Source organism: Delftia tsuruhatensis NBRC 16741, assembly GCF_001571325.1.
In the GTDB taxonomy this organism is placed as follows: domain Bacteria; phylum Pseudomonadota; class Gammaproteobacteria; order Burkholderiales; family Burkholderiaceae_C; genus Comamonas; species Comamonas tsuruhatensis.
Genome location: NZ_BCTO01000014.1, coordinates 1 through 104750, shown reverse-complemented (window position 1 = coordinate 104750; position 104750 = coordinate 1). Strand labels below are relative to the sequence as shown.

At 67.8% G+C, this 104750-nt stretch carries 98 protein-coding genes, 1 pseudogene and 1 riboswitch; of the genes and pseudogenes, 49 read left to right on the top strand and 50 right to left on the bottom strand.

All coding sequences use genetic code 11. The features are described from left to right. Positions 1-34: 34 nt before the first annotated feature. On the bottom strand, positions 35-952 hold the full coding sequence (locus tag DTS01S_RS07140; RefSeq protein WP_016452187.1) for an SDR family NAD(P)-dependent oxidoreductase: 918 nt from the start codon (positions 950-952) through the stop codon (positions 35-37). Positions 953-1159: 207 nt separating this feature from the next. On the opposite strand from DTS01S_RS07140, the gene DTS01S_RS07135 reads away from it, so the two are divergent. From DTS01S_RS07135 to DTS01S_RS07100, 8 genes are all read left to right on the top strand, one after another. Further along, positions 1160-2065 (top strand): FAS1-like dehydratase domain-containing protein, encoded by a 906-nt coding sequence (locus DTS01S_RS07135; protein ID WP_061287491.1) that lies wholly within the window; start codon positions 1160-1162, stop codon positions 2063-2065. A gap of 30 nt (positions 2066-2095) precedes the next feature. After that, positions 2096-3262: an acyl-CoA dehydrogenase family protein gene (locus DTS01S_RS07130; protein WP_016450242.1), complete on the top strand. Its 1167-nt coding sequence runs from the start codon at positions 2096-2098 to the stop codon at positions 3260-3262. 150 nt (positions 3263-3412) lie between these two features. Next, entirely contained in the window at positions 3413-4615 is a 1203-nt protein-coding gene (locus DTS01S_RS07125; RefSeq protein ID WP_061287490.1) for a CaiB/BaiF CoA transferase family protein, read from the top strand. A 39-nt stretch (positions 4616-4654) separates the two neighbouring features. Continuing rightward, the gene (locus DTS01S_RS07120; protein ID WP_017406884.1) at positions 4655-6019 is read left to right on the top strand and encodes an MmgE/PrpD family protein; all 1365 of its coding nucleotides are present in this window, start codon (positions 4655-4657) and stop codon (positions 6017-6019) included. Between the two features lie 103 nt (positions 6020-6122). Then, on the top strand, positions 6123-7130 hold the full coding sequence (locus DTS01S_RS07115; RefSeq protein ID WP_017406883.1) for a tripartite tricarboxylate transporter substrate binding protein BugD: 1008 nt from the start codon (positions 6123-6125) through the stop codon (positions 7128-7130). 23 nt (positions 7131-7153) lie between these two features. Beyond that, positions 7154-8026, top strand: coding sequence for an HpcH/HpaI aldolase/citrate lyase family protein (locus tag DTS01S_RS07110; protein ID WP_012202141.1), 873 nt, complete (start codon positions 7154-7156; stop codon positions 8024-8026). A gap of 187 nt (positions 8027-8213) precedes the next feature. Continuing rightward, positions 8214-9293 (top strand): Bug family tripartite tricarboxylate transporter substrate binding protein, encoded by a 1080-nt coding sequence (locus DTS01S_RS07105; protein WP_026062768.1) that lies wholly within the window; start codon positions 8214-8216, stop codon positions 9291-9293. 138 nt (positions 9294-9431) lie between these two features. Beyond that, a complete protein-coding gene (locus DTS01S_RS07100; protein ID WP_012202143.1) occupies positions 9432-9977 on the top strand; it encodes a hypothetical protein in 546 nt (181 codons plus the stop codon). A gap of 68 nt (positions 9978-10045) precedes the next feature. On the opposite strand, the gene DTS01S_RS07095 is transcribed toward DTS01S_RS07100, so the two are convergent. The 5 genes from DTS01S_RS07095 to DTS01S_RS07075 all read right to left on the bottom strand — a co-directional run bounded on the left by DTS01S_RS07095 (position 10046) and on the right by DTS01S_RS07075 (position 15914). Next, positions 10046-10498, bottom strand: a complete 453-nt coding sequence (locus tag DTS01S_RS07095) for a PaaI family thioesterase (RefSeq protein ID WP_017406880.1) — start codon at positions 10496-10498, stop codon at positions 10046-10048. Positions 10499-10692: 194 nt separating this feature from the next. Then, positions 10693-11691, bottom strand: a complete 999-nt coding sequence (locus DTS01S_RS07090; protein WP_017407883.1) for a tripartite tricarboxylate transporter substrate binding protein — start codon at positions 11689-11691, stop codon at positions 10693-10695. Positions 11692-11705: 14 nt separating this feature from the next. Continuing rightward, on the bottom strand, positions 11706-13286 hold the full coding sequence (locus DTS01S_RS07085; RefSeq protein WP_017407884.1) for a class I adenylate-forming enzyme family protein: 1581 nt from the start codon (positions 13284-13286) through the stop codon (positions 11706-11708). 30 nt (positions 13287-13316) lie between these two features. Further along, positions 13317-14285 (bottom strand): Bug family tripartite tricarboxylate transporter substrate binding protein, encoded by a 969-nt coding sequence (locus DTS01S_RS07080; protein WP_012202149.1) that lies wholly within the window; start codon positions 14283-14285, stop codon positions 13317-13319. 324 nt (positions 14286-14609) lie between these two features. Continuing rightward, positions 14610-15914, bottom strand: a complete 1305-nt coding sequence (locus DTS01S_RS07075; RefSeq protein WP_016450234.1) for a Glu/Leu/Phe/Val family dehydrogenase — start codon at positions 15912-15914, stop codon at positions 14610-14612. Between the two features lie 176 nt (positions 15915-16090). Here DTS01S_RS07075 and DTS01S_RS07070 point away from each other — a divergent pair, with 176 nt between their 5' ends. Then, positions 16091-16909, top strand: coding sequence for a fumarylacetoacetate hydrolase family protein (locus DTS01S_RS07070; protein WP_061287489.1), 819 nt, complete (start codon positions 16091-16093; stop codon positions 16907-16909). Between the two features lie 24 nt (positions 16910-16933). On the opposite strand, the gene DTS01S_RS07065 is transcribed toward DTS01S_RS07070, so the two are convergent. From DTS01S_RS07065 to DTS01S_RS07050, 4 genes are all read right to left on the bottom strand, one after another. Next, positions 16934-17806 carry a PPK2 family polyphosphate kinase gene (locus DTS01S_RS07065; protein ID WP_061287488.1) on the bottom strand — a complete coding sequence of 291 codons (873 nt, stop codon included), beginning with the start codon at positions 17804-17806 and terminating at the stop codon, positions 16934-16936. Positions 17807-17833: 27 nt separating this feature from the next. After that, positions 17834-18238 carry a hypothetical protein gene (locus DTS01S_RS07060; RefSeq protein ID WP_061287487.1) on the bottom strand — a complete coding sequence of 135 codons (405 nt, stop codon included), beginning with the start codon at positions 18236-18238 and terminating at the stop codon, positions 17834-17836. Between the two features lie 5 nt (positions 18239-18243). Beyond that, positions 18244-19893 (bottom strand): M30 family zinc metallopeptidase, encoded by a 1650-nt coding sequence (locus tag DTS01S_RS07055; protein WP_017404946.1) that lies wholly within the window; start codon positions 19891-19893, stop codon positions 18244-18246. 150 nt (positions 19894-20043) lie between these two features. Then, entirely contained in the window at positions 20044-20955 is a 912-nt protein-coding gene (locus DTS01S_RS07050) for a LysR family transcriptional regulator (RefSeq protein ID WP_017404947.1), read from the bottom strand. A gap of 74 nt (positions 20956-21029) precedes the next feature. Between DTS01S_RS07050 and DTS01S_RS07045 the strand changes: the two genes are divergently transcribed. Beyond that, on the top strand, positions 21030-21524 hold the full coding sequence (locus tag DTS01S_RS07045) for a PACE efflux transporter (RefSeq protein WP_016452173.1): 495 nt from the start codon (positions 21030-21032) through the stop codon (positions 21522-21524). On the opposite strand, the gene DTS01S_RS07040 is transcribed toward DTS01S_RS07045, so the two are convergent. Both DTS01S_RS07040 and DTS01S_RS07035 read right to left on the bottom strand, forming a co-directional pair. Continuing rightward, positions 21497-22444, bottom strand: a complete 948-nt coding sequence (locus DTS01S_RS07040; RefSeq protein WP_017404948.1) for a response regulator transcription factor — start codon at positions 22442-22444, stop codon at positions 21497-21499. The genes DTS01S_RS07045 and DTS01S_RS07040 overlap by 28 nt on opposite strands. 19 nt (positions 22445-22463) lie before the next feature. Next, complete coding sequence (locus tag DTS01S_RS07035) at positions 22464-25967, bottom strand: hybrid sensor histidine kinase/response regulator (RefSeq protein ID WP_061287486.1); 3504 nt, start codon at positions 25965-25967, stop codon at positions 22464-22466. Positions 25968-26181: 214 nt separating this feature from the next. Here DTS01S_RS07035 and urtA point away from each other — a divergent pair, with 214 nt between their 5' ends. The 7 genes from urtA to DTS01S_RS07000 all read left to right on the top strand — a co-directional run bounded on the left by urtA (position 26182) and on the right by DTS01S_RS07000 (position 32886). After that, positions 26182-27447, top strand: coding sequence for an urea ABC transporter substrate-binding protein (urtA, locus tag DTS01S_RS07030; RefSeq protein WP_016450225.1), 1266 nt, complete (start codon positions 26182-26184; stop codon positions 27445-27447). Between the two features lie 110 nt (positions 27448-27557). Beyond that, a complete protein-coding gene (urtB, locus tag DTS01S_RS07025; RefSeq protein WP_016450224.1) occupies positions 27558-28472 on the top strand; it encodes an urea ABC transporter permease subunit UrtB in 915 nt (304 codons plus the stop codon). Positions 28473-28544: 72 nt separating this feature from the next. After that, complete coding sequence (gene urtC / locus DTS01S_RS07020) at positions 28545-29741, top strand: urea ABC transporter permease subunit UrtC (RefSeq protein WP_017407726.1); 1197 nt, start codon at positions 28545-28547, stop codon at positions 29739-29741. A gap of 19 nt (positions 29742-29760) precedes the next feature. Then, entirely contained in the window at positions 29761-30504 is a 744-nt protein-coding gene (urtD, locus tag DTS01S_RS07015; RefSeq protein WP_016450222.1) for an urea ABC transporter ATP-binding protein UrtD, read from the top strand. Between the two features lie 20 nt (positions 30505-30524). Continuing rightward, entirely contained in the window at positions 30525-31214 is a 690-nt protein-coding gene (gene urtE, locus DTS01S_RS07010; protein WP_016450221.1) for an urea ABC transporter ATP-binding subunit UrtE, read from the top strand. A 36-nt stretch (positions 31215-31250) separates the two neighbouring features. After that, a complete protein-coding gene (fmdA, locus tag DTS01S_RS07005; protein WP_012202164.1) occupies positions 31251-32480 on the top strand; it encodes a formamidase in 1230 nt (409 codons plus the stop codon). Between the two features lie 46 nt (positions 32481-32526). Next, complete coding sequence (locus DTS01S_RS07000) at positions 32527-32886, top strand: FmdB family zinc ribbon protein (RefSeq protein WP_016452169.1); 360 nt, start codon at positions 32527-32529, stop codon at positions 32884-32886. A gap of 72 nt (positions 32887-32958) precedes the next feature. On the opposite strand, the gene DTS01S_RS06995 is transcribed toward DTS01S_RS07000, so the two are convergent. From DTS01S_RS06995 to DTS01S_RS06975, 5 genes are read right to left on the bottom strand one after another with little or no spacing between them, the layout of a single operon-like run. Continuing rightward, entirely contained in the window at positions 32959-33705 is a 747-nt protein-coding gene (locus tag DTS01S_RS06995; RefSeq protein WP_016448706.1) for an amino acid ABC transporter ATP-binding protein, read from the bottom strand. Continuing rightward, positions 33692-34345 (bottom strand): amino acid ABC transporter permease, encoded by a 654-nt coding sequence (locus DTS01S_RS06990; protein WP_061287485.1) that lies wholly within the window; start codon positions 34343-34345, stop codon positions 33692-33694. Before DTS01S_RS06990 ends, DTS01S_RS06995 begins: the two co-directional genes overlap by 14 nt. After that, positions 34342-35070 (bottom strand): amino acid ABC transporter permease, encoded by a 729-nt coding sequence (locus DTS01S_RS06985; RefSeq protein WP_016448704.1) that lies wholly within the window; start codon positions 35068-35070, stop codon positions 34342-34344. Before DTS01S_RS06985 ends, DTS01S_RS06990 begins: the two co-directional genes overlap by 4 nt. Positions 35071-35101: 31 nt before the next feature. Then, on the bottom strand, positions 35102-35908 hold the full coding sequence (locus DTS01S_RS06980; protein WP_016452167.1) for a transporter substrate-binding domain-containing protein: 807 nt from the start codon (positions 35906-35908) through the stop codon (positions 35102-35104). Next, the gene (locus DTS01S_RS06975) at positions 35905-36711 is read right to left on the bottom strand and encodes a FadR/GntR family transcriptional regulator (RefSeq protein ID WP_026062625.1); all 807 of its coding nucleotides are present in this window, start codon (positions 36709-36711) and stop codon (positions 35905-35907) included. Before DTS01S_RS06975 ends, DTS01S_RS06980 begins: the two co-directional genes overlap by 4 nt. Before the next feature lie 277 nt (positions 36712-36988). Next, positions 36989-37115, top strand: a riboswitch (S-adenosyl-L-homocysteine riboswitch). 27 nt (positions 37116-37142) lie between these two features. On the opposite strand from DTS01S_RS06975, the gene metH reads away from it, so the two are divergent. Genes metH through DTS01S_RS06960 form a run of 3 tightly spaced genes read left to right on the top strand, consistent with a single transcriptional unit; the run spans position 37143 to position 41594 of the window. Next, positions 37143-39899: a methionine synthase gene (gene metH / locus DTS01S_RS06970; RefSeq protein ID WP_217649264.1), complete on the top strand. Its 2757-nt coding sequence runs from the start codon at positions 37143-37145 to the stop codon at positions 39897-39899. Beyond that, positions 39892-40335, top strand: coding sequence for a helix-turn-helix domain-containing protein (locus tag DTS01S_RS06965; protein ID WP_227740875.1), 444 nt, complete (start codon positions 39892-39894; stop codon positions 40333-40335). Before metH ends, DTS01S_RS06965 begins: the two co-directional genes overlap by 8 nt. Beyond that, entirely contained in the window at positions 40332-41594 is a 1263-nt protein-coding gene (locus tag DTS01S_RS06960; protein ID WP_061287483.1) for a type II toxin-antitoxin system HipA family toxin, read from the top strand. Before DTS01S_RS06965 ends, DTS01S_RS06960 begins: the two co-directional genes overlap by 4 nt. A 12-nt stretch (positions 41595-41606) precedes the next feature. Here DTS01S_RS06960 and DTS01S_RS06955 read toward each other — a convergent pair whose 3' ends face one another. The 3 genes from DTS01S_RS06955 to DTS01S_RS06945 are packed head-to-tail and all read right to left on the bottom strand — an operon-like array spanning position 41607 to position 44979. Further along, positions 41607-42578 (bottom strand): tripartite tricarboxylate transporter substrate binding protein, encoded by a 972-nt coding sequence (locus DTS01S_RS06955; protein ID WP_061287482.1) that lies wholly within the window; start codon positions 42576-42578, stop codon positions 41607-41609. A 41-nt stretch (positions 42579-42619) separates the two neighbouring features. Continuing rightward, a complete protein-coding gene (locus tag DTS01S_RS06950; RefSeq protein WP_061287481.1) occupies positions 42620-43513 on the bottom strand; it encodes an NAD(P)-dependent oxidoreductase in 894 nt (297 codons plus the stop codon). A 32-nt stretch (positions 43514-43545) separates the two neighbouring features. Beyond that, positions 43546-44979 (bottom strand): aldehyde dehydrogenase, encoded by a 1434-nt coding sequence (locus tag DTS01S_RS06945; protein WP_061287480.1) that lies wholly within the window; start codon positions 44977-44979, stop codon positions 43546-43548. Between the two features lie 172 nt (positions 44980-45151). On the opposite strand from DTS01S_RS06945, the gene DTS01S_RS06940 reads away from it, so the two are divergent. Further along, positions 45152-45847 carry a GntR family transcriptional regulator gene (locus DTS01S_RS06940; protein WP_061287479.1) on the top strand — a complete coding sequence of 232 codons (696 nt, stop codon included), beginning with the start codon at positions 45152-45154 and terminating at the stop codon, positions 45845-45847. 30 nt (positions 45848-45877) lie between these two features. On the opposite strand, the gene DTS01S_RS06935 is transcribed toward DTS01S_RS06940, so the two are convergent. The 5 genes from DTS01S_RS06935 to DTS01S_RS06915 all read right to left on the bottom strand — a co-directional run bounded on the left by DTS01S_RS06935 (position 45878) and on the right by DTS01S_RS06915 (position 51503). Next, complete coding sequence (locus tag DTS01S_RS06935; protein WP_061287494.1) at positions 45878-46249, bottom strand: DUF2195 family protein; 372 nt, start codon at positions 46247-46249, stop codon at positions 45878-45880. Positions 46250-46347: 98 nt separating this feature from the next. Then, entirely contained in the window at positions 46348-47691 is a 1344-nt protein-coding gene (locus tag DTS01S_RS06930; RefSeq protein WP_046984423.1) for a glycerophosphodiester phosphodiesterase family protein, read from the bottom strand. 171 nt (positions 47692-47862) lie between these two features. Beyond that, entirely contained in the window at positions 47863-48549 is a 687-nt protein-coding gene (locus tag DTS01S_RS06925) for a GntR family transcriptional regulator (RefSeq protein WP_016448699.1), read from the bottom strand. Further along, the gene (locus DTS01S_RS06920; RefSeq protein ID WP_016448698.1) at positions 48546-49889 is read right to left on the bottom strand and encodes a C4-dicarboxylate transporter DctA; all 1344 of its coding nucleotides are present in this window, start codon (positions 49887-49889) and stop codon (positions 48546-48548) included. Before DTS01S_RS06920 ends, DTS01S_RS06925 begins: the two co-directional genes overlap by 4 nt. Before the next feature lie 300 nt (positions 49890-50189). Continuing rightward, entirely contained in the window at positions 50190-51503 is a 1314-nt protein-coding gene (locus tag DTS01S_RS06915) for an MFS transporter (protein ID WP_016448697.1), read from the bottom strand. Positions 51504-51667: 164 nt separating this feature from the next. On the opposite strand from DTS01S_RS06915, the gene argE reads away from it, so the two are divergent. Next, positions 51668-52831 (top strand): acetylornithine deacetylase, encoded by a 1164-nt coding sequence (gene argE / locus DTS01S_RS06910; RefSeq protein WP_046984422.1) that lies wholly within the window; start codon positions 51668-51670, stop codon positions 52829-52831. Between the two features lie 174 nt (positions 52832-53005). On the opposite strand, the gene DTS01S_RS06905 is transcribed toward argE, so the two are convergent. The 3 genes from DTS01S_RS06905 to DTS01S_RS06895 all read right to left on the bottom strand — a co-directional run bounded on the left by DTS01S_RS06905 (position 53006) and on the right by DTS01S_RS06895 (position 55840). Then, positions 53006-54037, bottom strand: a complete 1032-nt coding sequence (locus tag DTS01S_RS06905) for a cyclase family protein (protein ID WP_016448695.1) — start codon at positions 54035-54037, stop codon at positions 53006-53008. A gap of 92 nt (positions 54038-54129) precedes the next feature. Next, on the bottom strand, positions 54130-54852 hold the full coding sequence (locus DTS01S_RS06900) for a DsbA family oxidoreductase (RefSeq protein WP_061287478.1): 723 nt from the start codon (positions 54850-54852) through the stop codon (positions 54130-54132). A gap of 94 nt (positions 54853-54946) precedes the next feature. Further along, the gene (locus DTS01S_RS06895; RefSeq protein WP_046984421.1) at positions 54947-55840 is read right to left on the bottom strand and encodes a LysR family transcriptional regulator; all 894 of its coding nucleotides are present in this window, start codon (positions 55838-55840) and stop codon (positions 54947-54949) included. Positions 55841-55979: 139 nt separating this feature from the next. On the opposite strand from DTS01S_RS06895, the gene DTS01S_RS06890 reads away from it, so the two are divergent. Continuing rightward, a complete protein-coding gene (locus DTS01S_RS06890; protein WP_016448692.1) occupies positions 55980-56336 on the top strand; it encodes a zinc ribbon domain-containing protein YjdM in 357 nt (118 codons plus the stop codon). 2 nt (positions 56337-56338) lie between these two features. Next, positions 56339-57370 carry a hypothetical protein gene (locus tag DTS01S_RS06885; RefSeq protein ID WP_061287477.1) on the top strand — a complete coding sequence of 344 codons (1032 nt, stop codon included), beginning with the start codon at positions 56339-56341 and terminating at the stop codon, positions 57368-57370. On the opposite strand, the gene DTS01S_RS06880 is transcribed toward DTS01S_RS06885, so the two are convergent. Both DTS01S_RS06880 and DTS01S_RS06875 read right to left on the bottom strand, forming a co-directional pair. Next, positions 57367-58002: a pseudouridine synthase gene (locus DTS01S_RS06880; protein WP_012202181.1), complete on the bottom strand. Its 636-nt coding sequence runs from the start codon at positions 58000-58002 to the stop codon at positions 57367-57369. The genes DTS01S_RS06885 and DTS01S_RS06880 overlap by 4 nt on opposite strands. A gap of 4 nt (positions 58003-58006) precedes the next feature. Beyond that, positions 58007-58915, bottom strand: coding sequence for a LysR family transcriptional regulator (locus tag DTS01S_RS06875; protein WP_012202182.1), 909 nt, complete (start codon positions 58913-58915; stop codon positions 58007-58009). A 76-nt stretch (positions 58916-58991) separates the two neighbouring features. On the opposite strand from DTS01S_RS06875, the gene DTS01S_RS06870 reads away from it, so the two are divergent. From DTS01S_RS06870 to DTS01S_RS06860, 3 genes are all read left to right on the top strand, one after another. Next, positions 58992-59465 carry a CidA/LrgA family protein gene (locus tag DTS01S_RS06870; RefSeq protein WP_012202183.1) on the top strand — a complete coding sequence of 158 codons (474 nt, stop codon included), beginning with the start codon at positions 58992-58994 and terminating at the stop codon, positions 59463-59465. Positions 59466-59470: 5 nt separating this feature from the next. Continuing rightward, positions 59471-60163 carry an LrgB family protein gene (locus tag DTS01S_RS06865; RefSeq protein ID WP_061287476.1) on the top strand — a complete coding sequence of 231 codons (693 nt, stop codon included), beginning with the start codon at positions 59471-59473 and terminating at the stop codon, positions 60161-60163. Positions 60164-61048: 885 nt separating this feature from the next. Beyond that, positions 61049-61363: a hypothetical protein gene (locus DTS01S_RS06860; RefSeq protein WP_016448687.1), complete on the top strand. Its 315-nt coding sequence runs from the start codon at positions 61049-61051 to the stop codon at positions 61361-61363. A gap of 104 nt (positions 61364-61467) precedes the next feature. Here the strand turns inward: DTS01S_RS06860 and DTS01S_RS06855 are convergent, their stop codons facing one another. From DTS01S_RS06855 to DTS01S_RS06825, 7 genes are all read right to left on the bottom strand, one after another. After that, a complete protein-coding gene (locus DTS01S_RS06855; protein WP_061287475.1) occupies positions 61468-62916 on the bottom strand; it encodes an aldehyde dehydrogenase family protein in 1449 nt (482 codons plus the stop codon). Positions 62917-62952: 36 nt separating this feature from the next. Next, the gene (locus DTS01S_RS06850; RefSeq protein WP_061287474.1) at positions 62953-64290 is read right to left on the bottom strand and encodes an enolase C-terminal domain-like protein; all 1338 of its coding nucleotides are present in this window, start codon (positions 64288-64290) and stop codon (positions 62953-62955) included. A gap of 44 nt (positions 64291-64334) precedes the next feature. Continuing rightward, positions 64335-65324, bottom strand: coding sequence for a 2-hydroxyacid dehydrogenase (locus tag DTS01S_RS06845; protein ID WP_061287473.1), 990 nt, complete (start codon positions 65322-65324; stop codon positions 64335-64337). A gap of 120 nt (positions 65325-65444) precedes the next feature. After that, complete coding sequence (locus DTS01S_RS06840) at positions 65445-66404, bottom strand: Bug family tripartite tricarboxylate transporter substrate binding protein (RefSeq protein ID WP_047218561.1); 960 nt, start codon at positions 66402-66404, stop codon at positions 65445-65447. A gap of 58 nt (positions 66405-66462) precedes the next feature. After that, positions 66463-67374: a 5-dehydro-4-deoxyglucarate dehydratase gene (gene kdgD, locus DTS01S_RS06835; protein WP_016448682.1), complete on the bottom strand. Its 912-nt coding sequence runs from the start codon at positions 67372-67374 to the stop codon at positions 66463-66465. 46 nt (positions 67375-67420) lie between these two features. Next, a complete protein-coding gene (locus tag DTS01S_RS06830; protein WP_026062356.1) occupies positions 67421-68398 on the bottom strand; it encodes a Bug family tripartite tricarboxylate transporter substrate binding protein in 978 nt (325 codons plus the stop codon). A 182-nt stretch (positions 68399-68580) separates the two neighbouring features. Further along, the gene (locus tag DTS01S_RS06825; protein WP_034366548.1) at positions 68581-69369 is read right to left on the bottom strand and encodes a FadR/GntR family transcriptional regulator; all 789 of its coding nucleotides are present in this window, start codon (positions 69367-69369) and stop codon (positions 68581-68583) included. Positions 69370-69456: 87 nt separating this feature from the next. Between DTS01S_RS06825 and DTS01S_RS06820 the strand changes: the two genes are divergently transcribed. The 12 genes from DTS01S_RS06820 (at position 69457) to DTS01S_RS06765 (ending at position 81151) form a co-directional block, all read left to right on the top strand. Continuing rightward, positions 69457-70773 carry a glucarate dehydratase family protein gene (locus DTS01S_RS06820; protein ID WP_017405276.1) on the top strand — a complete coding sequence of 439 codons (1317 nt, stop codon included), beginning with the start codon at positions 69457-69459 and terminating at the stop codon, positions 70771-70773. A 47-nt stretch (positions 70774-70820) separates the two neighbouring features. Then, positions 70821-71819 (top strand): Bug family tripartite tricarboxylate transporter substrate binding protein, encoded by a 999-nt coding sequence (locus DTS01S_RS06815; RefSeq protein ID WP_017405277.1) that lies wholly within the window; start codon positions 70821-70823, stop codon positions 71817-71819. Positions 71820-71978: 159 nt separating this feature from the next. Beyond that, the gene (garD, locus tag DTS01S_RS06810; RefSeq protein ID WP_016448677.1) at positions 71979-73544 is read left to right on the top strand and encodes a galactarate dehydratase; all 1566 of its coding nucleotides are present in this window, start codon (positions 71979-71981) and stop codon (positions 73542-73544) included. Positions 73545-73614: 70 nt separating this feature from the next. Next, complete coding sequence (locus DTS01S_RS06805) at positions 73615-74601, top strand: YihY/virulence factor BrkB family protein (RefSeq protein WP_016448676.1); 987 nt, start codon at positions 73615-73617, stop codon at positions 74599-74601. Between the two features lie 123 nt (positions 74602-74724). Beyond that, complete coding sequence (locus DTS01S_RS06800) at positions 74725-75663, top strand: LysR family transcriptional regulator (RefSeq protein WP_016448675.1); 939 nt, start codon at positions 74725-74727, stop codon at positions 75661-75663. Positions 75664-75883: 220 nt separating this feature from the next. Beyond that, positions 75884-76747 carry a branched-chain amino acid ABC transporter permease gene (locus tag DTS01S_RS06795; RefSeq protein WP_016448674.1) on the top strand — a complete coding sequence of 288 codons (864 nt, stop codon included), beginning with the start codon at positions 75884-75886 and terminating at the stop codon, positions 76745-76747. After that, positions 76748-77722, top strand: a complete 975-nt coding sequence (locus DTS01S_RS06790) for a branched-chain amino acid ABC transporter permease (RefSeq protein ID WP_017405281.1) — start codon at positions 76748-76750, stop codon at positions 77720-77722. Then, positions 77709-78473, top strand: a complete 765-nt coding sequence (locus DTS01S_RS06785) for an ABC transporter ATP-binding protein (protein ID WP_016452146.1) — start codon at positions 77709-77711, stop codon at positions 78471-78473. Before DTS01S_RS06790 ends, DTS01S_RS06785 begins: the two co-directional genes overlap by 14 nt. Further along, positions 78460-79167 carry an ABC transporter ATP-binding protein gene (locus tag DTS01S_RS06780; RefSeq protein WP_016448672.1) on the top strand — a complete coding sequence of 236 codons (708 nt, stop codon included), beginning with the start codon at positions 78460-78462 and terminating at the stop codon, positions 79165-79167. Before DTS01S_RS06785 ends, DTS01S_RS06780 begins: the two co-directional genes overlap by 14 nt. A 55-nt stretch (positions 79168-79222) precedes the next feature. Continuing rightward, on the top strand, positions 79223-80398 hold the full coding sequence (locus DTS01S_RS06775; RefSeq protein WP_016448671.1) for an ABC transporter substrate-binding protein: 1176 nt from the start codon (positions 79223-79225) through the stop codon (positions 80396-80398). Positions 80399-80527: 129 nt separating this feature from the next. Next, complete coding sequence (locus DTS01S_RS06770) at positions 80528-80809, top strand: type II toxin-antitoxin system RelE/ParE family toxin (protein WP_016448670.1); 282 nt, start codon at positions 80528-80530, stop codon at positions 80807-80809. Between the two features lie 42 nt (positions 80810-80851). Further along, the gene (locus tag DTS01S_RS06765) at positions 80852-81151 is read left to right on the top strand and encodes a HigA family addiction module antitoxin (protein ID WP_026062357.1); all 300 of its coding nucleotides are present in this window, start codon (positions 80852-80854) and stop codon (positions 81149-81151) included. A gap of 92 nt (positions 81152-81243) precedes the next feature. Here DTS01S_RS06765 and DTS01S_RS06760 read toward each other — a convergent pair whose 3' ends face one another. From DTS01S_RS06760 to DTS01S_RS06745, 4 genes are all read right to left on the bottom strand, one after another. Further along, a complete protein-coding gene (locus tag DTS01S_RS06760) occupies positions 81244-82017 on the bottom strand; it encodes an SDR family oxidoreductase (protein ID WP_016448669.1) in 774 nt (257 codons plus the stop codon). A gap of 145 nt (positions 82018-82162) precedes the next feature. Continuing rightward, positions 82163-82969 carry an IclR family transcriptional regulator gene (locus DTS01S_RS06755; RefSeq protein ID WP_017405286.1) on the bottom strand — a complete coding sequence of 269 codons (807 nt, stop codon included), beginning with the start codon at positions 82967-82969 and terminating at the stop codon, positions 82163-82165. A 44-nt stretch (positions 82970-83013) separates the two neighbouring features. Further along, on the bottom strand, positions 83014-83787 hold the full coding sequence (locus DTS01S_RS06750) for a ferredoxin--NADP reductase (protein ID WP_016448667.1): 774 nt from the start codon (positions 83785-83787) through the stop codon (positions 83014-83016). A gap of 261 nt (positions 83788-84048) precedes the next feature. Continuing rightward, positions 84049-84984 carry a LysR family transcriptional regulator gene (locus DTS01S_RS06745; RefSeq protein ID WP_017405287.1) on the bottom strand — a complete coding sequence of 312 codons (936 nt, stop codon included), beginning with the start codon at positions 84982-84984 and terminating at the stop codon, positions 84049-84051. 93 nt (positions 84985-85077) lie between these two features. Here DTS01S_RS06745 and DTS01S_RS06740 point away from each other — a divergent pair, with 93 nt between their 5' ends. Continuing rightward, positions 85078-85869 (top strand): SDR family NAD(P)-dependent oxidoreductase, encoded by a 792-nt coding sequence (locus tag DTS01S_RS06740; protein ID WP_017405288.1) that lies wholly within the window; start codon positions 85078-85080, stop codon positions 85867-85869. Between the two features lie 17 nt (positions 85870-85886). Here the strand turns inward: DTS01S_RS06740 and DTS01S_RS06735 are convergent, their stop codons facing one another. The 4 genes from DTS01S_RS06735 to DTS01S_RS06720 form a co-directional block, all read right to left on the bottom strand. After that, complete coding sequence (locus DTS01S_RS06735) at positions 85887-86168, bottom strand: DUF3325 domain-containing protein (RefSeq protein ID WP_017405289.1); 282 nt, start codon at positions 86166-86168, stop codon at positions 85887-85889. Further along, positions 86165-87901, bottom strand: coding sequence for a PepSY-associated TM helix domain-containing protein (locus tag DTS01S_RS06730; protein ID WP_017405290.1), 1737 nt, complete (start codon positions 87899-87901; stop codon positions 86165-86167). The genes DTS01S_RS06735 and DTS01S_RS06730 overlap by 4 nt, the downstream gene beginning before the upstream one ends. After that, positions 87898-88212 (bottom strand): DUF3649 domain-containing protein, encoded by a 315-nt coding sequence (locus DTS01S_RS06725; protein ID WP_017405291.1) that lies wholly within the window; start codon positions 88210-88212, stop codon positions 87898-87900. The genes DTS01S_RS06730 and DTS01S_RS06725 overlap by 4 nt, the downstream gene beginning before the upstream one ends. 141 nt (positions 88213-88353) lie before the next feature. Further along, entirely contained in the window at positions 88354-89214 is an 861-nt protein-coding gene (locus DTS01S_RS06720; protein ID WP_016448662.1) for a LysR substrate-binding domain-containing protein, read from the bottom strand. Positions 89215-89373: 159 nt separating this feature from the next. Here DTS01S_RS06720 and DTS01S_RS06715 point away from each other — a divergent pair, with 159 nt between their 5' ends. From DTS01S_RS06715 to metC, 4 genes are all read left to right on the top strand, one after another. Then, a complete protein-coding gene (locus DTS01S_RS06715; protein ID WP_061287493.1) occupies positions 89374-89910 on the top strand; it encodes a cysteine dioxygenase family protein in 537 nt (178 codons plus the stop codon). Positions 89911-90041: 131 nt separating this feature from the next. Continuing rightward, positions 90042-91622 carry a rhodanese-like domain-containing protein gene (locus tag DTS01S_RS06710; protein ID WP_017405293.1) on the top strand — a complete coding sequence of 527 codons (1581 nt, stop codon included), beginning with the start codon at positions 90042-90044 and terminating at the stop codon, positions 91620-91622. A gap of 55 nt (positions 91623-91677) precedes the next feature. Continuing rightward, a complete protein-coding gene (locus tag DTS01S_RS06705) occupies positions 91678-92676 on the top strand; it encodes a Bug family tripartite tricarboxylate transporter substrate binding protein (protein WP_017405294.1) in 999 nt (332 codons plus the stop codon). Next, positions 92676-93893, top strand: a complete 1218-nt coding sequence (gene metC, locus DTS01S_RS06700; RefSeq protein ID WP_017405295.1) for a cystathionine beta-lyase — start codon at positions 92676-92678, stop codon at positions 93891-93893. The genes DTS01S_RS06705 and metC overlap by 1 nt, the downstream gene beginning before the upstream one ends. A 13-nt stretch (positions 93894-93906) precedes the next feature. Here the strand turns inward: metC and DTS01S_RS06695 are convergent, their stop codons facing one another. Then, entirely contained in the window at positions 93907-94980 is a 1074-nt protein-coding gene (locus DTS01S_RS06695; protein ID WP_017405296.1) for an NAD(P)H-dependent flavin oxidoreductase, read from the bottom strand. Positions 94981-95014: 34 nt separating this feature from the next. Continuing rightward, entirely contained in the window at positions 95015-96217 is a 1203-nt protein-coding gene (locus DTS01S_RS06690; protein ID WP_016448656.1) for a YbfB/YjiJ family MFS transporter, read from the bottom strand. A gap of 102 nt (positions 96218-96319) precedes the next feature. Here DTS01S_RS06690 and DTS01S_RS06685 point away from each other — a divergent pair, with 102 nt between their 5' ends. Further along, positions 96320-97243, top strand: coding sequence for a LysR family transcriptional regulator (locus DTS01S_RS06685; protein WP_017405297.1), 924 nt, complete (start codon positions 96320-96322; stop codon positions 97241-97243). A 3-nt stretch (positions 97244-97246) separates the two neighbouring features. Here the strand turns inward: DTS01S_RS06685 and DTS01S_RS06680 are convergent, their stop codons facing one another. The 3 genes and pseudogenes from DTS01S_RS06680 to DTS01S_RS06670 form a co-directional block, all read right to left on the bottom strand. Continuing rightward, positions 97247-98602, bottom strand: a complete 1356-nt coding sequence (locus DTS01S_RS06680; RefSeq protein WP_017405298.1) for a HipA domain-containing protein — start codon at positions 98600-98602, stop codon at positions 97247-97249. Positions 98603-98609: 7 nt separating this feature from the next. Then, on the bottom strand, positions 98610-98909 hold the full coding sequence (locus tag DTS01S_RS06675) for a helix-turn-helix domain-containing protein (RefSeq protein WP_016448653.1): 300 nt from the start codon (positions 98907-98909) through the stop codon (positions 98610-98612). A gap of 170 nt (positions 98910-99079) precedes the next feature. Next, a pseudogene (locus DTS01S_RS06670) lies at positions 99080-99772 on the bottom strand (ATP-binding protein); the annotation flags it as partial. Between the two features lie 85 nt (positions 99773-99857). Between DTS01S_RS06670 and DTS01S_RS06665 the strand changes: the two are divergent. From DTS01S_RS06665 to DTS01S_RS31475, 4 genes are read left to right on the top strand one after another with little or no spacing between them, the layout of a single operon-like run. Then, positions 99858-100550 (top strand): TnsA endonuclease N-terminal domain-containing protein, encoded by a 693-nt coding sequence (locus tag DTS01S_RS06665; RefSeq protein WP_217649263.1) that lies wholly within the window; start codon positions 99858-99860, stop codon positions 100548-100550. After that, positions 100543-102513, top strand: a complete 1971-nt coding sequence (locus DTS01S_RS06660; protein WP_217649262.1) for a Mu transposase C-terminal domain-containing protein — start codon at positions 100543-100545, stop codon at positions 102511-102513. The genes DTS01S_RS06665 and DTS01S_RS06660 overlap by 8 nt, the downstream gene beginning before the upstream one ends. Then, entirely contained in the window at positions 102510-103427 is a 918-nt protein-coding gene (locus tag DTS01S_RS06655) for a TniB family NTP-binding protein (protein ID WP_061287471.1), read from the top strand. The genes DTS01S_RS06660 and DTS01S_RS06655 overlap by 4 nt, the downstream gene beginning before the upstream one ends. After that, a complete protein-coding gene (locus DTS01S_RS31475) occupies positions 103424-104377 on the top strand; it encodes a TniQ family protein (protein ID WP_074931764.1) in 954 nt (317 codons plus the stop codon). The genes DTS01S_RS06655 and DTS01S_RS31475 overlap by 4 nt, the downstream gene beginning before the upstream one ends. The last annotated feature ends 373 nt before the right edge of the window (positions 104378-104750 follow it).

Below are 104750 nucleotides of genomic sequence, written 5' to 3'. Positions count from 1 at the left end.
GGGGGAAGGCGCGTAGCGCCTCAGGGGGTGTCGTTCAAACAGGATCCCAGCTGAACACGTCGGCAGACCGGTCCAGCGGCACGAACGACGCCTTGAGCGCAGGCATGCCGTGCTCGGCAATGAACTGGGGCGACCAGCCTTCGCTGCGGTGCACCGAGCGCAGCGGGCGCGGCTGGCTCATGACGAAGATCTCGTTGTTGCGCACGGCGAAGACCTGGGCGTTCACGTCGCGGGCCGCGTCGGACAACAGGTAGACGGCCAGCGGGGCGATCTTGTTGGGCGTCATCTGCTGGATCTTGGCCACGCGCGCCTGCTGCTCGGGCGTGTCGGTGGGGATGGAGCCGATCATGCGGCTCCAGGCGAACGGCGCGATGCAGTTGGAGCGCACGTTGAACTTCTGCATGTCCAGCGCAATGGACTTGGACAGGGCCGTCAGCCCCAGCTTGGCGGCGCTGTAGTTGGCCTGGCCCAGGTTGCCGATCAGGCCCGAGGTCGAGGTCATGTGCACGAAGGCGCCGCTTTCCTGCTCCTTGAAATGGTTGGCGGCCGCGCGGCTCATGTAGTAGCTGCCGTACAGGTGGACCTTGATGACGGCGTCCCACTCGTCCAGGCTCATCTTGTGGAAGAACCGGTCGCGCAGGATGCCGGCGTTGTTGACCACGCCGTCGATGCGGCCGAAGCTGTCCACGGCGCACTGCACGATGCGGCCCGCGCTGGCGGCCTCGGCCACGCTGTCGGTGTTGGCCACGGCCTGGCCGCCTGCGGCCTTGATCTCATCGACCACCTTCTGGGCCGGGCCGGCGTCCGTGCCCTCGCCCGTGGTGGAGGTGCCTATGTCGTTGACCACCACCTTGGCGCCCTCGGCCGCCATGGCCAGCGCCATGTCGCGCCCGATGCCGCCGCCGGCACCCGTCACCACCACTACCTTGTCCTGCATCATTTTCTGCGCCATGGCCTGTTGTCCCCGTTCAGTGTTCGTTGGAAAGAAGTCGGGACCAAGGATGCCGGCAAACGCCGCACCGCGCCATTCGCCAATCACAAGGGCGGACTTCGCGGGAATGAAAGCAGGGGCGGGCAGGCCGCGCCGGCCCAGCCTTCAGCGCGGCCAAAGGCTTGCTTAAGAAAACGCGGATTGCGGGCCGCCGCGCTTGCACCGACCATGGCGGCCATGACAGACAAGCAAGCTACCGACACCCTCGACGCCGCCGCGCTGGCGCATCTTCAGTCCTGGCAGGGCCGCAGCGAAACCCTGGCAGACAGCATCACGGCCGCGCCCGTGGCCGCGCTGTCGGCCACGCTGGACCGGGAAGACCCTGAGCCCGCCGACGGCACGGCGCTGCCGCCGCTGTGGCACTGGATGTACTTCCTGCCCCATGCACGCCAAAGCGAGCTGGGCCCCGACGGCCACCCGCGCCGTGGCGGATTTCTGCCGCCCGTGCCGCTGCCGCGCCGCATGTGGGCCGGCGGGCGACTGCGCTGGGAGGCAGGCAACGCGCTGAAGGTGGGCCAGAAGGTGCAGCGCCGCTCCACCATCGGCTCGGTCCGCCACAAGAGCGGCCGCTCGGGCGAGCTGCTGTTCGTGCTGGTCGAGCATGCCTACAGCAATGAACAGGGCCTGGCGCTGACCGAGGAGCACGACATCGTCTACCGCGCCGCTGCCCAGCCCGGCGATCCCGCACCCACGCCGCAGAAGCCGCCGCTGGACGGCCAGCAAACCTGGTCGCGCACCATCGTTCCCGACGACGTGCTGCTGTTCCGCTACTCGGCCCTGACCTTCAACGGCCACCGCATCCACTACGACCGCCGCTACGTCACGGGCGTGGAGGGCTATCCGGGCCTGATCGTGCACGGCCCGCTGATCGCCACCCTGCTGCTGGACCTGCTGCGCCGCGAGCTGCCCCAGGCGCGCGTGCTGTCCTTCGAGTTCAAGGCCGTGCGCCCCACCTTCGACCTGCATGCCTTCAGCGTGCACGGCAAGCCTTCTGCAGACGGCAAGACCATTGAACTCTGGGCCCAGGACCACGAAGGCTGGCTGACCATGACCGGAAAAGCCACCCTGGCCTGAGACCCCTGAACACCGAGCCTTGAGACCACCATGATCGAACAAACGCTTTCCAACAATTTCCCCGAAATCCGCGACGCCATCCGTGCGCTGTGCGCCGAGTTCCCTGACGAGTATTTCCGCAAGATCGACGAGCAGCGCGCCTATCCCGAGACCTTCGTGGACGCGCTGACCAAGGCCGGCTGGCTGGCCGCGCTGATCCCGCAGGAGTACGGCGGCTCGGGCCTGGGCCTGACCGAGGCCAGCGTGATCATGGAAGAGATCAACCGCTGCGGCGGCAACTCGGGCGCCTGCCATGGCCAGATGTACAACATGGGCACGCTGCTGCGCCACGGCTCGCAGGCGCAAAAGGAGAAATACCTGCCGCGCATCGCCTCGGGCGAATGGCGCCTGCAGTCCATGGGCGTGACCGAGCCCACCACGGGCACGGACACCACCAAGATCAAGACCAGCGCCGTCAAGAAGGATGGCCGCTACGTGGTCAACGGCCAGAAGGTCTGGATCAGCCGCGTGCAGCACAGCGACTGGATGATCCTGCTGGCGCGTACCACGCCGCTGGCCGAGGTGAAGAAAAAGAGCGAGGGCATGTCCATCTTCATGGTGGACCTGGCCGAGGCGCAAAAGAGCGGCCTGACCGTGCGCCCCATCCCCAACATGGTCAACCACGAGACCAACGAACTGTTCTTCGAGAACCTGGAAATCCCCGAGGAGAACCTGATCGGCGAGGAAGGCAAGGGCTTCAAGTACATCCTGGACGGCCTCAACGCCGAGCGCACGCTGATTGCGGCCGAATGCATTGGCGACGGCTACTGGTTCCTGGACCGCGTGACCAACTATGTGCGCGACCGCAACGTGTTCGGCCGCCCCATCGGGCAGAACCAGGGCGTGCAGTTCCCGATTGCCGATGCCTTCATCGAGGTCGAGGCCGCCAACCTCATGCGCTGGAAGGCCTGCGAGATGTTCGACGCCAACCAGGCCATGGGCGCCCAGGCCAACATGGCCAAGTACCTGGCGGCCAAGGCCAGCTGGGAGGCGGCCAATGCCTGCATCCAGTTCCACGGCGGCTTCGGCTTTGCCTGCGAATACGACGTGGAGCGCAAGTTCCGCGAGACGCGCCTGTACCAGGTGGCGCCGATCTCGACGAACCTGATCTATTCCTACGTGGCCGAGCACATCCTCGGTCTCCCGCGTTCTTTCTGAAATGGAAAACCCCCTGAGTCGCTTCGCGCCTTCCCCCTGGAAGGGGGACGACAGCCTCGCTGCGGGGGCGGCCCTTGCTTGCTGTCCCTGGCTTGGAGCGCGCCAGTTGGTCGGGTCGTGAGTTTCGCCAAAGTGCAATGGATTTCCAAGATGAAAAAGCAAAGTCTTCGGCCGCTTGACGGCACCACCGTCGTCTCGCTGGAACATGCGGTGGCCGCACCGTTTTGCACGCGCCAGCTGGCCGACCTGGGCGCGCGCGTGATCAAGGTCGAGCGGCCCGGCAGCGGCGACTTTGCGCGCGGCTATGACCAGCGCGTGCAGGGCCAGTCCTCGCACTTCACCTGGATCAACCGCAGCAAGCAGAGCCTGGCGCTGGACCTCAAGCAGGACGAGGCCATGCAGGCGCTGCTGCAGCTGCTGGAGGGTGCCGACGTGCTGGTGCAGAACCTGGCGCCCGGCGCGGCCGCGCGCATGGGCCTGTCCTATGCGGCGCTGCGCGAGCGCTTTCCGCGCCTCATCGTCTGCGACATCAGCGGCTACGGCGCTGACGGCCCCTACCGCGACAAGAAGGCCTACGACCTGCTGATCCAGAGTGAGGCGGGCTTTCTCTCGGTCACGGGCACGCCCGAGGTGCCGTCCAAGGCCGGCATCTCGGTGGCCGACATCGCGGCCGGCATGTATGCGTACACCAACATCCTGTCGGCCCTGCTGCTGCGCGGGCGCACGGGCGAGGGCAGCCACATCGACGTGTCCATGCTGGAGGCGCTGGGCGAGTGGATGGGTTACCCCATGTACTACGCCTTCGACGGCGCGCCGCCGCCGCCGCGCACCGGCGCCTCGCACGCCAGCATCTATCCCTACGGGCCGTTCGAGGCCGGTGACGGCGGGACGGTGATGCTGGGCCTGCAAAACGAACGCGAGTGGAAGCTCTTTTGTGAACAGGTGCTGCTGCAGCCCGCGCTGGCTGCAGACGCGCGCTTCGACAGCAACGCGCGCCGCAACGCCAACCGCGAGGAGCTGCGCGCGCTGATCCTGGGCGTGTTCAATGCGCTGGATGCTGCCCAGGTGGTGCAGCGGCTGGATGCGGCCGGCATTGCCAATGCGCGCGTCAACGACATGGCCGGCCTGTGGGCCCATCCCCAGCTGGCCGCGCGCCAGCGCTGGTGCAGCGTGGACACGCCGGCCGGACCCGTGCAGGCCCTGCTGCCGCCCGGCGCCAACAGCGCCTTCGACTACCGCATGGAGGCCGTGCCCGCCGTGGGCGAGCACAGCGCCGCCATCCTGGCCGAGCTGGGCTGGAGCGCAGAGCGCATCCAGGCTTTGTGCCCGCAGTCTGGAAAACCCACTCCCTGAAACCTGGGCGCATGCGCAGAATGCGCCGGAGACCCCCTCATGAAACATGATCCGCAAGTGAGCATCCATCCGCTGGCCCAGTTCGCCGCCACGCTGCGCTGGGACGACGTTCCCGCCGCCGTGCAGCAGCGCGCCGAAGACCTCTGGGTGGACTGGTTCGGCTCCGTGCTCGCAGGCCAGGGCGCGCGCCCCGTGCAGAGCATCACGCGCTTCGCGCTGTCCCAGGGACTGGCCGGCGGCCCCAGCGAGGTGCTGGGCCAGGACGCCGCCACTTCGCCCATGATGGCTGCCCTGGCCAATGCCGCAGCCTCGCATGTGGCCGAGCAGGACGATGTGCACAACGGCTCGGTCTTCCACCCCGCGGCCGTGGTCTTCCCGCCCGCGCTGGCGGTGGCGCAGAGCATCGGCGCCAGCGGCGCCGAACTCATGGCCGCCTGCGTGGCCGGCTACGAGGTCGGCATCCGCGTGGGCGAGTTCCTGGGCCGCAGCCACTACCGCATCTTCCACACCACGGCCACGGCCGGCACCCTGGCTGCAGCCGCTGCCGTGGGCCGGCTGCTGGGCCTCACGCCCGCGCAGATGCAGCATGCCTTCGGCTCGGCCGGCACGCAGTCGGCAGGGCTGTGGGAGTTCCTGCGCACGGGCGCCGACAGCAAGCAGCTGCACACGGCCCATGCGGCCGCGGCGGGCCTGATGTCGGCCTACCTGGCCAAGGACGGATTCACGGGCGCGCAGGACATCTTCACGGGACCGCAGGGCCTGGCGGCAGGCATGTCCACGGATGCAGATCCCACGCGCCTCACGGACGGCCTGGGCACGCGCTGGGCCACGGCCGAGACCTCGTTCAAATGGCATGCCTCCTGCCGCCACACGCACCCGGCCGCCGACGCGCTGCTGCAGGTCATGCAGGACCACGGCCTGGCCCCCGCCGACCTGGCGCAGGTCACCTGCCACGTGCACCAGGGCGCCATCGACGTGCTGGGCCCCGTGGTCGATCCCGGCACGGTGCACCAGAGCAAGTTCTCCATGGGCACGGTGCTGGCGCTGGCCGCGCGCCACGGCCATGCGGGCCTGGACGAGTTCGACAACGAATACCTGGCCGCCACCACGGTGGCCCTGCGCGAGAAGGTGGGCATGGTGCTGGACCCTGAGGTCGATGCCGCCTACCCGCAGCGCTGGATCGGCAAGGTCACCGTGCTCACCACCGATGGCCGCACGCTGCACGGCCGCGTGGAAGAGCCCAAGGGCGATCCGGGCAACACGCTGTCGCGCGAGGAGATCACGGCCAAGGCGCTGCGACTGATCGCCTATGGCGGTGCCCTGCAGGACGACCCCGCCCAGGCCGCCGTAGCGCGGCTGTGGCAGATCGCGCACTGGCCGCGCGTGCAGCGCCTGCTTGACTGAGTTCTTGACTGAGTTTTCGCGCCGGCCCCGGCCGGCGAATCCATGGGAAAGGCGCCACCACAGAGCGCCTCCCGCTTCCACCCAAGTGCACAGGAGACAAACCATGCAACGCACCACTTCTTTCCGCCGCCGCCTCGTTTACGCAGCGGCCGCCGCCTGCGCCCTTGCCGCCGGCGGGACGACCACCGGCGCCCTGGCCGCGGCCTGGCCCGACAAGCCCGTCGTCCTCGTCGTGCCCTACAGCGCTGGCGGCCCCACCGATGTGGTGGCGCGCCTGCTGGCCGTGCCCATGGGCCAGGTGCTGGGCCAGAGCGTGCTGGTCGAGAACACCGTGGGAGCGGGCGGCACCATTGCGCCCAACCGCGTGGCCAAGGCCAAGGCCGACGGCTACACCATCCTCATCCACCACATGGGCATGGCCACGGCGCCTGCGCTGTACAAGAAGCTGCCCTATGACCCGCTCAAGGACTTCGAGTACATCGGCCAGGTGCTGGACGTGCCCATGACCCTGCTGTCGCGCAAGGACTTCCCGGCCAACAACTTTGCCGAGCTGCTGGACTACGTGAAGAAGAACCAGGAGAAGGTCTCGCTGGCCAATGCCGGCATCGGCGCCGTCTCCCAGCTGTGCGGCATGCTGTTCATGCACCAGGCGGGCGTCAAGCTCACCACCGTGCCCTACAAGGGCGCAGGCCCGGCCATGAACGACCTCATGGGCGGCCAGGTGGACCTGCTGTGCGACCAGACCACGCAGACCGTGCCTGTGATCAAGGACGGCCAGCGCGCCAAGGTCTTCGGCGTGACCACGCCCAAGCGCCTGTCCTCGCTGCCCGACATCCCCACGCTGGACGAGCAGGGCCTCAAGGGCTTCGACGTCAAGGTCTGGCACGGCATGTACGCGCCCAAGGGCACGCCCAAGGAGGTGGTCATGGCCATCAACAAGGCACTGAACGTGGCCATCAAGGACGAGAACGTCAAAAAGCGCATCGCCGAACTCAGCTCCGACCTGGTCACGCCCGACAAGGCCACACCCGAAGGCCTGCGCACCCACCTGCAGGCCGAGGTGGCGCGCTGGGACAAGGTCATCAAGGCCGCAGGCGTCTCGGCCGAATAAACCGCTCTCCCAAGGACATCCGCATGCACGATCTGGCGCGACAGGCCACTTCCTTTCTCTTCGTCCCCGCCACGCGGCCCGAGCGCCTGGGCAAGGCCCTGGACAGCGGCGCCGACATGGTCATCGCCGACTGGGAGGACGCCGTGGCCCCGGCCGACAAGGACGGCGCCCGCCAGGCGCTGGCCCAGGCCGTGGGTGCGCTGGAAGGCCCGGCCCGTGCCCGCCTGCTGGTGCGCATCAACGCCGAAGGCACGCCCTGGCATGCGGATGACCTGCGCGCGCTGGCGCAGCTGGTGGAGCAGGGCGTGGCCGGCGCCATGGTCTCCAAGGCCGAGCGCGCCCAGACCCTGCATGCGGTGGCCCAGGCTGCGGGCGCACGGGCGGCCGTGCTGCCCCTCATCGAAAGCGTGGCCGGCCTGGACGCGGCCGACGCCCTGGCTGCCGCGCCCCAGGTGGTGCGCCTGGCCTTCGGCCACCTGGACTTCCAGGTCGATGCGGGCATGGCCTGCGAGCAGGGCGAGGAAGAGCTGCTGCCCATGCGCATGGCCCTGGTCCTGGCCTCGCGCCGCGCCGGCATCGGCGCGGCCGTGGACGGCGTGACGGTGGACACGCGCAACCCCGAGCGGCTGGCCCAGGACGCGGCACGCGCGCGGCGCATGGGCTTTGGCGGCAAGCTGTGCATCCACCCGGCCCAGGTCCAGCCCCTGCACGCCGTCTTCGACCCCGATGCAGCGGCCGTGGCCCACGCGCAGCGCCTGCGCCAGGCCCTGGCCGAGGCCGGAGGCGGCGTCTGCGTGCTGGACGGCCGCATGGTCGATGCGCCCGTGCTCAAGCAGGCCGAACAGGTGCTGCTGCGCCATGCCTGGGCGCAACAGAGATCTGCAGCACGATCTTGATGAAAATGAGACTGAAAGGCCGTTTTGCACTCAGAGTTTTCTGGTTCTGGTGCAAGCAGTCCAATGATTTCCCTGATGGTGAATCCATCTGCCTCGAATACGCTTGGCCAACTCGATTGATTTCGAGACGTCGGTTTCTTGATCCGGTATCTCCACCCATGGAGGCACCCAGGCAAAGGAGCGTGTGATGGCAGTGATCTCGGGGACGACATCGAACAGCGGATTCAACGGCCAATTGAATGACCGACTTGAAGACCGAATGGATGACCGACTGGATAACCGATTGAATCGGCGCCAGGCGCTGGCCCTGGCGGCCGGCGCCGTGGCGGCGGGGCCCGCCAGCGTGCTGGCGCAGGCCGGCTTTGCCACGCGGCCCGTGCGCATCGTCGTGCCCTTTGCGGCGGGCGGCGCCACCGACGTGATTGCGCGCATCCTGGGCGAGCGCATGGCCCAGCAGCTGGGCCAGACCGTGGTGGTGGACAACAAGCCCGGCGCGGCCGGACTGATCGGCGGCGAGATGGTGGTCCGCTCCGCGCCCGACGGGCTCACCCTGTTGCTGGGCACCACCTCCACCATGCTCACCAACAAATACCTCTACAAGAAGACCGCCTACGACCCGTTGACCGACCTCACGCCCCTGTCGCGCGTGTGCATGGCGCCCATCGCCCTGGTGGTCACGGCCGACGTGCCCGCCTCCAACCTGCGCGAATTCATGGCCTGGGCCCAGGCCAACGCGGGCAAGCTCTCGTATGGCTCCTACGGCATAGGCTCGCACGGCCACCTGGCCTGCGCCGTGCTCAGCGACATGGCCGGTGCCGGCATGGCGCATGCCGCCTACCGGGGCGAGGCGCTGATGGTGCAGGACATGCTGGGCGGACGCATCCCCATCGGCATGGGCAGCCTGCTCACGCTCAAGCCCCATATCGATGCAGGCAAGCTGCGCGCCCTGGCCGTCACCGGCACGCGCCGCGTGCCCCTGCTACCCGAGGTACCCACCTTTGCCGAGGCCGGCTACCGCCACGAGGCCATGGAACTGTCCGGCTGGCTGGCCATCGCCGGCCCCAGGGGCCTGCCGGCCGACCTCACGCGGCAATGGGGCGAGATCTCCAACCGCGCCGTGGCCAGCCGCGAAGGCACGGCCCGCATCATCGCGGCCGGTTTCGTCCCTGTCGATGACGACAGCCCTCAGCGCTTCGGCAAGGCCTGGGCGCAGGAGGCTCCGGTCTGGGGGCGGCTGCTGCAGTCGGCGGGGGTGCAACCCGGTTGATGGCGCACAGCGGCCCTGGTTGCCCAAGGCTGCACTCATGCCCTGTGCTGTAATCGCCCCTCCTCAGGCGGCCCCGGTGGTGCAATGCCATGGCGGGACAGCCCGTGGTTTCTCAAACATTCAAGAGAGGGTATTACCGTGAGTGCATTGGTCATCAAGGCCTGGAAAGCCAGCGAGCAACCCATAGACGACAAGGGCAACCACATTGCCATCACAGGCCGCGAAGGCGGCCTGGTCGCCTGGATCCTGTCCAAGGTCAACATCGATCCCACCACCACCATCCGCGTGGGCAGCGAGCGCCTGGAGTTCAGCAGCGCCTCGCTGTCGGGCACCCAGTCGCGCCTGATCCCGCTGCAGGGCATCTGCTCCACCTACTACGGCTATCACAAGCCCTGGAAGACGGCGCTGGGCATCGGTGCCCTGTCCCTGTTCATGGGCGGGTCCATGATGGCCCAGAGCTTCTTTGCAGGCCTGGTGGTCATGCTGATCGGCTGGGGCATCGCCGCCGTCATCTACTTCCTGAACCGCACCCTGACGCTGGGCTTCATCGAGAACAGCGGCGCAGTCAACGGCATCCAGTTCAAGCGCTCGGTGATCGAGAACATCGACATCACGCAGGAACAGGCACGGCAGGTCTGCGAACTGATGCAGAAGCTGATCGAGGCCAAGGAAAAGCGGCTCTGACGACGCGGCGGCACGCAAGTGCCGTCCGGCGCCGTCCGGCGCCATCCGGCGCCGCGCGTGCCCTGCGCTCAGGCCTGTGCCGGGCTGCGCGCCATCAGCTTGAACGTCCCCGTGGCCAGGGCCACCAGGGTGCCGTCCTCGGAACGCACTTCGCCGCGCGCGAAGCTGATGGAGCGGCCGCGCCGCTCGCAGTGGGCGGTGGCGATGAGATCGCCGCTGCCGGCGGAGACGTAGTGCAGCGTGAGATCGATGGTGGCCACGCCGAAGGCCGTGGGGTCATGCGAGCGGCAGGCCGAGGCCAGGGCGCAGTCCAGCAGCGAGGCGATGGCGCCGCCGTGCACGTCGCCGCGGCTGTTGGCCTGGTCCGGTTGAAAGCCCATGCGGATCTGGGCGCGGTCATCGCCGATGCGTTCACCGCTGAGCTTCATGGCGCGGGCCATGGGCATGGGCAGGCCGAAGAGGATGCCGGGCGCCTCGCCTTCGAAGGGGTTGGCCGGGTGGTCTTTGATGGGTGTATTCATGGACATGATCATCGCATTGGGCGCGGCGCTCGAGACTGGCGTGTACCGACTCCGGGGCACCGAGGAAGGGCCTACGCCGGCCGCGCCGCCCCGCATCGAGGGTGCCGCCGGTTGCCCGGATGCCCCCCTCCCGCGAAGCGAGAGAGGGCGCCGTGCACACGGGGGAAGCGGCGCAGCCGCTCAGGGGGTGACTTTCAATCCACCAGTGCACCTGTCGATTTGACGACAGTGGCCCAGCGCGTGATTTCCTTGTCGATATGCGCCTGCAGCGCCTCGGGCGTGGAGCCCACGGGCTCGTAGCCGCCGGCGGCCAGCTGGGCCTGCAGCGCGGGCTGGCGCAGGGCGGAGGCGATCTCGCGGCTCAGGCGCTGGGTGGCTTCGGCGGGCGTGCCGGCCGGCGCGATGACGGCGTACCAGCCGGTCACGTCGAAGCCTGCGATGCCCTGCTCCTGGATGGTGGCCACCTCGGGCGCCAGCGCCGAGCGCTGCGGGCTGGTGACGGCCAGTGCGTGCATGCGCCCGCTGCGGATGTGGGGCATGGAGGTGGAGATGCTGTCGAAGGTCAGGTCGATGTAGCCAGCCAGCATGGCGTTGACCACGCCCGCGCTGCCCTTGTAGGGCACATGGGTCATGCGCACGCCTGCCATGGAGCCGAAGTACTCGGCCGCAAGATGCCCCGTGTTGCCGTTGCCCGCCGAGCCGAAGGTGAGCTTGCCGGGGTTGGCCTTGGCGGCCTGGATGAGTTCCTGGATGTTCCTGGCCGGCAGCTTGCTGCTGGCGGCAACCACCATGGGCAGGTTGGCCACCAAAGACACGGGCGCGAAGTCGCGGCGGGTGTCGTAGGGCAGCTTGGGATAGAGGCTGTCGTTGATGGCATGGGCGGCCAGCACCATGAGCACGGTGTAGCCATCGGGCCTGGCGCGCGCCACGTATTGCGAGGCCAGCGTGCCGCCTGCGCCGGGCTTGTACTCCAGCACCACGGGCTGGCCCAGCTGCTGCTGCAGCTGCACGGCCAGAGGGCGGCCCAGCAGGTCGGCACTGCCGCCGGGTGGATAGGGAATGACCAGCTGGATGGGCTTGGCAGGCCAGGCCTCGGCAGCATGGGCGAGATGGGTGGCCGGGGCCAGCAGGGCGCAGGTCGCCAGGGCCAGGCAGGACAGCAGGCGGCGGCGCGGGAGTGGGTGCATGGGCATGGGGGGACTCCGTTTCATGAAGAGGACAGGGCGCCGGCCTGGTACTGCTCGCGCAGCGCGCGCTTGAGCACTTTGCCGATCTCGCTGCGCGGCAGGCTGGCGGCCAGCCACAGCTCGGCCACGCGCTGGGTCTTGCCCACGCGGGCGTTGAGCCATTCGCGCAGCTCGGCGGCCGAGGGTGTGGCATCGGGGCGCGCCACGGCGTAGGCCACGGGGGTTTCGCCCCAAGCATCGGAGGGCACGCCGATCACCGCGCATTCGGCCACCTGCGGGTGCTGCAGCAGCACGGACTCGATGTCGCTCGGGTAGACGTTGAAGCCGCCCGTGATGATCATGTCCTTCTTGCGGTCACCCAGCACGATGAAGCCGTCCTCGTCCAGACGGCCCACGTCGCCGCTGCGGATGAAGCGCAGGCCCTGGGCATCGAACCATTCGGCCTCCTGCGTCTTGTCGGGCAGGCGGTGGTAGCCGCTCATCATCCCGGCCGAGCGGCCCACGATCTCGCCCTGCTCGCCGGGCGGCAGTTCGCGGCCCTGCTCATCGATGAAGCGGATGTCGGCGCCCGGTCCCGGCCTGCCCACGGTGTGCAGCTTGTCTGGGAAGTCATGGCAGTGCAGCTCGCAGCGCACGCCGCCTTCGGTCATGCCGTAGTACTCGATGAGCCGTCCGGGCCAGCGGCGCAGCACCTCGGCCTTGAGCGCGGGATGGAAGGGTGCGCTGGTGCAGAACTTGTGCTGCAGGCGGCTCAGGTCGGCGCCGTCGAACCCCGGGCACTGCATCAGCCGCTGGTACTGCACGGGCACGAGCATGGTGTGGGTGGCACGGTGGCGCTCGGTCAGTTCCAGGTAGTGCGCCGCGTCGAACTTGCGCATCAGCACCAGGGTGCCGCCCAGCCCCATGGTGGGCAGGGCCGCGACCAGGGTGGTGTTGGAGTACAGCGGCGTGGCGCACAGCGAGACGGCATCGGGCCCGTAGCCGTTGTGGATGGCGCGCTGCACATGGGCCCAGCGCATGGCCCAGGACTGGACGATGCCCTTGGGCACGCCCGTGGTGCCCGAGGAGTAGATGACGTTGAAGGGCCAGTCGGGCTGGGGGTGGATGGGCGCGGGTGCCGTGCCATGGTCCGCTTCGTCCGCAGCCAGCCATTGCGACCACGGCATGCCGGCCTCGGCAGCGCCGTCCAGGGCCACGCATTGCAGATCCTGTCCGGCCTGCAGCGGCCATTGCGCGGCGGTGTCCGCGTCGCGCAGTACCAGCCGGGCGCCGCAGTTGTCCAGCATGGCGCTCAGGTGGCCGGCCGTGGCCGACGGGGCCAGCGGCGCCACGGCCACGCCCGCGCGCAACGCACCCAGGAAGGCCAGCACATACTCGGGCGAGCTGCCCGCGCAAATGGCCACCACGTCGCCGGGGCCCAGGCCCTGGCGTTGCAGGCGCAAGGCCACGCGGTCCATGCCCAGGCGCAGCGCGGCGTAGTCGAGGCTGCGGCCGTCCATGGCCAGGGCGGTGTGGCGGGGGCGCTGGCTGGCCTGCAGCGCGACGAGTTCGGGCAGCGAGCCAAAGGGCTGGCGCAGCAGGGCGGCGATGTCTTCTTGCATGGGAGGGGAGGCACGGACGGGAGGGGAGAACTATTCCAGCGACAGGCCTGCGGCCTTGACGATCTGGGCCCAGCTCTTGCGTTCCTGGGCGATGAAGGCGTCGTACTCGGCCGGTGTCTCGCCACCGGGCACGCCGCCCAGGTCGGCAAAGCGCTGGCGCACCTCGGCCGTCTGCATGGCGCGCCGGGCCGACTGCTGGATGCGCTCGACCACGGCATCGGGCGTGCCGGCAGGGGCCAGCAGGCCGAACCAGGCCGTGACCTGCATGGGCACGCCGGCCTCGGTCATGGTGGGCACCTCGGGCAACTGGGCCGAGCGCGTGGCGCTGGTGATGGCCAGCGCGCGGAACTTGCCGCTCCTGATGTGCGGCATGGAGCTGGGCAGGTTGTCGATCATGTAGTCCACCTGCTGGCCCAGCAGCGCCGTGACCGCAGGCGCGGCCCCGGGAAAGGGCACGAGCGTGACCTCGATGCCGGCCTTCTGGCGGAACATCTCCGAGGACATGTGCGGCGACTGGCCCACGCCCGACGTGGACACGTTCAGGCGCCGGGTCCTGGCCAGCTCCACCAGCTCGCGCACGCTGCGCACGGGCGAATCGGCATGGACCACGAGGATGTTGGGCACGGAGATCACATTGGTGATGCCGCGCAGGTCGCTTTCCTTGTAGCTGAGCTGCTTGTACAGGCTGAAATTGATAGCCACCGGGCCGATGTTGCCCATGAGCAGCGTGTAGCCATCGGGCCTGGCGCGCGCCACCTGGGCCGTGCCGATGCTGCCGCCGCCACCGCCCTTGTTCTCCACCACCACCGAGGTGCCCAGGTCCTTGCCCATCTTCTCGGCCAGCACGCGCGCGGCAATGTCCGTGGTGCCGCCAGCGGCGGCCGGCACCACGATGGTGATGGGGCGTTCAGGCCAGGCCGCCGCCAGCGCGGCGGCAGGAGCCAGGGAGAAAAAAGGCAAAGCGGCCAGCAGGGCCAGCAGGCTGCGGCGGACGGTCATGGGCAGTCTCCAGTTCACTGCCCGCAACGATAGAAAACCCTGGGCCACAGGGCACCAGGGTTTGACTGGAGATCCGCTTCGCCATTCGGAAACCCGCGCTTAGGCCTACTGGAACGGGTGCTAACCCCTTGCCAGCACCAGAAAAGAGCCCAAGAAAAAAGGCGCCGAAGCGCCTTTCATTGACCGTGTGGTGCACAGCGCCAAAAACTGGCGCGGCCCAAGTCAGGGACACCGAGCAAGGGCCGCCCTGCCGCGAGGGTGTCGTCCCCCTCCCTTGCGAAGCAAGCAGAGAGGGGGAAGGCGCGTCCGCACCTCAGGGGGTGATCAGGGATACAGTCCCCGCATTTCGCGGGCATGCAGGATGCGCTGGCAGGCCACGATGAAGGTGGCGGTGCGCAGCGTCACGCCGTGCTGCTGGGCCACCTGCCAGATGGCCGCGAAGGCGTCCTGCATGATGCGCACCAGGCGGGCGTTGATCTCGTCCTCGCTCCAGAAGAAGCTGGAGAAGTCCTGCACCCATTCGAAGTAGCTCACCGTCACGCCGCCGGCATTGGCCAGCACGTCGGGCAGCACCAGCACGCCCTTTTCGGTCAGGATGTCGTCGGCCTCGGTGGTGGTGGGGCCGTTGGCACCCTCGATCACCATCTTGGCCTTGATCTTGCCGGCGTTGTCCTTGGTGATCTGGCCTTCCAGTGCGGCGGGGATCAGGATGTCGCAGTCCACGCCCCAGAAATCGGCAGCGTCCATGGCTTCGGCGCCGTCAAAGCCGCCCACGCCGCCCTTGGCGGCCACGTGGGCCAGCAGGGCCGTCACATCCAGGCCGTTGGCGTTGCGGATGGTGCCGGTGTGGTCCTGCACGGCCACGACCTTGGCGCCCGCGTCGGCGAACAGCTTGCCGGCCGTGCCGCCCACGTTGCCGAAGCCCTGCACGGCAATGCGCGCGCCCTGGACCGACAGGCCGGTCAGCTTGGCCGCTTCCACGCCCACGGTGAACACGCCGCGGCCGGTGGCCTCGACGCGGCCCAGCGAGCCGCCCAGGTCCACGGGCTTGCCCGTGACCACGCCGGTGGCGGTGGCGCCGGTGTTCATGGAGTAGGTGTCCATCATCCAGGACATGATCTGGCCGTTCGTGTTGACGTCAGGCGCTGGAATGTCCTTGGAGGGGCCGATCAGCAGGCCGATCTCGCTGGTGTAGCGGCGCGTCAGGCGCTCTAGCTCACCGCGCGACAGCGTCTTGGGATCGACACGGATGCCGCCCTTGGCGCCGCCGTAGGGCACGTTGACGGCCGCGTTCTTGACCGACATCCAGGCCGACAGGGCCATGACTTCGGACAGGGTCACGTCCTGGTGGAAGCGCACGCCGCCCTTGCCGGGGCCGCGGCTCAGGTTGTGCTGCACGCGGTAGCCTTCGTAGTGGGCGATGGTGCCGTTGTCCAGCTCGATCGGCACATCGACGATCAGGATGCGCTTGGGGCGCTTGAGGGTTTCGACCCAGCGGGCGAGATGGCCCAGGTAGGGAGTGACGCGATCGACCTGCTGCAGGTAATTGCCCCAGGGGCCGAGGTGATCGGCCTGCAGGTAGGAAGGGATGGCGTGGTTGGTAACGCCGGCCGAAGCGGGTTGCTGCATGGTGGTTCCACACAAGAGTTGTCTGAGGGTTTTGAGCTTATTCCCGGGGCTATGCGCTGTCCAACGCCTTATGCGCGAGAGCCTTATGCATTTAATGCATAACCATGGGATCGCCTTGTCCAGCGGACAATCGGGGCCGCTTGCGACCCTCCGATGCACTCCAAGAAAGCCGCTCCATGACGAACAACCCCCGCACTCCCACAGCCTTGGCCCATGCGCTGCTCCAGGCGCGCCACAGCGGCGAATTGCTGGATGCCGACGACTGGGCCGACGTGGTGCGCGCGCCCGCAGATGCGCAGGCCGTGCAGGCCGCCATGGCGCCCGCCCTGGGCTGGCGCGTGGCTGGCAGCCAGCAGGGACCGGGCCGCGTTCCGGGCTACTGGAAGTCTGGCGCGCCGCGCCGCGATGCCCCGCTGACCCATGCGCCGCTGCCCGAAGAAGGCGTCTGGGCCAGTCCTTCGGTGGCCGGTGGCGCGCCGCTGCACCTGCGCGGCATCGAAGCCGAGATCGCCCTGCGCCTGGGCCGCGAGGTGACGGCCGAGATGGCTGCCGCGCTGCAGCCCGGCGATGGGCTGGAGCTGATCGACGGCATCACCGCCGCCATCGAGGTGGTGGATACGCGCTGGCGCCAGCACCTGAAGGCGCCGCCGCTGCTGCTGGCCGCCGACGGCCTGTGCCATGGCGCCCTGGTGCTGGGGCCGTGGCAGGACGCTTCGCGGCTGCTGCCGCGCGAGTCGCCGCGGGACTGGTCTGCCCAGGTCTGCCGGCTGCGCGTGGGTGCGGCGCCGCTGCAGGCGTTCACCGGAACGCATCCGCTGGGCGATCCGCTGTGGCTGCTGGCCGGCTGGTTGCAGGAGCTGGTGCGCCGCTATGGCAGCGTGCCCGCAGGCACGGTGGTGACTACGGGCACGTGGAATGGACTGGCCTTTGCGCAGGCCGGCGACCTGGTGGTGGCCGAGCTGGACGGCATCGCCGAAGCCCGCCTGCAGCTGTGAGGCTTCAGGCAGGCCATCGAGTGATCAGGTGATCTTGTAGTCCTTGAGGGCCGGATCGCCGGGCGGAAAGCGCAGTTCCAGGTTGCGCAGCACCTCGCGCAGCAAGGAGGCGATCATGAGGTTGCGGTGCGTCTTGGAGTCGGCCGGCACGATGGTCCAGGGCGCCCAGGGCGTATGCGTGGCGCCCAGCAGCTGGCCGTAGGCCTGCTGGTAGTCCTTCCACTGCGTGCGCACCTTCATGTCGTTCTCGTCAAACTTCCAGTGCTTGGCCGGGTCGTCCAGGCGCTCCTGCAGGCGCATGCGCTGTTCGTCGGCGCTGATGTGCAGCAGGAACTTGACGACCACGGTGCCCGTCTCGCTGAGCATGCGCTCGAAGTCGTTGATGTGGGCAAAGCGCTGGCGCTGCTGCTCGGGTGTGATCCAGCCGTTGACCACGGGCACCAGCACGTCCTCGTAATGGCTGCGGTTGAAGACCGTGATTTCGCCAGCGGCAGGCACCTGCTGGTGGATGCGCCACAGGTAGTCATGGGCGCGCTCGGCCTCGGTGGGGGCCTTCCAGCCCACGGCGTGCACGCCCAGCGCACTCATGCGGCCGAAGACGCCACGGATGGTGCCGTCCTTGCCCGCCGTGTCCGTGCCCTGCAGCACGACCAGCAGCTTGTAGCGGCGGTCGGCGTACAGCAGGTTCTGCAGCGCATCCAGCTCCTCGGCCAGGGCCTCGACGGCGACCTTGTCCTCGGCCTTGCCGTTGCCATTGGAAAAGGGCTTGGCGCCCGGGTCGAAGTCGGCCAGGGCAATGGGTTTGTCCTTGTCGGACCTGGCGGAGCGCGGCTGCCATTGTTCCCAGAGCTTTTGCACGGCCGCATCGCGGCTGGAGAAAGGGTTGGAGGCGTCCATGGATAGAGCGGTGGGTGAGGTGGAATGTCAGGGCCGGGCGCGAATGGATTGCACCTGCAGTTGCGGCTGCGCCATCGAAGGCGCGGCGCCAGCGGCGGGCCTGGGGCCGGGCTGGCCCCGGACTTCCACGTTCTGCCGCTGCCACTGCGTGATCTGCTCGGCGCTCAGGCCCTGGAGCTGCCAGGTCTCGCCGGAGGTGGTCTGCAGCACGGGCTGCTCATGGGGCGCATTGCCGCGCAGCACCAGACGGCCTTGCAGGGTCAGGGGCTGGCCGGCATCCGGCGCGGCGGGCGCGGCCGATGCCGAAGCGGGCGCCGGTGCAGTTGCAGGAGGTGGAGGTGGCGCGGCGCAGGCCGTGGCCAGCAGCGACAGGCTGCCGGCCAGCAGCAGGGGCAGGGCCCGGGCAACTGCGGTATGGGATGTCTGGGTCATGGCGGTCATTGCACGATGGCGGTGAGGGTGGTGCCGGCGGGAACGCGCAACTGCTCCTGGTACAGGCCCTGGGCGTCCGGCTGGCGTACGAAGGGGAAGTGGCCGCGCGCCGCGAGCTGGGCGGGCACGGTGGCGGGCAGGCGGCGTGCCGCCGCATAGCGCTGGCCGTCGATGCCCACCAGGGTGAAGCCCTGGTCCGTGCGTGCGGGCCAGCCGTAGCCGGCCGGGCCGCTGGAAGGCAACAGGGCGATGTTGGCCCCCCATCGCTGCAGCGTGACGGGCAACGAGGGGCCACCGGCCTGTGCAATGGCGTTGCCGAGCACCTGCAGCGAGTCGGGCGAGGAGGTGTTCCTCAGCATTTGCTGGTAGAAGCCCACGCCGTGCTGGCGCAGCAGATAGGCGCCCAGGCTGCCCGTGACGTTGTAGCCGAAGCAGGTGGCATTGACATCCGAGGCCCAGCTGGCCAGGTCGCAGTTGAAGCCGGGCTTGGACATCCAGCCGGTGATGCGGCCGTCACGCATGGGATTGGTGCCGGGCGTGAGTCTTTCGGCCAGGATGTCTTCGGACATCAGGGCCGACATCTCTTCCAGGAAGGTGTCGAACATGTAGTCCGAGCCCTTGAGCGCGCCGCGCTGGTAGAAGTTGATCATGTGGATGAACTCGTGCGACAGCGTGCTGATCTGCGTGGTCAGCCCGTTGGCGCCGCCCAGGTACAGCGTTTCCGTGTCCATGTAGAACGACAGCGATTCGTTGCTGTACTGGAACTGCGAGTTGCCGGCCGTGCGCTTGAAGTTGTTCACGGCCCAGAAGTAGCCCAGCAGGCCGTAGGGCTGGCTGTCGGGCGTGAAGTTCACGAACACGATGTCGATCGGCTGGTCGGCCGCGATCAGCTCGCTGTGGGCCTGGGGTCCCCAGGGCTGGCCCGCCAGCCCCGTAACCAGGGCGTGCACGGAATCCGGCCCGCTGGCGAAGCGCTGTATCACGGTGTCCAGCAGGGCGTCGCTGACCTTGGCGCTGCCGTACTCGCTGTCTTCCAGCCACAGATTGATGGTGCGGGTGCCCGTGGGCGTGGGCGCGGTGGTCTGGCGCCGCAGCGTGGCGCTGCGCGTCTCGACCGTGGGGCTTTCCGTGTTGACGAACCAGCTGCGCTGGCTGCCAACGGGCAGCACGGCCGCCGACACCGCGCGCGAGGGCTGCACGCTCTGCCCTGCAACCGGGGCGGGCAGGCTTGGCTTGAAGTCACGTACGCGCTGGGGGATCTGGTTGACCAGCTGCGCAGCGCTCAGCGACTGTTGCGCCGCAATGCCCTGCGCCGCTGCGGCTGGCGGCGTGAGCGTGATGGGCGGCAGGGCCACGGCGGCATCGCCGGTGTTGGTATAGATCAGCGTCACGGGCCGGGTGCCCAGATTGCGCAGGCCCACGGCAACGGGCTGCTCTGCGGCGGTGGCGTTGGTGTAGCTCCAGACGCCGACGCCCTGGCCGGAATAGGTGGTGGCGTCGGTCGCGCCGCACGAGGCGCCCGTGCAGGCGGGGGTCAACTGTGTCGTGATGGAGTCGCCCGGCGAGGAGCCGCCGCCCCCGCCGCCGCAGCCTGCCAGTCCCGCACCCAGTACCAGTGCAACAAGGGCCTTGCCCCCAAAGTGATCTTGAAACATGGGTTCCTCTCGATGGTCCATGTCCAGCCAGAAGAAGGAGGGCGGCCGGACGCTTGCGCCACTATCCCAGGCCTGCCTGCAGGCGGCAAGCACCGGCCGGTTTCCCGCGTGTAGGCGCAGGGCTTGCGTGCAGATCGCAAGCCGCAGGCCTCACCTGGGCTCCAGCCGCACCGGCACCTGCAACTGCTCCACGAACCGCCGCGCCGCCAGCCCCAGCGGGCGCTCCTTGGACCACACCCAATCGACGAACAGCTGGGTGCCGTTGCTGATGTTGCACAGCGGGATGCGCAGCAGCGCGCCCGTCTGCAGCAGGGGCTCGGCGACGCTGAAGGGCAGCCACCCCCAGCCCAGGCCGGCCGAGATCAGTGACAGGGCCGCCAGGTGGCTGTCCGTGCGCCACAGCTGGTGCGAGAACACGAAGCGCGGATCGGTGTGGGCCAGGTCTCGGCTGGCCAGCAGGATCTGGCGCGCGCCGGCCAGCTGGCCCACGTCCAGGCGCTGCTGCCCGTCCACGCCCAGTTGCCGGGCCAGCGGATGCCTGGCCGCCATCACGGCGACCATGGTTTCCTGGCCCATCTCCTGGAAATCCTCGCGCCCGTCGATGGCCGGGCGCTCGAAGACCAGGGCCAGATGTGCGCGGCCCGAGTGCAGTTCCTTGAGCGCATCGACCTGGGCGGCCACCAGCACTTCCACCTCCAGACCGGGGAATTCCTCGACCAGCGGCTGCAGCGGCGCGGCCCAGGCCGTGGACAGCAGCTCGGGCGCGATCACCAGGGTCAGCCGCTCCTCCAGTCCCTGGTGCAGGGCCAGCGCCTGGTGGTTGAGCTGCTGCAGCTGGGCGGCCAGCAGCCGGGCCTGGGGTTCGAGTGCGCGTGCCGCCGCCGTGGGCCGGGGCTCGCGGCCGCTGCGGTCGAACAGTTGCAGGTCCAGCTCGGCCTCCAGCTGGGCGATGGCCATGCTCACGGCCGAGGGCACGCGGCCCAGCTGGCGCGCGGCGGCGGAAAACGAGCCGTGGTCCAGCACGGCAATGAACAGCGGCACCTGGTCGGCTGGAAAGGACATGGTGGGGACCTGTCAGATTTATTGAAAGAATCTGACTTTAACGTTCAATTGTCGGCATATAGACTGCGCTCCCTATGACCTTGCAGACACACAAAAAGGGCCTCCAGGGGCCCAAGCGCAAAGTGGTCTTCGTGACCCTGTATGAATTGATCGCCATCCTCGCCTCCAGCCTGCTGTTCATGGCCATCGGCCAGAGCGCCGGGCATTCGGGCGGCATGGCGATTGCCGCCTCCACGCTGGCCATCGTCTGGAACCTGACCTTCAACCACCTGTTCGAGCAGTGGGAGTCGCGCCAGAGCGTCAAGGGCCGCTCGGTGCTGCGCCGCGTGGTGCACGCCCTGGGCTTCGAGGGCGGGCTGGCCATGGTGCTGATCCCGCTGATGGCCTGGTGGTTCGGCGTCACGCTGTGGGAGGCCACGGTGATGGAGGCCGGCCTGCTGGTCTTCTTCCTGGTCTACACCTATGTCTTCAACTGGTGCTTCGACCATGTGTTCGGCCTGCCGGCCTCGGCCTCGGCATCCGCTGCGGTGGCACCCCGCGCTCAGGGCGAGCCGGCCTGCAGCAGCTGACCGGCCACGGCGGCGGCGGCCGTGCGGGTCTCCACGCCGAGTTTCTCGAAGATGTGCTCCAGGTGCTTGTTGACCGTGCGCGGGCTCATGCCCAGGATGTCGGCGATGTCGCGGTTGGTCTTGCCCTTGCTCAGCCATGACAGCACCTCGGTCTCGCGCGGGGTGAGCGCCACCTGCTGCAGCCGGCGCGCGGCGGGCGCCTGCGGCGCCTCGTGGCTGAGCAGCACCATCGACTCCCCCAGGCCGCTGGCGCCCATGTGGCGCGCCAGCAACTGGCGGCCATCGGCCAGGGCCAGCGCCAGATCCTGGTGACCGGCTTGGTCCGGCTGGTGGGCACCGGCCAGCCAGTCCCCGGCCGCCTCCATGGGGAAGGGCTGGTCCGCAAAGGCCTCCTCCAGCCAGCGCGCTGCCTGGGGAGAGCGCCAGGCCACGCGGCCCTGGCCATCGAGCACCACCACGCCCAGCCCCGCCACGTCCACGGCTTCCTGCGCCTGGCGCGTGGCGCGGGCATTGCGCACATGGGTGGCCAGGCGCACCAGCACCTCGGGGATGCGCAGCGGCTTGACCACGTAGTCCACGCCGCCGCTGGCAAAGCCGCGGATGATCTGGTCCGTGTCCGACAGGCCGGTCATGAAGACCACGGGCACGTGGGCCCAGGCCGGCGTGTCCTTGAGCCGGCGGCACAGCGTGAAGCCGTCCATGCCGGGCATGACGGCGTCCAGCAGCACGCCATCGGGCACGGTCAGGGCAAAGCGCTGCAGCGCCTCGTCGGCATCGCGCGCGGCGAGCACGACGTAGCCTTCGGCGGCCAGGGCATCGCACAGCATGCGAAGGCTGTCCAGCGCGTCGTCCACCACGAGGATCACATGGGCGCTGTTGCCATGGCTGCTGCGGCTGTTGGCGGTGGTGGTGGCGGTCATTTCCTGCCCTCCTGGATGTTCATTCATCTGTCTCCTCCTGTTCCTGTTCGTCTTCTTCCCGGGGCTGCGGCAGCAGGCGCGCCAGCGCATCGAAGTCGAAGCGGTCGGCGCAGGCCTGCAACGCATCGAGCAGCGCGGCGTGGCCCGATGCGCCGCCCGCCTGCTGGCGCGCCTGGCGCAGGCGCTCGCGCAGGGCCGTGGCCTGGCCCGAGCGCGCCAGCCGGGCCAGGTCTTCGCGCAGGTCGGGCGGGAAGGGGGCGGCTGCCGGCGCCTGCGCTGCCTTTGCCTCTGCCTGCTCCGCGCGCGGCGCCGGCAGCAGCAACGGGCGGTTGTCATGCACCCATTCGATCCGCAGCACGCGCTCGAGCACCTGCAGCAGCTCGGACTCGATCACCGGCTTGGCGACAAAGCCCTGGCAATGCGCATCGGCCAGGCGCGGCGGGTCGTTGTCGAACAGGTTGGCCGAGACGAAGACCACAGGAAGCTGCTGCGCATCCCGGCGCGCGCGCAGCAGGGCGGCGGTCTGCCAGCCGTCCAGGTCGTCCATGCTGATGTCCAGCAGCACCAGGTCAGGCAGGCTTTGCTCCACGATCTCCAGGCACTCGCGGCCGCTGGCGGCCTCGCGGATCTCGAAGCCCAGCGGCAGCAGCAGGCCGGCCAGCAGCTGGCGCTGCAGCGGCTGGTCGTCCACCACCAGCAGGGTGCGCCGGGGCGGCAGATAGCCGATGACGGTGTGCAGCGTGGCGGCGGCGCCGGGGGGCACCCAGGACGCGTCGGGCGCCATCTCGGGCAGATACAGGCGCACGGTGAAGCAGCTGCCCTCGCCGGGCGTGCTGCTCAGGGTGAGCTGGCCGCCCATCAGCTCGGTCAGCAGGTGGGTGATGGTCAGCCCCAGGCCCGTGCCCGCCTCGCTGACGCGCCGGCCCGCGCTGCCGCGCTCGAAGGGCACGAAGATGCGCTCCATGTCCTGCGGTTCGATCCCGATGCCGGTATCGATGACCTCGATGCGCGAGACATGGGGCCGGAAATCCATGCGCAGCCGCACCTCGCCGCGCTGGGTGAAGCGCACGGCGTTGGACAGCAGGTTGATCAGGATCTGGCGCAGCCGCTTGGCGTCGGCACGCACCCAGCGCGGCATGGTGCCCAGCGTCTCGACCGAGAACTGCAGCCCCCTGGCCTGGGCCTGGGGCCGCATCATGGCCTCGATGCCGTCGATCAGCGCGGGCAGGGGCAGGGGGGCGAGGTCCAGGCGCAGGCGGCCGGCCTCGATGCTGGCCAGCTCCAGCGATTCGTCGATCAGCGCGCGCAGGTGCTGGCCGCTGTGCTGCATGGTGGACAGGGTCTCGCGCACCCAGCCATCGACCTGCGGGCTCTTGAGCAGGATCTGCGTATAGCCGAGCAGGCTGTTGAGGGGCGAGCGCAGCTCGTGCGTCATGCCCGCCACATAGCGCGTCTTGGCCTGGCTGGCCTGCTCGGCATGGTCCTTGGCGGCCTGCAGCTCGGCATCGGTGCGCTTGTGGGCGGCGATCTCCTGCAGCAGCAGCTGGTTCTGGCGCTCGGACTCGTCCTGGGCCATGCGCCGGCTGTCCGTGCTCAGCACCACCCACCAGGCGGCCACGGCGCACAGCAGGGCCAGCAGCGCGAAGACCTTGAGGAAGGGGATGCGCAGCGCGCCGCCATCGACGCTGCCTGCCTGCAGGCTTTCCTGCATGTAGACCACGCCCACCATGAAGGCCGTCACCGCGCACAGAGACAGCATCACCACCAGGTACTGGCCCGCGCGGAAGTTCACCTTGGTGGCCCACCGCGGCGGCAGCATGGCCGAGGCCAGCGCGCGCAGCTGCTCGCCCGCGCGCGAGCCGGTCTTGCAGCGGTCATGGCAGCGCGACTCCAGCGAGCAGCACAGCGAGCAGATGGGCGCGCCGTAGGCCGGGCAGCGCGCCATGTCCTCGGACTCGAACTGGTTCTGGCAGACGGCGCAGCGCACCGTCTCGCCGGGCTTCCACAGATTGCCTGCGGGCCGTGCCAGGTAGTAGCGCCCGCCCGTCAGCCAGGCCAGCAGCGGCGACAGCAGCATGGACAGCGCCAGCGCGATGAAGGGCGAGAACGCGGCCGCCGTCTCGCCCAGCAGGCCCGCATAGGCGCAGCAGGCCACGGCGGCGGCCAGCAGCATGGCGACGGGTCCCACGGGATTGAAGTCGTACAGATGGGCGCGGCGGAATTCGATGCCCGGCGGGCTCAGCCCCAGCGGCTTGTTGATGACCAGGTCGGCCACCAGCGCGCCCACCCAGGCGATGGCCACGTTGCTGTAGATGGTCAGCACCTTCTCCAGCGCGCCGAACACGCCCAGCGTCATCAGCAAGGTGGCGATGACCACGTTGAACACCATCCAGACCACGCGCCCCGGATGGCTGCGCGTGATGCGCGCGAAGAAGTTGGACCAGGCAAGCGACCCCGCATAGGCATTGGTCACGTTGATCTTGACCTGCGAGATGACCACGAAGACCACGGTCACCGCCACGGCCAGCCCCGGCAGGCCCAGGGCCTGCAGCACCTGCTGGAAGCCTGCCAGGAACATCTGCGTGGGCTCGGCCGCGCGCGTGGCGTCCACCCCCTGCAGCTGCATGGCCGCGAACGCGAGAAAGGCGCCGCCCGCCATCTTGAGCATGCCCATCACGGCCCAGCCCGGGCCGGCCACCAGCACCGCGCCCCACCAGCGCAGCCGGTTGGCCTGGGTGCGCGGCGGCAGAAAGCGCAGGAAGTCCACCTGCTCGCCGATCTGCACCACCAGCGCGAAGATCACGGCTGCCGCCGCGCCGAACATCAGCGGATCGAACTGGCTGCTGCCCGAGCGCAGGCCGGTGAGGCTGGCGAAGTCGCGGTACAGCTGGGGTTGGGCCAGCGCCATCCACACGAAGGGCAGCACCAGCAGGAACAGCCACAGCGGCTGCGTCCAGGCCTGCAGGCGCGAGATCAGCGTGATGCCGCGCATGGCCAGCGGCAGCACCACCAGGGCCGACAGCGCATAGCACCACTGCAGCGGCCAGTCCACCACCAGCTGCAGGGCCAGCGCCATGATGGCCGCCTCCAGCGCGAAGAAGATGAAGGTGAAGACGGCGTAGATCAGCGAGGTGATGGTCGAGCCCAGGTAGCCGAAGCCCGCGCCGCGCGTCAGCAGGTCCATGTCCAGCCCGTAGCGTGCGGCGCAGACGGCGATGGGCAGCCCCGTCAGGAAGATCACCAGCCCCACGGTGACGATGGCCCACATGGCGTTGGCGAAGCCGTAGTTCAGCGCAATGGCGCCGCCGATGGCCTCCAGCGCCAGGAAGGACAGCGAGCCGAAGGCCGTGTTGGCCACGCGGAACTCGCTCCAGCGCCGGAAGCTGCGCGGCGTGTAGCGCAGCGCGTAGTCTTCCATGGTCTCGTCGGCCACCCAGGCGTTGTACTCGCGCCGGAACCGGAAGATGGTCTGCGGCGCGGCTGCGGTGCCGGTGGGGCTGTCGGGCGGGGGTGCGGAGTGCATTCCCAGGTCTAGCAAGAAACGTGCGGGGCCAATGCTGGCGCGGCTTTCAAGAGGAGTGCGCGGGGTGCGTACGCAGATGGCTACGTCAATTGACGTATGGGCGGTTTCAAGGGTTCTTCCTAATCTTGGACCCAGCGCGGAAACAAGCCGTAACCGCAACGCCAGTTTTCAGCCACTTGCAGATCACCCAACCGATCCTTACAGGAGAGTCACCATGAGCCACCCCTCCGACCCCCGCACACCTGGTTCCCCCGGCACGGAAATGGGCCGCCGCCGCGTCCTGCAGGCGCTTGGCGCCGCCTCGGTGGCCGGGCTGCCGGCCTGGTCCTTCGCCCAGGCCACGGCCCAGGTCAACACCACCAAGCTGGCCGTCACCGATACCGAAGTCGTCGTGGGCCAGCTGCACTCGGCCACGGGCACCATGGCGATCTCCGAGACCGGCTCCATCCAGGCCGAGCAACTGGCCATCGACCAGATCAACGCCATGGGCGGCATCCTGGGCCGCAAGATCCGCGTGATCAAGGAAGACGGCGCCTCCGACTGGCCCACCTTCGCCGAGAAGTCCAAGAAGCTGCTCATCAACGACCGCTGCGCCGCCGTCTTCGGCTGCTGGACCAGCGCCTCGCGCAAGGCCGTGCTGCCCGTGTTCGAGAAGGAAAACGGCCTGCTGTACTATCCCACCTTCTACGAAGGCCTGGAGCAGTCCAAGAACGTGATCTACACGGGCCAGGAAGCCACGCAGCAGATCCTGTACAGCCTGGACTGGGCCAAGGCCGAGAAAAAGGCCAAGACCTTCTTCCTGATCGGCTCGGACTACATCTGGCCGCGCACCTCGATGAAGATCGCGCGCAAGCACATCGAGAACTTCCAGAAGGGCAAGGTCGTCGGCGAGGAGTACTACCCGCTGGGCAGCACCAACTTCGGCTCGCTGGTCAACAAGATCAAGCTGCAAAAGCCGGACTGCATCTTCGTGGCCGTGGTGGGCGGCTCCAACGTGGCCTTCTACAAGGCGCTCAAGGCAGCGGGCATCACGGGTGACAAGCAACTGCTGGTCACGCTGTCGGTGACCGAGGACGAGATGACCGGCGTGGGCGGCGAGAACTTCACGGGCTTCTACTCCTCGATGAAGTACTTCCAGACGCTGGACAACGAGAACAACAAGAAGTTCGTGGCCGCCTTCAAGGCCAAGTACGGCCCCAATGCCGTCATCGGCGACGTCACCCAGGCCGGCTACCTGGGCCCCTGGCTGTGGAAGGCCGCCGTGGAAAAGGCCAAGAGCTTCGACGTGGACAAGGTGGTGGCCGCATCGCCGGGGCTGGAACTCAAGACCGCGCCCGAAGGCTACGTGAAGGTGGACGCCAACCACCACCTGTGGAGCAAGTCGCGCATTGCCGTGGGGCAGCCGGACGGCACGTTCAAGGTGGTCTCGGAATCTCCGGAATTGATCAAACCCGATCCCTTCCCCAAGGGTTACCAGTAAGCCCTGATCCGTTCAGGCAGGTGATGCGCGGCGGCCTGCGGCCTGGTGGGCGGGCTGCCGCGTGAATCGTTTCCCCCTCTCCCGATTGGCTTGCGCGCAGGAGCAGCACCATGAGTTTTTCCGACATGATGAACATCGGCCTGATGCAGGGCTTCGCGGGGCTGAGCCTGTTCGCCGTGCTGCTGCTGATGGGCCTGGGCCTGGCCATCATCTTTGGCCAGATGGGCGTGATCAACATGGCGCATGGCGAGTTCATGACCATTGGCGCCTACACCATCTACCTGGGCTCCACGCTCACGGCGCAGCACGCGCCCGAGTTCATGCCCTACTACTTCCCGCTGGCCATCGTGGCCGCCTTCCTGTTCGCCTTCGTGGCCGGCTGGCTGGTGGAATGGGGGCTGATCCGCCACCTCTACAAGCGGCCGCTGGACACGCTGCTGGCCACCTGGGGCGTGAGCCTGGCGCTGCAGCAGTGCTTTCGCACCTTCATCGGCCCCAAGGAAGTCAGCCCCACCCTGCCTGACTGGCTGATGGGCTCGTGGGCGCCGGCCGAGGGGCTGGACATTCCCATCAACGGCCTGTTCGTGCTGGCGCTGACCATGGCCGTCACAGCCGGCGTGCTGATCGCGCTGCACAAGAGCCGCTGGGGCCTGCGCGTGCGCGCCACGGTCAGCAACCGCGTGATGGCCAACGCCATCGGCATCGACACCAAGAAGACCGACCGCCTGACCTTTGCCATCGGCTGCGGCATCGCGGGCGTGGCGGGCGCGGCCTTCACCACCATCGGCTCCACCGGCCCCACCTCGGGCTCGCTGTACATCGTGGACGCCTTCCTGGTGGTCACCTTCGGCGGCGCGGCCAGCCTGCTGGGCACCGTGGTCTCGGCCTTCGGCATTGCGCAGACGCAGTCCATCACCGAGTTCTTCCTCGCGGGCTCCATGGCCAAGGTGATCACGCTGTCGCTGATCGTCTTCATCCTGATGCTGCGTCCCCAGGGCCTGTTCGCCTCCAAGGTGCGGCGCTGATCCCGGCGCCGGCCCTGTCCACGAATTCCCCCGCGTTCCCCCGATTTCCCCTGAGTTCACCGGAGTCATTCCATGCAAGCCCTCAAAGCCTGGATACAGCGCTACCAGCTCGCCAGCCTGGTGCTGCTCACCGTCCTGCTGGCGGTGGTGCTGCCCCTGGCGCTGGACATCTTCCGCCTCAACCTGGTCGGCAAGTACCTGACCTATGCCTTCGTCGCCATCGGCCTGGTCATGGTCTGGGGCTATGGCGGCGTGCTCAGCCTGGGCCAGGGCGTGTTCTTCGGCCTGGGCGGCTACGCCATGGCCATGTTCCTGAAGCTGGAGGCGTCCGACCCCATCAGCACCAAGATCCAGTCCACGCCCGGCATCCCCGACTTCATGGACTGGAACCAGCTGACCGAGCTGCCCTCGTTCTGGCTGCCCTTCAAGAGCCTGCCGTTCTCGCTGGCCGCCGTCATCGCCGTGCCCACGCTGCTGGCCTGGCTCATCAGCTTCGCCATGTTCAAGCGCCGCGTGGGCGGGGTGTACTTCGCCATCATCACGCAGGCCGTGGCGCTGATCGTCACCGTGCTCATCATCGGCCAGCAGGGCTACACGGGCGGCGTCAACGGCATGACCGACCTCAAGACCCTGTGGGGCTGGGACACGCGCACGGACAGCGCCAAGTACATCCTCTACTACGTCTGCGTGGCCCTGCTGATCGGCGCCATCGTGCTGTGCCGCTGGATTCAGACGGGCAAGGTGGGCACCCTGCTGCTGGCCATGCGCGACAAGGAAGACCGCGTGCGCTTTTCCGGCTACGACGTGGCCAATTTCAAGGTCTTCGTGTTCTGCCTGGCCGCTGCGCTGTCGGGCGTGGGCGGCGCGCTGTTCACGCTGCAGGTGGGCTTCATGTCGCCCAGCTTCGTGGGCATCGTGCCCTCCATCGAGATGGTCATCTACGCCGCCGTGGGCGGGCGCATGAGCCTGGTGGGCGCCGTGTACGGCACGCTGCTGGTCAACGCGGGCAAGACCTATTTCTCGGAGAGCTTCCCGGACCTGTGGCTGTTCCTCATGGCGGGCCTGTTCATCGGCGTGACCATGGCCTTCCCGATGGGGCTGGCCGGCCTGTGGGAAAGCCGCATCGTTCCCTGGTGGAACAGCCGCCGCAAGGGCGCGGCACCGGCCGCAGCGCCTGCCGCAGCGCAGGGAGCCCAGGCAGCACCTGCCCCGGCCGCCACCAAGCCCACGTCCGCCCTGTCCGAAGGCATGGGCCGCCAGGGCGCCTGAACCACAGCGGGAGCACACCATGAGCAATACCGACTTCACGCTGGCCGTGGAAGACCTGACGGTCTCCTTCGACGGCTTCAAGGCCATCGACGCGCTGAACCTGTACATCGACAGGAACGAGCTGCGCGTCATCATCGGCCCCAACGGCGCGGGCAAGACCACGCTGCTGGACCTGATCTGCGGCAAGACCCGCGCCACGGCCGGCAGCATCAAGTTCAAGAACGAGGAACTCACGCGCATGGCCGAGCACAAGCGCGTGCGCCTGGGGATCGGGCGCAAGTTCCAGACGCCGTCCATCTACGAGAACCTGTCGGTCTTCCAGAACCTGGAGGTCTCCTACCCCGAAGGCCGCTCGGTCTTCGGCGCGCTGGCCTTCAAGTGCACGGAGGCGGTGCGCGATCGCGTGCAGGCCGTGGCCGCCGACATCGGCCTGGACGAGCGCCTGGACACCGAGGCCGGCCTGCTCAGCCATGGCCAGAAGCAGTGGCTGGAGATCGGCATGCTGCTCATGCAGGAGCCCGAGCTGCTGATGCTGGACGAGCCCATCGCCGGCATGAGCGCCCGCGAGCGCGAGCTGACGGCCGAGCTGCTGCAGCGCATCTGCAAGAACCGCTCCGTCATCGTCATCGAGCACGACATGGAGTTCGTGGCGCGCATCGCGCACAAGGTCACCGTCATGCACCAGGGAAAGATCCTCGCCGAGGGTCCCATGGACAAGGTGCAGGCCGACCCCAAGGTCATCGACGTCTACCTCGGCCACTGAGGCACGCACAAGGAATTCACATGCTGCAAGTCAAGGATCTGTACGTGGCCTATGGCCAGAGCGAGGCGCTGCACGGCATCAGCTTCGAGGGCCGCGAGAACGAAACCGTGGCCATCATGGGCCGCAACGGCATGGGCAAGACCACGCTGTTCAAAAGCCTGATGGGCGTCATGCCCGCCAAGAGCGGCCAGATCACCGTGGCCGGCCAGGACGTCACGAAGGACGAGAGCTTCCGGCGCGTGGCCAAGGGCATTGCCTACGTGCCCCAGGGCCGCATGATCTTCCCCACGCTGACCGTGGAAGAGAACATACAGACGGGCCTGGAGAACGCGAAGTCGCGCCAGGTGCCCGACGACATCTACGCCCTGTTCCCCGTGCTCTGGGACATGCGCCGGCGCAAGGGCGGCAACCTCTCGGGCGGGCAGCAGCAGCAGCTGGCCATTGCGCGCGCGCTGGTCACCGACCCCAAGGTGCTGCTGCTGGACGAGCCCACCGAGGGCATACAGCCTTCCATCATCAAGGACATCGCCAAGGCGCTCAACGAGATCCGCAAGCTGCGCCGCATCACCATCGTGGTCAGCGAGCAGGTGCTTTCCTTCGCCATGGATGTGGCCGACCGGCTGTTCGTCATCGAGGGCGGGCGCCTGGTCCATGAGACGGCCAGAGCAGATACCGACGAGCAGCGCATCAAGTCCTACCTCTCCGTCTGATCCGTTTTTTCCCACTGCCATCGCAAGGAGCACACCATGGCCGAAACCCTGATCAAGGTCGATCTCAACCAGTCCCCCTACGACAACCCGCAGGTGCACAACCGCTGGCATCCCGACATCCCCATGGCGGTCTGGGTGGAGCCGGGCGCGGAGTTCAAGCTGGAGACCTATGACTGGACCGGCGGCGCCATCAAGAACGACGACAGCGCCGAAGACGTGCGCGACGTGGACCTGTCCACCGTCCACTTCCTGTCCGGCCCCGTGGGCGTCAAGGGCGCCGAGCCCGGCGACCTGCTGGTGGTGGACCTGCTGGACATCGGCGCGCGCGACGACAGCCTCTGGGGCTTCAACGGCTTTTTCTCCAAGCAAAACGGCGGCGGCTTCCTGGACGAGCATTTCCCGCTGGCCCAGAAGTCCATCTGGGACTTCCACGGCATGTTCACCAAGAGCCGCCACATCCCCGGCGTCAACTTCGCAGGCCTCATCCACCCGGGACTGATCGGCTGCCTGCCCGACCCCAAGATGCTGGCCAGCTGGAATGAGCGCGAGACCGGCCTCATCGCCACCGACCCCGACCGCATCCCCGGCCTGGCCAACCCGCCCAACGCCACCACCGCCCACATGGGCCAGATGCAGGGCGAGGCGCGCGACAAGGCCGCCGCCGAAGGCGCGCGCACCGTGCCGCCGCGCGAGCATGGCGGCAACTGCGACATCAAGGACCTCTCGCGCGGCTCGCGCGTGTTCTTCCCCGTCTACGTGGACGGCGCGGGCCTGAGCGTGGGCGACCTGCACTTCAGCCAGGGCGATGGCGAAATCACCTTCTGCGGCGCCATCGAGATGGCCGGATGGGTGCACATGAAGGTTTCGCTGATCAAGGGCGGCATGGCCAAGTACGGCATCAAGAACCCCATCTTCAAGCCCAGCCCCATGACGCCCAACTACAAGGACTACCTGATCTTCGAAGGCATCTCGGTGGACGAAAAGGGCAAGCAGCACTACCTGGACGTGACCGTGGCCTACCGCCAGGCCTGCCTGAACGCCATCGAGTACCTGAAGAAATTCGGCTACAGCGGTGCCCAGGCCTACTCGCTGCTGGGCACGGCGCCCGTGCAGGGCCACATCAGCGGCGTGGTGGACGTGCCCAATGCCTGCGCCACGCTGTGGCTGCCCACGGAGATCTTCGACTTCGACATCAATCCCACGGCCGAGGGACCACAGAAGATCATCACGGGCGGGGTGGACCTGCCCATCGCCCAGGACAAGTAAGCCCGGCACACGACACCCGCCATCCACCATCCGCCAGAGGCCGCCCATGCCCACCTATGACTACCACTGCGCCGCATGCGGCGGCTTCGACGCGCTGCGCAGCCTCTCGCAGCGCAACGAGCCCGCGCCCTGCCCCATCTGCGAGGCGGCCTCGCCCCGCGTCTTCGTCAGCGCGCCGCGCCTGGCCTGCACCAGCCCCGAGCAGCGCCGCGCCCACGACACCAACGAGCGCGCCCGGCACGAGCCCAGGCGCTCACGCGATGTGGCCGAGGGCAGCTACGCGCGCATGCGCCACCCTTCGGGCTGCGGCTGCTGCAGCGGCGCCAGCAAGCGCGGCTCCACGGTCACGGCGCCCAACGGCGCCAAGACCTTCCCGACCAAGCGGCCCTGGATGATCAGCCACTGACCGCGGCCCCTGCGCCGCACCGATGCAAAACAGGCCCGCGACGCGGGCCTTTGTCCTGCCTGGCCGTACCGCTCAGTGCACGGCGCCGATGAAGCCCGCCAGCTCCGGCGTCTGCGGGCTGGCGAACAGCTGCTTGGCCGGGCCGCTTTCGTGGATCAGGCCCTGGTGCATGAACACCAGCTGGTCGCCCACGTCGCGGGCAAAGCGCATCTCGTGCGTGACCATGATCAGCGTCATGCCCTCGGCGGCGAGCTGCTTGACCACGGCCAGCACCTCGTTGACCAGCTCCGGGTCCAGGGCCGAGGTGATCTCGTCGCACAGCAGCACCTTGGGCTGCATGGCCAGCGCGCGCGCAATGGCCACGCGCTGCTGCTGGCCGCCGCTGAGCTGGTCGGGGTAGCTGTCGTACTTGTCGCCCAGGCCGACCTTGGCCAGCATCTGGCGCGCCAGCGCCGCCGCCTCGGGCTTTTTCACGCCCTTGACCACGGTGGGCGACAGGGCCACGTTCTCGCCCGCCGTCAGGTGGGGGAACAGGTTGAACTGCTGGAAGACCATGCCCACGTTCAGGCGCAGCGCGCGCAACTGGGCGGGCGAGGGCGCGCTGCCCTCCGAACCCTTGAGCACGGCGTCGTCCACCACGATCTGGCCGGACTGGATGGCCTCCAGCCCGTTGATGGAACGCAGCAGCGTGCTCTTGCCCGAGCCGCTGCGGCCGATGATGGCGACCACCTGGCCGCTGTCCACGCTCAGGTCCACGCCCTTGAGCACATGGTTGTTGCCGTAATGCTTGTGAACGGCGCGCACATCAACGAGCGGCATAGAGTTTCTTCTCCAGATGGGATGCGTAGAGGGACAGGGGCCAGCACAGCAGGAAGTAGCCTGCGGCGACCAGGCCGTAGATGAGGAAGGGCTGGAAGGTGGCGTTGGCCAGCATGGAGCCGAGCTTGGTCAGCTCGCTGAAGCCGATGATCGAGGCCACGGCCGTGCCCTTGATGATCTGCACCGAGAAGCCGACCGTGGGCGCTATCGACAGGCGCAGCGCCTGCGGCAGCACCACATGGCGCATCTGCTGCAGGTAGCCCATGGCCAGGCTGGACGAGGCTTCCCACTGGCCGCGGGGAATGGACTCCACGCAGCCGCGCCAGACCTCGGCCAGGTAGGCGCTGGTGTACAGCGTCAGGCCGATGGCGGCCGCCGTCCAGGGCGAGATGTCCAGGCCGGCCATGGACGAGCCGAAGAAAACGATGAACATCTGCATCAGCAGCGGCGTGTTCTGGAAGGCCTGGATATAGGCCTTGGCCAGGCGGCGCAGGTTCAGGCTGCGGCCCACGCGGGCGAACAGCATCAGCAATCCGGTGGCGCCGCCCAGCACGAAGGCCAGCAGCGACAGCGCCAGCGTGGCCAGCAGGCCCTCGGCCAGCTTGGCCAGGATGGGCAGCAGGGGAATGTCGGCAATCATGCGGCGTCTCCGGCAGTGGTCGCAGGTGCAGCAGGTGCAGCGGGCCTGGCTGCACGCGGCGTGCGGCGGCCCACCACGAAGCGCTGGCCTATCCAGGCCAGCAACTGGCGCAGTGCCAGGGCCAGCACGAAGTACGCCGCCGTCACCACCAGGTAGGTCTCGAACGCGCGGAAGTTGCGCGACTGGATGAAGTTGGCCGCAAACGTCAGGTCCTGGGCCGCGATCTGCGAGACCACCGAGGTGCCCAGCATCACGATCACTATCTGGCTGCTCAGCGAGGGCCAGACCCGCTGCAGCGCAGGGCGCAGCACCACATGGCGGAAGACCGCCCAGCGGCCCATGCCCAGCGCGCCAGCGGCTTCCAGCTGGCCGCGCGGCGTCTCCTGGATGCCGGCGCGCACGATCTCGGTGATGTAGGCGCCCAGGTTGATCACCGTGGTCAGCAGGCAGGCCTGCCATTCGTTGATCTGCACGCCCAGCGAAGGCAGGCCGAAGAACACGAACATCAGCTGCACCAGGAAGGGCGTGTTGCGTATGCCCTCCACGTACACCTTGAACAGCCAGTGCAGCGGCGCAATGCGCCAGGCGCGGCTGACGCCGCCGGCCACGCCGATGGCGCCGCCCAGCACGGCGCCCGCCGCCGTCAGCGCCAGCGTGAAGCCCGCGCCCTGTGCCAGCAGGCCGCTGTAGTCGAACACGGCGCCGAAGTCGAATTGATAGGCCATGGAAGGATTTCCGGGAACAGGGGCGCAGCGGTTACAGGGTGGCGGGCAGCGGCATCTTCATCCAGCGCTGGGACAGGCTGGTCAGGCGGCCGTCGGCCTTGAGCTTGGTGATGATGGCGTCCACCTTCTGCAGCAGCGCCGGCTCGCCCTTGGCCACGCCGATGTAGCAGGGCGTGTCCTCGACCGCGAACTTCACGTCCAGCTGGCGCAGCCTGGTGCGCTCGTTCACGGCGTTGGCCACGATGTTGCCCAGCGTCACCAGCTGCACCTGGCCCGTCAGGTAGCTTTGCGCGGTGGCGTTGTTGTCCTCGTAGCGCTTGATGGTGGCCGAGGCCGGCGCCACCTGCGTGAGGGCCAGGTCCTCGGTGGAGCCGCGCGTCACGCCCACGGTCTTGCCGGCCAGGTCGGCAGGGGCCTTGATGCTCATGTCCTTGGGGCCATAGACGCTCTTGGGGAAGGGTGCATAGGCCTGGGTGAAGTCGATCACCTTGGCGCGCTCGGCGTTCTTGCCCAGGCTGGAGATGACGATGTCGGCCTTGCCCGTGGTCAGGAAGGGGATGCGGTTGGTGCTGGTCACGGGCACCAGCTCCACCTTCACGCCCAGCTCCTGGGCCACCAGGGCCGCCATGTCGATGTCATAGCCCTGCAGCTTCAGGTCGGTGCCCAGCGAGCCGAAGGGCGGGAAGTCCTGCGGAATCGCCACGCGCAGCACGCCGGCCTTCTGGATGTTGGCCAGCATGTCGGCATGGGCGGCGCCGCCCAGGCCGGCAGCGGCCAGGGTGGCGGCCGCCAGGGCGGTGCGGATGAATGCGCGGCGGGGTGTCAGGGGGGAAGTCATGCGAAAGCTCCTTCGGAAGGTGGGGTGAGGCGAAAGGAAAGCGGGTCAGGGTCGGGCGCAGATGTATCGGGCGCCGTTGCGTCGGGCGCCGTCGCGTCGGGCGCCGCCGCGTCGTCCGGTGTGTCGAGATCGATGCCGCTGCGCCTGGCGGCCGACAGCAGGTGGGCGCGCATGGCGCCCGCCGCACCCGGCGCATCGCCTGCGCAGACGGCCTGCACGATGGCGTCGTGCTCGCGTACCGGCTGGTCGTCGGCGCCGCTCCAGGCAAAGGGCAGGCGCAGGCTGTGGCTGATGGCCAGCTCCAGCTGGCGCGCCATGGCCACCAGGCCCGGGTTGCCCGACAGCTGGGCCAGCAGCAGGTGGAACTGCAGATCGGCGTCGGCGGCGGCCAGCAGGTCGCTGCGGGCGAGGGCGTGGGCCAGCTGGGACTGGGTCCATTGCAGCTGGCGCAGGCCGCTGTCGTCGGCGCGCACGGCCGCCAGCGCGGCCCAGCCCGGCTCCAGCACCAGGCGCAGCTCGATCAGCTGGCGCGGCGACAGCGTGCCCAGCGCCGGGGTGGCATAGGCGCGGTGCATGCGTGCACGGCCGCTGTGCGGGCCGTTGATGCGCACGCCCTTGCCCGGCTGGATCTCGACCAGGCCCAGGGCCTCCAGCATGGACAGCGCCTCGCGCAGCGAAGCGCGGCTGATGCCCAGCTGCCGGGCCAGCTCGCGCTGCGGCGGCAGCTGGCTGCCGCCGGGGTAGTGGCCGCTCAGGATGTGCTGCTGCAGCGTCTGGGCCATCGAGATCGGAATGCTTTGCATGGGCTGGCGCGGGTGGAGGGTTTTGGCCTGACTGGTCAGACCACGTACCCAGCAGTTAGCGAATTGCGTGCCAGGTGCAAAAAAAGGAGCGTTGTCCTCAGGCGTTGCAAAGAATCCGGGGCGATGGGGTATCGACAATCCGCCCCGAAGGCGCCGCCGGCGGCCCGCGCTGCCGCGCTTTGGTGCAGTGCCGCATGGCTTTGTGCAGGCCTGCCCCGAATGCGGGCGTAAAACCCGCACTGCAGGCCGCCGCCAGCCGCCGTAGAATCCCGGGCTTTGGCCCGAGGAGCGTTGCAGCGCGGCACCCGCCCATCCGTACACCGGATCGCGTGCCGCGTCAGGCTTGGGCCAGGTGCAGGTTCCCGGCCGGACCGCGCCCACGGTGCCAACGACGCTCACCTGTTGCCATGCCGTTTTTGCAGGTGAGCTTGATGTCGTCCTCTTTCACTCCCCCTCCCATGAAGCTGTCCGGACTGGAGCCGGTGACCATCGGCGAGGGCACGCTGTTCGTCAACGTGGGCGAGCGCACCAACGTCACGGGTTCCAAGGCCTTTGCGCGCATGATCCTCAACGAGCAGTACGAGGAAGCGCTGTCCGTGGCGCGCCAGCAGGTGGAAAACGGCGCCCAGATCATCGACGTGAACATGGACGAGGCCATGCTGGACAGCAAGGCCGCCATGGTGCGCTTCCTGAACCTCATCGCCTCCGAGCCCGACATCGCCAAGGTGCCGGTCATGGTGGACAGCTCCAAGTGGGAGGTCATCGAGGCCGGCCTGCGCTGCCTGCAGGGCAAGGGCATCGTCAACTCCATCTCCATGAAGGAAGGCCTGGATGAATTCAAGCGCCAGGCCCGGCTGATCAAGCGCTACGGCGCGGCCGCCGTGGTCATGGCCTTCGACGAGAAGGGCCAGGCCGACACCTACCAGCGCAAGATCGAGATCTGCGAGCGCGCCTACCGCATCCTGGTGGACGAGGTGGGCTTCCCGCCCGAGGACATCGTCTTCGACCCCAACATCTTCGCCGTGGCCACCGGCATCGAGGAACACGACAACTACGCCGTGGACTTCATCGAGGCCGTGCGCTGGATCAAGCAGAACCTGCCCGGCGCCAAGGTCTCGGGCGGCGTCTCCAACGTGAGCTTCAGCTTCCGCGGCAACGACCCCGTGCGCGAGGCCATCCACACCGTGTTCCTCTACCACGCCATCTCGGCGGGCATGGACATGGGCATCGTCAACGCCGGCATGGTCGGCGTCTATGACGACCTGGAGCCCGAGCTGCGCGAGCGCGTGGAAGACGTGGTGCTCAACCGCCGCCCTGACGCTGCGGAACGCCTGCTGGAGATTGCCGACGCCGCCAAGGGCGCCGCCAAGGACGACAGCAAGAAGCTCGAATGGCGCGGCACGCCCGAGAACCCGAAGACCGTGGGCGAGCGCCTGTCGCACGCCCTGGTGCACGGCATCACCGACTTCATCGTCGTCGACACCGAAGAGGCCTACCAGCAGATCGTGGTGCAGGGCGGCGGCCGCCCGCTGCACGTGATCGAAGGCCCGCTCATGGACGGCATGAACATCGTGGGCGACCTGTTCGGCGCCGGCAAGATGTTCCTGCCCCAGGTGGTCAAGTCGGCGCGCGTGATGAAGCAGGCCGTGGCCCACCTCGTGCCCTACATCGAAGAGGAAAAGCGCCAGCAGGAAGCGGCGGGCCTGGACGTGTCCAGCAAGGGCAAGATCGTCATCGCCACCGTCAAGGGCGACGTGCACGACATCGGCAAGAACATCGTCACCGTGGTCCTGCAGTGCAACAACTTCGAGGTCATCAACATGGGCGTGATGGTGCCCTGCCACGAGATCCTGGCCAAGGCCAAGGCCGAGGGCGCGGACATCATCGGCCTGTCGGGCCTGATCACGCCCAGCCTCGAAGAGATGCAATACGTCGCCGGCGAGATGCACAAGGACGACTACTTCCGCATCAAGAAGATTCCGCTGCTGATTGGCGGCGCCACCTGCTCGCGCGTGCACACCGCCGTCAAGATCGCGCCCAAGTACGAAGGCCCCGTGGTCTACGTGCCCGATGCCTCGCGCAGCGTCAGCGTGGCCCAGAGCCTGCTGGGCGAGAACAAGGGCAACTACCTGGCCGAGATCCAGGCCGACTACGACAAGGTCCGCACCCAGCACGCCAACAAGAAGAAGACGCCGCTGTGGCCGCTGGACAAGGCCCGCGCCAACGCCACGCCCGTGGACTTTTCCCAGGCCCCCGTGGCGCCGCGCGCCCTGGGCCGGCGCGTGTTCCGCAACTTCGATCTGGCCGAGATCGCCGAATACATCGACTGGGGCCCGTTCTTCCAGACCTGGGACCTGGCCGGCCCCTATCCGGCCATCCTCGACGACGAGATCGTGGGCGTGCAGGCCCGCCAGGTGCTGGCCGACGGCCAGGCCATGCTCAGGAAGATCATCGAAGGCCGCTGGCTGCAGGCCAACGGCGCCATCGGCCTGTTCCCTGCCAACCGCGTGGGCGATGACATCGAGTTCTACGCCGACGAGTCCCGCAGCCAGGTGCTGATGACCTGGTACGGCATGCGCCAGCAGACCGAAAAGCAGATGGTGGAAGGCCCGGATGGCCAGCCCGTGATGCGCCCCAGCCGCTGCCTGTCCGACTTCGTGGCCACCAAGGAATCGGGCATCCAGGACTACGCGGGCCTGTTCGCCGTCACGGCCGGCATCGGCGCCGAGAAGAAGGACAAGGAGTTCCAGGACGCGCTGGACGACTACTCCGGCATCATGTTCAAGGCCCTGGCCGACCGCCTGGCCGAGGCCTTCGCCGAATGCCTGCACCAGCGTGTGCGCAAGGACCTGTGGGGCTATGCGCCCGACGAGAACCTCAGCAACGAAGCGCTGATCAAGGAACAGTACAAGGGCGTGCGCCCCGCGCCCGGCTACCCGGCCTGCCCCGACCACAGCGCCAAGACCGACCTGTTCGCCGTGCTCAAGGCCGACGAGATCGGCATGACGCTGACCGAAAGCCTGGCCATGAACCCGGCCTCCAGCGTCAGCGGCTTCTACATTGGCCACCCCGACTCCGTCTACTTCAACGTCGGCGAGATCGGCGAGGACCAACTGGCCGACATGGCCGCGCGCCGGGGCATGGACATCGAGGAACTGCGCAGGCTGCTGGCGCCGAATCTTGGGTGATCGCTGGCTGGCCACGTCCGGTCAGCTGCACAATATTTCGCTATTTTGGACAAAATCATTTGTCTTCGGCTTTAATAGCGAAATGCCGCGCAAACCGCCCGTCGTCTTTCCGCAGGAGCAGCGCCTGCTTTCCGAACTCGGGGAGCGGCTGCGCCTTGCGCGCAAGAGGCGCAAGCTGAGCAACGAGGTGGTGGCGCAGCGCGCGGGGCTTTCGAGGACCACGGTGTACAAGGTCGAGTCCGGCGATCCCGGTGCCACGCTGGGGTCCTACGTCCGGGTACTGGCCGTGCTTGGACTTGAAGGCGATCTTGGCCAGCTTGCGGCGGACGACCGGGTGGGGCGCAAGCTGCAGGATCTGGCGCTGGAGCCAGTGCCGGTGGCAAAGCGCCACAAGACCAAAGCGGCATCGGTCGCAACGCCTGAAGATTCGGCATGAGCAAGCAGGACAACGCCCTGGAAGTCTGGCTGGACGACGATCTCGGCCCTGCCTGCCAGGTCGGCACCCTGGCCCATGACCGTGGGCAGATCCGCTTTCACTACGACCGCGGCTGGCTCAAGGACCCTCGTGCCTTCGCTCTGGATCCGGACCTTTCCCTGGACGAGCATCCCTTTTTCCCAAAGCCCGAGTTGGGCAACTTCGGCATCTTCCTGGACTCGTCTCCCGACCGCTGGGGCCAGACGCTCATGAAGCGCCGTGAGGCGCTGCAGGCCAAGGACGAACGGCGGCCTGCCCGCACCCTCTATGCCTGGGACTTCCTCATTGGCGTACAGGACCAGACGCGTCAGGGCGCACTGCGCTTTCGTCGGCCGGGCACGGAGACCTTTCTTGGCGACGAGAAAATGGCGGCGCCGCCGGTGACGACCCTGCGCGAGTTGGAGGCGGTGGCCTACCAGCTCAGCAGCCGGCGTATTGACGACCTTGACGCGCTGCGCAAGTGGCTTGCCGTGCTCGTCGCGCCAGGAGCCTCTCTGGGTGGGGCGAGGCCGAAGGCCAACTTCACGCAGGCTGATGGCTCGCTGTGGATTGCCAAATTTCCCGCCCGCGACGATGACCGCGACATCGGGGCCTGGGAGTATGTCGTTCACCAACTGGCCCGAAAGGCCGGCGTGTATGTGCCCCCTGCCAAGCTGATCCAGTTCAACAACGGCTTGCACACCTTCTGTGTGCAAAGGTTTGACCGTGCGCATGGTGCGCGGCGGTTCTACGCCTCGGCGATGACGCTGCTGCGCAAGGCGCACAGCGAAGGTACGAGCTATCTGGAACTGGCCCAGTTCATCCGGTCCCAGGGCGATGCCGGGCATGCGGATGCCGACCTGGCGCAGCTGTTTCGGCGCGTGGCGTTCAACGTCGCCGTTGGCAATCGCGACGATCACCTGCGCAATCACGGCTTCGTTCTGGGCAGGACAGGGTGGTGCCTCGCCCCGGCGTTCGATGTCAATCCGAACATCGACAAGGCCGAGCATGTCTTGAACATCGACGACATCGACAACCGGCCCAGCCTGGAGACGGTTCTCGGCACGGCGTCGTTCTACGGACTTGACCGCAACCAGGCCCGGCAGATACTGGGCGAGGTCGCGGCGGTGGTCGATGGATGGCAGGCTGCTGCGCGCAGGATCGGCATCGCCAGTGCCGATATCCAGCTGTCGGAATCCGCCTTTTCGGCCCATGCGGAGTTCCGGGCTGCCGCCGGTTAGCGGCAAGAACGCTTACTTGTCAGTCCAGGGCGCGGACTTCCACAGCGCCGAGAAGTCTGCCGTGGCCTTGTCCAGGCGGGTCTTCCAGGCCGTGCCCTCCACATAGTCCATCTCGGTGAACTGCTGGCGCATCTGCTTGTGGAACTCGGGATCGGCCGCGATGGCGCGCAGGGCCTCGGTCAGTCGCTGCTGCACGGCAGCGGGAAGGCCGGCCGGTGCCACGATGCCGCGCTCCGAATTGAACACCAGCTTCACGTTCTGCTCGTTGAAGCTGGGCACGTTGGGCGCCAGGCTGGAGCGCGCGGGGCTGGCCTGGGCCAGGATGCGCACCTTGCTCTCGAAGGGCATGACCTCGCCCAGGTTCATGCCGCCGATGGTCACATGGCCGCCCAGCACCGCCGTGCGCAGCGGGCCCGCGCCGTTGTAGGGCACGTGGTTCAGCCGGGTGCCCGTCAGGCGCTCGAACAGCACCATGGCCAGGTGGTCATCGGTGCCCACGCCCGTCGATCCGTAGCTGATCTCGCCGGGCCGGGCCTTGGCGTCTGCGATCAGGTCGGCCAGGTTCTTGTACTGGCTGTCCGCCATCACGCTGAAGGCGCTGGGGTCGCGCACCAGGTTGGCGATATAGGTGAAGTCCGCCGGCTTGAACTGCGTGCGCCGCTCTATGGGCAATGTGACCAGACCTGGCATGTTCGTCATGCCGATCACATGACCGTCTGGCGCAGCCTTGGCCACATAGGCCAGGCCCAGCTCGCCCGAGGCGCCCAGCTTGTTGGACACCACGACCTGGGTACCCAATTGCTTGCCCAGATGCACGGCGAGTGTGCGCGCCGTGATGTCCGTGCCGCCGCCGGCCGCGAAGCCCACGACGAGTTCAATGGGTTTTTCGGGCCAGGCGGCGAAGGCCGGGGCTGCGGCCAGGGCGAGGGCGCCCAGGCCCATGGACAGTGCGCGGCGACGTGCAGTCGAGATGAGGGTGTTCATATGTCTCCTTGTTGGAATGGATGGTTGCGTTCGCCCTGCGCTCAGGCAGCAGGGACGGTGGGGCAGCCCCAGTCGGCCCAGAGCTTGGCCACGGCGGCATAGTCTTCGCGGCCGTAGCCGGCGGCGGCGGCCATGTCGTAGACGCTGTGCGAGCCCTGTATGGCGAACAGCGGCACGCCCAGCGTCTGGGCCAATTGCAGGGCCAGCACCGAGTCCTTGCGCGCCGCATCCAGCGGCATGCCGCCCGCGTAGTCGCCGTTGACGACGCGCTCGGCATAACGGTAGGTCAGCGGCCGGTGCAGGCCCATCTGCGCATCGGACAGCAGGGCGATGAGCTTGTCGCACTGCACGCCAGCGGCCGTGGCCATGGCGCCTGCCTCGGCCACGACCACCATCACCGCATGGGCGACGGCGTTGTTGATCACCTTGGCCGCCGCGCCCGCGCCCAGCGCGCCGAACCAGGTCTGGCGGCTGGCAATGGCATCCAGCACCGGCTGCACGCGCGCAATCGCCTCGGGCGATCCGCCCAGGGCCAGCGAGGCCGTGCCGGCCACCATCTGGCCCACGCCGGCCATGATGGATGCGTCGATCAGGTCCACTCCATAAGGCGCCAGCAGCTTGTGCTGCGCATGGATGTGCTCGGGATTGACCGTGCTGGTCTCCACCACCACGGCACCGCGTGGCAGCCGGGGCACGATCTGCGCGAGCACGGACAGCGAGATGGCGGGCGAGGGCAGGCACAGCACCACGGTCTGCGTGGCAGATACATCCTCGGGCCCGGTGATGGCGGTGGCGCCGAAGCTGTCCTGCGCGCGCTGCCGTTGTGCGGCATCGAGATCGAAGACCTGGGTGGCGAAATGGCGGCCTATGCGTTCGGCCAGCGGGTAGCCCATATTGCCGAGGCCGTAGATGGCGACGCGAGTGTTCTGGTTCATGGTGCTTGTCTCTGCTGTGTTGGGAAAGGGCTTCACTTGGCCACGGACAGCGGCTGGGCGTGCAGGCCTAAGTACATGCTCTTGACCTGGGCGTACAGGCGCAGGCCGTCTATGCCCTTTTCGCGGCCTATGCCGCTGTTCTTGAAGCCGCCAAAGGGCGTGCTGGTCACCGACTGCTTGTAGGTGTTGATCCAGACCGAGCCGGCCTCCAGCGCGCGGCCCATGCGCCAGGCGCGCTGGAAGTTCTCGGTCCAGATGCCGCAGGCCAGGCCGAAGGCCGTGCCGTTGGCCTGGGCGACGAGGTCCGCCTCGTCCTTGAAGGGCAGCGCCACGAGCACGGGGCCGAAGGCTTCTTCCTGGCAGGATGCGGCGCTGGCCGGCAGGCCGTCGATCACCGTAGGCAGGTAGAAGGCCCCGTCGTCGAAGTCCGTGCCCGTGGGCGCCGCGCCGCCGCACAGCACGTGGCCACCCTCGGCGCGCGCACGCTCCACGAAGGCCGCCACGCGCTCGCGGTGGTGGAACGAGGCCAGCGGGCCCATCTCCACGCCCTCGGCGTCGGGCAAGGCCAGGCGCAGGCCTTTGGCGCGCGCCACCACCTGCTCCAGCACCTCGTCATAGATGCTTTGCTCGATGAACAGGCGCGAGCCCGCCACGCAGGACTGGCCTGCCGAGCCGAAGATACCCGCCACCACGGCGGCCACGGCATGCGTGCGGTTGGCGTCGGCAAACACCACGTGCGGCGACTTGCCGCCCAACTCCAGCGCGGCGGGCACCAGGCGGTCGCCGGCCACGCGGGCAATGGCCCTGCCTGAGGTCGTCCCGCCCGTGAACGAGATCATGCGGATGCCCGGATGCGCGACCAGGGCGGCGCCCACATCGGCCCCGCGGCCCTGCACCACCTGCAGCATGTCCTGCGGCAGGCCGGACGCCAGCGCGATGCGCGCCAGCTCGGGCGCCAGCAGCGGAGAATCTTCCGAGGGCTTGAGGATCACCGCATTGCCGGCCGCCAGCGCGGGCGCGACCTTGGTGGCGTCGTTCATGATGGGCGAGTTCCACGGCGTGATGGCCGCCACCACGCCAAAGGGCTCCAGCACGGTGAAGGACACATAGTCGCCGCGCGCCGGCGTCACATCGGTCTCCAGCGTCTCGCAGACGCCTGCGTAGTAGCGGAAGGTGCCTATGGCCGACTCCACCATGCCCCGGCATTCGCCCAGCGGCTTGCCGTTGTCCTGCATCTGCAGCCGTGCCAGAGACTCCTTCTCGGCGGCCAGGCCGTCGGCGATGGCCTGCAGCACCAGGGCGCGCTTGTGGGGCAGCAGCGACTTCCAGCCAGAATGGTGGAAGGCATGCCAGGCCCGCGTGACGGCAGCGTCCAGTTGCTCGGGCGTGGTGGTGGCGATGCGGGCGATCTCCTGCCCGTTGGCGGGATTGGTGCTGATGATTTCGGCGGCGTGCGTGGAGGCCATGAGAGGGTTCCTGGGTTGACTTTCGGGCGCAGTCTAGGAGTGCGCGGCGCGAAACTCAACGGGCACGTTGTCGCCAAAAAAGGCGATGAAACTATCAATAAGATGCAGGGCGGGCGGGGCCTGGAGCATGGCTTGCATGCACTTGCCACCCCGACTGAAAGAACCAAGAGACATGAGCAAGCAACAGCGATCAGGCCGGGAAAAAGAGGCCGCCTTTCCCCATGCGGCGCTGCCGGCGCAGGTGGCGGCCGTGATAGCCGCCATAGAGACGGACATCATCCGGGGCCGCATCCTGCCCCGCACGCGGCTGATCGAAGACCACCTGATGGAAGACTACGAGGCCAAGCGCCACGTGGTGCGTGCCGCGCTGACCGAGCTGCAGCGCCTGGGCGTCGTGGTCAAGCCGCCCCATTTGGGAGCCCGCATACGGCGCTTCGACGCGCAAAGCCTGCAAGACCTCTACCACCTGCGCAGCGTGCTGCACGCGGCGGCCGTGCAGGCCATGCAACTGCCGGTGCCGCCAGAACGCCTGGAGCCAGTGGCCCATGCCGCGCATGAACATGCGCTGGCCGTGGAGTCCGGCGACCTGATCGCCATCCACCGCACCAACATGGCCTTCCACCGATTGTTCTACGGCCTGTGCGACAACCCTTATCTGGAAGAGTCGATACGCCTGCACGACTGGCTGAGCTTTCCCGCACGCGCCTATGCGATTGCCGACCAGGAGGCGCTGGTCGTGGCGCGGCAGGAGCATGCGTTGATGGTCGAGGCGCTGGAGGCTGGCGACAGGAATTTGCTGTGCGACCTGGCCCTGCGCCATATGGGGCGCGCCCGGCAGATCTATGCGGAGCGCTATCTGCTGCGCTAGCGGTATGCCACTGTGTGGCTCAATGGCGCCCTACAAGGGCCCGGTGCACGCCAGCCGAACCCGCACCTCCTTGTTGGCGACCAGGGCCGGGTCGGTCGCAAGGACGAGTTTTCTCTCCCCTCCGCTGCCCAGGTCGGTCAGGCCTTCCTGCAGTTCCTGCCGGACGCCCCCTCGGTTCACGCTGCTCGTGTAGGTCGCCAGAGCCGAAAGGCATCCGCACTCGCCAATCGATTTGCGCAGTTGAACACGGGTGTTCGCCCACACCACGTTGGACTCTGTGGAAGTCTTCGTCGCCGTGATCGACACGCAGGCTGAAAGATCGTTCTGAAACGTTATCTGGTCGGCAGGGGCGGCAAAGGCGGACCCAGCCAAAAGAGCGGCCGATATTGCGTATCTGTTCATGCCGTACAAGTGTGCCTCCGTTCGGTTGGATGCCCGATGCCGTGCCCAAAAAACAAGGCGCACGAGGCGCCTTGTCATGGGTCAGCGGGATGGGAGTTTCAGAGCCCGATTTCCTTGTTGTACGCCTTGCGCGCCGCCACGGCCGTGTCCGTGAAGTCGGTGAACACGCCGTCGATGCCCAGGCGGTAGTAGGCCAGGTATTCCTGCACGGGGTCGCCCTTGTACAGGCCGGCGAGGCGGCCCGGCTCGTTGCGGAAGGTGAAGCTGTGCACGATCAGGCCGGCCTTGTGGGCGTCGCGGATCAGGCCCGTGTCCTTGACGGTGTTCACGTCCTTGAGGCCGGCGCCGTCCTTGTAGGGCACGACGGAGTGGGCCAGGACCTGGGGCTTCCAGGGGCCGATGCCGTCGGCATAGGTCTTGATCTCGGCCAGGCCTGCGGGCGTGAGCATGGTGGCGAAGGTGCGCGCGTCGCCGGCCAGGGTCCAGCTGTAGGGGCGGCCGCTGATGAAGGTCCACTCATCGTTGGTGATGTAGACCATGGAGCCGTCGCGCAGATTGAAGTCGTTGCCGTCGATCAGCTGCACGCCCTTGGCCTTCATGCCGGCCTGGCGCAGGTACTTGAGGCTGGCCGGGTCGAAGCTCTGGATGTAGATGGGCGAATCCTTGGCGTTGAGCTTGTTCTGGTCCAGCAGCTTGATCACCGCGTCTTCAAACGGGCGCGAGCCGGGCGCGCCGCAGCCGTTGGCGATCGCCTGCTGGTTGTTCCAGTACGGGTTCTTGGTCTCGGCGTAGACGGGGATGGTGCGGCCCAGGGCCTTGCCCTTGGCGGCGGCGATGTCCAGCACGTCCTGGGCGCTGATCAGGGGCAGCTTGCCGTTCCACTCGGTGGGGCGCTCGCTGCGGTTGTCCAGGATCGTGCCGCCCAGCCAGCTGCGCAGCTCCTGCATCGTGAAGTCGCTGATGGACCAGTCGTTGCGGTGGTCCTCGCCATCGACCACCAGGGCCTTGAGCACGGACTTGGGATCGTTGGCATCGAGCTGGTCGCTCAGGTATTGCGAGGGGCCGTTGGCAGGCACGGCGGGGTACTTCACGTTGACCAGCACGCCGGCCGCAGTGCGCTGGCGGCGCGCCACTTCGGCATTGGTCTTGGCCACGTCGGCCACGTTGGTGCTGTCGCTGAGCCAGGCGTTGTGGCGGGCGACCAGCTGGCAGTCCTTCGTCAGGTGCATGTCGAGTTCGAGCATGTCCGCGCCCGCGTCGGCGGCGGCCTCGTAGGCCATGCGCGTCTGCTCCGGGAACTTGCCCGAGAAGCCGCGGTGGGCGATCACCTGGGGCTGCTTTCCGTCGAGCGTGAGGTAGAACGAGCCGCCGTCGCCGCCGCAGGCCGTGAGGACTGCAGCCGCGCACAGGGACGCGAGCAGGGGAGTGCGGGAAAAGGACATAGGACGTTGGGTCATATCCGAAGCAGTGGTGGGTTGATGAACGGCGCGCAATGCGCCAGCTCAGCAGCGTATGCAGTCAGCCGTGTCGGCACCATGACAGTGCGCCCCGTAGGGCCCGGATTGGCGTTTTAGCGACGGTCGGTGGAAATTTGCCGACCCACCGACACAGGGTTATCCCCCGAACAGGGGCGCCAGCGTGGCACGCAGGCGGTCGCCGGCGTCGGGCGCCTCGCTCGGGCGGATCTCCAGCGAACGCTCCACCGTGCCGATGTGCTCCAGCAGCAGGGCCTTGGCGCCCTCGGTGTCGCCGCGCTCCAGCGCCTCGACGATGCGTTCGTGCTCGGCGCAGGACTGGCTGGCGCTGTGGGTGGACTGGAACAATGTGGCCGCCAGCGTGGTGCGCGCCGTGAGGTCGCGCAGGGTGAGCGCCAGCAGCCGGTGGCCCATCTGCTCGGCCAGGCAGACATGGAAGTCGGCCAGCAGGAAGGCGCGCGTGGCGGCGTCGGCGCCCGCAATGGCCTCCTGCTCCTGGGCGATGTGGCGGCGCAGCTGGCCGATCACGCTTTGCAGGGGGCGCCCGGCCTCGCCCAGGATGCCGGTCTCGATGATGCGGCGCGCCGCGAAGGCGTCCTGCGCCTCCTCGGCCGAGGGCTGGACCACGTACCAGCCGCGCCGGGGCTGCACCTGCACGAAGCCGCGCGCCTGCAGCTGCATCAGCGCCTCGCGCACCATGGTGCGGCTGACCTCGAAGTTGTCGGCCAGCTCCTGCTCCCCCAGCCGTTCGCCGGGCGCCAGTTTCTGGGCCAGGATGGCTTCGACGACGCGCTCGGCGATGTGCTGGGGGCTTACAGGTGTCATTGCGTTGCAGGGTGGGCAGGAGTCACGGTTGCGGGGACGGCGGCGGCGCCGGAGGGCTCGGCGTCGGGCCCCTGATTGTCGGCCAGGCCGTTGAGCACGGCATGGGCGCGCTCGCGGTCGATGTCACCTTCCCAGGCCGCGATGGCCACGGTGGCCACGCAGTTGCCGATCAGGTTGCCCAGCGCGCGGGCAATGCCCATGAACCAGTCCACCGACAGCACCAGCACCAGGCCGATGGCGGGGATGGCCGGAATCGCATGCAGCGTGGCCGCCAGCACCACGATGGCCGAGCCCGGCACGCCGTGGGCGCCCTTGGAGGTCACCAGCGCAATCGCCAGGATGGTCAGCAGGTCGGCCATGCCGATGGGCGTGTTCGTGGCCTGGGCGATGAACACGGCCGCCAGCGTGATGTAGATGGAGAAGGCGTCCAGGTTGAACGAGTAGCCCGTGGGAATCACCAGGCCCACGGTGGAGTCGCGCACGCCCAGGTTGCGCAGCTTGGCCATGATCTGGGGCAGCACGCTGTCCGAGGAGGTGGTGGCGAAGACCACCATCAGCTCCTCGCGCAGGTAGCGCAGCAGCTTGATCAGGCTGAAGCCCGAAAAGCGCATCACCAGGCCCAGCACCACGAAGACGAAGAAGATCACCGCCACGTAGAACAGCAGCACCAGCATGCCCAGCTGCTTGAGCGAGCCTATGCCGTACTGGCCCACGGTGAAGGCGATGGCGCCCAGCACGCCCAGCGGCGCCAGCTTGATGAGGATGCCCATGATCTTGAACAGCACGTTCGACAGCGTGTCGATCAGCGCATGCACGGGCGCGCCGCGCTCGCCCAGCATGGTCAGCGCGCAGCCGAACAGCACGGCGAACAGCAGCACCTGCAGCACGTCGCCCGTGGCAAAGGCCTGCACCACGGTGGTGGGGATGAGCTTCATCAGGAAGTCCACCGTGCCGCCGCTGGTCAGCTTGTCGGCGTTGCTGGCATAGGCGCTCATGGCCGAGGCATCGAGCTTGCTCGGGTCCACGTTCATGCCCGCGCCGGGCTGGAACACGAAGGCCAGCACCAGGCCCAGCACCAGGGCGATGGTGGTCAGCACCTCGAAGTAGATCAGCGACTTGACGCCGACCCGGCCCACGCGCTTGAGGTCGCCCGCGCCCGCGATGCCGTGCACCACCACGCAGAACACCAGCACGGGAATGATCATCTTGATGAGCTTGATGAAGCCATCGCCCAGGGGCTTGAGTTTCACGGCCCATTCAGGGGCCAATATTCCGGCGAGCACACCCAGGATGAGTGCGATCACCACCTGTCCGAACAGTGATCTGGCAAAGCGGCGCATAGTCGTCTTTCGCAAGTTGTGGAATCTTGTATGCAAGTGGCTCTGCAACTTGCATGCAAGAATGTAGACAAGCGAAACGCGTGCCAGCAGAGGGTATTCCCTGCGGATTTGCGGCACTCCAGAGAAGTTCAGCCCTGACTTTTTCTGCATGAAATCGGCAGATGCGGGCGGGCCTCCCCGCCGTGGTGCAGGGCGGGGGCCGGCATGCCCGCGCATGGTGCGCGCGGCGTGCGGCAAGGCTGCGCAGGCCCCGTGCCGGGGCATGCGCGAGGGCGGCGCAGGGCGCGCCGCCCGGGGGGATCAGCGCAGGTTGCGCTCCATCGCGCGGTCCTTGATGAAGAAGGCCGCCAGCAGGCCCAGCGTCACGCCGAACATCACATAGAAGGCCGGCGCCATGGGCGAGCCCGTGGAGCGGATCAGCCAGGTCACGATGAACTGCGCGAAGCCGCCGAAGATCATCACGGCCACGTTGTAGGCCATGGACATGCCGGCAGACCGCACCTGGGGCGGGAACAGCTCGGCCATCACCGTGCTGAACACGCCGAAGAACACGGCCACGAACACGCAGACCACCAGCTGGGTGATCAGCAGCTTCTGCACCGTGGGGCCGTCGGTCAGCCAGGCATACAGCGGGTAGAGCACCACCAGGTAGCCGATCAGCGAGCCGATGGTCAGCATGCGGCGGCCCACGCGGTCCGACAGGGCGCCGAAGAACGGCATGATCACCACCATCAGCGCGGCACCGGCCATCTGCACCATGAAGGCATCGCGCATGGGCAGCTTCAGCGTCACCGTGGCATAGGTCACCAGATAGGTGAAGGTGATGTAGATGGACACCGTGGCCGTGACCACCAGGCCCATGCCCACCAGCGTCTCGCGCGCATGCGTGCGCAGCATCTCCATGATGCCGATCTGGCGCGCCTTGCCGCTGGCCTGCGCGGCCTGCATTTCCTTGAAGACCTCGGGCTCCTCCACATGGCGGCGGATGTACAGCGCCACGGGAACGATCAGCAGGCCCACGGCGAAGGGCACGCGCCAGGCCCAGGCCATCAGTTCTTCCTCGGTGAAGATCTCGGTGATCAGTGTGCCCGTGGCCGCGCCGATCAGCAGGGCCAGCATCTGGCCGGCCATCTGCCAGGAACCATAGAAGCCGCGCTTGCCGGGCGGTGCCAGCTCGATCAGCAGTGCCGTGGACGTGCCGAACTCGCCGCCGGCCGCAAAGCCCTGCAGCAGCCGCGCCAGCACGATGAACAGCGGCGCCAGGATGCCCACCGCCGCATACGTGGGCGCCAGCGTGATCAGCGCGATGGCCACGGCCATCAGGCCGGTCACCATCACCATGGCCGCCTTGCGGCCCTTGCGGTCCCCGTACAGGCCCAGCAGGATGCCGCCCACGGGCCGCATGAAAAAGCCCACGCCGAACACGGCCGTGGTCATCAGGATGCGGTTGATGTTGTCGTCCGGATTGTCGGGATTGCTGGGGAAGAACAGCTTGGCGACGATGGGTGTCATGAAGGCGAACACCAGGAAGTCATACCACTCCAGCGCGTTGCCGATGACGGCAGCCACGATGTTGCGGGTCGAGACGGTTTGCTTGGTCAAAGCAGGGTCCATTTCCGAAAAGGGATTGAAAAGACGGCAGTCACGCCCGGGGCATGGGTCGGCGTGCCTGCCCGGGCCGCAACCCGGGCGTACACTGCTTCGCCATATGCAATGCCTATGCCATGGCCTGCGTCGTCCACGAAGGGCGGCGCAGGCCATGGCGCAGATGGAACCACATGACTACCTGGAAAAACACCCGCGACTGGCTGGAAACACTGGTCGCATTCGACACCACCAGCCGCAACTCCAACCTGGCGCTGATCGAGTGTGTACGCGATGAGTTGGCCACGCTGGGCGTGAGTGCCCGATTGTTCCACTCTCCGGACGGCGCCAAGGCCAATCTCTTCGCCACTTTGCCGGCCAGCAATGGCGAAACGCAGGGTGGCATCGTGCTGTCCGGCCATACCGACGTGGTGCCGGTCGATGGCCAGCAGTGGAGCACCAACCCCTTTGCGCTCACCGAAAAGGGCGGGCGCCTCTATGGTCGCGGCAGCTGCGACATGAAGGGCTTCATCGCCGCCTCGCTGGCGCTGGTGCCTGAATTCCTGGCCACGCAGCGCGCCAGGCCCGTGCACCTGGCCTTCTCGTACGACGAGGAAATCGGCTGCGCGGGCGCGCCCGTGATGATCAACCAGCTCAAGGCCGAGGGCGCGCGCTTCGACGGCTGCGTGGTCGGCGAGCCCACCAGCATGCAGGTCGTGGTGGCGCACAAGGGCATCAACCTCTACCGCTGCCGCGTGCACGGCAAGGCCGCGCATTCGTCGCTCACGCCGCGCGGCAGCAATGCCATCGAATACGCGGCGCGGCTGATCTGTCGCATCCGGGACATCGCCGACCACTTCAAGGCGCACGGCCCCTACGACGAATTCTTCGACGTGCCCTTCACCACCATGACCACCAACCAGATCCAGGGCGGCATCGCGGTCAACACCATCCCCGAGCTGTGCGAATTCGCCTATGAATTCCGCAACCTGCCCGGCATGTCGGTGGACGGCATCCAGGCCCAGGTCGAGTCCTATGTGCGCGACGAACTGCTGCCGCGCATGCGCGCCGAGTTCGCCGACGCGCGCATCGAGATCGAGACCGGCGCCAGCGCGCCCGCGCTGGAAGCCTCGGAAGAAGCCGCCATCACCCAGCTGGTGCGCGCGCTGACCGCCGACCAGGAAAAGCGCAAGGTGGCCTACGGCACCGAGGCCGGCCTGTTCCACAACGCCGGCATTCCCACCGTGGTCTGCGGCCCCGGCTCCATCGAGCAGGCGCACAAGCCCGACGAGTTCGTCGAGCTGGCCCAGCTCGACGCCTGCGAGCGCTTCCTCAGCAAAATGGGCACGAGTCTGTGATCACGCCCTGAGTCGCTTCGCGCCTTCCCCCTCTCTTCGGAGGGGGGCGTACGGGCAGCCGGCGACACCCTTGCTGCGGGGCGGCGCGGCCGGCGTAGGCCCTTGCTCGGTGTCCCTCGCCTTGGGGGCGCGGGAGTTTCGAGGTCAAGCTCAAGAAATCTCGTCTTGCCCCGCTCAGCGCACAGGAATGGCGATGGGCCGCAGCGGCGCGGCGTCGCCGCCGCGGATCTTGAGCGGGCCGCCGATGAAGGCGAACTCGTAGACCTTGTCGCGCGACAGATCGTCCAGCGCCACCAGCTCCATGATGGGCACGCCCTTTTGCGCCAGCAGGTAGCTGTGCAGCGGTACGTAGTCGTCGTCCACCTCGGACGGGAACGTCTCCAGGCTCAGGTTGTCGGCGCCCACGATCATGGCGCCGCCTTCCTCCACCAGGAAGCGCGCGGCATCCAGGCCCAGGCCCGGCGGCTTGGCCATGTAGGCCTGGGGCTGGCCGTACAGCTTCATGCGGCCCGTGCGCACCAGCACGATGTCGCCCTCCTGCAGCGTCACCTTCTGGCGTGCCAGCGCGTCCTTGAGGTCCTGGCGCGTGATGCGGTACTGGTCGGGCAGCATCTCCAGGCCCTTGGCGGCCGCCACGTCGATCAGCACGCCGCGCGCCACCAGCGGCGGGAATTTCTCTATGCCCGTGCGCTGCCAGCCCCGGTCGCCCAGGTGCTGGTCTGCGCTGAAGCCGTTCCAGATCCTGCCGCGGATGCCGAAGTGGTTGAGCGCATCGATGTGCGTGCCCGTGTGGCTGTACATGGAAAACGCCGTGCCCGTGTAGCTGCGCGTGGCGTTCATGTCCTTGCCCACGTTCATCGGGTCGTCCACCACGGTGCCGCGCGGCGTGTGCGTCATCCAGAACTGGTAGTGCGGATCGCCCGCGTCCTGCCAGCTGGGCATGCCCACGTAGTACTCGGTGGCCAGGTCATAGACCTGCCCGCCCGTGATGCGCTGCAGGATGGCCGCGCGCGAGGCCGGCGTGATCAGGTTCAGGCGGCCGATCTCGTCGGCCGGCCCCCAGGGGCTGGTGCCCACGTCCTGGCGTGCGCCGGCCGGGGGCTCGTGGCCGCCATGGGCCTGGGCCGCGGTGCCCGCGAAGGCGGCGGCCAGGGCGATCACGAGAGAGGGCAGCGCCATGCGGCGAGCGAAGCGTTGGAGAGTCATGCAAGAGTCCTTGGTCTGCTGAAAGAGGGCGCGCATGCCGCGCGCAAGGGAAGGCGGAAAACGCCGATGAAAAAAAGCAAAGACGGGGGCGCTCAGGCCGCCAGGAAGTGCAGCCGTTCGCGCAGCGCAGCCAGCGACTGGGTCTGCAGCGGCGGCAGGCCCGGCGCGATCAGCGTGGGAATGGAGCGCAGGCCCATGCGCTGCGCCAGAGCGCGGTCCTGGCGCACCTGCTCCAGCGCCTGGGCGCCTTCCATGCAGCCCGCGAAGGCATTGCGCTCGAAGCCCGTGCGCGTGGCGATGTCCAGCAGCACTTCGGCGTCGCCGATGTTGCGGTGCTCGCTCATGTGGGCGTGCTGGATGGCGTCGAACAGATCCCAGTGCGCGTCATCGCCGCCCAGGATCTGGGCCGCCTGGCAGGCCAGTGCGCCGGCCATGCCGCTGGGGTACTCGAAGGCCTCGCGGCGCATGCCCTCGATGTCGATGCGGTCCTCGTCGTCATGCTGCGCGCAGGCCTGCCAGTGCTCCAGGATGACCTGCTTGGCGCGCTCCATGGAGCCGAAGGCCGCCACCATCTCGGCGCGCGAGGCCTGCAGCACGAAGCTGCGGTGGCGCACGCGCAGGCCCAGCTCGCGCGCCACCTGGCGCAGGCGTGGCGACATCACGTAGCACCAGCCGCAGACCACGTCATGGAAGAAGTCGATGGCGGGGGCGACCGCGGGCGCCGCTGCGGGCGCCGCCTGCAGGGCCTGCGGCGGCGAGGCGGCCGCCGCATCCTGCGCGGGCAGGGCGCAGGAAAAATCATTGCATTGCGTCATGCTTGTGTCCTTCATGGCTGTGATGGACGGCAAGCGTAGGCCGCAGGCCCGGCGCGAAAAAGGGGCGCGCGCTTGAGGAACTCTTAACGCGGCGTCAACAATCCTCGCCCATGGCGGCGGGCAGCTCCTCGGCCAGGAAGTCCACGAAGGCGCGCACCTTGGGCAGCAGGTGGCGCTGCGTGGGATAGACCGCGTAGACATGGCGGGCCTGCGCGGCCTGGTCCGCAAGGTCCAGTGCGACCAGCTGGCCTGCCGCAATCGCCGGCCGCGCCAGGAACGAGGGCAGGGCGCCAATGCCCAGGCCCGCCACCAGCAGGTCGCGCAGCATCAGGCTGTTGTTGACGTTGGCGCGCGCCTCGGACGGCGCCTGGGGGCTCTCGCCCGCTTCGCGGGGCGCATGCGCCAGGCTGTAGTTCAGCAGCGCATGGCCGCGCAGCCCGGCGGCACTGGCCGGGCGGCCATGCGCCTGCAGATAGGACGGGGCCGCGCACAGCATCTGCGACAGCGAGGCCAGGCGCCGCGCGATCAGCGAGGAGTCCGCCAGCTCCGCGCTCAGGCGGATGGACACATCGAAGCCCTGGCCCACCGCATCCACCAGCCGGTCTTCCATGGACAGGTCGATCTGCAGCTGCGGATGGCGCTGCATGAAGCGCGCCAGCAGCGGCGACAGAGTGCTCAGCGCAAACGACAGCGGCGCATTCACGCGCAGCCGGCCGGCCACCTGCTGCGACTGCGCGCGCACCGACTGCTCCAGCGCATCGAATTCATCGAGCAGGCGGCAGCACTCGGCGTAGTAGGCCTGGCCCGTGTCGGTCAGGCTCATGCGGCGCGTGGTGCGCTGCAGCAGCACGGCGCCCAGATGGGCTTCGAGCGCGCGCAGCTGCTTGCTCAGCGCGGCCGAGGACAGGTCCAGCGCGTCGGCCGCCTTGGCGATGGAGCCCAGTTCTACGATGCGCCGGAAGGCGCGCAAGGGGGTCAGCGTATCCATGGGGAAAAAGCAAAGAGTGGCGCGCAGCGTAGCAGGCCGCTCGGGTTTGCCGGTGCATGCCTGCGGGGGCAGGGGCGACAATCGCCAGGTACGGCGCGCCCGCCGCGCCTCTTTGTCTTCACCGAATCTGTTCAATCCCATGCCCCAGACCACTCCCGCCTGCCCCCAGTGCGGCCTTGAAAACACCTATCCCGACGCCGCCAGCTACATCTGCCCCGACTGCGCCTTCGAATGGCCCATGCAGGCCGAAGAAGAGTCCGGCGAAGCCGCCGCTGGTGACGGCATCGTGCGCGACGCCAACGGCAATGCGCTGGCCGACGGCGATGCCGTGATCCTGGTGAAGGACCTCAAGGTCAAGGGCTCGTCCACCGTGCTCAAGAAGGGCAGCAAGATCAAGGGCATCCGCCTGGTCGATGGCGCCGACGGCCACAACGTGGATTGCAAGACCGAACTGGGCTCCATGCTGCTCAAGTCGGAGTTCCTCAAGAAGGCCTGAGCATGCTGGCGCTGTCGCTTGCGGTATCGGCGGTCCTCGGGCTGCTGGCGCTGTGGGTGTTTGCGCCCTTGTTCATTGCGCTGACCGCTGGCGCGGTGGTGGCCCTGCTGCTGCTGGCACTGGCCGGCCGTACGGGTCTCACGGGTCTCACGGGCCGCACCGCGCGCACCCTGCCCGTGGCGGGCTGGTGGGCCGTTGCGCTGTGCGCCGGCGCGGCCTGCGTGGCCATGCTGGTGCTGCTGCCCGACCGGCTCGATGGCGCGCCCTTCCTCGCCTTCGGCATGGGCCTGCTGGCGGCCACCTGCGCGGGGGCGCTGGTCTGGTTGACGGGCTGGCTGATCGCCGGGCGGCAGCCTGTGCCGGTGTCATGGTGGACCGGATCGGCCCTGGCCGGCCTGGGCGCCTTCCTCGCCCTGCTGCTGGGCGGCCCCGACACGGCGGGCTGGATGGCCTGGCGCGACCAGCTGCGCGGCTACGAGGCCGTGCCGCTGCGCATCACGCTGGCCGAAGCGCCCACGGCGCAGCGCGAGCAGGCCCTGGCCGAACTGCTGCAGCCCTTGCTGGAGCAGGGCAGCCGTGCCGTCCGCCATCGCCAGTCCACGCGCTTCGGCAACTCGGTAGAGCACGCCGTGGTGCCTGCCCGCTTTCGCTTCGATGGCAGGCTGCTGGAGATCATGCTGGCCGAGAAGCCGCCCGCGCCCCTGCTCAGCGCCCATGTCGCTTTGCTGGAGCAGTTCGCCGCCAGCGGCCCGGCCCAGGCGGGCCAGGCACCGTCCTGGCTGATGCTGGCCAGCGCCCAATGCCTGCCGCCGCCACGCCTGCGCGAGCTGTCGCGCCTGCTGGGCCAGGGCAGCGAGTTGCTGGCCCGCGCGCGGCGCTGCACGCAGCAGCGCTCGGCGCAATTGCAGCGCCTGTGGCCGCTGCTGGCCGGCAGCGTCGAGCGCGTGGAGGTGGGCGAGGCGCGGCGCTTTCATCCGTGGCTCGGCCTGCAGCGCTGGAAGGCTGTGGCACTTCCCGACAATCCGGAGCCCTAGGCGGGCTCCACATCCTTCCACTGGCCGGGCTCCAGGCCGTCCAGCGTGTAGGGCCCGATGGCCGCGCGCACCAGCCGCAGCGTGGGGTGGCCAATGGCCGCCGTCATGCGGCGCACCTGGCGGTTGCGGCCTTCGCGGATGACCAGCTCGATCCAGCAGTCGGGAATGTTCTGGCGCACGCGGATGGGCGGGTCGCGCTGCCACAGCACGGGCGGCGGCTCCAGCCGGCGCGCCTGCGCTGGCAGCGTCATGCCGTCGTTGAGCTGCACGCCCTGGCGCAGGGCCTGCAGCGCGGCCTCGTCGGGCAGGCCCTCGACCTGTACCCAGTAGGTCTTCTCCATCTTGAAGCGCGGATCGGCGATGCGCGCCTGCAGCGGCCCGTCATTGGTCAGCAGCAGCAGTCCTTCGCTGTCGGCGTCGAGCCGGCCTGCCGCATGCACGCCCGGCACGTCGATGTACTCCTTGAGGCCACGCCAGCGGCCCTCGGGGGTGAACTGGCTGAGTACGCCGTAGGGCTTGTTGAAGCACAGCAGGCGTGAGGGGCCGGTGTCGGGCCGGTCGGCGAAGGCGGTCTGCAGGCGCCGGGATGGGCCCGCAAAGGAGCGCGAGGGAGGGCGTTTTCTGGGTTGCATGGACTCAGCGATTGTCGTCGGGATAGACCGCACGCACGCACTCCAGCCAGGCCCTCGCCGCGCGTGACAGATAGCCGCTGCGCCACAGCTGCACCACGTCCCAGTGCAGTTCAGGCCCCACCAGCGGGCGGCTGGACACGCGCCGGGGGTCGAACCGCGCGATCACGTGCTCGAACATCACGGCCACGCCCACGCCTTCTGCCACCAGGTCGCCGATGAAGTCCCAGTAGCGCGTCTGCAGCCGCACCTGTGGGCTGAAGCCTGCCGCCGCGCAATGCTCCAGCACGGCCTGGTGCAGGGCGAAGTCCGAGGTATAGAACACAAAGGGCCGCCGGGCCAGCTCGCTCCAGTGCACGGGTGCGTCCGGGTCGGGCACCTCGTGCGCGGCAAAGGCCACGCGTGTCTTCTGGTGGGCGATGGTGCAGTACTCCAGGCCCTCGCCGGCCAGGTCACCACCCGCCTCGCCCGCGCCGTGCAGGCCCAGCGCCATGTCCAGCTTGCCGTCCAGCAGCAGCTGGCGCTGGGCGCGTGCGCCCTGCTCCTGCACATGCAGTTCCACGCCCGGATGCAGTTGCTGAAAGCGCGCGATCACGGGCGCCATGTAGTGCCCGGCCGTGGGCATGATGCCCACGCTCAGGCTGCCGCGCGCAATGCCGTCCACCTCGGCCACCTCCTGCAGCAGCTGGCGTGACTGCTCCAGCACCTGCAGGCCGCGCGCATGGACCACCTGGCCTGCGTCGGTCAGTTGCACACCGCGCCCCTCGCGCAGCAGCAGCGGGCCGCCCAGCTCCTCCTCCAGCGCCCGCACCATCTTGCTGATGGTGGGCTGGGTCACATGCAGCGCCTCGGCCGCACGCGTGAAGCTGTTGCAGCGCACCACCTCGACAAAGTAGCGCAGCGCGCGCAGGTCCATGAGGATTCCTTTTGTGCATGGGAAAAATGGAGATTATTCATTTTACGAATCTGAGTGCAAACCCTAGGATTGCCTCATGTCAAAGATTTCCGCCATGCCCGTCCTGCGGCCGCAGGTGTTTCAGGGCCTGCTGCACCGCTGCTGGCCGCTGCTGCGCGGCGTGCTGCAGGTGGGGCTGCTCAGTGCGCTGTGGGTGGCCATGGAGGCCGTGCGCGCCCATTTCGGCTGGGGCATGCCGGCCGGGCTGATCGGCTTCGCGCTGCTGGCCACGGGCCTGTTCAGCGGGCTGGTCAAGGCGCGCTGGCTGCAGGGCGGCACCAACTGGCTGCTGGCCGAGATGCTGCTGTTCTTCGTGCCCGCCATGCTGGTCGTCACCGAATACACCGACCTGATTCAGCACCAGGGCCTGCGCATCCTGGGCGTCATCGTGGCCAGCACGGCCTGCGTGATGGCCGCCACGGCGCTGGCCGTGGACCGCGTCTACCGGCTGGAGCTGTGGCTGGCCCGGCGCCGCTCCACGCGCGCCGGGCTGCACAGGGAGCAGGAATGAACGCCATGTCCGACCAGACGATAGGCCTGCTGTCGCTGCTGGCCACGCTGGCCTGCTATGCGGCCAACAAGCGCGTGTACCGCCGCCATCCGCATCCGCTGCTCATGCCCATCGTCGCCACGCCCATGGTGCTGATCGCGCTGGCGCTGCTGACCCATGTGCGCTACCCGCAGTACATCGCCCAGACTCACTGGCTGGTCTGGCTGCTGGGCCCCACCACGGTGGCCTTTGCGCTGCCCCTGCACGAAAACCGCCACCTGCTGCGCAAGCACTGGATGTCGATCGCCACCGGCGTGCTCGTGGCCAGTGGCGTGTCCATTGCCACCACCATCTGGTTCGCACAGGCCTTCGGACTGCCCGTGGACCTGCAAAAGGGCCTGGCCGTGCGCTCGGTGACCACCCCCTTCGCCATCGAGGCCGAGCGCGTGCTGGGCGGGCCCACCGACCTGGCCGCGCTGTTCGTGCTTCTCACGGGCGTCAGCGGCATGCTCATGGGCGAGACCATCCTGCGGCTGCTGCCGCACGTGCGCAGCAAGCTGGCTGCGGGCGCCATTCTGGGTGGTGCCGCGCATGGCAGCGGGGTGGCGAAGGCGCGGCAGTTCGGGGATGTGCAGGCGGTGGTTGCTTCGTTGGTGATGATGATTGCGGGGGCGTTGAATGTGGTGGTGGCGCCTTGGGTGAGGGTGCTGTTTTTCTGAAGTGATTTGCTGAAGTGATGCGGGAGCTGCCATCCTTGGCCGGGGTTTGATGGCTGGGGCTTTTGGGGGCCTGGCTGTCTTTGGGTTTGGGGCGGGATGGGGCTACCCGTGAGGGCGTCCGCATGCCTTGCACATGGTCTTGACTCCCGCCCACCTTGTTTGCTTTTGGCTTAGGTGCATTTTTTGCCCCTGCCGGGTGGTTGTTTTTCGAGGCCGGGTTTCGGCCCGGCGGCCGACTCACTTTCTTGTCTCGCTACAAGAAAGTGAGCAAAGAAAAGCGCCCGGATGTCCGCGACCCCTTCGCTTCGCTGCGGGGCAACCTGCGCCGTGGCGGTTGCGGGGTTCGCCGTGAAACTCACTTCGCTCTGCGAGCTACGTTCAAACAATCACGGCGAGTCAGGTGACGAAGCAGTCCTGTCCTTCGGCAGGACTGCAACCCCGCAACCGCCACGGCGCAGGCGCTGACATACGGGGGGGGCCGGGCCTTCGCTGCGCTCGGCCTGGGGCTTCGGGGCGCTTGCGTTCCTGAATGCCTCTATCATTGCGGCGGCCCCCTGTTCAGGGGCTGGTGCGTAAGAACACCTTTAGAGTAAGCGGCGCTGCCTCCCCGTTAGCGAGGCCTTGTCACGTCTGATCACTCGGAAAGAGTGGGCATAGCGCCCGCTCGTCCATGCGGTTTTGGGCGGGATGGGGCTACCCGCAAGGGCGTCCGCACGGCTTGCTCTGTGTTCTTAACATCCCGTCCACCTGTCTGTGCGTAAGAACACGGGTCGGTGGGTTCGATCTCAGCAAGGAGCACGAAACCATGTACGCCGTTTTTCTCTCGGCCTTCTCCATCCAGTGTGCGCGCAGTCCAGGCGTGCCTGCCGTGAGAGAGGTCGCGCCATGAATACCGCTTCCACAACCCTGACCCAGCCCACGCCGCAGCAGTTGAGCCATGCCGTGACCGAAATCGGCCGGCTGACGCTGCAGGGCAGCAGCGAGGTGTACTCGCTGGGCCAGCTGGCGCTGGCTTGGCTGGAGCGGCCCGAGGGCTACCGCAATCTGGAGGTGGTGGCCAATGCGCTGCAGGCCATTTGCGGGGCTGCGCAGCGGATGGAGGAACTGGTGGAGGACGAGGTCAACCACGTGCATTGCCTGCAGGAAGACCCGGCGTATCTGCGGCGAATGGCGGCTGCTGCGGTGGCGTTCCAGCGCTGATTCGCTGGTCCGCTTGCCAGGGCGCCCCGGGCTGTTGACTCCCGGAATCCGCCCAATGAAAAAGCACCTCGAAAGGTGCTTTTTTCTCGTCAGCCGGATGCTGTTCAGGCCAGCGTGTAGGCGGTCTTCACCGTCGTATAGAACTCCTGCGCATAGCGGCCCTGTTCGCGCGGGCCGTAGCTGCTGCCCTTGCGGCCGCCGAAGGGCACGTGGTAGTCCACGCCGGCCGTGGGCAGGTTGACCATGACCATGCCGGCCTGGCTGTGGCGCTTGAAGTGGGTGGCGTGCTTGAGGCTGGTGGTGGCAATGCCTGCGGCCAGGCCGAAGGGCGTGCCGTTGGCCACGGCCAGGGCTTCCTCGTAGTCCTTGACGCGGATGACGCTGGCCACGGGGCCGAAGACTTCCTCGCGGTTGATGCGCATGGCGGCCTGGGTGTCCACGAACAGGGTGGGCGCCATGTAGTAGCCCTTGTTGCCGCTGCCGGTGTGGCAGGCGGCGGCTGCGCCGCCCGCAGCCAGCACGGCGCCTTCGGCCTTGGCGATTTCCACGTAGCTCAGGTCCTGCTCCAGCTGGGCCTGGCTGACCACGGGGCCCATGTCGGTGCCTGCGGCGCGGGCGTCGCCCACCTTGATCCTGGCCATGCGGGCCTGCAGGGCCTCGATGAAGGCGGGGTAGATCCTGTCGGTGACGATGAGGCGGCTCGATGCCGTGCAGCGCTGGCCGGTGGAGTAGAAGCCGCTTTGCGCGGACAGCTCCACGGCCTGGGTGAGGTCGGCGTCGTCCAGCACGATCTGCGGGTTCTTGCCGCCCATCTCCAGCTGCACCTTCTTGCCGCTTTCCACGCAGGCGCGGGCAATGCCGCGGCCCACGCCGACGGAGCCGGTGAAGCTGATGGCGGCCACGTCGCTATGGCGCACCAGGGCATCACCGATGACACGGCCCGGGCCCATGACGAGGTTGAAGACACCGGCCGGAATGCCCGAGCGGTGAATGATGTCGGCCAGCGCCCAGGCGCTGCCGGGCACGAGGTCGGCAGGCTTCAGAACTACGCAGTTGCCGAAGGCCAGGGCCGGGGCGATCTTCCAGGCGGGAATGGCGATGGGGAAGTTCCACGGCGTGATCAGGCCCACCACGCCGACGGGCTCGCGCGTGATTTCCACGCCGATGCCGGGGCGCACGGAGGGCAGGGTCTCGCCGGCCAGGCGCAGGCATTCACCCGCGAAGAACTTGAAGATCTGGCCTGCGCGGCCGACTTCGCCAATGGCTTCGGGGCGGGTCTTGCCTTCCTCGCGCGCCAGCAGGTCGCCCAGCTCTTCCTTGCGGGCCAGGATTTCGTTGCCGATCCTGTCCAGGGCGTCGTGGCGGGCCTGGATGCCCGAGGTGCTCCAGGCGGGAAAGGCCGCGGCCGCCGCGGCGATGGCGGCTTCCACATCGGCGGCATTGCCCTGGGCGTACTCGCCGATCACATCGGACAGGTCGCTGGGGTTGGTGTTGGCGCTGTAGCCGTCGGCGGCCTTCCATTGGCCGTTGATTAGGTTGTCGTAGCGGGACATGAGGTGCTCCGGGAAAGGGGTAACGGAAGGAAGGGGTCAGCGGACCATGCAGGGGCGCTTGTTGTCGAAGGTCCAGCCGGGAATCAGGTACTGCATGGCCATGGCGTCATTGCGCGCGCCCAGGCCTTGCTCCAGGTACAGGGCGTTGGCGCGCTGCAGCGCGGCGCGGTCCACGGTGACGCCCAGGCCCGGGGTCTTGGGCACCTCGACGAAGCCGCCCTTGATCTGCAGCGGGTTCTGGGTGAGGTACTGGCCGTCCTGCCAGATCCAGTGCGTGTCGATGGCCGTGACCTTGCCGGGCACGGCGGCGGCCACATGGGTGAACATGGCCAGCGAGATGTCGAAGTGGTTGTTGGAGTGCGAGCCCCAGGTCAGGCCCCAGTCGCGGCAGGTCTGGCCCACGCGCACGGAGCCGGCCATGGTCCAGAAATGCGGGTCGGCCAGCGGGATGTCCACGGACTGCAGCGACAGCGCATGCACCATCTGGCGCCAGTCGGTGGCGATCATGTTGGTGGCCGTGGGCAGGCCGGTGGCGCGGCGGAATTCGGCCATGACTTCGCGGCCCGAGAAGCCGTTCTCGGCGCCGCAGGGGTCTTCGGCATAGGCGAGCACGCCGTGCATGTCGCGCATGAGGCGGATGGCGTCCTTGAGCAGCCAGCCGCCGTTGGGGTCCAGCGTGACGCGCGCCTGCGGGAAGCGCCTGGCCAGCGCGGTGACGGCCTCCACTTCCTGCTCGCCGGCCAGCACGCCGCCCTTGAGCTTGAAGTCGTTGAAGCCGTAGCGCGCGTGCGCCGCCTCGGCCTGGCGCACGATGGCGGCCGGGTCCATGGCGGTCATGTGGCGCACCTGCGTCCAGTCGTCGCTGCCGCTTTGGTCTTCGCCGGGCTGGACGTAGGGCAGGTCGGTCCTGTCGGTGGGGCCGGTGAAGAACAGGTAGCCCAGCATCTCCACGCGGTCGCGCTGCTGGCCTTCGCCCAGCAGGGCCGCCACGGGCACGCCCAGGTGCTGGCCCAGCAGGTCCAGCAGGGCCGACTCCACGGCGGTGACGGCATGCACGGCAATGCGCAGATCGAAGGTCTGCAGGCCGCGCCCGCCCGTGTCGCGGCCGGCCAGGGCCTGCTGCAGGTTCTGCAGCAGCTTCAGGTGGTTGCCCACGGACTGGCCGATGAGCAGGGCCTTGCTGTCCTCCAGCGCCTGGCGTATGCCTTCGCCGCCAGGCACCTCGCCCACACCGGTGTGGCCCGCGCTGTCGTGGATGAGCACGATGTTGCGCGTGAAGTAGGGCGCATGCGCGCCGCTGAGGTTCATGAGCATGCCGTCGCGGCCGGCGACGGGAATGACTTCGATCTCGGTGATGGTCGGGGTGGAGGACATGGCGTGCTCTTGGATCGTTGGATCGGTCTCTGGGAAAAAAAGGGCTATGCGGTGGCGGCGGTGGCCGGCTGCTGCGCGGCCGACCAGGGCACCTCGGCCTCGGGCCGGCCCGTGGCGATGAATTGCGCCAGGTTGCGCAGCACGAGGTCGGCCATGGCGCGGCGGGTTTCATGCGTGCCGCTGGCGATGTGGGGCGCAAGCACCACGTTGTCCTGCGACAGCAGCTCGGCATGGGGGCGTGGCTCGTCCTCGAACACATCCAGGCCCGCGCCTGCGATGCGGCCCTGCTGCAGGGCCTGGACCAGTGCGGCCTCGTCGACCACGCTGCCGCGCGCCACGTTGATCAGAAAGCCCTGCGGGCCCAGAGCGTCCAGCACCTCGGCGTTGACCAGGTGCTGCGTGCCGTCGCCGCCTGCGGCCGTGATGACGAGGAAGTCGGCCCAGCGCGCCAGCTCCAGCAGCGAGGGCTGGTAGAGGTGGGGCGATCCCTCGACCGGGCGGCGGTTGTGATAGGCCACCTCCATGTCGAAGCCGGCCGCGCGGCGCGCCACGGTGGAGCCGATGCGGCCCATGCCGAAGATGCCCAGGCGCTTGCCGCTGGCACGCGTGCGGATGCCGAAGCGGCCCTGGCTCCAGTCGCCCCGGCGCACGAAGCGGTCGGACTCGCTCAGGCCACGCGCGGCGTCCAGCAGCAGGGCGAAGGCCATGTCGGCCACGCAGTCGTCCAGCACGCCGGGCGTGTAGCCCACGCGGACGCCCTGGCGCAGCAGGGACTCGCGGTCCAGCGCGTCAAAGCCCACGCCGAAACTGCTCACGAAGCGCAGCCTGGGCAGGGCCTGCACCACGCTCGCGGGTACGCCCATGGCGGCCGAGGTGACCAGGTATTCGAACTGCGCGCCGTGCTCGGCGAGAAAGCGCTCGCGGTCGGGCTGCTCGGACAGCAGCGTCACCTCATAGGCCTGGGCCAGCTCGGCATCGAGCTGGGGCAGCGGCATCTTGCCGAACTGGAGAACGCGTGGACGGGAGGTCGCCATGCCTTGGAATCCTTGGAACTTGCAGGGGCTGCAAGCCCCGGTGAAAAGGGCCTGCGGTGCGCAGGCCAGCGGGCAAAGGCCGGCGGGCAAAGGCCCCGGGGCCGGCCCGTTGTTTCCAGCTCAATCAGCGGTGATCTTTCTTGTCTGGATGAGCTGCCTCCAGCGCTCCGATTCCTGGGCCTGGTAGCGCGTGAATTCCTCGGGCGTGTTGCCCACGATCTCCAGGCCCTGCTCCACGAAGCGCTTGCGGATGTCGGGCTGCTGCACGGAGGCGATGGCGGCCTTGGCCAGCTTGGCCTTCACATCGGCGGGCAGGCCCTTGGGTGCGGCCAGTCCTTGCCAGGAATAGACCTCGGCGCCCTTGACGCCGGCCTCGGCCAGCGTGGGCACATCGGGCAGCACGGGCGAGCGCTGGCTGCCGGTCACGGCGATCGCATGCAGCTTGCCGCTGCGCAGATGGGGCAGCACGGCGTTGACGTTCTGGAACGAGAAGTCCACCTGGCCGCCGATCAGGTCGGTGATGGCCGGGGCGCCGCCCTTGTAGGGAACGTGCATGCCTTCGGTGCCGCTTTGCTGCCAGAACAGCTCGGCCGACAGATGGTCCGAGGAGCCGTTGCCCGAGCTCGCGAAACTGATCTTGCCGGGGTTGGCCTTGAGCGCGGCGATGACCTCGGCCACGGTGCGGGCCTTCTGCGCGGGGCTGGCCACGAGCACGTTGGGCGCCTGCACGGGGATGGTGATGTAGTCGAAGTCCTTGCCTGCGTCATAGGGCACGTTCTTGACCAGGTGCGGCGTGACCACGAAGGGGCCCAGCGAGGCCACCAGCAGGGTGTAGCCATCGGCCGGTGCGCGCTTGACGGCGCCCGCGCCGATGGTGCCCGTGGCGCCGGGGCGGTTTTCCACCACGAAGGGCTTGCCCAGCTGCTCGCCCATGCTCAGGGCCATGGCGCGGGCCACGGTGTCGGTGGAGCCGCCAGCCGGGAAGGGCACGATGATGTTGACGGCCTTGTCCGGAAAGCTGCCGGCCGCCTGCGCCGTGAGGGCCAGTGCGGCACCCAGCGCGATCAGAATCTTTTTCATGTTCTTGTCTCCTGGGGGGCGCAAGGGCCGGACTGGCCCCTGCGCCCGGTCTTGTGGCTTATTGGGGGCCGAGCTTGTCGATCAGGGCCTTGAGCTCTTCCAGCTCGGAGGGCTTGAGGTCCGTCAGCGGGGCGCGCACGGGGCCGGCGTCGTGGCCCACCAGCTTGGCGCCGGCCTTGATGATGCTCACGCCGTAGCCTTCGACGCGGTTGCGGATCTTCAGGTAGGGCATGAAGAATTCCTTGAGCAGCTTGTGCTGCGTGGCCATGTCGTCGGTGCGCACGGCTTCGTAGAACGCCATCGCCGTCCTGGGGATGAAGTTGAAGACGGCCGAGGAGTACACCGGCGTGCCCAGGGCCTTGTAGGCGGCCGCATAGACCTCGGCCGTGGGCAGGCCGCCCAGGTAGGCGAAGCGGTCGCCCATCGTCATGAAGATGGAGGACATGGTCTCGATGTTGCCCATGCCGTCCTTGAAGCCCACCAGGTTGGGGCAGCGCTCGGCCAGGATGGCCAGCGATTCGGGCGTGAAGCGGGTGCGGTCGCGGTTGTAGACGATGACGCCGAACTTCACGCTCTTGCAGACCTGCTCCACATGGGCGATCAGGCCTTCCTGGCCGGCTTCGGTCAGGTAGTGGGGCAGCAGCAGGACGCCGTGGGCGCCCAGGCGCTCCGCTTCCTGGGCATGGGCAATGGCCGTGCGCGTGGGACCACCGGCGCCCGCGATGATGGGCACCTTGCCGCGGCAGGTGTCCACGGCGGTCTTGATGATCTGGCCGTATTCCTCGCCGTACAGCGAGAAGTACTCGCCCGTGCCGCCAGCCGCGAACAGCGCGCTGGCGCCGTAGGGGGCCAGCCATTCGAGGCGGGCCGCATAGCCCTTGGCATTGAAGTTGCCGTTGCTGTCGAAGTCCGTCACGGGGAAGGACAGCAGGCCGGAACTCATCACGTCTTTGAGGTCTTGGGGGGTCATGGTGCTCTCGGGAACAAGGGTGGGGAAGAAAGAAAAAGGGGTGGAATCAGTCGAGCTTCAAACCGGCTGTCTGAACCACTTTTTGCCAGCGCTGGCGTTCGGTGGCCAGGAAGCGCGCGGTCTCGGCGGGGTTCATGGTCACGACCTCGGCGCCCTGGCCCGTGAGGCGGGCGCGCACCTCGGGCGAGCGGATGGCGGTGATCAGGGCCTCATGCAGGCGCTGGACCACGGCCTCGGGCGTCTTGGCGGGAACGACCACGCCTTGCCAGGTGCCGGTCTCGAAGCCGGGCACGCCCTGCTCGGCGATGGTGGGCACGTTGGCGGCCAGCGGCATGCGCGTGCCCTTGGACAGTCCCAGCAGCTTGAGCTTGCCGCTTTGCACATGGGGATAGGTGGCCAGCATGCCGTTCATCAGCACCTGGGTCTGGCCGGCCACCGTGTCCTGGATGGACTGCACGCCGCCCTTGTAGGGCACGTATTCCCAGCGGGCGCCCGTGGCGCGCGCCAGTTCCACGCCGGCCAGGTGCGGGGCGCTGCCCGTGGCGGTGACGGCAAAGCTCAGGTCTTCCTTCTTGGACAGGGCCACCAGCTCCTGCAGGTTGTTGGCCGGCACCGAGGGGTGGACCACCAGCAGGTGGGGCGAGTAGGCCAGCATGGCGGTGCCGCGCAGGTCCCGGGACAGGTCGAAGGACAGCTTGGTGTAGAGCGAGGGCGAGATGGCCAGCGCACCCAGGTCGCACAGCATCAGCGTGTGGCCGTCGGGCTGGGCCTTGGCCACCATGTCGGCGCCCAGGTTGCCGTTGGCGCCGGGCTTGTTCTCGATGACCACGGGCTGCTTGAGTTCCGCCGACAGCAGCGGGCCGATGGCGCGCGCAATGATGTCCGAGCTGCCGCCCGGCGGGTAGGGCACCACCAGGCGCAGCGGCCGCGTGGGCCAGTTGCTCTGGGCCAGCGCGCCGGCGCCGGTGGCCACGAGGGCGGTGGCGCCAGCGGCGCGCAAGAATTGCTTTCGGCTCAGGGTCATGCTCTTGTCTCCGGGTTTTATGTTGTCAGTTGTCGTACAACTGGAGCGAATTTTCGACCGAGACATGCATGCCGTGATAAAGGGTTTTCCCTTGGTTGTCTGAATTCCTGTGCCGGCGCCATCGGTCCCGCAGGGCGCAGGGCGCAGGGCGGTCCAGGATGCCCAGAAGGCGTCAGAAGACGTCAGGCGGCGCTGGTCTTTTGCGCCAGGCGCAGGCGTTCGCGGCTGTTGGTCAGGTGGATGCGCATGGCCGCGCGGGCCGAGTCGGCGTCCTGGCGCTCGATGGCGGCGAGGATTTCCTCATGCTCGCGGTTGACGCGGCGCAGGTAGTCGGGGTCGCGCTGGGGCTGGTGGATGGAGGCGATGCGCGTGCGCGGAATCAGCTGGGCGCCGAAGTGGCGCAGGATGTCGCCGAAGTAGCGGTTGCCCGTGGCCTCGGCGATCTGGGTGTGGAAGGCCAGGTCATGGGCCACCGTGTCCTCGCCGCGCGCAAAGGCGATCTCGAAGGCCTGCAGCGCCGTGCGTATGCCCTGCAGCTGCTCGGGGCTGCGGCGCAGCGCGGCCAGGCCGGCGCTTTCGGTCTCCAGGCTGATGCGCAGCTCCAGCACGGCCATCACGTCCACGGCGGCCGTCAGCTCGTCGGCATTGAGCATCAGCGTGGATGCGGGCTGGGCGGCGCGCACGAAGGTGCCTATGCCATGGCGCGTCTCCACCAGGCCCGAGGCCTGCAGGCGCGACAGCGCCTCGCGCACCACGGTGCGGCTGACTTCGTAGGTCTGCACCAGCGACGATTCCGTGGGCAGCTTCTCGCCTTCGGCCAGCAGGCCGTTGCGGATCTTGCTCGCGAACTCGTCGAACAGCAGGGCGGCCAGATTGCGGCCGCTGCGACCGGACTTTCCTCGCAGGGGAAGCTCGATCGTTGGGGGTGATGCGGGAAATCCCTTTGCCGAACTTTCCATGGTGCTGATCATAATCGCTCCAAGTTGTACGACAACGTATCACAAGACGTCAATGCTTTCGCAGATTTTTCCGATTTTCCGACCCCGTCCGCAGTCCAGATGAGCACCTCCCAAGCGACCCACGCGATCCGCCACGTCCGCATCACGCCCATTGCCTTCCGTGATCCGCCGCTGCTCAATGCGGCCGGCATCCACGAGCCCTGGGCGCTGCGCTCCATCATCGAGATCGAGACGGCCTCGGGCCTGGTCGGCATCAACGAAAGCTACGGCGACCAGCCCATGCTCGATGCGCTGGCCAAGGCCGCGCCCGCGCTGGTGGGGCTGTCGCCCTGGGCGCTCAACGAGATGGAGGCCCGCGTCGCGGCCCTGGTGGCGCCGCCTGCGCTGACGGCGTCGGAGTTCCTGGGCCAGCAGGTGTCGCTGGCGCCGGGCACGCATGTGTCCAAGACCGTGGCCAAGGTGGTCAGCGCCTTCGAGGTCGCCATGCTGGACCTGCAGGGCCAGATGGCCGGGGCGCCCATCGTGGACCTGCTGGGCGGGGCGGCGCGCGACAGCGTGCCGTTCTCGGCCTACCTGTTCTACAAGTACGCCGAGCACATCGACAGGCCCTATGGGCCAGATTCTTCGCCCGACGCCTGGGGCGAGGCCCTGGCGCCGCAGCAGCTGGTGGAGCAGGCGCGGCGCATGATTGCGCAGTACGGCTTCCAGAGCATCAAGCTCAAGGCCGGCGCGCTGCCGCCCGGGCAGGAGGCGGCCGGCATCCTGGCGCTGGCCGATGCCTTTCCGGGCACGCCGCTGCGCATCGATCCCAATGGCAACTGGACGGTGGAGACCAGCCTGAAGATCGTGCAGCAGCTGCAGGGCGTGCTCGAGTACTACGAGGACCCGGCGCCGGGCCTGGACGGCATGGCCGCCGTGGCGCGCGAGTGCGATGTGCCGCTGGCCACCAACATGGTGGTGACGGACTTTGCCGAGTTCCGCCGCAACGCCGACATGGGCTGCCCCGTGAAGATCGTGCTCAGCGACCACCATTACTGGGGCGGGCTGCGCGCCACGCAGCGCCTGTCCACGCTGTGCCGCACCTTCGACCTGGGCCTGTCCATGCACAGCAATTCCCACCTGGGCATCAGCCTGGTGGCCATGACGCACCTGTGCGCCAGCGTGCCCCTGCTGACCTATGCCTGCGACACGCACTACCCCTGGCAGGACGAGGAAGTGGTCGAGGGCGGCCGGCTGCAGTTCGAGCAGGGCAGCCTGCGCGTGCCCACGGCGCCCGGCCTGGGTGTGCGGCTGGACCGCGAGGCCCTGGCCCGCCTGCACGACAACTACCTGCACTGCGGCATCCGCAACCGCGACGACCTGGGGCAGATGCGCAAGTACGACCCCGCGTTCACCGGCCACCAGCCGCGCTTCTGAACCCGCTTTCACACGATTCCAACGACACAAACCCGGAGACAAGCACCATGCAACGCCGCACACTCATCCAACATTCCCTCGCCAGCGCCCTGCTGCTGGGCACGGCCCTGGCCGCCATGCCGGCCGCAGCGCAGGGCAACTGGCCCACGGGCAAGCCCATCACCTACCTGGTGCCGTTCCCGCCCGGCGGCAATACCGATACGCTGGCGCGCGTGATCGCCCAGCCGCTGAGCAAGGCCCTGGGCACGCCCGTGGTGATCGAGAACAAGGGCGGCGCGGGCGGCAGCGTGGGCTCGGCCATTGCGGCGCGCGCACCGGCCGATGGCTACACCATCCTGGGCGGCACCATCAGCTCGCACGCCATCAATGTGAGCCTGTACGCCAAGCTGGACTACGACCCGGTCAAGTCCTTCACGCCGGTGGCCATGCTGGGCTCGGGCCCGCTGGTGCTGGTGGTGCCGGCCTCCAGCCCCTACAGGACGCTGGCCGACGTGCTGGCCGCCAGCAAGGCCAAGGCAGCGGCGGGCGGCCTGACCTCGGCCTCGCCGGGCAGCGGCACCTCCAACCACATGGCGCTGGAGCTGCTGGGCTACCAGACGGGCGTGAAGTTCACCCATGTGCCCTACAAGGGCAGCGGCCCGGCCGTGCAGGACGTGATCGGCGGCCAGGTGGACATGATGTTCGACACCGCCCTGGTCGTCGGCCCCCATGTGCAGGCCGGCAAGCTGCGCCCCATCGCCGTGACCAGCTCCAAGCGCCTGGAATCCCTGCCCGATGTGCCCACCATTGCCGAGGCCGGCGAGAAGGGCTTCGACATGGGATCGTGGCAGGCCGTGTTCGCGCCCGCAGGCACGCCGGGCCCCATCGTGGAGCGGCTGCATGCGGAGATCATGAAGATCGTCGCCACGCCCGAGGTGCAGGCGCGCCTGAAGAACTTCGGCATGCTGCCTTCGCAGATGACACCGGCCGAGCTGGGCGAGTTCCAGAAGGCCGAGGTGGTCAAGTGGGGGAAGGTGATCAAGGCTGCTGGAATAAAAGCAGAGTGACCCCCTGAGGCGCTTCGCGCCTTCCCCCTTCTCGCTTCGCGGAGGGGGACAACGCCTTCGCCGCGAGGCGGCTCTTGCTCGGCGTTCCTGAGTTGGGACGTGACGGTTGCGAGGGCCCACTCCGATTGCGACAGGCCCCTAGAAAATTGAGACATTGCCATGAGTACCCCACTTCCTCTTTCCATCCGCATGCATCCGGCCGACAACGTGGCCATCGTGGCCAATGACGGGGGTTTGCCTGCGGGCACGGTGATGCCCGGGGGGCTGGTGCTGGTCGACAAGGTGCCGCAGGCGCACAAGGTGGCGCTGGTGGACATTGCCGAGGGCGGCGAGGTGCGCCGCTACAACGTGGTGATCGGCTATGCGCTGCAGGCCATTGCCGCGGGCAGCTGGGTGCATGAGCGGCTGCTGCGCATGCCGGGGGCGCTGTCTCTTGAGGGGTTGCCGATTGCTACGGTGCAGCCGCCCGCGCTGCCGCCGCTGACGGGCTACACCTTCGAGGGCTACCGCAATGCCGATGGCACGGTGGGCACGCGCAACATCCTGGCCATCACCACCACGGTGCAGTGCGTGGCCGGGGTGCTGGATTTCGCGGTGGGCCGCATCAAGGCCGAGCTGCTGCCGCGCTATCCGAACGTGGACGATGTGGTGGGCCTGGAGCACAGCTATGGCTGCGGCGTGGCCATCGATGCCGTGGGCGCCGAGGTTCCGCAGCGCACGCTGCGCAACATCAGCCACAACCCGAATTTCGGCGGCGAGGTGATGGTGGTGAGCCTGGGCTGCGAGAAGCTGCAGCCCGAGCGGCTGCTGCCGCCGGGGTCCTTCCCCATCGTCGATGAGCGCGAGCCCGCGCTGGACGTGGTCTGCCTGCAGGACGAGGCGCATGTGGGCTTCATGTCCATGGTGGACTCCATCATGGGCCGCGCCAGGGTGCATCTGGAGCGGCTGAACGCGCGCCGGCGCGAGACCGTGCCGGCCAGCGCCCTGGTGGTGGGCGTGCAGTGCGGCGGCAGCGATGCGTTCAGCGGAGTCACGGCCAATCCGGCCGTGGGCTTTTGCACCGATTTGCTGGTACGCGCAGGCGCCACCGTGATGTTCAGCGAGGTGACCGAGGTGCGCGACGGCATCGACCAGCTCACCTCGCGCGCCTCCAGCCCCGAGGTGGCCCAGGCCATGATCGAGGAGATGGCCTGGTACGACGCCTACCTGGACAAGGGCCGCGTGGACCGCAGCGCCAACACCACGCCGGGCAACAAGAAGGGCGGCCTGTCCAACATCGTCGAGAAGGCCATGGGCTCCATCATCAAGAGCGGAACGGCGCCCATCACCGGCGTGCTGTCGCCGGGCCAGCGTCTGGCCGACCGGGGCATCCAAAGCGGCCTGGTCTACGCGGCCACGCCGGCCAGCGACTTCATCTGCGGCACGCTGCAGCTGGCCGCCGGCATGAACCTGCATGTGTTCACCACGGGCCGGGGCACGCCCTACGGCCTGGCCCAGGTGCCCGTGATCAAGGTGGCCACGCGCAGCGACCTGGCGCGGCGCTGGCATGACCTGATGGACGTGAACGCGGGCCGCATCGCCGAGGGCCAGGCCAGCATCGAGGACGTGGGCTGGGAGATGTTCCGCCTGATGCTGGACGTGGCCAGCGGCCGCAGGAAGACCTGGGCCGAGCAGTGGAAGCTGCACAACGCCCTGGTGCTGTTCAATCCAGCGCCCGTGACCTGAGCCGCGCGCACAGGCCCCTGTCGGCACAGGCTGACAGGGCGCCGGTGCGCCGCTGCGCACAATGGGGGCCATGCCCTCAGATACCCCGGAAACTCCCCCCGCCTCGTTCTGGTCCGCACGCCTGGACCGGCTGCTGGAACTGAACCCGCTGCGCGCCATGTGGAACGCCGTGCAGCTGTGGCTGGACGCCGATGGCCTGCGCATGAGCGCCGCCATGTCCTTCTACGGCATCCTGAGCCTGGCCCCGCTGCTGCTGCTGCTGGTCGGCGTGCTGGGCTGGTGGGTGGACCGCAGCTATGTGGAGCACCAGCTCATCGATCAGGTGCAGGACGTGATCGGCGAGCGCGGCGCCCAGGTGGTGCGCGGCGCGCTGGAAAGCGCCCAGCGGCCCGACGAGGGGCGGCTGGCTTCGCTGTTCGGCTTCATCCTGCTGATGTCGGGCGCCACCGGTGTCTTCGTGGAGCTGCAGTCCGCGCTGGAAAGGCTCTGGACCTCCAACGGCGAGCCGCCGCCGCCCAAGGCCGTGTGGTGGCGCATGGCCGCGCTGCGGCTGCGCGGCCTGACCTATGTGCTGGCGCTTGGCTTCTTGCTGCTGGTGTCCATGGCCCTGTCCACGGCCATCCAGCTGATCACCAACTGGGCCGGCACCAAGCTGCAGATGCAGCCGCTGGGGCCGCTGGTCAGCCTGATCAACGAGTGCGTGTCCTTCGGCATCACCGTGCTGCTCTTTGTGGGGCTGATGCGCATAGGCGGCGGCCCCAAGCCCCGGCTGCGCTATCTGATCTTCGGGGCCATCATCGGCGCCCTGCTGTTCACGCTGGGCAAGCAGGCCCTGGCCTGGTACCTGGCCACGGCGGCCGTGGTCTCGGCCTATGGCGCGGCGGGCTCGCTGGTGGTGCTGCTGATGTGGATCTACTTTTCCTCGGCCATCCTGCTGCTGTCGGCCGCCACGGCCAAGGCCTTCAGCGATGCCGGCGTGCGCTTCACCCACCCTATCCGCTGGGCGCCGCCCGCCGAGGCGGCCAGCGCCGGGGACACTCCGGGCGGCAAGGGCTGAGTTCCCGCATTTCGACGAAGATGAACGCCTGCGCCGCGGCCCGCAAAGCCGCGGCGCAGGCGTTTGGGCAATGGAACAATGCAGCAAAGTCCCCTGGCACCAAGGCCGGGGGCCAAGGACAAGATGGACCGATTGCAGACCATGCGGGTATTCCAGACCGTGGCCGACGAGGCCGGGTTTTCGGCGGCGGCGCGGCGCCTGGACATGTCCGTGCCCACGGTCACGCGCCTGGTGGCCGACCTGGAGCAGCACCTGGGCACGCGGCTGCTGCAGCGCACCACGCGAAGCGTGTCGCTGACCGAGGCTGGCGAGGCCTACCTGGAGCGCGTGCGCGGCATCCTGGCCGATGTGGAGGACGCCTTCAGCCTGGCCCAGGCGCACACGCTGGAGCTGTCTGGCGCCGTGCGCGTGCTCACGCCGCCCGTGTTCGCCGAGCATGTGCTGGCACCGCTGGTGGCGGACTTCCACCGCCTGCATCCGCGCATTTGCATCGAGGTCTTCGTGGAGTCGGCCAGCGAGGCGGCCGTGGGCGAATACGACATCACCTTCGTCAATGCCGAGGAGGGCTACGACGGCAACGTGGTGGCCCGGCCCATCGTCACCACCTGCGGCCTGGCCTGCGCCGCGCCCGAGTACCTGGACGCCCATGGCGTGCCTGTCGTGCCCGAGGACCTGGCCGGCCACCAGTGCCTGCTGCGCCGGCGCATCCAGGGCCGCTCCGACATGCTGCGCATGCGCCGGCTCGACGGCAACGCGGGCGAGGTCGAGGTGGCCGTGCGCCCCGTGCTGGTGGCCAACCACACGGGCACGCTGCTGCGCGCCACGCTGGACGGCGCGGGCATCAGCACCCAGCCGCTGGACCTGATCGCGCGCCACCTGCGCTCGGGCCGGCTGCGCCATGTGCTGCCCGAATGGACCACGGGCCGATTCACGCTCTACGCCACCCTGCCCACGCGCAAGTTCATGCCGGCGCGCGTGCGCAGCTTCCTTGACTTCGTGGCCGAGCACACGCAGCGCTCCATGCAGGGCCTGCCCGAGAACCTGCCGGCGCTGTCCATCTAGCGTTCCCCGCTCCTGCCGGCCTGCGCCTGTCATCTAGGTTACTGCCGCAGCGGTTTGCGCCTCGGGGTTTCCCAGGTGAATTCCGCTGTGCGGAATCTTCGGGTTGATGGTGCACGGCACCGCCTCCTAAGCTGGTTCACAGCAAACAAGGAGGCAAGGCAATGCGAGAACAGACCCTGGTCCGGTGGCGGCCACCGGCGGCGGCAGGCGGGAGGCGGTGATGGACGTCTTCCTGCAGCAAGTGCTCAACGGACTGACCCTGGGCGGCATCTATGGCCTCGTGGCCCTGGGCCTGACCCTGGTCTACGGCATCCTGCACGTGCCCAACTTCGCGCACGGGGGCTTCTACATGATCGGCGCCTTCGTGGCCTTCCAGGCCATGGTGGCCTGGAGCTGGGGCTACTGGGCGGCCATGCTGGTGGCGGCGGTGGCGGTGGCGGTGCTGGGCATCGTCAGCGAGCGGCTGATCTTCCATCCGCTGCGCAAGGCCTCGCCCCTGCATCCCAAGATCGCCTCCATCGGGCTGCTGCTGTTTCTGGAAGCGGGCGCCCAGGCGCTGTGGGGCGCGGACTTCCAGCGCATGCCCACGCCCTATACCTCCATCGTGGAGATGGGCGGCATCACGGCGCCTGCGCAGCGCCTGCTGATCATAGTCGCGGCCTTTGCGCTGATGGTGGCGCTGCACCTGTTCCTGACGCGCACCACCACGGGCTCGACCATCATCGCCATGGCCCAGAACCGCGAGGGCGCATCGATGGTGGGCATCGATGCCAACCGCGTATCCATGCTGACCTTTGCCATCTCAGGCGTGCTCGCGGCCGTGGCGGCCACGCTGTATGCGCCCATCAACCTGGTCTATCCGGCCATGGGCCACCTGGTCATCACCAAGGCCTTCGTGATCATCATCCTGGGCGGCATGGGCAGCATCCCGGGCGCCGTGCTGGGCGGGCTGATCATCGGCTTCGCCGAGAGCTTCGGCGCCTACTACATCTCCACCGACTACAAGGACATCATCGCCTTCGTGCTGCTGGTGGTGATCCTGTCGCTGCGCCCTCAGGGCCTGTTCGCCAAGAGGAGTCATTGAATGAACGGATTCATCGACTCCCGCGTTGCCTGGGGCCTGCTGCTGGCCGCCGGCATCGCCTTTCCCTGGCTGGCGGGCAACGACTACCACCTCACGGTGATGAGCACGGCCTACATCTTCGCCATCGCCACGCTGGGCCTGAACCTGATCACGGGCTACACGGGCCAGCTCAATCTGGCGCATGCGGGCTTCATGGCCGCGGGCGCCTATACCGTGGGCATCCTCACGGTGGACCATGGCTGGCCGTTCTGGGGCGGGCTGGTGATGTCGGGCGTGGTGTGCGCGGTGCTGGGCTACCTGATCGGCATCGTCTCGCTGCGGCTCAAGGGCCACTACTTCTCCATCTTCACGCTGTGCGTGGGCTACATCATGTTCCTCGTCATCGAGAAGTGGGAGGGCCTGACCCACGGCACGGTGGGCATCATGGGCATCCCCGCGCCCGAGGCCCTGGGTGCGCTGAGCTTCGAGTCGCCGCTGGCGCTGTACTACCTGGTGCTGGCCTTCCTCGTGGCCTCGGTCTGGGTGATGCGGCGCATCGTCCGGTCGCTGCTGGGCCGCACCTTCGTGGCCATCCGCAACAGCGACGAGCTGGCCGAGGCGCTCGGCATCAACCTCATGCGCAACAAGGTGCTGGCCTTCATGCTGAGCGTGGTCTACGCGGGCGTGGCGGGCGGCCTGTATGCGGGCTTCGTGCGCTTCATCGGGCCGGACATGGCGGGCGTGCACCACACCTTCGACATGATGATCTTCGCCATGGTCGGCGGCATGGGCACGGTGCTGGGGCCGCTGCTGGGCGCCATCGGCATGCCCTGGATCACGCAGTACCTGCAGTTCCTGCAGGAGTACCGCTTCATCGTCTTCGGCCCCATTCTCGTGATGCTGGTGATCTTCATGCCCTACGGCGTGGTGGGCAGCGTCACCGCCTGGCGCGCGCGCCGCAATGCCAAGGAGGGCAAGCCGCATGCTCAAGATTGACCACCTGACCAAGCGGTTCGGCGGACTGGCCGCCGTGAGCGATGTCAGCACCGTGATCGAGGAAGGCCGCATCAACGCCATCATCGGCCCCAACGGCGCGGGCAAGACCACGTTCTTCAACCTGATCAGCTGCGTGCACAAGCCCACCTCGGGCACCATCACCTTCAATGGCCAGGACGTGACCTCGCTTCGCACCGACCAGGTGGCGAAACTGGGCGTGGCGCGCACCTTCCAGACCACGGCGCTGTTCGACCGCGCCACGGTGCTGGACAACCTCATCGTGGGCCACCGGCTGCGCACGCGCTCAGGGCTATGGGACGTGCTGCGCGGCTCCAGCCGCCTGCGCGAGGAAGAGCGCGTGTGCCGCGAAAAGGCACGCGACGCGCTGGACTTCGTGGGCCTGTCGCATGTGGCCGGCCGCATCGCGGGCGACATCACGCAGGAGGAGCGCAAGCGCGTGGCCTTCGCGCTGGCCCTGGCCACCGACCCCAAGCTGATGCTGCTCGACGAGCCCGCCGGCGGCGTCAACCCCGAGGAGACCGAGGGCCTGGCCGAGCTGATCCGCAAGCTGGTGCGCCACGGCATCACGGTGGCGCTGATCGAGCACAAGATGGGCATGATCATGAGCCTGGCCGACAAGATCCTGGTGCTCAGCTACGGCGAGAAGATCGCCGAGGGCACGCCCGAGGAAATACGCCGCAACCCCGCCGTCATCGATGCCTACCTGGGGAGCGAGCATGCTGAAGTTTGAGAACGTGTCGCTGCGCTACGGCAGCTTCCTGGCGCTGGACGGCGTGAGCCTGCATGCCGACCGGGGCGAGCTGGTGGTGCTGCTGGGCGCCAACGGCGCGGGCAAGAGTTCGCTGTTCCTCACGGCCAGCGGCATCCACAAGGCCGCGGGCGGCTCCATCGTCTGGAACGGGCAGGAGCTGGCCGGGCGCAAGCCTTCGGCCATCGTGCAGTCCGGCGTGGTGCAGTGCCCCGAAGGGCGCAAGCTGTTCCCCCAGATGTCGGTGCTGCGCAACCTGCAGCTGGGCGCCTACGTGCACCGCCGCGACCCCGGTCCCAGCCAGAAGACGCTGCAGGAGGTGATGGAGCTGTTTCCCATCCTGCGCGAGAAGCAGCATGATCCGGCCGGCTCGCTGTCGGGCGGCCAGCAGCAGATGGTGGCCATCGGCCGCGCCATGATGGGCCGGCCCCAGGCCCTGCTGCTGGATGAGCCCTCGCTGGGCCTGGCGCCCCTGGTCATCAAGCAGATGTTCGAGGCCATACAGCGCATCAACGCGGCCGGCACCACCGTGCTGCTGGCCGAGCAGAACGCCTATGCGGCGCTGAAGATCGCGCACCGCGCCTATGTGATGGAAAGCGGCCGCATCGTGCGCGAGGGCAGGCCCGCCGAATTGCTGGCCGACGACTCCATCCGCAAGGCCTACATCGGCGCATGACGCCGCCTCTTGCCTCTACCCAAGCCACCACCACCAACGATCCAAGGAGACAGACATGACAGCATTCGTACCATTGACCCGCCGCAGGGTGGGCACGCTGGCCCTGGCCTGCGCCGCCGTGGCCGCCGCCGGCCCCGCGCTGGCGCAGGAGGTGGTCAAGATCGGCTACTCCGGCCCGCTGTCGGGCGGCGCTGCCCAGTACGGCAAGAACGTGCTCGACGGCATGCAGATGGCCGTCTCCGAGATCAATGCCGCAGCGCCCGAGATCGGTGGCAAGAAGGTCAAGATCGAGATCGTTCCGCTGGACGACAAGTACAACCCGTCCGAGACAGCGATCAACGCCCAGCGCCTGGTGCAGCAGCACAAGACGGCGGCCATCCTGGTGCCGCATTCGGGCGGCATCTTCGCGCTGCAGACCACCAACGAGCGCAGCAACTTCATCGTGCTGGCCTACAGCTCGGTGCCGCAGATCACCAACCGGGGCAACAAGCTGACCCTGCGCATCCCGCCCGAGTTCACCTCGTACATCGACCCGTTCTCCAAGTACGTGATGGGCCGCTTCGGCAAGAAGGTGGCCCTGGTGGGCGCCGACCACGACTACGCCAAGGCCTGGGTCGCTGCCTTCAAGCCCGGCTGGGAAAAGCTGGGCGGCACCGTGGTGGCCGAGAACGCCATGAGCTACAACCGCGCCACCGATTTCTACAGCGGCGTGAGCAAGGCACTGGCCGAAAAGCCCGATGTGCTCTTCGTGGGCGGAGCCTCCGAGCCCACGGCCCTGGTCGTCAAGCAGGCGCGCGAGCTGGGTTTCAAGGGCGGCTTCGTGGTCATGGACCAGGCCAAGCTCGACGAAATGGCCCGCGTGGTCGGCGGCTATGCGCCGCTGGAAGGCGCCATCGGCGTCATGCCCGTCTCCGAGGACACCAAGCCCGAGAACAAGGCCTTCGTCGAACGCTTCGGCAAGGTCTACCCGGGCCGCATCCCGGGCTCGGAGGCGCAGTGGAACTACACGGCCGTGCACGCCACCGTCAAGGCCATGCAGCTGGCCGGCTCTGCCTCGGACACCAAGGCCATCCACGCCAAGCTCGACGAGGCCTACAAATCCCTGCGCCCCGACGTGAACCCCGGCGGCGTCAAGGGCGTGGATGATCGTGGCGGCACGTTGACCACGGAGCGCGGCGCCGCTGTGCGCGACGGCAAGATCGAGGCGGTGATGACGGTGGCGAACAAGTAGAGCGCCGCTCAGTTTTTCGACCGAAAGCGCCTGGTGCCAGCTTGATCTGGCCCAGGCGCTTTCTTGTGGACTCAGTTGTCCGGTACTTGCGTTTGACGTTACTGACGCGACGCGTTATTATTTGCTTCCATGACGATCCAGTCATTCAAGTGCCCCGACACCGAGCAACTGTTCCAGCAGAGGCGGGTGCGTCGGTGGAGCAGCATTGAAGTGGTTGCGCTGCGCAAGCTTCGGATGCTGCATGCCGCTCATGTGCTTCAGGACTTGAGGGTCCCGCCCGGAAACCGGCTGGAGGCGCTACAGGGGGATCGCAAGGGGCAGCACAGCATCCGCATCAATGACCAGTGGCGCGTGTGCTTTGTGTGGACCCATGAAGGCCCGAGTCAGCTGGAGATCGTCGATTACCACTGAAGCGAAAGCGTTGATCCAGGATCTGGCGCAGGAGTGCTGACCATGAACAAACCTTTGAACCTCCCCACGCCAGGCGAAATCCTGGCCACTGAATTTCTGGAGCCCATGGGCCTGACGCAATACCGCCTGGCCCAGGCCATCCATGTCCCGCAGACACGCATCGCGGCCATTGTGAAGAACGGCCGCTCCATCACGGCGGATACGGCGCTGCGCCTGGCGCGCTTCTTTGGCACGTCCGTGGAGTTCTGGATGAATCTGCAAAGCCAGTACGACGCCGATATCGCGCGCGAGGCCATAGGCGACGAACTGGAGTCCATCGAGCCCTTTGCTCTGCAGGCTTGAAGAAGACATGCTGAGTCGCTGCGCAGCGGCTCACGTAAGAAAGGCCCCTGCACCGCGGTACAGGGGCCTTTCTCATTGCAGGGCTGCGTTGTTTACAACAAGCTCGCTCCACCATCCAGCACCAACGCCTGCCCCGTCATGTGCCGCGATGCATCGGACGCCAGGTAGACCACGGCGCCCTTGAGGTCCTCCTCGCCGCCGATGCGTCGCAGCGGGGCACGGGCGATGAGCTGGTCGCCGAGCTTGTCGATGAGGCCGTTGGCCAGCTTGCTGGGGAAAAAGCCCGGGCAGATGGAGTTGACGCGGATGCCGTAGTGGCCCCATTCCGAGGCCAGGGTGCGCGCCAGGTGCACGGCGGCCGCCTTGGAGGTGTTGTAGGCCACGGTGTTCATGCCGGGCGGCGTGCCCTTGAAGGCCGCGACCGAGGCCGTGATGATCACGTTGCCCCGGCCCTTGGGGATCATCACGCGCCTGGCCACTTCGCGGGTGAGGAAGAAGGGTGCGGAGACGTTGAGGTTCATGACCTTGTTCCAGGCCTCGTCCGGGTATTCCTCGGCCTTGGCGCCCCAGGTGGCGCCCGCGTTGTTGACGAGGATGTCGATGTCGCCGCAGCGCGCCAGCACGTCCTCGACCAGGGCGGGGATGGTGTCGAACTTCTGCAGGTCGTTGGTGAAGGTCTCGACCTGGTAGCCCAGGCCCTGCAGGTGGGCCTTGGCTTCGGCCAGCTCGTCGGACTTGCGCGCCGTGATGGCGAGCCGGGCGCCCATCTCGCCCAGCGCCTCGGCCATCTGCAGGCCCAGGCCGCGCGAGCCTCCGGTGATCAGGGCGGTCTTGCCCGTGAGGTCGAACAATGCTTTCACGCTCATGCTGTATGTCTCCTGGCTTGGGTTTCTGGTGGTTGAGCAACACCTGCATGCTAGGGCGCCGGCACCGTGCACGCTGTCGTCTTGGCTACTTTGCCGTGCTGCGCCGTGCTGAGCGGTACCGCGCGGGCACCTGCGGGACAGGCGTTCAGGCCCTGTCGATGTCCTGCTGCAGCCGCCGCACCATGCGCTGCAGCGCGGGCACGCCGTCCTGGCGCAGCGCGTCGGCCGTGACGAAGCGCGAGGGCCCGCCCAGGCTGACGGCCATCAGCGGCAGGCCGCGCCCCGGCGAGAAGGCCAGGGCGATGGCGTTGACCTCGGGCTGCCAGTCGCCGAACGAACGCGACAGCCAGGGCTGGGGCTGGTTGCCTGCCTCCGGCCACAGCGGCAGCTGGGCCTGTGCGGCGGCCCATTGCTCGGGCGCGTGAGACTGCAGATAGTCCAGCGCGCGCTGGCGCTCGGACGCGGGGCTGGCGGCCAGCCAGGCACGGCCCACGGCCGTGGTGGCCAGGGGAATGCGCGAGCCCATGTCCAGGTCGCGGTGCATGAAGCGCGCGCTGGGGCAGTGCTCGATGTAGACCATGTTGTGCCGGTCGCGCGTGGCCAGGGCCACCTCGGCATCGGTGGCGGCCGCCAGCTTGCGCATCAGCGGGCGCGCGATCTGGCGCACGTCCAGGCGCGAGAGCATGGCGCTGCCCAGCGCCAGCGTGGCCGTGCCCAGGCGGTATTTGCCCTCTTCGGGCACATGGATGAGGTAACCCAGCGTGGTCAGCGTGTGCGTCAGGCGCGAGACCGTGGACTTGGGCAGTCCGCAGCGCCTGGCGATGTCCTGGTTGCCCAGCAGCTTCTCGCCGGAGCGAAAGCACGACAGCACGTCCAGCCCGCGCGCCAGTGCGACGATGAAGTTGCGGTCTTCGTCGCCTGGCGGGGCTGAAGGAAAGGAGGAGGGCGGCATGCGCCGATTATCGGCAGCCGCCCCGCCACGGGGTGTCGTGGGCTTTACTTCTCGACGAAGGCGCGCTCGACCACGAAGTCGCCGGGCGTGGTGGTGTTGCCTTCCTTGAAGCCGCGGTGCTCCAGCAGCTCCTTGAGTTCGTTCAGCATGGCGGGGCTGCCGCACAGCATGACGCGGTCGGTCTCGGGGTTGAGCTCGGGCAGGCCGATGTTCTGCGGGAAGGTTCCGGCCGTGATCTGGTTGGAGATGCGGCCCTGGTTGCGGAAGGGCTCGCGCGTCACCGTGGGGTAGTAGATGAGCTTGTCCTTGACGATCTCGCCGAGGAATTCGTGCTCGGGCAGTTCCTTCTCGAACAGCTCCTGGTAGGCCAGCTCGTTGGCATGGCGCACGCCGTGCACCACGACCACCTTCTCGTAGCGCTCGTAGGTCTCGGGGTCGCGCGCCACGGCCAGCCAGGGGGCCAGGCCCGTGCCGGTGCCGATCAGGTACAGGTTCTTGCCGGGCAGCAGGTAGTCGATCAGCAGCGTGCCCGTGGGCTTCTTGCCGACGATGATGGTGTCGCCCACCTTGATGTTCTGCAGGCGCGAGGTCAGCGGGCCGTCGGGCACCTTGATGGACAGGAACTCCAGGTGCTCCTCGTAATTGGGGCTGGCAATGGAGTAGGCGCGCAGCAGGTTCTTGCCGTCGACCTTCAGGCCGATCATCGTGAAATGGCCGTTGGAAAAGCGCAGCGCAGTGTCACGGGTGGTGGTGAAGGAGAAAAGGCGGTCGGTCCAGTGGTGGACGGACAGCACGCGTTCTTCAAGAAAAGCACTCATGTTGGCAATACGGTGAATTCGGGGCGGACAGTGCCCGCCGGGACGTTGCAATGAGAGGTCAGTGCCATTCAGGCACGCGGTGGCGGGAAGCACAGGGGGCAGGCGCGGTGTGCGCGTTGCCGCTGCTTCGTGGCGGCCGGTGACCGGGGCAAGGTCGCTATTGTCCGGTAAATGGCGTCAAAAGGGGCAGGCGCGAACCTTTGTCTTGATACGGATTAGTGATAAGCAAAATGACGCTGGCCGAGTCCATCGGGCCATCGCCTATTGCTTTTCGGGCAGGCCAGCGTCGAGTGTCCAGGGCTGTATGGCCTGTGCCAGCCAGTCCATAAGCACGCGCACGCGGCGTGGCAATTGGCGGCGGTGGGCATAGACCAGGTGCAAGGGCATGGGCGGGGGCGGATGGCGGGGCAGCACCTCGACCAGTTCCCCTGCGTCCAGCAGCGGCTGCACGGCCAGGCGCGGGACCTGGATCAGGCCCAGGCCGGCCTGGCAGGCCGAGAGATAGGCCTCGGCGTTGTTCACGGTGAGCGCGCCCGCCATGGGCAGGCTGAGTGCCTGGCCGTCCTCCTCGTACTCGAAGCCCAGCGGCCGCGCGCCCAGCGTGCGCTGGTAGTGCACCAGCCGGTGACCTCCCAGATCCTGCAGCGTGGCGGGCAGCCCGTGGGCCTGGACATAGCCGGGGCTGGCGCAGGTGGCCAGCGCCACCAGGCCCAGCGGGCGGGCGACCAGCCCGGGCTCGTCCACGGGGCCCAGGCGCAGCACGCAGTCGAAGCCTTCGCGCACCAGGTCCACGCGGCGCTCGGTGCAGCTCAGCTCCAGCTCCAGCGCCGGATGGCTTTGCAGCAGTTGCGGCAGCAAGGGCATGACGACGTGGCGCGCCAGGCCGGTGGTCATGTCCAGCCGCACCTTGCCTTGCAGCGGTGCGTCGCCGGCCTGCTGGAACTGGCCCTGGAACTCGTCCACGTCGGCCAGCAGGTCCTGGCAGCGTTCGTAGCAGGCCTGGCCGTCCTGGGTGAGCTGCACGCGCCGCGTGGTCCGGTGCAGCAGCCGCGTGCCCAGCCGCGCCTCCAGCTGCTGCACGGCCTGGGAGACGCTGGCCTTGGGCAAACCCATGCTGTCGGCCGCACGCGTGAAGCTGGCCATCTCGGCCACGCGGCTGAAGATCTGCATCTGCTTCAGAAGCTTGATTGTTTGCATGATGCGAACAAATAAATCAGAAACAGCCAATTTATCCAAAAATAGACCTTCAATACAGTCGCTGTCATTGCAAACCACCTAACGAGGTCCGCCATGACAGCGTCTCTTTCGAACACTTCTTCCTCTGCCGCCCGCCGCATCGTCCTCGTCACGGGCAGCAGCCGCGGCCTGGGCCGCAATACGGCCGAGCATCTGGCGCGCCAGGGCCTGGACGTGTTGCTGACTTACCGCGAGCGTGCCGACCAGGCCCAGGCCGCCGTGGCCGCCATCGAGGCGCTGGGCGGGCGAGCCGCCGCCCTGCAGCTGAACGTGGCGCGCAGCGCGGGCTTTGCGGACTTTGCGGCCCGCGTGCGCCGGGCCCTGGCCGAGACCTGGCAGGCCGACCGCCTCGATGCGCTGGTGCACAACGCCGGCATCGGCATCAATGCGCCATTCGCCACCACCACCGAGGCGCAGTTCGATGAATTGGTCGCCATCCACCTGAAGGCGCCGTTCTTCCTGAGCCAGCACCTGCTGCCCCTGCTGCGCGACGGCGGCAGCATCATCCACCTGTCCAGCGGGCTCACGCGCTTCACCCAGCCGGGCTATGCGGCCTATGCATCCATGAAGGGCGGGGTGGAGGTGCTGACGCGCTACCTGGCGCGCGAGCTGGGGGCGCGCGGCATTCGCGTCAACACGGTGGCGCCGGGGGCGATTGCCACGGATTTTGGCGGTGGCCGTGTGCGCGACGATGCGCAGGTAGGCGCGGCCCTGGCCAGCCAGACGGCACTGGGCCGCGTGGGCCAGCCCGACGACATCGGCCCCGTGATGGCCGCCCTGCTGCAGCCCGGCATGGGCTGGGTGCAGGGTCAGCGCATCGAGGCCTCGGGCGGCATGTTTCTCTGAAGGCGCCAGGAGGGGCGTCAGCGCAGGCGCTCGCGCGCCACCATGGACAGCAGCACGATGGCGGCGGCTGCGCTGATGTGGCCGAACCAGGCCACCAGCCCCAGCGACCAGGGCTCCACCTGCAGCGCCGCCCACAGCGACAGCGCCAGCAGCACCCAGCCGGCCGCGCGCAGGCGCCGTGTGTGGGCAGATGGAAGTTCCTTGCCGAACAGGTCGCTCTGGTGGCGGTCCATGGCCAGGGCCAGGCAGGCGAAGGCGCCCAGGGCCAGCAGCTGACAGAACAGATGGGCCATGCTCATGCGCTGGTCTCCGCTGCGGCGGCCGCTGCTGTGGCGGCCACTGCCGTGGCGGCTGCTGCAGTGGCGGCTGCCGTAGGCGCGGGCCGGGCGGCGCGCACCGGTTTGGCCTTGGGCTGGTGGCGCTGGGTGCGCAGGGCCAGATGGGCATGCAGTGCGGCCAGGGCCAGCAGCATGAGGTCCATGCCCGCGAATACCCAGTCGCCCGCGCGCAGGCTGGCCAAGAGGCCGCGATCCGTGGTCAGCGCGTTGACCACGGGCAGCAGGGCCAGAACGGCGGCGCCGGCCCACAGCAACTCGATCCAGGCCCGCTTGGCGGGCCGGCCCATCGCCCAGAACAGGGTGGCCCCCCAGGCGATGAACATGGCGTGCACCTCCCACTCGGCGCGCTGCGCCATCTCCACCGGCAGCAGGCGGTTGGCCCAGAGCATGCCGGCCATGCCGATGGACAGGCCGGCGATGGTGGCGATGTTCAGCCGTTCCACAAGCCGGAAGCCGAAATGCGGCCTTTCCGGGTCGGGCAGCTTGCTGCGCCGCTTCACGTTCCACAGCACCAGTCCTGTTCCCACCATGGCCGTGCCCGCAAGGCTGACGATGAAGTACAGCCAGCGCGTGGGCAGGTCGCCGAAGCGGCCCATGTGCAGCGCATAGAGCACGCCGCGCGTCTCGGCGGCGGCGCCCACGCTGTCCTGGGCCTTGAGCAGTTGGCCGCTGACGCCGTCGAACGTCATGAACTGCGGGCTGATGGAGACGCGGCCGTTGTCGCCGCGCACCACGACCACGCTGGCCTTGGCATCGCCGGGCAGGTTGACGTTCAGGCGCTCCACCTGGCCCGCGCCCCAGCGCTGCTCGGCCTGGCGCACCATGTCGGCCAGCGGTGCCAGGGGCGCGGCCTGCCCCGAGGGCTTGCCAGCCGGAACGAAGGCGCTGAGCTGCTGGCCTGCCACCACGCGCTGCTCGGGCGTCATGGTGGTGGCCAGGCTGGCCCAGGGCATGTACATCAGGGCCAGCGTCACCAGGCCGGTGTACGTGATCATCAGGTGAAAGGGCAGGCCCAGCACGGACAGCGCGTTGTGCGCGTCCAGCCAGGAGCGCTGGCCCTTGCCCCAGCGGAAGGTGAAGAAGTCGGCAAAGATCTTCTTGTGCGTGATCACCCCGCTGACGATGGCCACCAGCATGAACATGGCGCACAGCCCCGCCAGATAGCGGCCCCAGAGCACGGGCATGTAGTGGAACTGGAAGTGGAAGCGGTAGAAGAACTCGCCGCCGCGCGTCTCGCGCACCGGGCCTTCGAGGCGCGTGCCGGTGGCCGGGTCGAAGCGGCCGTTCTCGAAGCGGCGCCTGGTGCCCTTTTCGGTCTGCGGCGGGCTCCAGAACACCGTGGCCACCGTGCTGCGCGCATCGGGCAGGTTGATCAGCCATTGCGGGCTTTGCGGCGCCACATGCGCCATGGCGTCGCCGATCCGCTGGGCCACGAGCGCGGGCTCGCTCGCCTGGCTCTGGTGCGGCTGCTCGGGCTGCATCCACTGCGTGATCTCGTTCCTGAAATAGCTCACCGTGCCCGTGAGGAACATGGCGTAGAGGAACCAGCCCAGCAGCAGGCCGACCCAGGTGTGCAGGTCGGACATGGTCTGGCGGATGCCGGGCGCCTTGGCGGCTTTCCCGGGCTTGGCAGACTTGCCGGCCGTGTTCGTGGTGTCCGGGGTGTTCGTGGTGTTCGTGGTGTTCGTGTTCATGCGCCCAGCCCCTTGCCCCAGGTCCACCACGCGGCAGGCGCCAGCACCAGGGCGGCGACCAGCAGGCCGGCCCAGGCGCGCGTGGCGCTGCGCACGGCAAACACCCAGATCACCGCGCCCGCGTAGACGGCAAAGCTCAGCAAGGTGCCCGAGATCGCCGCCTGCGTGCGGTCTGCGGGCAGGGCCACAACGGCCACGCTGGCCAGGGCGGCCACGGCATAGCCGCCGAACAGCGCAGCGAGGATGCGGGAGATCAGCGGCCCGTAGTCACGGAACCAGTCATGGGTGCGGGCAAGAGTGGGAGATGGCATGGCGCAGTGCCTGGAAAGGCTCGAAAAACGCCGGCCGGAGGGGGCGGCGGTGGCGCGGATGTTATTTGAGAATAAGTCCCATTACAAGCAGCGCTGGCAAGCTGCACGCCTGCCGTCCCTCCGCCTCCCCAACGCTGTCCCTCAGCCGGCCGGCAGCCGCATGCGTGCCTGCAGGTTCTCGAAGATCTGGCGCGTGACGGGGCTGATCACATGGCTGCGGATGTACAGGCGGTAGACCAGGTCCGGCAGCGGCGGCATGCCGTCGCCCGCACCCAGCACGCGCAGACCCGGGTCCAGTTGCTCCACGCCGCGCGCCGTCACGCCCAGGCCCGCGCGCAGGGCCGCGCGTATGCCCACCAGGCTGGTGCAGGTGTGGCGCGGTGTCCAGGCGATGCCTGCCGCATCCAGCGCGTCGCAGCCCAGGCGGCGGAAGATGCTGGGCCCGTCGGCCATGACCAGGGGCACGGGCTTGCCCGGGTCATGGGCATAGCCCGCGCCGCACAGCCAGACCGTGGGTGTGGAGCGCAGGGCAAAGCCCTCGAAGCCTTCATCCTCCCGGTTGGAGATGGCCAGGTCCAGCTCGCCCTGCTTGAGCGACTCCATCAGGAAAGGGCTGCGCCCCACATGGATGTCGATCTGCATGCCCGGAAAGTTCAGCGCGATCTCCTGCAGCACGGGCGGCAGCATGTTGTCGGCCGCGTCGTGGGGTGCGCCAATGCGCACCAGGCCCTGCACCTGGCGGTGCTGCAGGTTGCGCAGCGCCTCGTCGTGGATGGCCAGCATGTGGCGCGCATAGCCCAGCAGGCGCTGGCCGTGGTCGGTGAGGCGTTTTTGCCGGCCCTGCTTCTCGAACAGCGCGTGGCCGATCTTCTCCTCCAGCCGCTGCATCTGCTGGGTGATGGCCGATTGCGTGCGGCCCATCTGCACGGCGGCGGCGGCAAAGCTGTCGTGGCTGGCAATGGCGGCCAGGGTGCGCAGCAGGTCCAGGTCAAGCGTCTCCATACTTCAATTTTATTGAAGTATTTGTTGAGGGTGCGTGGATTGTTGCGGGCCGGACGCCTCACTACAGTGGGCTTCAACGACGACAAGGAGTCCCCTTTGAACACCACCACCACCATCACCGAACAGCGCAGCGCCGCCGTGACAGCGGCCATCGACCACATGAAGCAGGTCATTGGCGAAGGCGCTGCCACGCGCGCCAGCCTGGACGCCGTGCTCCAGCAGCTGCTGGGCCTGGCCGCGCGCCGAGACTTCTGGCAGCAGGCCGACTACGCCGCGCCCGAAGAGGGCGAGCACCAGGCTCGCTACCTGATCGCCGAGGACGCCGACCAGAGCTATGCGCTGTACCTCAACGTCATGCGCCCGGGCAAGCGCATCGTGCCGCACAACCACACGACCTGGGCCTGCATTGCCGCCGTGGAAGGCACGGAGCACAACCGCGTCTACGAGCGCACCGACGACGGCTCCGTCCCCGGCAAGGCCACGCTGCGTGAGACGGATCTCGTGGTGGTGGCGCCAGGCCAGGGCATCGCCCTCATGCCCGAGGACATCCACTCCGTGGAGATCCAGGGCGAGCAGGTCATCCGCCACCTGCACATGTACGGCCGCGCGCTGGAGACGCTCAACGAGCGCACCAGCTACGACCTGGCCGCCGGCACCTGCCAGACCATGGCCATCGGCGTGCAGACGCGCCGCTGAGCCCAGGCCTTCCGGCCGCTACCTCCCGCTTCCTGCCTTTTCCCTGTCCATGCCGCAGCGCGCCCCACGGGGCGCGCGTGGCAGGGCTTTGCCCGAAATTCCTTGCCGATCTTTTTCCCGGACCGCATGCAATGACCGCATCCATTGACGCCCACACCCTCAAATCCTGGTTGCACGACGGCCAGGAGATCGCGCTGCTCGACGTGCGCGAGCACGGCCAGTACGGCGAGTCGCACCTGTTCTACGCCACGCCCCTGCCCTACAGCCGGCTGGAGCTGGATGTGCCCCGCCTGGTGCCGCGCAGGCAGGTGCGCGTCGTCACCTACGACGGTGGCGAGGGCGATGCCGGCGCGGGCGTGGCCGGGCGTGCCGCGCGCCGCCTCGAAGCCCTGGGCTACACCCAGGTGTCTGTGCTGGAAGGCGGCACCCAGGCCTGGAGCGCGGCAGGCTACACGCTGTTCGCCGGCGTGAACCTGCCCTCCAAGACCTTTGGCGAACTGGCCGAGCACGCCTACGGCACGCCGCGCATCACGGCCCAGCAGCTGGCGGCGCGCCAGGCGGCGGGCCTGCCCCTGGTGGTGCTGGACGGCCGGCCCGTCTCCGAGTTCCACAAGATGAACATCCCCGGCGCCATCTGCTGCCCCAATGGCGAGCTGGCGCTGCGCGTGAGCCGCCTGGTGCCCGATGCGGCCACGCCCATCGTGGTCAATTGCGCGGGCCGCACGCGCTCCATCATCGGCGCGCAGACCTTGATCAACCTGGGCATTCCCAACCCCGTCTACGCGCTGGAGAACGGCACCCAGGGCTGGTACCTGGCCGACCTGCCGCTGGAGCATGGCGGCACGCAGCGTTATGGCGACGACTCGGCCAGCAGCGCGCTGCAAGCACAGGCCCGCGCCCTGGCCGAACGCTTCGACGTGCCCGAGGTCGATGCCGACACCGTGCGCGCCTGGAGCCAGGATGCTGCGCGCACGCTGTTCCTGTGCGATGTGCGCACGCCCGAGGAATTCAAGGCCGGCTCGCTGCCCGGCGCCCAGCACACGCCCGGCGGCCAGCTCATGCAGGCCGGCGACCAGTACGTGGGCGTGCGCGGTGCGCGCCTGGTGCTGTTCGACAGCGATGGCGTGCGCGCCCCCGTGGTGGCCAGCTGGCTGCGCCAGCTCGGCCATGACGCCTGCGTGCTGCGGGGAGGCCTGCACAGCGGCCTGGACCTGGCACCGGCCCAGCCGCCCCAGGTCCCCGCACTGGCAGGCATCACGGCGCAGGCCCTGCACGAACGCATGCGCCAGGGCGAGGTGGCCGTGGTCGATCTGCGCGCGGGCATGAAGTACCGCGCAGGCCACATCGCCGGAGCCCGCTGGTCCATCCGCCCGTGCCTTGCCAGCGATCTGGCCGGCGAGACGCGCCAGATCGTGCTGGTGGCCGACGAGCCCGGCATGGCGCAATGGGCAGCACTGGAACTGCAGGGCGCCGCGCCGCTGCTGCTCGAAGGCGGCCTGGCCGCATGGCAGCAGGCCGGCCTGCCTGTCGAGTCCACGCCCGACAGCCCCACCGACGCCGAGTGCATCGACTACCTGTTCTTCGTGCACGACCGCCACGACGGCAACAAGGAAGCGGCACGCCGCTACCTGGCCTGGGAGACGGGCCTGGTGCCCCAACTGGACGCGCAGGAACTGGCTGCCTTCCGCCTGCCGGAGCCGGCAATGTCCTGATCCACGCAAAGAGCATCCGAACAGCCCAACACCACATAACGACAGGAGACAAGACATGTTCGCAACCCTCAACCTGGCCAGGATGCTGGCCGCCAGCCTCGCGGCCCTGGCCATGCTCTCGCAGGCCACGGCCGAGCCGCTGGCTGCACGCAACGGCTATCCGGCCCAGCCGATCCGCTTCATCTCGCCCTTCCCGCCGGGCGGCGGCAACGACGCCAGCACGCGCTGGGTCACCACGCGCCTGACCGAGGCCACGGGCCAGCCCTCCGTGGTGGAAAACCGGGGCGGCGCGGGCGGCAACATCGGCGCCAAGGCCGTGGCCGAGGCCAAGCCCGATGGCTACACCGTGCTAACGGGCCAGGTCTCGCTGATGGCGGTGAACCCCGCGCTCTACAGCGCGCCGGGCTTCGATCCGCTCAAGAACTTCGTGCCCATCACGCAGATCAACGCGGCGCCGCTGGCCATCGTGGTCGCCTCGGCCTCGCCCCTCAAGAGCTTTGCCGACCTGGTGGCGCGCAGCAAGGGCGAGCCGGGCCGCGTCACCTATGCCACGCCCGGCAACGGCACGCTGTCGCACCTGGTGGGCGTGGTGCTGTCCAAGGAAAACGGCGTGCCCATGACCCATGTGCCCTACAAGGGCGCGGGGCCGGCCATCAACGATCTGCTGGGCCAGCAGGTCGATGTGCTGATCACCTCCACCTCGTCCGTGGCCGGCATGATCCAGGCGGGCCAGGTGCGCGCGCTGGCCGTCACCAGCCCGCGCCGCATCGGCGTGTTCGGCAAGGTGCCCACGCTGGAGGAACTGGGCCTGCGCAATGCGCGCTTCGAGGACTGGTACGGCTTCTTCGCACCCGCCGGCACGCCGCCCGAGCGCGTGGCCTATCTGCACGACGCCATCGTGCGCACCCTGCAACTGCCGGAAGTGACCAAGCTGGTCGTCGATGGCGGCAGCGAAGTCGTGGCCAGCACGCCCGAGGCCTTTGCCGCCCAGCTGCGCCAGGACATGGAGCGCTGGTCGCGCGTGGTCAAGCTCTCGGGCGCGAAGATCGACTGATGGCTGCCGAACACGCCCCCGTGCCTGGCGCATCCGCCCCTGGTGCCCCCGCGCTGGACCTGCAGACCCGGCTGCTGCATGCGGGCAAGCGCCCGGCCTATGCGGGCGGCACGGCCGTCAACCCGCCCCTGGTGCGCGCCAGCACCGTGCTGTTCGAGAGCACGGCACAGCAGCGCGAGATGCGCGAGCGCCGCGCCGGCGAGCGCATCTTCAGCTACGGCGCGCGCGGCACGCCCACCGGCTTTGCGCTGGAAGACGCCGTCAGCGAGCTGGAAGGCGCCCACCGCACGCGGCTGCTGCCTACCGGCCTGGCGGCCATCGCCATGGCCCTGCTCAGCTACCTGCGCCCCGGCGACCATGTGCTGCTGACCGACAGCGCCTACCAGCCTGTGCGCCACCTGGCCGGGCAATGGCTGCGGCCCTACGGCATCGAGTACGACTTCTTCGCGGCCGATGGCAGCGACGCCCAGGCGCGCATGCGCCCCAACACCCGCATGGTCTATGCCGAATGCCCGGGATCGCTGGTCTACGAGATGTGCGACCTGCCCGCGCTGGCGGCCATGGCCCATGCGCGCGGCGCCCTGGTCCTGGCCGACAACACCTGGGGGTCGGGCTGCCAGTACCGGCCGCTGGCGCTGGGGGCCGATGTCTCGGTGATGGCAGCCACCAAGTACCTGGCTGGCCACTCCGACGTGATGATGGGCACCGTGGCCACCACCGAGGCCGCCTGGGAGCCGCTGGCCGCGCGCTGCGATGCCTTCGGCATGGCGGTCAGCCCCGACGATGCCTGGCTGGTGCTGCGCGGCATGCGCTCGCTGGCCGCACGGCTGCAGATGCACGAGGCGCATGCGCTGGAGGTGGCGCACTGGCTGCAGCAGCACCCGGCCGTGGCCACCGTGTTCTGCCCCGCGCTGCCCACGCACCCCGGCCATGCGCTGTGGCTGCGCGACTGCCAGGGCACGAACGGCCTGGTGTCGCTGGAGCTGCAGCCCGGCACCGCCGAGGCCGCCGTGGACCGCTTCATCGACGGCCTGCGCCTCTTCGGCATCGGCGCCTCCTGGGGCGGCTACGAAAGCCTGGCGACGGCCGCGCACATGGCGCAGGCGCGCAGCGTCACCGACTGGAGTGCGCGCGGGCCCGTGGTGCGCCTGCACATCGGCCTGGAGTCGCCGCGCGACCTCATCGCCGACCTGGAGCAGGGGCTGGCGGCACTTTAGTGGATAACACGCTCTAGCGGCCTGCCTGAGCGCTCGCCAGTTCGCCGGCCAGCGTCTGCACCAGCGCGGCGGCCGGCATCTCGCGCGCCAGCGGCGCACCCTGGCCGGCCCAGTGGGCTGCGTAGTCGGAGCTGCCCTGCGCCGAGGCCGCCTGGTGCAGCGCCTTGCCTGCGTCGTAGACGCGCGGATAGTCGGGCAGGGGCTGGCCATGGCTGGCGCCCAGCGCATGCAGCCGGTTGACCATGCCGCGCGCCGGCCGGCCCGAGATGGCGGCGGTGATGCCCGTGTGGTGGGCGCGTTCGCTGCGCAGCTCGGCACGGTAGGCCGGGCTGGCGGACGATTCAGGGCAGAGGATGAAGGCCGTGCCCAGCTGCGCCGCACAGGCGCCCAGGCCCAGCGCGGCCGCGATGCCTTCGCCATCCATGATGCCGCCGGCTGCGATCACCGGCAGGGCCGTGTTGCGCGCCAGCACGCGCACCAGGGCGAAGGTGCCCATCATGCGGTCCTGCGCGGGATCGAACGTGCCGCGGTGCCCCCCGGCCTCCACGCCCTGGGCCACGATGGCATCGACACCGGCCTGCTCCACCTGGCGCGCCTCGTCCAGCGACGTGGCGCTGGCCAGGGTCACGACGCCGGCCGCGCGCAGCGCGTCGATGAAGCCCTGCTCCGGCAGCCCGAAATGAAAGCTCACCACGGCGGGCCGCTCCTGCAGCAGCATGGCCTGCAGCGCCGCGTTGCCGACGGCGGTGGCGTAGATCTCGTTGAGCGTGGCAGGCGGCGCGGCGCCGAAGCGCGCGAACTCGGGCGCCAGATGGGCCAGCCAGGCGGCCTCGCGCTGCGCATCGGCCCGGGCCGGCCGGTGGCAGAACAGGTTGACGTTGAAGGCGCCCGAAGTCAGCGCGCGCGCCTGCACGATCTGCTGGTGCGCCTGCTCCGTGCCGCTGGCGCCAATGCCCAGCGAGCCCAGGCCGCCCGCATCGGTGACGGCGGCCGCCAGCGCGGGCGTGGACGTTCCGGCCATGGGGGCCTGGATGATGGGATGGCGCATGCCAAGGCGGGCCATCCACGCGGTCTTTGCGGTGCTCATACGACTCCTTGTTTCCTGTCTCGAATCCGCGCACTCATGCGGCGGCCTGGCGGCGCGCGCTGGCGCGGCTGGCGGCGATCATCAGCGTGCCCAGCAGCAGCGACACGCTGCCGATGACGAACAGGCGCTGGTACGAGCCCAGGCCCGCATAGCTCCAGGCCATGAAATACCCCGACACGGCCTGCATCAGCGCAAAGGCCGCCGTGGCATAGCCCCACATGCGCTTGTGCTGCACGGGGCCGATCAGCTGCATCAGGTAGCCCGAGGTGATGGCCGCCATGCCCGGCGACAGCGCGCCCACCAGGAAGGACGAGGTCGCATGCCCCGCAAATCCTACCCAGAACAGCGGCATGGCAATGGCCAGGGTCTTGACCGCATAGGCGCCCGTGGTCGTGCCCCACCAGCCAAAGCGCGTGGCGCACAGCGAGGCCACCAGCGGCCCGGCAATGGCGCCCAGGCCGAACACGGCCCACTGCGTGGAGGCATAGGCATCGCCCAACTGCAACTCGCGCGCCAGGTAGTCCACCCAGAACACCGTGTGCGGCACAAAGCCGAAGGCGTCCGTCATATAGGCCAGCATCACCAGCACCACGGGCAGCGTCCACAGGGGCGCGGCGGGCACGGGCCGGGCATGGGGCGTGATGGCGATGGGCGCAGGCACCGGCAGCCGCCGCACATGGCGCCAGCCCAGCCAGCCGGCCCAGGCGCAGACCGCCGCCAGCGCCCACCAGACGGCGCCCAGGCTCTGGCGCGCCAGCAGCGGTATCAGCGTGGCCGACAGCAGGGCGCCGGCGCCTATGCCGCAGAACATCAGCGGCCCCAGGGCCGCACGCCGCTGCAGGGGGGTGGCCGCCAGGGCCACCGAGGGGCCCAGCACCATCAGGATGGCGCCGCCAATGCCCGAGATGCAGCGCCAGGCAAAGAACCAGGGCATGGGCAGAGGCCAGGCGCAGGCCGCAAAGCTCAGCGCCAGGGCCACCCAGCACCACAGCAGCACGCGCAGCGCGCCCAGGCGTTCGGCCAGCGGCGCGGCGGCCAGCGCCCCGATCAGATAGCCCAGCAGGTTGGCCGCACCCAGGTAGGCCACCTGCTCGCCGCTGAACCAGCCGGCATGCACCATCTGCGGCATCAGCGCTGTGTAGGCAAAGCGCGCCAGGCCGACGCCGCTGAGCGTGGCCATGAAGCCGGTCAGCAGCAGGGAAGTTTCGTTGCGTTGGATCACGGGAGTGGGCGCCATGCGGGGAGGATGGGCATACCTTAAGCCGCCGGAGTCATCATGTCCAATGATTCAAAATGATGGCGTCGATCTCGATTGAAGATGAATGCCACTGGAGCCGCGATGCAACTGAAGTCCCTGCGCATGTTCCTGGCCGTCTGCGACAGCGGCAGCTTCGGCGCTGCCGCGCAGCAACTGCACACCGTGCAGTCCAACGTGACGGCCCATGTGAAAAAGCTCGAGGACGAGGCCGGCGTGCAACTGCTGGAGCGCAGCGCTCCCGTGCACGCCACGCCTGCCGGCCGCCTGCTGGAGCAATACGCGCGGCGCATGCTGGCCGACCATGACGAGGCGCTGGCCCTGCTGCAGGGCAGCGCCCGGGCCGCCGGCGCGCTGCGCATAGGCTCCATGGAAACCACGGCCGCGCTGCGCCTGCCGCCGCTGCTGGCGCGCCTGCACCAGGCCCGGCCCGGCCTGGACCTGGAGCTGCGCACGGCCACCACGGCCGAGCTGCTGGCTGACCTGCTGGCAGGGCGGCTGGACTGCGCCTTCGTCTCGGGCATGCCGCCCCAGTCGCGGCTGCAGGGCTGGAAGGTTTTCGAGGAGGAACTGGTGCTGGTCACCGCATTCGCGCTGCCGCGCTTTCCCGATGCCGCCCAGCTCAGCGCCGTGCCCTTCCTGGCCTTCCGCCAGGGCTGCAGCTACCGCCAGCGCATCGAACTGCTGCTGGCCACGCGCGGCGTGGCCGCACGCATCATGGAAATGGGATCGCTGGACGCCATCCTCGGCTGCGTGGCCGCCGGCATGGGCTACGGCCTGCTGCCGCGCAGCGTGGTCCAGGCCCAGCAGCACCGCTTCGGCGTGCACATCACGGCCCTGCCCGGCACACTCGCCCAGGAAGTCGCCCGCGTGGAAACCTGGTTCGTCGTGCCCGCGCGCCAGGGCTGGTCGCCTGCGCTGCATGCGTGCGTGGAGGTGTTGGGGATCGAGGGTGTGCAGGGCGAAGAAGCCCTGGGCATGGAAGCCGTCCCGGCAGCGTCTGCCTGAAACTCAGAACAGATCGGAAGGCAAGGCTGCTGCCTTCTGGGCGACGTCCACCAGTCTTTGGGCCTGGGTGGTCGCATAGGCGGCGATGCGCTGGGCGAAGGCGTGTTCTTCTGGCGTGTAAGGCGATTCGCCCAGAACCTTGGCCGCCGCACCAGGGGCTGCCTTGGCCATGCGCTGGGCTTCACGTGTGAGCAGCCTGCGGTCTATCGCACACAGGTGCGCGAAATGCGCAAACTCGAAGGGTGTGAGTTCCTCCAGCGCAAAGCAGTCGCCGAAGGCCATGGCCAGTTCCTGGGACACATCGGGATACTGGGCCACGCTGACGAGGTCGTACCAGGGCGCGGTCGCCAGGCCCTGCGGCAGCACGTGGAAGGAGAAGTTCTTGCCATGTGCGTCGCCATTGCCGATCAGTATCTGGAACAGCGCCCATCGGATCATTGCCAGCTTGTCCGCAGCCTTCGCCACCGAGTGCTCCAGTAGACCGAACAGCCGGGGAAAGCTCATGCCGTCGCGGTATAGCCGGGCATCGCCCACGCTGCCTACGTGGTGTTCGTACTTGTAGCTGACGGGCAGATCGCCCGCTTGGCATGCATCGATGATGTGGGTGCGCAGGACCCGCCTTTGCGGCGCCTGCCGCACGCGGTCAAAGCGCCTGACTGCCAGCACCGGCTGTGGCACGTGCAGCATCTGCACCTCGGCTGCAGGCATGCGCATGGCCGCTGCCAGGCGCATGCAGAAATGCTCGTTCACCACCATGTGCGGCACCGCGCTGTCGCGCGGCTGGGGTTTGAGGATGTGGGTGGACGGAACGTTGTCGGGAAGGAAGATGGTGCCTTCCTGCACGCTCTCGCCTTCCACGTGCACGGGCAGCTTGTCCTGGTAGCCGGCCACCGACATGCGCACTTTGCCATCCCACTCGATGAAAGGGCGTGTCTCTCGGTCTGCAATGCGTTGGGAGAGTTCTGCGGTCGATATGGTGCGAGCGGCATTGGCGGCCTGTGGATCGGGCCTGCTGCCATCCGCCTGAAACCGGAAGGCCCCGGTGGTCTCGGCGCCGAGGGCGCGTATCAGACCGAAGATGTTGCCCTTGCCTATGCCCTGACTTCTGGCCACCACATCCAGCGCCGCGCCTTCAGGCAGCAGGTTCTCGATGAAACGCCGGATGGAGCGCGAGTCGTAGCCCCCTTCGGGAGCGGCCAGCGGCAGGCAGGGCGCCAAGTAGAAAGGCCGTTCATGCTCCAGCCATGCAGGCGCATACCGCAGTCCCCAAAGATCGTTGTGCGGGTCATGGGTCACATCGGCCACGTGCGTGCCGACATCGTTCCACAGCGAAAGCGAAAGCGACGGCGGCGTGGCCATGTGCGCTTCAGGCCCGTGGAAGTCGTGCCATCAGGGCGTCCTGCTTGGGCGCGATGACCATGGCCAGGCCCAGCCCGTCGAGTACGGCCAGCAGCTTGTCGGAGCCCACGCCGCCCTTGCCGTTCTCCAGACGGGAGAGCAGATCCAGCGACACGCCGCACAGGGCTGCCGTGTCATCGATGCGCAGGTGCTGGGCCTTGCGCATGGCACGGATCTGGGCGCCGAGCCTGGACAGGTCAGCGATGACCACGGCCCCGGGCTGCAGGGGATCCTGCTGCGGGCCGTTCATGGGCGTGGAAGACGGCATGGATGGATTGGCTTTATTTCTGATATTCCGAAATTCTAGGATTTCTTAGGGAATTTTCAAAACAATTTCCAATATTCCGAAATTCAGGAGTACTTCGTTTCATTCAGGAGGAAATTTCGGAATATCAGAAATAATTCCGACAACCATGCAACCGCGTCCAATGCAGATCCTCATGAAGGCAACCGCAACACCCTCCGATACTGCATGGCCTCGGCCACATGCCCCGTCTCCACTGCCGCGCTGCCGGCCAAGTCGGCAATGGTGCGCGCCACCTTGAGCGCGCGGTGGGTGCTGCGGGCCGACCAGCCCAGGCGTGCGGCGGCCTTGTGGGCGAAGGCCAGGGCCTCGGGCGACAGGCCCAGGTGGTCGTCCAGGGCCTGGCCCTGGAGCTGGTGGTTGGCACTGCCCTGGCGCTGCAGGGCCAGCGCGCGGGCCTGGACCACGCGCTCGCGCACGGCCTCGCTGGTTTCGCCCGAGCGCGCGGCCAGCAGCTCCTGCGAGGGCAGGGCGCCGACTTCCACATGCAGGTCGATGCGATCCAGCAGCGGGCCGCTGATGCGCGCCTGGTAGCGCGCCACCTTGTCGGGCGTGCAGCGGCAGCGCTGCACCGTCGATCCCCAATGGCCGCAGGGGCAGGGATTCATGGCCGCGACGAGCTGGAAGCGCGCGGGGAATTCGCAGCGCTGGGCGGCTCTGGCGATGGTGATCTGGCCGGTCTCCAGCGGCTCGCGCAGCGCCTCCAGCGCGCTGCGTGCGAACTCGGGGAATTCGTCCAGAAACAGTACTCCGTGATGGGACTGCGAGATCTCGCCAGGGCGCGGTGGCGAGCCTCTGTGAGATGATGGTATAGAAGAGACCTGATGTTCGAAAAATCAACGTGTTACGGCTTTGATTTTTTGAAAATGTGAGACAAATATTTACTGAATAGATGAGACTGGAGCGTGGAATTTGTTCAATAGACGAGACAACCCCAATCCCGTGCGCTCTGTTCGCAAGATCCCGACGAACCGACGCAGCGTCACTGGCTTTGTCAGCTGGCGTGGACAGGAGTCTGTTCCGTTCGAATCGACGCTGGAGCGCGACTTCGTGCTGCGGCAAGAGTTCAATCTTGGCGTCGCGTCAGTCGTTTCCCAGCCGTGTCACGTGCCCTTCGCAACCAGGTCAGGCGTCAAGTCGGTGGCTACTCCCGACTACCTCGTCTACTACAAGGTTCGTGACGACGCGATCGGAATGGAGCACAAACCGATGCTGGTCGAGGTCAAGCCACGCGAAGACTGGAGGCGCGATTGGCGTGAGTGGCTATCCAAGTGGGTTGCCATCCGTCGATACGCGCGCGAACAGGGATGGACCTTTCGCGTGATGGACGAGAACCGTATACGAACGCCTGCCTTCAACAACATCATGTTCTTGCGGCGCTATGACGACCTGGACGTGTGCCCTCATCAAAGCGCAGCCATCTTGGAGGATCTGGGTGAACTGGGTGCAGTTTCGATCGACTACATCCTCGCCAAGCATTTTGGGGGAAGCTTCCGAGCTCAGGGCATCGCGCACATCTGGCATCTGCTTGCAACACGAAGGGTGGACTGCGACATCTGTGATCCCCTGAACGACGAGACAACCATCTGGGTGGCACATGACTAATAGAAAAATCCAAGAGCACGACGACGGGCCACAGTCGGTCGTTATTCGTCGGCGCCGTATCGATGTCAGCAGTGGTGTTCTTGTTCGCCATGACACCGGCGTTTTCCGCATTGCTGAGGTGCTGGACTTCAACACAGTCACTGCAACCAGTGTCCAGACCGGCCGGACAAGCGTGTTGTTGATCAGTGACCTGGAACACGTTGACCAAGATCCTCAACCCGTCTCGGACATTGACATCAACGCGATCACCGAAACTGATTGGCGCGTTGCGCAGACGCGTATGGCGGCCATCGAGCCTTTGCTTAAAACGAAGAGCCCGACCCGTGCCGCCGTGGAGGCTCGGGCGCAAGAGCTGGGTGTAGGAACCGCCACGCTCTACCGGTGGATCGGCAGGTACAGGTCACTCGACGCGGTCTCGGCGCTTGTGCCGCTCAAGCGGGGCTGGCAGCACGGAAAAAGCCGTATTTCAAGGAGTGCGCAGTCAATCATCGATGAGGTCATCAACACGTACTACCTGACTCCAGAGCGACCGACCGCTCAAAAGGTTGTGCGTGAGGTGCAGCGCATATGCTTGAACAGTGGCGTGGATGCTCCGAGCGCCACAGCGGTACGCCAGCGTATTGACCGAATCCCTGAGCGAGAGCGGCTGCGCATGCGTGGGCAACGGGAACGCGCCAAAACTAAATTCATGCCAACTCCTGGGACGACGCCAGGTGGCGACTATCCCTTGGCCATTTACCAAATCGATCACACACCTCTGGATGTGATCGTTGTGGACGATGAGCATCGCAAGCCCATCGGGCGCCCGTGGCTCACTATCGCTATCGATGAGTATTCCCGCATGGTGGCGGGCTACTTCATGAGCTTTGATGCGCCTTCGATTACGTCAGTAGGCATGTGCTTGGCCAACGCCCTGGTGCCCAAGGACATGTGGTTGCTCAAGCATGGCATAGACGCCGAGTGGCCCATCTGGGGGCGTCCCAAAAAAGTTCGCTGGGACAACGGGCCCGACTTCAGATCAGACAGCGTCCGTGATGCCTGCAATCTCTACAACATTGATGTCGAGTTCCGCCCTGTAAAAGTGCCGCGTTACGGCGGATACATCGAGCGCCTGCAAGGCTCCTTGCTAAGAGAACTGCACGACCTGCCTGGTACAACTTTCTCAAGCGTAGAGCAGCGTCAGGAGTACGACTCAGAAGGGCGTGCAGTCTTCACCAAATCCGAGTTGGAAAACCAGCTTCTCAGGATCATTTGCAACGAGTACCACCGTCGCGAACATCGCTCGCTGGGCATGCCTCCTTTGCGTCAGTTCGAGCTGGGCATCTTTGGCCATGGAGGCAATCCTGGAACAGGTATGCCTCCACGACCAACAGACTACATGTCGATCTACATCGATTTCTTGCCAACGATCTGGCGTACCGTTCAGAACGACGGCGTGGAGATCGACAAGCGGTACTACGCCGATGTGCTGAGGCCTTGGATTGGTGCCATCGATCCTGGGACGGGTAAGGGTCTCAAGCACCCGTTTCGGCGGGACCCTCGCGACATCAGTGCCATCTGGTTTTTTGACCCTGATCTGAAGGAATATTTCAAGATTCCGCTCGCAGACCCTAGCTTTCCAAGCTGCAGCATCTGGGAGCTCCAACTGGCAAAGCAGCAGGTCAAAGCTGCGGGCTTTGATCCGTCGGACTCGAAGGCGGTGTTGCGCTCAATCACTGAGCGCCGCGAGTTGACTAAAGAGAGTGCTGCAAGGACAAAGCAAGCGCGCAGGGCGGCACAGCGGCAGGTAGAGCATCAGAGGATTGCTGACGAAGGACCGGCCCCAATGCAGCCGCCATTGTCTGCTGCGCGCGGCGACCGAGACCTTGCTCAACGGCCCCCTTCGCCCAGTATGCGCAGCCCCATGACTCAGTTGCCAAGCAGTTTGGTGCAGGACGTTGTCCGTGGAAGTGATATCGCATGAGCAACGATTTCAAGCAAGACTCCTCGCCAGAGGCCAAGCACATTCACGAGAGCTTTAGGGGCGTGCTCGAACTGAGCCCGCAGGAGCGGGTCCGCTTCCTTTACGAGCCTCGTTGGATTGGCTACGCGCGCGCGAAGCTCATCCTCGACGACATGGCTGCGCTCTTGCGCATGCCCAAGGTCGCACGCATGCGCAACATGCTGATTGTTGGCGACTCCAACAATGGAAAGACCAAGGTCATCGAGCGCTTCAAGGAACTGCATGGGCAGGGGTTCGTGAGCGAGGACTCTGAATCGATCCGTCCGGTCATCGTAGTGGAGTCACCTCCTTCGGCAGACGAGAAGGGCCTGTACGTATCCATCCTCAGTCAGTTCTGGTCGCCGTACAAGAAGAACGGTACGGTGACAGAGCTGCGGTACGACGCTATCTCTCGCTTGCGGCTGTGCAAGGCAGAGATATTGATCGTGGATGAAATCCACTCCCTGCTGGTCGGACCGGCGGCCAAGCTACGCATGGTGATGAACACCATCAAGATGCTATGCAATGAGCTGCGCATCCCGATCGTCGGCGTTGGTACCCGGGATGCCGTGCGCGTGCTGCATTCGGACCCTCAGCACGCTAGCCGATTCGATGTCTACGCTCTGCCTCTGTGGAAGCTCGATCCTGAGTTTCAGGCGCTGTTGGCAGGCTTTGAAAGCGTGTTGCCATTGAAGCACCCGTCCCACTTGGCGAGCCCTGAGATGGCCACACTTTTGCACGACATTTGCGAAGGAAACCTGGGCGACCTGCACCGGTTGTTGATCGAATGCAGCAAGGTGGCCATAGAGAACGGCAAGGAGTGCATCACGCGCGAGATCGTGACTTCCAAGGCATGGGTCAAGCCTACCAAGGGAATTCGTGAAGTCCAGCCATGACCGCTGTACCCTGGCATCTGCCGTTTAACGATGAGTTGCTCTCGTCTTGGTTGGCCAGGGTAGCGGTGCATAGCGGATGCGATCCGCTGACCCTGACTGGCGTCATCTGGCCAAAGTGGCGCGCTTGGACGCTTGATGTGGACCGGGGCGTGAGCCCGATGCGTGCCGAGCAGGCCGCCCAATGGCTGGAGTGCAGCCCAGATGCCGTCCATGCAACCACATTGCGGGAGCTTTGTGAGCGCATCCTCGGGAGATGCGATATGCACCGGCCGGTGATGCCTTGGATAGTCGCGTTGGGGTGCCGCAACCGCCTGCACTACGCAGGCCTGCCATGCTGCCCGCTGTGCCTGGCCAGTGACCCGCAGCCATTTTTTCGGCGGACCTGGCGCTTGGCGTTTGTCGTGGGGTGCGAAACGCATGGCACCCGGCTGATCGATCGCTGTCCTGGCTGTTGCGCCCTGATCGAGCCTCACCGGTGCATAGCCACGTTGCAGAGTTTGGGGCGGTGTGCTGCCTGTGGAATCGACTTGCGTTGCTTTGTGCCACCCTCGGCCGATGCAGATGCATTGAGCTTTCAACGCATCGCCATGCAGGTCTTGGCAACCGGAGAAGGCCAGTGGGAGGGTGCCCCTATTTCGCGAATAGATTGGTTTCGCTGTGTCCGAGGGCTGATTACGCCATCTCGCTGCCAGGTCGTGCGACCAGAGCACTCCGCCGCAGACGTGCGCCCCAATGACTTGGTGCTGGAGATGCAGCCTCCACGGGAGCGAGAAGCGCGGCTGTGTCGTTTAGGCGTGCTTCTGTGTCACAGTGCCGGCCTAAGGGGACCCGGTTCTTTCCGGCTGAAGGCTCGGCCACGCTCCTATCGTAGCGCGGCAGCGTTGCCGGTTGCAAAGGAGCTCGTTCAGGCCGACTGGGAGCGTTGGCTCCGGAGGAATCGATTGTGGTGAGGCAGCTGGATAGCACCCAGTGTGACTGTGATGAGTGTGGGCGCACTGTCCCTGAGATCAAAAGAGTAGAACAAGGTCATCGCTACTGCGCCGGCTGCTACGCACGTTGCTTCAGGCCGCAGAACTGTCCTGGTTGCGGCCTTCTAAGTCGATTGCTGGTGAAGGATCCTGCCGCGATTTGCCGCCGATGCCTGGGTAAGCGGCCTTGCATTCGCTGCAAACGCAGCGGGCGACCGGTCGGATTGCAACTCCCTGAAGGGCCAGTCTGTAACTCATGCTACGTCCACTTCCGGGAGCCTCAGCGCTGCAGCGTATGCAGCCAGATGGCTTTGCGCTACGGTCGCAAGGGCGAAGCATGGGCTGCTGCCGGTTT

Coding starts and splice junctions, on each gene's coding strand:
- DTS01S_RS07140 (WP_016452187.1), bottom strand. CDS start 952: ATGGCGCAGAAAATGATGCAGGACAAGGTAGTGGTGGTGACGGGTGCC.
- DTS01S_RS07135 (WP_061287491.1), top strand. CDS start 1,160: ATGGCGGCCATGACAGACAAGCAAGCTACCGACACCCTCGACGCCGCC.
- DTS01S_RS07130 (WP_016450242.1), top strand. CDS start 2,096: ATGATCGAACAAACGCTTTCCAACAATTTCCCCGAAATCCGCGACGCC.
- DTS01S_RS07125 (WP_061287490.1), top strand. CDS start 3,413: ATGAAAAAGCAAAGTCTTCGGCCGCTTGACGGCACCACCGTCGTCTCG.
- DTS01S_RS07120 (WP_017406884.1), top strand. CDS start 4,655: ATGAAACATGATCCGCAAGTGAGCATCCATCCGCTGGCCCAGTTCGCC.
- DTS01S_RS07115 (WP_017406883.1), top strand. CDS start 6,123: ATGCAACGCACCACTTCTTTCCGCCGCCGCCTCGTTTACGCAGCGGCC.
- DTS01S_RS07110 (WP_012202141.1), top strand. CDS start 7,154: ATGCACGATCTGGCGCGACAGGCCACTTCCTTTCTCTTCGTCCCCGCC.
- DTS01S_RS07105 (WP_026062768.1), top strand. CDS start 8,214: ATGGCAGTGATCTCGGGGACGACATCGAACAGCGGATTCAACGGCCAA.
- DTS01S_RS07095 (WP_017406880.1), bottom strand. CDS start 10,498: ATGAATACACCCATCAAAGACCACCCGGCCAACCCCTTCGAAGGCGAG.
- DTS01S_RS07090 (WP_017407883.1), bottom strand. CDS start 11,691: ATGCCCATGCACCCACTCCCGCGCCGCCGCCTGCTGTCCTGCCTGGCC.
- DTS01S_RS07085 (WP_017407884.1), bottom strand. CDS start 13,286: ATGCAAGAAGACATCGCCGCCCTGCTGCGCCAGCCCTTTGGCTCGCTG.
- DTS01S_RS07080 (WP_012202149.1), bottom strand. CDS start 14,285: ATGACCGTCCGCCGCAGCCTGCTGGCCCTGCTGGCCGCTTTGCCTTTT.
- DTS01S_RS07075 (WP_016450234.1), bottom strand. CDS start 15,914: ATGCAGCAACCCGCTTCGGCCGGCGTTACCAACCACGCCATCCCTTCC.
- DTS01S_RS07070 (WP_061287489.1), top strand. CDS start 16,091: ATGACGAACAACCCCCGCACTCCCACAGCCTTGGCCCATGCGCTGCTC.
- DTS01S_RS07065 (WP_061287488.1), bottom strand. CDS start 17,806: ATGGACGCCTCCAACCCTTTCTCCAGCCGCGATGCGGCCGTGCAAAAG.
- DTS01S_RS07060 (WP_061287487.1), bottom strand. CDS start 18,238: ATGACCCAGACATCCCATACCGCAGTTGCCCGGGCCCTGCCCCTGCTG.
- DTS01S_RS07055 (WP_017404946.1), bottom strand. CDS start 19,893: ATGTTTCAAGATCACTTTGGGGGCAAGGCCCTTGTTGCACTGGTACTG.
- DTS01S_RS07050 (WP_017404947.1), bottom strand. CDS start 20,955: ATGTCCTTTCCAGCCGACCAGGTGCCGCTGTTCATTGCCGTGCTGGAC.
- DTS01S_RS07045 (WP_016452173.1), top strand. CDS start 21,030: ATGACCTTGCAGACACACAAAAAGGGCCTCCAGGGGCCCAAGCGCAAA.
- DTS01S_RS07040 (WP_017404948.1), bottom strand. CDS start 22,444: ATGACCGCCACCACCACCGCCAACAGCCGCAGCAGCCATGGCAACAGC.
- DTS01S_RS07035 (WP_061287486.1), bottom strand. CDS start 25,967: ATGCACTCCGCACCCCCGCCCGACAGCCCCACCGGCACCGCAGCCGCG.
- urtA (WP_016450225.1), top strand. CDS start 26,182: ATGAGCCACCCCTCCGACCCCCGCACACCTGGTTCCCCCGGCACGGAA.
- urtB (WP_016450224.1), top strand. CDS start 27,558: ATGAGTTTTTCCGACATGATGAACATCGGCCTGATGCAGGGCTTCGCG.
- urtC (WP_017407726.1), top strand. CDS start 28,545: ATGCAAGCCCTCAAAGCCTGGATACAGCGCTACCAGCTCGCCAGCCTG.
- urtD (WP_016450222.1), top strand. CDS start 29,761: ATGAGCAATACCGACTTCACGCTGGCCGTGGAAGACCTGACGGTCTCC.
- urtE (WP_016450221.1), top strand. CDS start 30,525: ATGCTGCAAGTCAAGGATCTGTACGTGGCCTATGGCCAGAGCGAGGCG.
- fmdA (WP_012202164.1), top strand. CDS start 31,251: ATGGCCGAAACCCTGATCAAGGTCGATCTCAACCAGTCCCCCTACGAC.
- DTS01S_RS07000 (WP_016452169.1), top strand. CDS start 32,527: ATGCCCACCTATGACTACCACTGCGCCGCATGCGGCGGCTTCGACGCG.
- DTS01S_RS06995 (WP_016448706.1), bottom strand. CDS start 33,705: ATGCCGCTCGTTGATGTGCGCGCCGTTCACAAGCATTACGGCAACAAC.
- DTS01S_RS06990 (WP_061287485.1), bottom strand. CDS start 34,345: ATGATTGCCGACATTCCCCTGCTGCCCATCCTGGCCAAGCTGGCCGAG.
- DTS01S_RS06985 (WP_016448704.1), bottom strand. CDS start 35,070: ATGGCCTATCAATTCGACTTCGGCGCCGTGTTCGACTACAGCGGCCTG.
- DTS01S_RS06980 (WP_016452167.1), bottom strand. CDS start 35,908: ATGACTTCCCCCCTGACACCCCGCCGCGCATTCATCCGCACCGCCCTG.
- DTS01S_RS06975 (WP_026062625.1), bottom strand. CDS start 36,711: ATGCAAAGCATTCCGATCTCGATGGCCCAGACGCTGCAGCAGCACATC.
- metH (WP_217649264.1), top strand. CDS start 37,143: ATGTCGTCCTCTTTCACTCCCCCTCCCATGAAGCTGTCCGGACTGGAG.
- DTS01S_RS06960 (WP_061287483.1), top strand. CDS start 40,332: ATGAGCAAGCAGGACAACGCCCTGGAAGTCTGGCTGGACGACGATCTC.
- DTS01S_RS06955 (WP_061287482.1), bottom strand. CDS start 42,578: ATGAACACCCTCATCTCGACTGCACGTCGCCGCGCACTGTCCATGGGC.
- DTS01S_RS06950 (WP_061287481.1), bottom strand. CDS start 43,513: ATGAACCAGAACACTCGCGTCGCCATCTACGGCCTCGGCAATATGGGC.
- DTS01S_RS06945 (WP_061287480.1), bottom strand. CDS start 44,979: ATGGCCTCCACGCACGCCGCCGAAATCATCAGCACCAATCCCGCCAAC.
- DTS01S_RS06940 (WP_061287479.1), top strand. CDS start 45,152: ATGAGCAAGCAACAGCGATCAGGCCGGGAAAAAGAGGCCGCCTTTCCC.
- DTS01S_RS06935 (WP_061287494.1), bottom strand. CDS start 46,249: ATGAACAGATACGCAATATCGGCCGCTCTTTTGGCTGGGTCCGCCTTT.
- DTS01S_RS06930 (WP_046984423.1), bottom strand. CDS start 47,691: ATGTCCTTTTCCCGCACTCCCCTGCTCGCGTCCCTGTGCGCGGCTGCA.
- DTS01S_RS06925 (WP_016448699.1), bottom strand. CDS start 48,549: ATGACACCTGTAAGCCCCCAGCACATCGCCGAGCGCGTCGTCGAAGCC.
- DTS01S_RS06920 (WP_016448698.1), bottom strand. CDS start 49,889: ATGCGCCGCTTTGCCAGATCACTGTTCGGACAGGTGGTGATCGCACTC.
- DTS01S_RS06915 (WP_016448697.1), bottom strand. CDS start 51,503: ATGGACCCTGCTTTGACCAAGCAAACCGTCTCGACCCGCAACATCGTG.
- argE (WP_046984422.1), top strand. CDS start 51,668: ATGACTACCTGGAAAAACACCCGCGACTGGCTGGAAACACTGGTCGCA.
- DTS01S_RS06905 (WP_016448695.1), bottom strand. CDS start 54,037: ATGACTCTCCAACGCTTCGCTCGCCGCATGGCGCTGCCCTCTCTCGTG.
- DTS01S_RS06900 (WP_061287478.1), bottom strand. CDS start 54,852: ATGACGCAATGCAATGATTTTTCCTGCGCCCTGCCCGCGCAGGATGCG.
- DTS01S_RS06895 (WP_046984421.1), bottom strand. CDS start 55,840: ATGGATACGCTGACCCCCTTGCGCGCCTTCCGGCGCATCGTAGAACTG.
- DTS01S_RS06890 (WP_016448692.1), top strand. CDS start 55,980: ATGCCCCAGACCACTCCCGCCTGCCCCCAGTGCGGCCTTGAAAACACC.
- DTS01S_RS06885 (WP_061287477.1), top strand. CDS start 56,339: ATGCTGGCGCTGTCGCTTGCGGTATCGGCGGTCCTCGGGCTGCTGGCG.
- DTS01S_RS06880 (WP_012202181.1), bottom strand. CDS start 58,002: ATGCAACCCAGAAAACGCCCTCCCTCGCGCTCCTTTGCGGGCCCATCC.
- DTS01S_RS06875 (WP_012202182.1), bottom strand. CDS start 58,915: ATGGACCTGCGCGCGCTGCGCTACTTTGTCGAGGTGGTGCGCTGCAAC.
- DTS01S_RS06870 (WP_012202183.1), top strand. CDS start 58,992: ATGTCAAAGATTTCCGCCATGCCCGTCCTGCGGCCGCAGGTGTTTCAG.
- DTS01S_RS06865 (WP_061287476.1), top strand. CDS start 59,471: ATGTCCGACCAGACGATAGGCCTGCTGTCGCTGCTGGCCACGCTGGCC.
- DTS01S_RS06860 (WP_016448687.1), top strand. CDS start 61,049: ATGAATACCGCTTCCACAACCCTGACCCAGCCCACGCCGCAGCAGTTG.
- DTS01S_RS06855 (WP_061287475.1), bottom strand. CDS start 62,916: ATGTCCCGCTACGACAACCTAATCAACGGCCAATGGAAGGCCGCCGAC.
- DTS01S_RS06850 (WP_061287474.1), bottom strand. CDS start 64,290: ATGTCCTCCACCCCGACCATCACCGAGATCGAAGTCATTCCCGTCGCC.
- DTS01S_RS06845 (WP_061287473.1), bottom strand. CDS start 65,324: ATGGCGACCTCCCGTCCACGCGTTCTCCAGTTCGGCAAGATGCCGCTG.
- DTS01S_RS06840 (WP_047218561.1), bottom strand. CDS start 66,404: ATGAAAAAGATTCTGATCGCGCTGGGTGCCGCACTGGCCCTCACGGCG.
- kdgD (WP_016448682.1), bottom strand. CDS start 67,374: ATGACCCCCCAAGACCTCAAAGACGTGATGAGTTCCGGCCTGCTGTCC.
- DTS01S_RS06830 (WP_026062356.1), bottom strand. CDS start 68,398: ATGACCCTGAGCCGAAAGCAATTCTTGCGCGCCGCTGGCGCCACCGCC.
- DTS01S_RS06825 (WP_034366548.1), bottom strand. CDS start 69,369: ATGATCAGCACCATGGAAAGTTCGGCAAAGGGATTTCCCGCATCACCC.
- DTS01S_RS06820 (WP_017405276.1), top strand. CDS start 69,457: ATGAGCACCTCCCAAGCGACCCACGCGATCCGCCACGTCCGCATCACG.
- DTS01S_RS06815 (WP_017405277.1), top strand. CDS start 70,821: ATGCAACGCCGCACACTCATCCAACATTCCCTCGCCAGCGCCCTGCTG.
- garD (WP_016448677.1), top strand. CDS start 71,979: ATGAGTACCCCACTTCCTCTTTCCATCCGCATGCATCCGGCCGACAAC.
- DTS01S_RS06805 (WP_016448676.1), top strand. CDS start 73,615: ATGCCCTCAGATACCCCGGAAACTCCCCCCGCCTCGTTCTGGTCCGCA.
- DTS01S_RS06800 (WP_016448675.1), top strand. CDS start 74,725: ATGGACCGATTGCAGACCATGCGGGTATTCCAGACCGTGGCCGACGAG.
- DTS01S_RS06795 (WP_016448674.1), top strand. CDS start 75,884: ATGGACGTCTTCCTGCAGCAAGTGCTCAACGGACTGACCCTGGGCGGC.
- DTS01S_RS06790 (WP_017405281.1), top strand. CDS start 76,748: ATGAACGGATTCATCGACTCCCGCGTTGCCTGGGGCCTGCTGCTGGCC.
- DTS01S_RS06785 (WP_016452146.1), top strand. CDS start 77,709: ATGCTCAAGATTGACCACCTGACCAAGCGGTTCGGCGGACTGGCCGCC.
- DTS01S_RS06780 (WP_016448672.1), top strand. CDS start 78,460: ATGCTGAAGTTTGAGAACGTGTCGCTGCGCTACGGCAGCTTCCTGGCG.
- DTS01S_RS06775 (WP_016448671.1), top strand. CDS start 79,223: ATGACAGCATTCGTACCATTGACCCGCCGCAGGGTGGGCACGCTGGCC.
- DTS01S_RS06770 (WP_016448670.1), top strand. CDS start 80,528: ATGACGATCCAGTCATTCAAGTGCCCCGACACCGAGCAACTGTTCCAG.
- DTS01S_RS06765 (WP_026062357.1), top strand. CDS start 80,852: ATGAACAAACCTTTGAACCTCCCCACGCCAGGCGAAATCCTGGCCACT.
- DTS01S_RS06760 (WP_016448669.1), bottom strand. CDS start 82,017: ATGAGCGTGAAAGCATTGTTCGACCTCACGGGCAAGACCGCCCTGATC.
- DTS01S_RS06755 (WP_017405286.1), bottom strand. CDS start 82,969: ATGCCGCCCTCCTCCTTTCCTTCAGCCCCGCCAGGCGACGAAGACCGC.
- DTS01S_RS06750 (WP_016448667.1), bottom strand. CDS start 83,787: ATGAGTGCTTTTCTTGAAGAACGCGTGCTGTCCGTCCACCACTGGACC.
- DTS01S_RS06745 (WP_017405287.1), bottom strand. CDS start 84,984: ATGCAAACAATCAAGCTTCTGAAGCAGATGCAGATCTTCAGCCGCGTG.
- DTS01S_RS06740 (WP_017405288.1), top strand. CDS start 85,078: ATGACAGCGTCTCTTTCGAACACTTCTTCCTCTGCCGCCCGCCGCATC.
- DTS01S_RS06735 (WP_017405289.1), bottom strand. CDS start 86,168: ATGAGCATGGCCCATCTGTTCTGTCAGCTGCTGGCCCTGGGCGCCTTC.
- DTS01S_RS06730 (WP_017405290.1), bottom strand. CDS start 87,901: ATGAACACGAACACCACGAACACCACGAACACCCCGGACACCACGAAC.
- DTS01S_RS06725 (WP_017405291.1), bottom strand. CDS start 88,212: ATGCCATCTCCCACTCTTGCCCGCACCCATGACTGGTTCCGTGACTAC.
- DTS01S_RS06720 (WP_016448662.1), bottom strand. CDS start 89,214: ATGGAGACGCTTGACCTGGACCTGCTGCGCACCCTGGCCGCCATTGCC.
- DTS01S_RS06715 (WP_061287493.1), top strand. CDS start 89,374: ATGAAGCAGGTCATTGGCGAAGGCGCTGCCACGCGCGCCAGCCTGGAC.
- DTS01S_RS06710 (WP_017405293.1), top strand. CDS start 90,042: ATGACCGCATCCATTGACGCCCACACCCTCAAATCCTGGTTGCACGAC.
- DTS01S_RS06705 (WP_017405294.1), top strand. CDS start 91,678: ATGTTCGCAACCCTCAACCTGGCCAGGATGCTGGCCGCCAGCCTCGCG.
- metC (WP_017405295.1), top strand. CDS start 92,676: ATGGCTGCCGAACACGCCCCCGTGCCTGGCGCATCCGCCCCTGGTGCC.
- DTS01S_RS06695 (WP_017405296.1), bottom strand. CDS start 94,980: ATGAGCACCGCAAAGACCGCGTGGATGGCCCGCCTTGGCATGCGCCAT.
- DTS01S_RS06690 (WP_016448656.1), bottom strand. CDS start 96,217: ATGGCGCCCACTCCCGTGATCCAACGCAACGAAACTTCCCTGCTGCTG.
- DTS01S_RS06685 (WP_017405297.1), top strand. CDS start 96,320: ATGCAACTGAAGTCCCTGCGCATGTTCCTGGCCGTCTGCGACAGCGGC.
- DTS01S_RS06680 (WP_017405298.1), bottom strand. CDS start 98,602: ATGGCCACGCCGCCGTCGCTTTCGCTTTCGCTGTGGAACGATGTCGGC.
- DTS01S_RS06675 (WP_016448653.1), bottom strand. CDS start 98,909: ATGCCGTCTTCCACGCCCATGAACGGCCCGCAGCAGGATCCCCTGCAG.
- DTS01S_RS06660 (WP_217649262.1), top strand. CDS start 100,543: ATGACTAATAGAAAAATCCAAGAGCACGACGACGGGCCACAGTCGGTC.
- DTS01S_RS06655 (WP_061287471.1), top strand. CDS start 102,510: ATGAGCAACGATTTCAAGCAAGACTCCTCGCCAGAGGCCAAGCACATT.
- DTS01S_RS31475 (WP_074931764.1), top strand. CDS start 103,424: ATGACCGCTGTACCCTGGCATCTGCCGTTTAACGATGAGTTGCTCTCG.